The sequence below is a fragment of the Candidatus Nitrospira nitrosa genome (genome assembly GCF_001458735.1).
Lineage (GTDB): Bacteria > Nitrospirota > Nitrospiria > Nitrospirales > Nitrospiraceae > Nitrospira_D > Nitrospira_D nitrosa.
The window spans coordinates 1,433,098-1,548,440 of record NZ_CZQA01000001.1 but is presented as its reverse complement, the minus strand read 5'-3'; the positions used below and the strand labels follow the sequence as shown (position 1 = coordinate 1,548,440).

At 54.3% G+C, this 115,343-nt stretch carries 106 protein-coding genes, 1 tRNA gene and 1 pseudogene (2 of these 108 only partly in view); 28 read left to right on the top strand and 80 right to left on the bottom strand.

The genetic code is table 11. The features are described 5' to 3' along the window. From COMA1_RS07380 to COMA1_RS07260, 25 genes are all read right to left on the bottom strand, one after another. Positions 1-221, bottom strand: the start of a protein-coding gene (locus COMA1_RS07380) for an FIST signal transduction protein (protein WP_090745946.1). The gene continues 922 nt to the left of window position 1, outside the view; the window shows 221 of its 1,143 coding nt (coding positions 1-221); it begins with the start codon at positions 219-221; its stop codon lies off the left edge, out of view. Positions 222-246: 25 nt separating this feature from the next. After that, a complete protein-coding gene (locus COMA1_RS07375; protein WP_090745942.1) occupies positions 247-1,614 on the bottom strand; it encodes an ATP-binding protein in 1,368 nt (455 codons plus the stop codon). Between the two features lie 351 nt (positions 1,615-1,965). Further along, a complete protein-coding gene (locus tag COMA1_RS07370) occupies positions 1,966-2,175 on the bottom strand; it encodes a hypothetical protein (protein ID WP_090745939.1) in 210 nt (69 codons plus the stop codon). A 21-nt stretch (positions 2,176-2,196) separates the two neighbouring features. Beyond that, the gene (locus COMA1_RS07365) at positions 2,197-2,952 is read right to left on the bottom strand and encodes a response regulator transcription factor (RefSeq protein ID WP_090745936.1); all 756 of its coding nucleotides are present in this window, start codon (positions 2,950-2,952) and stop codon (positions 2,197-2,199) included. 161 nt (positions 2,953-3,113) lie between these two features. After that, positions 3,114-3,743, bottom strand: a complete 630-nt coding sequence (locus COMA1_RS07360) for a response regulator (protein ID WP_090745933.1) — start codon at positions 3,741-3,743, stop codon at positions 3,114-3,116. 221 nt (positions 3,744-3,964) lie between these two features. After that, positions 3,965-4,138 (bottom strand): LuxR C-terminal-related transcriptional regulator, encoded by a 174-nt coding sequence (locus tag COMA1_RS07355; protein ID WP_090745930.1) that lies wholly within the window; start codon positions 4,136-4,138, stop codon positions 3,965-3,967. Positions 4,139-4,566: 428 nt separating this feature from the next. Continuing rightward, positions 4,567-6,180, bottom strand: a complete 1,614-nt coding sequence (locus COMA1_RS07350; protein WP_090745928.1) for a PAS domain-containing sensor histidine kinase — start codon at positions 6,178-6,180, stop codon at positions 4,567-4,569. Further along, complete coding sequence (locus COMA1_RS07345) at positions 6,159-6,623, bottom strand: PAS domain S-box protein (RefSeq protein WP_176697913.1); 465 nt, start codon at positions 6,621-6,623, stop codon at positions 6,159-6,161. The genes COMA1_RS07350 and COMA1_RS07345 overlap by 22 nt, the downstream gene beginning before the upstream one ends. 2 nt (positions 6,624-6,625) lie before the next feature. Continuing rightward, the gene (locus COMA1_RS21040) at positions 6,626-6,784 is read right to left on the bottom strand and encodes a hypothetical protein (protein WP_176697912.1); all 159 of its coding nucleotides are present in this window, start codon (positions 6,782-6,784) and stop codon (positions 6,626-6,628) included. Positions 6,785-7,044: 260 nt separating this feature from the next. Then, a complete protein-coding gene (locus COMA1_RS07340) occupies positions 7,045-7,413 on the bottom strand; it encodes a response regulator (RefSeq protein ID WP_176697911.1) in 369 nt (122 codons plus the stop codon). Positions 7,414-7,456: 43 nt separating this feature from the next. Then, positions 7,457-8,191: a LuxR C-terminal-related transcriptional regulator gene (locus tag COMA1_RS07335; RefSeq protein WP_090745917.1), complete on the bottom strand. Its 735-nt coding sequence runs from the start codon at positions 8,189-8,191 to the stop codon at positions 7,457-7,459. 56 nt (positions 8,192-8,247) lie between these two features. Then, positions 8,248-8,715 (bottom strand): response regulator, encoded by a 468-nt coding sequence (locus tag COMA1_RS07330; RefSeq protein ID WP_090745914.1) that lies wholly within the window; start codon positions 8,713-8,715, stop codon positions 8,248-8,250. An 84-nt stretch (positions 8,716-8,799) separates the two neighbouring features. After that, positions 8,800-9,441: a response regulator gene (locus tag COMA1_RS07325; RefSeq protein ID WP_090745911.1), complete on the bottom strand. Its 642-nt coding sequence runs from the start codon at positions 9,439-9,441 to the stop codon at positions 8,800-8,802. After that, a complete protein-coding gene (locus COMA1_RS07320) occupies positions 9,425-12,727 on the bottom strand; it encodes a PAS domain-containing protein (protein WP_090745909.1) in 3,303 nt (1,100 codons plus the stop codon). The genes COMA1_RS07325 and COMA1_RS07320 overlap by 17 nt, the downstream gene beginning before the upstream one ends. An 896-nt stretch (positions 12,728-13,623) precedes the next feature. Beyond that, complete coding sequence (locus COMA1_RS07315; RefSeq protein ID WP_245630898.1) at positions 13,624-16,155, bottom strand: ATP-binding protein; 2,532 nt, start codon at positions 16,153-16,155, stop codon at positions 13,624-13,626. A 177-nt stretch (positions 16,156-16,332) separates the two neighbouring features. Further along, a complete protein-coding gene (locus COMA1_RS07310) occupies positions 16,333-16,662 on the bottom strand; it encodes a DMT family protein (RefSeq protein WP_090745906.1) in 330 nt (109 codons plus the stop codon). 9 nt (positions 16,663-16,671) lie between these two features. Continuing rightward, positions 16,672-17,127, bottom strand: coding sequence for an acyl carrier protein (locus tag COMA1_RS07305; RefSeq protein WP_090745903.1), 456 nt, complete (start codon positions 17,125-17,127; stop codon positions 16,672-16,674). Between the two features lie 157 nt (positions 17,128-17,284). After that, on the bottom strand, positions 17,285-17,647 hold the full coding sequence (locus COMA1_RS07300) for a HEPN domain-containing protein (protein WP_090745900.1): 363 nt from the start codon (positions 17,645-17,647) through the stop codon (positions 17,285-17,287). Then, positions 17,634-17,951, bottom strand: a complete 318-nt coding sequence (locus COMA1_RS07295) for a nucleotidyltransferase domain-containing protein (protein WP_090745897.1) — start codon at positions 17,949-17,951, stop codon at positions 17,634-17,636. The genes COMA1_RS07300 and COMA1_RS07295 overlap by 14 nt, the downstream gene beginning before the upstream one ends. Before the next feature lie 163 nt (positions 17,952-18,114). Beyond that, positions 18,115-20,622 (bottom strand): excinuclease ABC subunit UvrA, encoded by a 2,508-nt coding sequence (uvrA, locus tag COMA1_RS07290; RefSeq protein ID WP_090745894.1) that lies wholly within the window; start codon positions 20,620-20,622, stop codon positions 18,115-18,117. A 710-nt stretch (positions 20,623-21,332) separates the two neighbouring features. Continuing rightward, on the bottom strand, positions 21,333-22,649 hold the full coding sequence (locus COMA1_RS07280) for a hypothetical protein (protein ID WP_090745888.1): 1,317 nt from the start codon (positions 22,647-22,649) through the stop codon (positions 21,333-21,335). 195 nt (positions 22,650-22,844) lie between these two features. Next, positions 22,845-25,775 carry a DUF7800 domain-containing protein gene (locus tag COMA1_RS07275; protein WP_141654247.1) on the bottom strand — a complete coding sequence of 977 codons (2,931 nt, stop codon included), beginning with the start codon at positions 25,773-25,775 and terminating at the stop codon, positions 22,845-22,847. Between the two features lie 132 nt (positions 25,776-25,907). After that, entirely contained in the window at positions 25,908-27,197 is a 1,290-nt protein-coding gene (locus COMA1_RS07270) for a hypothetical protein (RefSeq protein ID WP_090745882.1), read from the bottom strand. Between the two features lie 33 nt (positions 27,198-27,230). Next, positions 27,231-28,487, bottom strand: a complete 1,257-nt coding sequence (locus COMA1_RS07265) for a hypothetical protein (RefSeq protein ID WP_090745879.1) — start codon at positions 28,485-28,487, stop codon at positions 27,231-27,233. 7 nt (positions 28,488-28,494) lie between these two features. Then, the gene (locus COMA1_RS07260) at positions 28,495-29,316 is read right to left on the bottom strand and encodes a hypothetical protein (protein WP_090745877.1); all 822 of its coding nucleotides are present in this window, start codon (positions 29,314-29,316) and stop codon (positions 28,495-28,497) included. Positions 29,317-30,411: 1,095 nt separating this feature from the next. Here COMA1_RS07260 and COMA1_RS07255 point away from each other — a divergent pair. The 8 genes from COMA1_RS07255 (at position 30,412) to COMA1_RS07220 (ending at position 39,878) form a co-directional block, all read left to right on the top strand. Then, positions 30,412-31,458, top strand: coding sequence for a hypothetical protein (locus COMA1_RS07255; RefSeq protein WP_090745874.1), 1,047 nt, complete (start codon positions 30,412-30,414; stop codon positions 31,456-31,458). Then, positions 31,433-32,212: an oxygen-binding di-iron domain-containing protein gene (locus tag COMA1_RS07250; RefSeq protein ID WP_090745872.1), complete on the top strand. Its 780-nt coding sequence runs from the start codon at positions 31,433-31,435 to the stop codon at positions 32,210-32,212. The genes COMA1_RS07255 and COMA1_RS07250 overlap by 26 nt, the downstream gene beginning before the upstream one ends. A 143-nt stretch (positions 32,213-32,355) precedes the next feature. Beyond that, positions 32,356-33,132 (top strand): methyl-plastoquinone biosynthesis methyltransferase MpqE, encoded by a 777-nt coding sequence (gene mpqE, locus COMA1_RS07245; RefSeq protein ID WP_407921312.1) that lies wholly within the window; start codon positions 32,356-32,358, stop codon positions 33,130-33,132. Positions 33,133-33,141: 9 nt separating this feature from the next. After that, the gene (locus tag COMA1_RS07240; protein ID WP_090745865.1) at positions 33,142-34,767 is read left to right on the top strand and encodes a B12-binding domain-containing radical SAM protein; all 1,626 of its coding nucleotides are present in this window, start codon (positions 33,142-33,144) and stop codon (positions 34,765-34,767) included. A gap of 225 nt (positions 34,768-34,992) precedes the next feature. Then, a complete protein-coding gene (locus COMA1_RS07235; RefSeq protein ID WP_090745862.1) occupies positions 34,993-37,059 on the top strand; it encodes a universal stress protein in 2,067 nt (688 codons plus the stop codon). A 78-nt stretch (positions 37,060-37,137) separates the two neighbouring features. Then, complete coding sequence (locus tag COMA1_RS07230; RefSeq protein ID WP_090745859.1) at positions 37,138-38,517, top strand: radical SAM/SPASM domain-containing protein; 1,380 nt, start codon at positions 37,138-37,140, stop codon at positions 38,515-38,517. An 86-nt stretch (positions 38,518-38,603) separates the two neighbouring features. Then, on the top strand, positions 38,604-39,113 hold the full coding sequence (locus COMA1_RS07225) for a DUF4149 domain-containing protein (protein WP_090745856.1): 510 nt from the start codon (positions 38,604-38,606) through the stop codon (positions 39,111-39,113). 249 nt (positions 39,114-39,362) lie between these two features. Beyond that, positions 39,363-39,878, top strand: a complete 516-nt coding sequence (locus COMA1_RS07220) for a response regulator (protein ID WP_176697910.1) — start codon at positions 39,363-39,365, stop codon at positions 39,876-39,878. A gap of 44 nt (positions 39,879-39,922) precedes the next feature. Here the strand turns inward: COMA1_RS07220 and COMA1_RS07215 are convergent, their stop codons facing one another. From COMA1_RS07215 to COMA1_RS07195, 4 genes are all read right to left on the bottom strand, one after another. Then, on the bottom strand, positions 39,923-40,681 hold the full coding sequence (locus COMA1_RS07215; RefSeq protein ID WP_090745850.1) for a phytanoyl-CoA dioxygenase family protein: 759 nt from the start codon (positions 40,679-40,681) through the stop codon (positions 39,923-39,925). 125 nt (positions 40,682-40,806) lie between these two features. Next, entirely contained in the window at positions 40,807-41,514 is a 708-nt protein-coding gene (locus tag COMA1_RS07210) for a LolA family protein (protein WP_090745847.1), read from the bottom strand. Continuing rightward, on the bottom strand, positions 41,511-43,931 hold the full coding sequence (locus tag COMA1_RS07205; RefSeq protein ID WP_090745844.1) for an FtsK/SpoIIIE family DNA translocase: 2,421 nt from the start codon (positions 43,929-43,931) through the stop codon (positions 41,511-41,513). The genes COMA1_RS07210 and COMA1_RS07205 overlap by 4 nt, the downstream gene beginning before the upstream one ends. A gap of 398 nt (positions 43,932-44,329) precedes the next feature. Then, the gene (locus COMA1_RS07195; protein ID WP_090745838.1) at positions 44,330-44,827 is read right to left on the bottom strand and encodes a phosphate-starvation-inducible PsiE family protein; all 498 of its coding nucleotides are present in this window, start codon (positions 44,825-44,827) and stop codon (positions 44,330-44,332) included. Positions 44,828-44,973: 146 nt separating this feature from the next. Here COMA1_RS07195 and COMA1_RS07190 point away from each other — a divergent pair, with 146 nt between their 5' ends. After that, positions 44,974-45,504 (top strand): SixA phosphatase family protein, encoded by a 531-nt coding sequence (locus COMA1_RS07190; protein WP_090745836.1) that lies wholly within the window; start codon positions 44,974-44,976, stop codon positions 45,502-45,504. 77 nt (positions 45,505-45,581) lie between these two features. Here COMA1_RS07190 and COMA1_RS07185 read toward each other — a convergent pair whose 3' ends face one another. The 4 genes from COMA1_RS07185 to COMA1_RS07165 form a co-directional block, all read right to left on the bottom strand. Beyond that, positions 45,582-46,151 carry a CYTH domain-containing protein gene (locus COMA1_RS07185; RefSeq protein WP_090745833.1) on the bottom strand — a complete coding sequence of 190 codons (570 nt, stop codon included), beginning with the start codon at positions 46,149-46,151 and terminating at the stop codon, positions 45,582-45,584. A 160-nt stretch (positions 46,152-46,311) separates the two neighbouring features. Then, positions 46,312-46,695 carry a CBS domain-containing protein gene (locus COMA1_RS07180; protein WP_176697909.1) on the bottom strand — a complete coding sequence of 128 codons (384 nt, stop codon included), beginning with the start codon at positions 46,693-46,695 and terminating at the stop codon, positions 46,312-46,314. A gap of 1,875 nt (positions 46,696-48,570) precedes the next feature. Further along, complete coding sequence (locus COMA1_RS07170) at positions 48,571-48,822, bottom strand: DUF2934 domain-containing protein (protein WP_090745826.1); 252 nt, start codon at positions 48,820-48,822, stop codon at positions 48,571-48,573. A 111-nt stretch (positions 48,823-48,933) separates the two neighbouring features. Continuing rightward, a complete protein-coding gene (locus COMA1_RS07165; protein ID WP_218055319.1) occupies positions 48,934-50,385 on the bottom strand; it encodes an esterase-like activity of phytase family protein in 1,452 nt (483 codons plus the stop codon). Between the two features lie 494 nt (positions 50,386-50,879). Here COMA1_RS07165 and ppk1 point away from each other — a divergent pair, with 494 nt between their 5' ends. Beyond that, positions 50,880-53,018 carry a polyphosphate kinase 1 gene (ppk1, locus tag COMA1_RS07160; protein ID WP_090745823.1) on the top strand — a complete coding sequence of 713 codons (2,139 nt, stop codon included), beginning with the start codon at positions 50,880-50,882 and terminating at the stop codon, positions 53,016-53,018. A gap of 26 nt (positions 53,019-53,044) precedes the next feature. Continuing rightward, on the top strand, positions 53,045-54,823 hold the full coding sequence (locus COMA1_RS07155) for a magnesium transporter CorA family protein (RefSeq protein WP_176697908.1): 1,779 nt from the start codon (positions 53,045-53,047) through the stop codon (positions 54,821-54,823). Between the two features lie 73 nt (positions 54,824-54,896). On the opposite strand, the gene COMA1_RS07150 is transcribed toward COMA1_RS07155, so the two are convergent. After that, positions 54,897-55,982: a hypothetical protein gene (locus tag COMA1_RS07150; RefSeq protein WP_090745821.1), complete on the bottom strand. Its 1,086-nt coding sequence runs from the start codon at positions 55,980-55,982 to the stop codon at positions 54,897-54,899. Between the two features lie 452 nt (positions 55,983-56,434). Continuing rightward, entirely contained in the window at positions 56,435-57,412 is a 978-nt protein-coding gene (locus COMA1_RS07145; RefSeq protein WP_090745818.1) for a deoxyhypusine synthase family protein, read from the bottom strand. A 535-nt stretch (positions 57,413-57,947) separates the two neighbouring features. Between COMA1_RS07145 and COMA1_RS07140 the strand changes: the two genes are divergently transcribed. The 7 genes from COMA1_RS07140 (at position 57,948) to COMA1_RS07105 (ending at position 64,397) form a co-directional block, all read left to right on the top strand. Then, positions 57,948-58,520 carry a pyruvoyl-dependent arginine decarboxylase gene (locus COMA1_RS07140; RefSeq protein WP_176697907.1) on the top strand — a complete coding sequence of 191 codons (573 nt, stop codon included), beginning with the start codon at positions 57,948-57,950 and terminating at the stop codon, positions 58,518-58,520. An 820-nt stretch (positions 58,521-59,340) separates the two neighbouring features. Then, the gene (locus COMA1_RS07130; RefSeq protein ID WP_090745810.1) at positions 59,341-61,356 is read left to right on the top strand and encodes a PhoX family protein; all 2,016 of its coding nucleotides are present in this window, start codon (positions 59,341-59,343) and stop codon (positions 61,354-61,356) included. A 102-nt stretch (positions 61,357-61,458) separates the two neighbouring features. Further along, positions 61,459-61,845: a DEAD/DEAH box helicase family protein gene (locus COMA1_RS07125; protein ID WP_141654246.1), complete on the top strand. Its 387-nt coding sequence runs from the start codon at positions 61,459-61,461 to the stop codon at positions 61,843-61,845. Between the two features lie 134 nt (positions 61,846-61,979). Then, entirely contained in the window at positions 61,980-62,357 is a 378-nt protein-coding gene (locus COMA1_RS07120; protein WP_090745803.1) for an ArsR/SmtB family transcription factor, read from the top strand. Next, positions 62,354-62,827 carry an ArsI/CadI family heavy metal resistance metalloenzyme gene (locus COMA1_RS07115; RefSeq protein ID WP_090745799.1) on the top strand — a complete coding sequence of 158 codons (474 nt, stop codon included), beginning with the start codon at positions 62,354-62,356 and terminating at the stop codon, positions 62,825-62,827. Before COMA1_RS07120 ends, COMA1_RS07115 begins: the two co-directional genes overlap by 4 nt. Positions 62,828-62,844: 17 nt before the next feature. After that, entirely contained in the window at positions 62,845-63,942 is a 1,098-nt protein-coding gene (arsB, locus tag COMA1_RS07110; RefSeq protein ID WP_090745796.1) for an ACR3 family arsenite efflux transporter, read from the top strand. Beyond that, positions 63,939-64,397: an arsenate reductase ArsC gene (locus tag COMA1_RS07105; RefSeq protein ID WP_090745793.1), complete on the top strand. Its 459-nt coding sequence runs from the start codon at positions 63,939-63,941 to the stop codon at positions 64,395-64,397. Before arsB ends, COMA1_RS07105 begins: the two co-directional genes overlap by 4 nt. A gap of 75 nt (positions 64,398-64,472) precedes the next feature. Here COMA1_RS07105 and COMA1_RS07100 read toward each other — a convergent pair whose 3' ends face one another. From COMA1_RS07100 to COMA1_RS07070, 7 genes are all read right to left on the bottom strand, one after another. Next, positions 64,473-65,183 (bottom strand): response regulator transcription factor, encoded by a 711-nt coding sequence (locus tag COMA1_RS07100; RefSeq protein ID WP_090745790.1) that lies wholly within the window; start codon positions 65,181-65,183, stop codon positions 64,473-64,475. Positions 65,184-65,327: 144 nt separating this feature from the next. Further along, positions 65,328-66,002 (bottom strand): phosphate signaling complex protein PhoU, encoded by a 675-nt coding sequence (gene phoU / locus COMA1_RS07095; protein ID WP_090745787.1) that lies wholly within the window; start codon positions 66,000-66,002, stop codon positions 65,328-65,330. 7 nt (positions 66,003-66,009) lie between these two features. Continuing rightward, complete coding sequence (gene pstB, locus COMA1_RS07090; RefSeq protein WP_090746894.1) at positions 66,010-66,810, bottom strand: phosphate ABC transporter ATP-binding protein PstB; 801 nt, start codon at positions 66,808-66,810, stop codon at positions 66,010-66,012. Between the two features lie 58 nt (positions 66,811-66,868). Continuing rightward, positions 66,869-68,284 (bottom strand): phosphate ABC transporter permease PstA, encoded by a 1,416-nt coding sequence (gene pstA, locus COMA1_RS07085; protein ID WP_090745784.1) that lies wholly within the window; start codon positions 68,282-68,284, stop codon positions 66,869-66,871. 93 nt (positions 68,285-68,377) lie between these two features. Next, on the bottom strand, positions 68,378-70,699 hold the full coding sequence (locus COMA1_RS07080; RefSeq protein ID WP_090745781.1) for an ABC transporter permease subunit: 2,322 nt from the start codon (positions 70,697-70,699) through the stop codon (positions 68,378-68,380). A 103-nt stretch (positions 70,700-70,802) separates the two neighbouring features. After that, the gene (locus tag COMA1_RS07075) at positions 70,803-71,795 is read right to left on the bottom strand and encodes a PstS family phosphate ABC transporter substrate-binding protein (protein ID WP_090745778.1); all 993 of its coding nucleotides are present in this window, start codon (positions 71,793-71,795) and stop codon (positions 70,803-70,805) included. A gap of 162 nt (positions 71,796-71,957) precedes the next feature. Beyond that, on the bottom strand, positions 71,958-73,256 hold the full coding sequence (locus COMA1_RS07070) for a porin (RefSeq protein WP_090745775.1): 1,299 nt from the start codon (positions 73,254-73,256) through the stop codon (positions 71,958-71,960). Between the two features lie 166 nt (positions 73,257-73,422). Here COMA1_RS07070 and COMA1_RS07065 point away from each other — a divergent pair, with 166 nt between their 5' ends. Beyond that, positions 73,423-73,845 (top strand): hypothetical protein, encoded by a 423-nt coding sequence (locus COMA1_RS07065; protein WP_090745772.1) that lies wholly within the window; start codon positions 73,423-73,425, stop codon positions 73,843-73,845. 18 nt (positions 73,846-73,863) lie between these two features. On the opposite strand, the gene msrA is transcribed toward COMA1_RS07065, so the two are convergent. From msrA to COMA1_RS07040, 7 genes are all read right to left on the bottom strand, one after another. Then, on the bottom strand, positions 73,864-74,427 hold the full coding sequence (msrA, locus tag COMA1_RS07060; protein WP_090745768.1) for a peptide-methionine (S)-S-oxide reductase MsrA: 564 nt from the start codon (positions 74,425-74,427) through the stop codon (positions 73,864-73,866). A gap of 52 nt (positions 74,428-74,479) precedes the next feature. Next, positions 74,480-74,638: a hypothetical protein gene (locus tag COMA1_RS21035; protein ID WP_176697906.1), complete on the bottom strand. Its 159-nt coding sequence runs from the start codon at positions 74,636-74,638 to the stop codon at positions 74,480-74,482. 173 nt (positions 74,639-74,811) lie between these two features. Further along, on the bottom strand, positions 74,812-75,192 hold the full coding sequence (locus COMA1_RS07055; RefSeq protein WP_176697905.1) for a PilZ domain-containing protein: 381 nt from the start codon (positions 75,190-75,192) through the stop codon (positions 74,812-74,814). A 77-nt stretch (positions 75,193-75,269) separates the two neighbouring features. After that, the gene (locus COMA1_RS07050) at positions 75,270-75,911 is read right to left on the bottom strand and encodes an OmpA family protein (RefSeq protein ID WP_090745762.1); all 642 of its coding nucleotides are present in this window, start codon (positions 75,909-75,911) and stop codon (positions 75,270-75,272) included. 337 nt (positions 75,912-76,248) lie between these two features. After that, positions 76,249-76,389, bottom strand: a complete 141-nt coding sequence (locus COMA1_RS21030; protein ID WP_176697904.1) for a hypothetical protein — start codon at positions 76,387-76,389, stop codon at positions 76,249-76,251. 608 nt (positions 76,390-76,997) lie between these two features. After that, entirely contained in the window at positions 76,998-77,360 is a 363-nt protein-coding gene (locus COMA1_RS07045) for a response regulator (protein WP_090745758.1), read from the bottom strand. Positions 77,361-77,409: 49 nt separating this feature from the next. Then, a complete protein-coding gene (locus COMA1_RS07040) occupies positions 77,410-77,646 on the bottom strand; it encodes a hypothetical protein (RefSeq protein WP_090745754.1) in 237 nt (78 codons plus the stop codon). 231 nt (positions 77,647-77,877) lie between these two features. On the opposite strand from COMA1_RS07040, the gene COMA1_RS07035 reads away from it, so the two are divergent. Next, positions 77,878-78,634 (top strand): IS5 family transposase gene (locus COMA1_RS07035; protein ID WP_090745750.1). Its coding sequence is split into 2 segments (ribosomal slippage): positions 77,878-78,197 and positions 78,196-78,634, totalling 759 coding nucleotides; the frame shifts between segments, so codons are not numbered across the junction. A gap of 319 nt (positions 78,635-78,953) precedes the next feature. On the opposite strand, the gene COMA1_RS07030 is transcribed toward COMA1_RS07035, so the two are convergent. The 5 genes from COMA1_RS07030 to COMA1_RS07010 all read right to left on the bottom strand — a co-directional run bounded on the left by COMA1_RS07030 (position 78,954) and on the right by COMA1_RS07010 (position 82,136). Next, positions 78,954-79,030 (bottom strand) — tRNA-Arg (locus COMA1_RS07030). 66 nt (positions 79,031-79,096) lie between these two features. Continuing rightward, entirely contained in the window at positions 79,097-79,597 is a 501-nt protein-coding gene (locus COMA1_RS07025) for a shikimate kinase (protein WP_090745747.1), read from the bottom strand. Further along, complete coding sequence (locus COMA1_RS07020; RefSeq protein ID WP_090745744.1) at positions 79,594-80,448, bottom strand: shikimate dehydrogenase; 855 nt, start codon at positions 80,446-80,448, stop codon at positions 79,594-79,596. Before COMA1_RS07020 ends, COMA1_RS07025 begins: the two co-directional genes overlap by 4 nt. 45 nt (positions 80,449-80,493) lie before the next feature. Next, positions 80,494-81,255 (bottom strand): SDR family NAD(P)-dependent oxidoreductase, encoded by a 762-nt coding sequence (locus tag COMA1_RS07015; RefSeq protein ID WP_090745741.1) that lies wholly within the window; start codon positions 81,253-81,255, stop codon positions 80,494-80,496. Continuing rightward, on the bottom strand, positions 81,252-82,136 hold the full coding sequence (locus COMA1_RS07010) for a tRNA (adenine-N1)-methyltransferase (protein WP_245630885.1): 885 nt from the start codon (positions 82,134-82,136) through the stop codon (positions 81,252-81,254). Before COMA1_RS07010 ends, COMA1_RS07015 begins: the two co-directional genes overlap by 4 nt. A gap of 87 nt (positions 82,137-82,223) precedes the next feature. On the opposite strand from COMA1_RS07010, the gene COMA1_RS07005 reads away from it, so the two are divergent. From COMA1_RS07005 to COMA1_RS06975, 7 genes are all read left to right on the top strand, one after another. Further along, positions 82,224-83,426 (top strand): NfeD family protein, encoded by a 1,203-nt coding sequence (locus COMA1_RS07005; protein ID WP_176697903.1) that lies wholly within the window; start codon positions 82,224-82,226, stop codon positions 83,424-83,426. A gap of 24 nt (positions 83,427-83,450) precedes the next feature. Then, positions 83,451-84,197, top strand: a complete 747-nt coding sequence (locus COMA1_RS07000) for a slipin family protein (RefSeq protein ID WP_090745735.1) — start codon at positions 83,451-83,453, stop codon at positions 84,195-84,197. A 263-nt stretch (positions 84,198-84,460) separates the two neighbouring features. After that, on the top strand, positions 84,461-85,717 hold the full coding sequence (locus COMA1_RS06995; RefSeq protein WP_176697902.1) for a sigma-70 family RNA polymerase sigma factor: 1,257 nt from the start codon (positions 84,461-84,463) through the stop codon (positions 85,715-85,717). A gap of 245 nt (positions 85,718-85,962) precedes the next feature. Further along, positions 85,963-86,643, top strand: a complete 681-nt coding sequence (lipB, locus tag COMA1_RS06990; protein ID WP_176697901.1) for a lipoyl(octanoyl) transferase LipB — start codon at positions 85,963-85,965, stop codon at positions 86,641-86,643. Positions 86,644-86,688: 45 nt separating this feature from the next. After that, positions 86,689-87,939: a Glu/Leu/Phe/Val family dehydrogenase gene (locus COMA1_RS06985; protein ID WP_090745725.1), complete on the top strand. Its 1,251-nt coding sequence runs from the start codon at positions 86,689-86,691 to the stop codon at positions 87,937-87,939. 318 nt (positions 87,940-88,257) lie between these two features. After that, positions 88,258-88,551 (top strand): hypothetical protein, encoded by a 294-nt coding sequence (locus COMA1_RS06980; RefSeq protein ID WP_090745722.1) that lies wholly within the window; start codon positions 88,258-88,260, stop codon positions 88,549-88,551. A gap of 156 nt (positions 88,552-88,707) precedes the next feature. Next, the gene (locus COMA1_RS06975) at positions 88,708-89,244 is read left to right on the top strand and encodes a hypothetical protein (protein ID WP_141654245.1); all 537 of its coding nucleotides are present in this window, start codon (positions 88,708-88,710) and stop codon (positions 89,242-89,244) included. 411 nt (positions 89,245-89,655) lie between these two features. On the opposite strand, the gene COMA1_RS06970 is transcribed toward COMA1_RS06975, so the two are convergent. The 6 genes and pseudogenes from COMA1_RS06970 to COMA1_RS06950 form a co-directional block, all read right to left on the bottom strand. After that, positions 89,656-90,090: an RHS repeat domain-containing protein gene (locus COMA1_RS06970; RefSeq protein WP_176697900.1), complete on the bottom strand. Its 435-nt coding sequence runs from the start codon at positions 90,088-90,090 to the stop codon at positions 89,656-89,658. Between the two features lie 80 nt (positions 90,091-90,170). Further along, positions 90,171-91,043 (bottom strand): tetratricopeptide repeat protein, encoded by an 873-nt coding sequence (locus COMA1_RS21985; protein WP_342672688.1) that lies wholly within the window; start codon positions 91,041-91,043, stop codon positions 90,171-90,173. Between the two features lie 114 nt (positions 91,044-91,157). Continuing rightward, positions 91,158-91,313 (bottom strand): annotated as a pseudogene (locus tag COMA1_RS21540) (transposase); the annotation flags it as partial. Positions 91,314-91,443: 130 nt separating this feature from the next. After that, positions 91,444-92,394, bottom strand: a complete 951-nt coding sequence (locus COMA1_RS06960) for a D-alanyl-D-alanine carboxypeptidase family protein (protein ID WP_176697899.1) — start codon at positions 92,392-92,394, stop codon at positions 91,444-91,446. Positions 92,395-92,821: 427 nt separating this feature from the next. After that, on the bottom strand, positions 92,822-93,028 hold the full coding sequence (locus tag COMA1_RS06955; protein ID WP_086425700.1) for a hypothetical protein: 207 nt from the start codon (positions 93,026-93,028) through the stop codon (positions 92,822-92,824). A 94-nt stretch (positions 93,029-93,122) separates the two neighbouring features. Next, positions 93,123-94,307, bottom strand: a complete 1,185-nt coding sequence (locus COMA1_RS06950; protein WP_090745704.1) for an FG-GAP repeat domain-containing protein — start codon at positions 94,305-94,307, stop codon at positions 93,123-93,125. Between the two features lie 304 nt (positions 94,308-94,611). Between COMA1_RS06950 and COMA1_RS06945 the strand changes: the two genes are divergently transcribed. Further along, entirely contained in the window at positions 94,612-94,932 is a 321-nt protein-coding gene (locus tag COMA1_RS06945; protein ID WP_090745701.1) for a hypothetical protein, read from the top strand. Positions 94,933-95,291: 359 nt separating this feature from the next. Here the strand turns inward: COMA1_RS06945 and COMA1_RS06940 are convergent, their stop codons facing one another. From COMA1_RS06940 to COMA1_RS06845, 20 genes are all read right to left on the bottom strand, one after another. Continuing rightward, a complete protein-coding gene (locus COMA1_RS06940) occupies positions 95,292-96,287 on the bottom strand; it encodes a PCP reductase family protein (protein ID WP_090745698.1) in 996 nt (331 codons plus the stop codon). Positions 96,288-96,319: 32 nt separating this feature from the next. Then, positions 96,320-96,598, bottom strand: coding sequence for an HU family DNA-binding protein (locus COMA1_RS06935; protein WP_086425704.1), 279 nt, complete (start codon positions 96,596-96,598; stop codon positions 96,320-96,322). A 45-nt stretch (positions 96,599-96,643) separates the two neighbouring features. Then, positions 96,644-97,546, bottom strand: a complete 903-nt coding sequence (gene sppA, locus COMA1_RS06930; protein ID WP_090745695.1) for a signal peptide peptidase SppA — start codon at positions 97,544-97,546, stop codon at positions 96,644-96,646. Positions 97,547-97,576: 30 nt separating this feature from the next. After that, positions 97,577-99,292, bottom strand: a complete 1,716-nt coding sequence (locus COMA1_RS06925) for a 30S ribosomal protein S1 (RefSeq protein ID WP_090745692.1) — start codon at positions 99,290-99,292, stop codon at positions 97,577-97,579. Positions 99,293-99,347: 55 nt separating this feature from the next. Further along, positions 99,348-100,040, bottom strand: coding sequence for a lysophospholipid acyltransferase family protein (locus COMA1_RS06920; RefSeq protein WP_090745689.1), 693 nt, complete (start codon positions 100,038-100,040; stop codon positions 99,348-99,350). Further along, the gene (cmk, locus tag COMA1_RS06915; protein WP_090745686.1) at positions 100,037-100,696 is read right to left on the bottom strand and encodes a (d)CMP kinase; all 660 of its coding nucleotides are present in this window, start codon (positions 100,694-100,696) and stop codon (positions 100,037-100,039) included. Before cmk ends, COMA1_RS06920 begins: the two co-directional genes overlap by 4 nt. 23 nt (positions 100,697-100,719) lie before the next feature. Further along, positions 100,720-102,042 carry a 3-phosphoshikimate 1-carboxyvinyltransferase gene (gene aroA, locus COMA1_RS06910; protein WP_090745683.1) on the bottom strand — a complete coding sequence of 441 codons (1,323 nt, stop codon included), beginning with the start codon at positions 102,040-102,042 and terminating at the stop codon, positions 100,720-100,722. Continuing rightward, positions 102,039-102,932 (bottom strand): prephenate dehydrogenase, encoded by an 894-nt coding sequence (locus COMA1_RS06905; RefSeq protein WP_090745680.1) that lies wholly within the window; start codon positions 102,930-102,932, stop codon positions 102,039-102,041. The genes aroA and COMA1_RS06905 overlap by 4 nt, the downstream gene beginning before the upstream one ends. A gap of 7 nt (positions 102,933-102,939) precedes the next feature. Continuing rightward, positions 102,940-103,953 carry a 3-deoxy-7-phosphoheptulonate synthase gene (aroF, locus tag COMA1_RS06900; RefSeq protein ID WP_090745677.1) on the bottom strand — a complete coding sequence of 338 codons (1,014 nt, stop codon included), beginning with the start codon at positions 103,951-103,953 and terminating at the stop codon, positions 102,940-102,942. Positions 103,954-103,975: 22 nt separating this feature from the next. After that, positions 103,976-105,061, bottom strand: coding sequence for a histidinol-phosphate transaminase (hisC, locus tag COMA1_RS06895; protein WP_090745674.1), 1,086 nt, complete (start codon positions 105,059-105,061; stop codon positions 103,976-103,978). Positions 105,062-105,063: 2 nt separating this feature from the next. Then, entirely contained in the window at positions 105,064-106,140 is a 1,077-nt protein-coding gene (gene pheA, locus COMA1_RS06890; protein WP_090745671.1) for a prephenate dehydratase, read from the bottom strand. Between the two features lie 163 nt (positions 106,141-106,303). Next, positions 106,304-107,308 (bottom strand): Holliday junction branch migration DNA helicase RuvB, encoded by a 1,005-nt coding sequence (gene ruvB / locus COMA1_RS06885; RefSeq protein WP_090745668.1) that lies wholly within the window; start codon positions 107,306-107,308, stop codon positions 106,304-106,306. Between the two features lie 16 nt (positions 107,309-107,324). Beyond that, complete coding sequence (locus tag COMA1_RS06880; RefSeq protein WP_090745665.1) at positions 107,325-107,801, bottom strand: hypothetical protein; 477 nt, start codon at positions 107,799-107,801, stop codon at positions 107,325-107,327. Positions 107,802-107,803: 2 nt separating this feature from the next. Next, a complete protein-coding gene (ruvA, locus tag COMA1_RS06875; RefSeq protein ID WP_090745662.1) occupies positions 107,804-108,412 on the bottom strand; it encodes a Holliday junction branch migration protein RuvA in 609 nt (202 codons plus the stop codon). Positions 108,413-108,460: 48 nt separating this feature from the next. Then, a complete protein-coding gene (locus COMA1_RS06870) occupies positions 108,461-109,219 on the bottom strand; it encodes a YebC/PmpR family DNA-binding transcriptional regulator (protein WP_090745659.1) in 759 nt (252 codons plus the stop codon). A gap of 217 nt (positions 109,220-109,436) precedes the next feature. Beyond that, positions 109,437-110,192 carry a hypothetical protein gene (locus COMA1_RS06865; RefSeq protein WP_090745656.1) on the bottom strand — a complete coding sequence of 252 codons (756 nt, stop codon included), beginning with the start codon at positions 110,190-110,192 and terminating at the stop codon, positions 109,437-109,439. Positions 110,193-110,288: 96 nt separating this feature from the next. After that, positions 110,289-110,867, bottom strand: a complete 579-nt coding sequence (locus COMA1_RS06860; protein WP_176697898.1) for a PCP reductase family protein — start codon at positions 110,865-110,867, stop codon at positions 110,289-110,291. Positions 110,868-111,309: 442 nt separating this feature from the next. Beyond that, the gene (locus tag COMA1_RS06855; protein ID WP_090745651.1) at positions 111,310-113,301 is read right to left on the bottom strand and encodes a hypothetical protein; all 1,992 of its coding nucleotides are present in this window, start codon (positions 113,299-113,301) and stop codon (positions 111,310-111,312) included. 5 nt (positions 113,302-113,306) lie between these two features. Beyond that, positions 113,307-113,873 (bottom strand): OmpA family protein, encoded by a 567-nt coding sequence (locus tag COMA1_RS06850; RefSeq protein ID WP_176697897.1) that lies wholly within the window; start codon positions 113,871-113,873, stop codon positions 113,307-113,309. 405 nt (positions 113,874-114,278) lie between these two features. Continuing rightward, positions 114,279-115,343, bottom strand: the 3' portion of a protein-coding gene (locus COMA1_RS06845; RefSeq protein WP_090745646.1) for a GTP-binding protein. The gene runs 807 nt beyond the window's last position; the window shows 1,065 of its 1,872 coding nt (coding positions 808-1,872); its start codon lies off the right edge, out of view; it ends in the stop codon at positions 114,279-114,281.

Sequence of the window (115,343 nt, the reverse complement as noted above, 5' to 3'; positions counted from 1 at the left end):
CTCTCATCACAAATTCGTGTTCCCAGAATTTCTCCTGCCGTCGAACAGCCAATGGCAAGCGAGCCCGGATAGTCGCTGAGCAATTCAGCAATCGGACCATCGGCATCGAGGAGGCTTGACGATCCAAACAGCACCACGAGCGTTCGAGACGAGTCAATCTTTGGTCGATGGCTGACAGACCAGCGCTTCTGCTGATCGAACCCAAGCGTATGGACTTCCATTTCATAGCCTCCTTTGTGGCTTGTTCTACGCGGCTATTTCCCCTGAGCCCGAATCATGATCCATCACCGAGCCGTCCATTCCTTCCTCAGCAAACTGCACCGTAAACCAAAATCTCGACCCGGTTCCCGGTGCCGACTCCACTCCGATCGACCCTTGCATCAGCTCGACAAGTCGTTTGGAGATCGCCAGACCTAACCCCGTGCCTCCGTGTTTCCTCGTCGAAGAACCATCGACTTGAGAGAACTCTGCAAAAAGAGCCGCCTGAGCTTCCTGTGAAATGCCAACCCCGCTATCCTGGACCACTATCTGGAACGATCCTGCCGTACAACGGCTGCCCTGCAGGGTTACGGATATCGTGCCTGCATCCGTAAATTTGATGGCATTGCCGATCAAATTAGTCAAAACCTGGCGGAATCGATAGACATCTCCCACGACATTGGCCTGAATTCCCTCCTCGGTCCTGCAGGAGAGCGTGAGCCCTTTGCCTTGAGCCCTGGCCCGAAACGATTCCACAATCTCGTGTACAACCACAGCCAGGTTGAACGGCTTGCGCTCCAACGTGATCTTGCCTGCCTCAATCTTGGAAAAGTCTAGGATGTCATTGATGATGTGCAGTAAGTCGTCTCCTGAACCACGAATCTGGTCGACATAGCGCCGTTGTTTCTCCGTCAGTGGCGTATGCGAGAGCAACTCCGCCATACCCAGCACTCCGTTCATCGGAGTCCTAATCTCATGGCTCATATTGGCCAGAAACTGAGATTTCGCCTTGCTCGCAGCCTCTGCTCGTTCTTTTTCTTTGTAGAGATCTCCCTGTACCGTTTCATTGACTCGCCAATAGACCAAGAGAGCCGCACACTCGGCTACGATGAATCCGCCGTGGATAAGGGCCCAGATCCAAGGATGATATTGAGCTCCGAAATGGTTGTACACCATGGTCGGAGCAAGGGTCCCAATGATCCCATGATCGATTACGATCGAGATGAGTGCTAAGAGAAAGGGCACCCAATCCTGGTACAAGACGATGACCGCCATCATCACAAAAAAATGAAAATGGGACTCGATATATCCACCAGATAGATGGACCAGCAGCGTCGACGCCAATATCAACCCACCTGTCGCCAAGGCAGCACGGAACCGCGCACCCAGTGAAGGTGTAAGGGCAAGAATGGCACAGGCCGCCAACAGCCCCCCGCCAATAAAGCCAGGCCAGACGTACAAGCCGGTCATCAGGCTAAACAGCGGGACTCCCACCGCATGGCTCCCTAACAGCCAGACAATACCCCGGTGACGTCGCGCCCACTCGACTGTCTCCAGCGAGTCTCCCCGTGGCAACGCTTCCCAAAACTGCCTGGTGTAACCAGAAAGAGCTAATGGTGTCACAACCTGTCCCATTACCAAACTACCTGAGACTTCGGCAGTTTCGGCAAACCAATATGGTATTGCTTCGGTCGTTCGATCCGAAAACTTGATCGAAGTAATCACGAGGGCGGGGATAGGCGACGATACGGTCGCCGGGAAGGACGACTGGCTCGAAACAGCTGGATGCGGCTCTGTGCGGTCCTCTCAATAGGGGAGCTCAGGCACACCAGCGCTTGATCACGAATGGGAAAAAGAAGCCTTTGACTCGTGAAAGAACTTCTTCGGCCGTGAATGATTTTGCCAGAGCATATTCGGCACCGAGAGCCGTTGCCGTCCCGCACGTATCAATGCCCTCGATTAGATTGTGGCAGAGCCCGAGGGTCTTCAGAGATGGGGTATGCGCCCGCAGGTCGATGATGATTCGATCCCATGTACGTTGGGGAGATCGAGATCCAGCCTGACCAGCACCAGCTGACCACGTTCGATACGCGCCAACGCCTGATATCCGTCGCTGGCGTCTTCACGAGGAGAACCCTCCGCCTCCGGGATGTGGCGCATCCATACCCGAAGCTGCTGATCAGATTCGGCACTCAATAGGTGCGATTTGGCTCCTTACTATTTCCCATGAAACACAGACCGGCGGCCGCCCAACTTGAGATCTTCCATATAGAGAGCTGCGGCTTGTGCCCGCCGCGCGATCTGCAACTTTCTGAACATATTCGCCATATAATTCTTCACCGTCTTCGGAGACAACGCGAGTTCCATCGCGATTTGCTGGTTCGTTTTTCCGTCCGCCACCAGCGGCATCAGGCGCCGCTCCTGGGGAGACAGCTCCTGGAGCCTTGATTTTTTCGGGCCGTCTGCGGCCTTCCTCGGAGAGGTGACGGTCCGAGCGACCTTTTCTCCAGAGACAGATGGTGTACGCTTGGCCATGCGGCGGATCACACGAAGCAATTCGAGACGGCTCATCTCTTTGATCTCATGGCCGCACGCACCAGGGTCAGCCACGCGATTGAACCTCGAGGATGTGCAAGGCATCGCTATCACGACGAGTCGTATCCCGGAATCAGCATCGCGGAACAGGCGGCCGCGTGTGTCGTCGGACTCGCCAGGGACGCGTGGCTGAATCAGTACCACATCCGGCTTGATCCTGGGGAATTGAGATATCGCGCCGGCCCGGCGATGGGATTCCCCCACAAGCACAATGTCTTCTTCCCCCTCAGGCATCGCTCCCACACCGAGCCTGACGAGATCATGACTGTGGGCAGTAAGGACTCGAATCGGACACGATGGGCAAGGATGATCCTTGCCGGTCTTGCGCGGCTCGATCCCTAATCGGCCGGTCTGAGAATTACGTGGTTTACCACGCATCAAGAAACCCCGTTAGCCCATCCTGTTCGGTTCCGCCACCACTCGGCTGACAGCTCACTCGAACACGCTGACGGACACAAAATAGTGAAGGTTTTGATCTGATCTGGAGATTTATTTTACCTGCCCGATACGACGTCGCATGCTGGTGATGGGGTCAGACATTACTTCGCAAGATGGCGATCAACGGCATACCGGATGAGATCAGCCGTCGTCTCCAATTGCAACTTTTGGAGCAAACGGGATCGATAGGTACTGACGGTTTTGACGCTGAGCTTCAACCGTGTGGCGACCTGAGAAACAGTTCGTCCCTTTGCCAACCAAGAGAGAACCTCCAGCTCACGAGACGAGAGCTGAGGGTTGGGGAGCATGGCAGGAAGGGGCCGCCCCTTTACGTCAATGGATCCATTCAGGTCCTTAGAGATGTATCGGCCACCGGAGCAGACGGTTCGAATCGCCTTGTGGAGTTCTTCGGGAGCAGACTCTTTTGTCAGGTATGCCGATACTCCATGTTGGAACGCGAGTCTCAGATACTGCGGATCGCTGTGGATGGTCAGGACCACGCAGGTGATCTTCGTGCGTACCTTCTTGAGTTGTTTCAGCAACGTCAGACCACTGTGGTCCGGAAGCTGGATATCGAGAATCACCACCTCGATCGGCTGGGCACGCGTGATTCGCAAGGCCTCATCAGCAGTCGCAGCCTCACGAATGGTGGAGGATGGATAGTGGCACTCAATCACTTGCCTGACGGCGAGACGAAGCAAGGGGTGATCATCAACAAGGAGAATATGCATAGGCGTTCTTGATCACCACGTTATGGCCCGTGGACTCTTATCGGTCAGCATACCGCCGGATGTTACGGGGATATATCAGACCGGAGCCTATCGGTATGTCCGTACCCGTCCTACAGCGCCATCAGACCAGCTCCATAGGGTGCTGGTGGGCATTCCTATGATCATGGGGCGAGGACTTGACGAATATCGTACAAAAGCGTGCCGCCGCAGTGGCGTGATGGCTAGGTCGTCTGATGATGCTCAATCCCGTAATGGATGAGTTCGGCCGTCGTGCGGAGATCAAGTTTGCTGGGATGTCTGGTGCGGTAGGTATTGACGGTTTTGACACTGAGCGTCGTCTCGGCGCCGATAGCCGAGACTGTCTTGCACTGCCCGAGCAGCCACAGAACCTCCATCTCTCGGTCAGAGAGAAACGCATGCTGCACCGCTGGATGGGTGCTGTGTAGATGGTGAGCAACCAGGTCGCCTGGCGTACCGGAATGTACCGCCGGCCCGCCAGGATCTCTTTCACAGCCATCAGGAGTTCGGAAGGCGCTTGATCATTGGTCAGGTACCCAGAAGGCCCAGGCCTTCAAGACGTGCAAGGCAAATTCACGCTCTAGGTATTGGAGCCAGGAGCGTCGGCCTCAACAGGTTGACCTCTTTCAACACTTCCAAGCCATGCCTGTTCGGCCGTGCAACATCGAGCATGAGGAGATCCCAGGCTTCGCGGCGGACAGCTGATACGGCACCAGCGACAGTCCCTGGTTCTTCGATGGGCGAACAGCATCCTTCATCACACGGCCGATCTCGGATGCCATGAGGGATAATCAGACAGTGGCAACTAGATCCCACTCCGGCGCCTCTTTCTGGTTGTGGCAGACTTCGGCCGCCGGGCCTGAGCGACAGGCCCGCGACGAGTCGTAGGGAGGTCGAGGGGAACCTGGATGGTGACCATCGTACCCCTTCGCAGCTTGGAATGTATTTCAACCTTGCCCCCCAGCAGCTCAGCCCGTTCCTCTACGCCTTTGAGACCGAATTGCTTTGTGGTTTTCACGCTCCGGATGTTGAATCCTCGGCCATTATCCACGACCCTCAACGTTATCCAGCCGTCAGTACGGCCCAACGTGACTGTGGCCATGGTCGCCTTGGCATGGCGAACCACATTGGTCAGCAACTCTTGTGTCATGCGGTAAATCGCACTTTCAACTTCCACCCCACAACGAGACTGGAAAGAAATTGGATCCGCTACGACTCGACAGTACAGGCCTGACCGCTCCTGGATGTCCGTTGCCAGACTTTCCAGGGCCGGCACCATCCCCAGCTCATCCAATAGCGATGGCCGGAGGCCCGAGACCATTTCCCTGAGAGATGCAAAGAGCCGATCGACCATGCCAAGCGCACGCATTACCTTCCGGCGTGATGCCGTAATCGAGCCCCTGCGAGGCTTGACGACTGTTCTGGCCAGATCCATCAGATCGAACTTCAGCCCGGTCAGCACCTGCCCGAATTCATCATGCAGCTCCCGTGAGAGCCGGCTCCGTTCTCGCTCTTCGGCAAGCTGCACTTCCCGGCTGAGCGCTTGAAGGCGTTGGAAGGAGTCCCGGAGCGCTTCTTCCGCCCGCTTACGGTCGGTGACATCTTCATGCGTAATGACACAGCCCCCTCGATCGCTCAGTGGCGTGACCCTCATGTTGAACCACTGTCGATGTCCTGGCCATGCACAGAGATATTCCGTTTCGAACACCTGCTTTCTCCCAGCTAAGACATCAAGGATCCCCGCCAACGTCCATCGCACCTCGGGACTGTCGTCTGCTGCGTGCTCGCAGACCCTCACATAGTTGGCACCGAGGCTGATCTGCGCCAGTCCCAACGGATCATTGTGCATCGCCGCCTTCTCCCAGACCCGATTGACCGCGACGATCTCGCCGGCTGCGTCGAGTACCGCCACATGGGCAGACAGTGAGTCCAAGATCTCTCTGTTGAAGGCTTTTCTGGCCCGTAACGCCTCTGTTCGCTCCGCAACCCGCTGTTCCAGGACTTCATGCATCCGATGCCGCTCCGTCACATTGGTGACCAGTGCGAAGAAGCTCGTGGGCCGACCGGCATCATCCCGCAGCACCGACACAAACTTGTGTACCCACACCTCATGCCCGTCTTTATGACAATAGCGATTCTCGATCTCGAACCAGGACAACTCCTTTGAAAGCACCTGTTCAACCTCGAACATGTTCCTGGCCAGGTCGTCCGGATGCACCAGCTTTGGAACCGTCAACCCCCGCAACTCCTCTTCAGAGTACCCAAGGAACGCACAATACGCGGGATTACAGCGCAGAAACCGGCCCTCAAGATCGGTGATGGCAATGCCGATGTCGGCATGCTGGAAAATATTCCGAAAGCGCTCGGTGATGTCACGGGAGATACCGAATAACGCTATCACACAACCTTGGTCGTCCAAGAAAGGTCCTTTGGTCGAAAAGAATGGTCTTTGCCCCCGTCTGCAGTGGTTGCACTATCCTCATACGTCATGGTCGCCCCGCTGGTAATGATCTTTCGATCTGCCGCCATCATAGCCTGAGTATCTGCGGCTGAAAAGATGACCCGATTATCGTGACCGATTACTTCCTCTTGAACTGTCCCAACACACCGACCCGCCGCATGATTGAGGAGCAGAGATCGTCCTTCGATGTCCTTGACAAACACGGTATCAGAGGTCCCATCAAGAATCGCCTGTAATCGCTGCCGGCTTTCCACACCTTCCTGGGTCCGCCGGGAAACTTCTTGCTCAAGAGTGGCATTGCATGTGGTGAGATTCTGTTCCGCCCGCCTCCGCTCAGTGATGTCCTGCACTACAGCGATGTGAAACGTCGACTGCTCCTCGACTTGCCGGAGAGGAGCCACGGTCAAATCGACTCATAGGGTCGACCCATCTGATCGGCTGTACCGCTTCTCCCTGGTGAAGTTGCGGAGCGGATACGTCCGGCTTTCAACTCGTCCATGTTGTCGAGATTGGCTTGTAAATCGTCCGGATGAGTGACGGCCATGAAGGTCGTGACAGTCATATCCTCACGCAACCAAGCAAGGATGCCACAGTCCCGGTGATTGACGCGGAGAAATCGCCCGGAGGCGATTTCATCAAGGCAATTCCGACGCCCGCCTGTTCGACGATGCCGTGAAACAGTTGTTCAAACTGGATGTCTGCCAGACCGTCACATAGGCGGCTCGGACCCGCGCACTCAGGGACGGCTTCAACGCAAGAAGGGCGCAGCCCAACAGCGGCATTCCCAATACAGGGGCTCCGCTCAGGGACAGCGATAGGTGGTCATGAATGGGCAAGGAGTGTATCGACATGATTCAGAAACGTCGTTGCATCGAAGGGTTTGGCCAAGGCATCACAAGCACCGAATACTTTTGCTACCACACAAGCATCGAACGCTGGAAGCGGATTTCCAGAAATCGCCAGAACCTTAAGAGGTCTCGCACTTGTCCGCAGGTGCAAGATGATTTCCAGACCTTCCACGTTGGGCATGAAGAGGTCCAGCACAACGAGCGCGGGCTCGGCATGCTCCAAGTAGGTCAGTGCCGCGTACCCATCACCGGCTTCTTCGATCTTGTGGCCCTTGGCCTCAAGGAGCTGTCGCAACCACAGCCGAACTTGCAGGTCGTCATCCACGACTAGAATCGTCGGCATAGTACACTCCCCTCTTACGCAGGAATCCTGCTCGCCATCGAGCTTATACCGTTGCCGGGCTCTTATAGTAGAGCGCCACGGCTTGGGTCCGGCGCTCGATCGCCAGCTTGGCGAACATATTGGCCACATAATTCTTGACTGTCTTGTCCGAGAGCGCCAGCTTCACCGCAATTTCTTTGTTGGTATACCCTTCGGCGATGAGCGGGATGATGCGTCGTTCCTGCGGCGACAAGCTATGAAGCTCCTTCGGGAGGAATACGTCCTCCTGCCGTTGCCTGAGCAACCCAAACGTCTTCTCAACCGCCTCCGGATCGAGATAGGAGTCCCCTCGCGCAACGGCACGAACCGATTTGATCAGTTCTTCACGACCGATATTCCCCAGTATGATTCCCTGTGCTCCCGCTTCGACGGCATGGCGAAAGAGAGCGGCGTCATTGTCCTTGACCAAGACGATGACTCGTACATCAGGAAGGGAGCGGAATAGTTGCTTATACGCTTCAACATCCTTACAGCCGGGGAGCCCATATGTCAGCAGCGTGATGTCCGGCTTCGTTCGCCTGGACTCGGTGAACAGATCGTCCACATTGTCGGTTTCACCCACGACTGTCAGGTCTCGCTCACTCTCGAGCAGAGCACGGATGCCGGCTCTGACAACTTGGTGACCATCCGCAATAATAATACGGATCGGATGGGGGGAATGTCCGGTAATCCTCAAGGGATCCTGACCACACCCCTCTTCGTTCAGTTGCCCTCGTCTATGTTGGGTCTTCCGTGCCATCTAAATAACCTCCCTGAGTAACGAACCACCGTATCAATTCAATTCCTGTCTTGATGCTAGCAGAACTTACCTAACTTAGGCATCGGAAGGACCTCCATTGTGATATAAGTATTGCTCCTACACATGATTTGAGAAGTGCCTGCGGCATGGAACGGGTCCATCATCACCCGACGGTCGAACAGAATGGTCCGTATGGCGTCGGACAGTTGCCAGGAAGTCGCTCCTTTGGTGAGATAATCGGAACCCCCATGGCCCCTCGCGAGTCGCGTGTATTGAGCATTGTCATGCCTGGTCAACACCAGACACTTACGGGAGGGACACAGTCGTTTGATGCGTTTCAACATCGTCACGCCGCTGGAATCCGGAAGCCCGATATCCAGGATCGCCATCTCCACGGACTTTGCCGGCACGATCCGGATCGCCTCCTCCTCGGCAGCGGCTTCCCGCACCACCGGAGAAGGGAGGTGGCTTTCTATGACAGGCTTGATGGCCTCGCGAAGCAGAGGACGGTCGGCGACGATCACCGCCCTGTTCGCCGGCTACAGATCGATGTCCGTGGTAAGTGTTGGAAGCCGTCCGAACACGATCCAGGAAGGAGGGGTTGAGGGTTAGGTGGTTAAGTGGTGTTCGATCGCATAGCGGACGAGGTCTGCGGTCGTGCGTAAGTACAGCTTTTCCAGCAACCGACCTCGATAGGTACTGACAGTTTTGACGCTCAGGGCCATGTCGTTGGCAATCGCCGAGACGGTCTTACCCTGGCCGAGCAACCGCAGCACTTCCATCTCCCGGTCGGACAACCGTGCGTGCTGAGAGATGGGTTGCCCCGTTTCAAGATGGTCCGCTAATTGGTTCGCCAAAGAGGCCGTGACATATCGCTGACCTTCCAGAACGGCTTTTACAGCCGTGAGGAGATCGGATGGCGCACGGTCTTTCGTCAGATAACCCGATGCGCCGGCCTTGATAGCCCGCAGGGCGAATTCGCGTTCAGGATAGAGACTCAACATGAGGACAGGGACTGTCGGACGAAGCAGTTTGATCTCTTTCAATACTGCCAGCCCATGCTTGTCCGGAAGCGCCATATCGAGCACAATCAAGTCCCACGGTTCTCGTCGAACAGCCTCCAGAGCGGCTTCGGCAGAGGCCGATTCGACAACAGCCTGGCAGAGTCCTTCTTCGACCAGCAAATCCTTAATTCCCTTGCGGATGAGCGGATGGTCGTCGACGACCAAACATTTACGCGGTCTTCCCATGTCGGCCCTTTCTCGACTTTGTCCCCGTGGTCAGAAGATCGGATCGAACCGGAGGCTTCGACCGAGACTCCACGGGAATGGTGACGGCCACGGTGGTTCCCTTCCCGCGAACTGACCGCAGCTCGACTCGGCCTCCAAGTAGTTCAGCTCGTTCACTGATACCACGTAGCCCATAACCCCCTTTGAAGGCGGAGAGTTTCGCGCCCTTTCCGTTATCCTGAACCGTCAACGTCAGGTCTCCATCGGCGTAACGCAGGACGATGGTTGCGCTCGTCGCCTCTGCGTGGCGTACGATGTTCGTAATCAATTCCTGCGCGATCCGAAAGAGCGTCCCCTCCAGCTCGCGCCCGATTCTGACGGCGACGTGGTCGGGCTCAACCGACACTCGACAATCGAGCCCGGAGACTTCCCGCGTGTCCTCGGCCATCGATTCGAGAGCGGCCGCCAGTCCGAGCTCGTCTAATACGGCAGGCCGTAGACCGCGAACCAACTCACGGAGAGCCAGAAACAGCCGCTCAACCGCCGTCGTCGCAACCGTCAGATTCCGTTTCAACACCGACCCCTTGGATCCTGAGTGTTTCTTAAGTTCCCCCCCTACACGAGCCAGACTAAGCCGGAGCGCACTCAGGAGTTGGCCGAATTCATCGTGCAGCTCACGCGACAAACGACGGCGCTCGTTCTCTTCCGCCCTCTGAAGCTCCCGCCCCAACCTCTGCAACCTGGCATACGCTCGTTCCAAAGTCGCGTAGGCCTTCTTCGCCGTCGTGACATCGATCATCGCCCCGATCATCCGTACCGGCTTGCCTTGCGTGTCACGGACGACTTGCCCCTTATCTAAAAAGATGCCATAGGAACCGTCGGCTAAGAGAAACCGGTATTCGTCGAAGAAGGCTTTTTCTCCGGATCTCAAACACTCGTCCACATGATGCAGCACTCGACGGCGGTCTCCGGGATGCAAACGGGAGCTCCACGCCTCAATGCTCGGTTCCTTGGCCGGATTGTGGCCGAATTTCTCCCGAGCATTAGGCGACCACCAGTGAGCATCGGTGATCAAATCCCAATCCCACAAGACGTCGTTCGTCACATCCGCCACGAGTCGAAATCGCTCTTCACTCAGCCTCAACTTTTCCTCGTTGCGCTTGCGGTCGGTGATATCCAACGCATAGGCGACACGCGAGACGGGATCTCCTGCGGCATTCTTGATCACGGTAACTTCCATGAGCACCGGGAAGGTCGTGCCGTCCTTGCGCTGATGCACCGACTCGTAGACCTGGTGACCGGATTGGTCGATCTCGGAGATCCGCCGCATCATCTCCTCTCGTACCTCTGGCGCGTATATGGGAAGGATCGGCTTGCCGACCAGTTCGTCGACGCGATAGCCGCGCTGTCCGGCGAAGGCTTCATTCACGGCCATCAAGACATTGTCCGCAACGCGGCCGTACGCCAAACCGAATTGCGCATGCCGGAAGACCTGATCCCAACGGAGCGCCGATTCCTGTTCCTCGATTTGCTCGTCGATATCCGTATCCACCCCGGTCATTCGGAGAGGGTTCCCCTCGGCATCCCTCTCAACGACCTGGCTTCGACCACGGTTCCATCGATAGGTCCCGTCCTTTTTCCGAAGGCGATTGACACATTCGTATATCGGACGCGTTCCCGTGAAATGGGTCTGAATCAACTTCTTCATGCGGGGAAGGTCTTCTGAGTGAACAAGTCGCTCCCACGAGGAAATATGCGGAGGAACATCCTCTCGGCTATATCCGAGACCCGCAAGCCACGCGTCATCGAACCAGATTTCCCCGGTCACAATATTCCAATTCCAGGTGCCGGATTTCGTCGCCGTCAACGTACGCTGAAGACTGGTCTCGGTTGCGCGCAGCGCATCGTCCCTTCTCGTACTCTCGAGGGCGATCCCGAGCAGGTGGCTCGACGTCTTCAGTAAATCGAGTTCGAAGGCCGTCGGCCCTCGGCTTTCGGCATAGTACATGGCATAGGTGCCGAGCACGTCGTCGTGCGAGTCGCGAATCGGCACTGAGGTACAGGCCTTGAATCCATGGGAAAGGACAAGCTCCCGCGCTTCCGTCCATGGCGCCCACAGTGGATCATTCGCTATGTCAGTCACGATCACGGGCTCCTTCCGGTAGGCGGCGGTGCCGCAGGATCCGACCGTCGGGCCAATGGGCACACCTTCCACGGCGCGGCAAATAGCTTCCGGCATTGTAGACGCGGCACCGTGCCTCAAGGTCTGTGTGGCACGATCGACAAGAAGGACGGTACAAACGCCCCCATTGGACAACGCCTCAATCGATCGGATAAGCGTATTCATGATTTCGCGCAGGGGATCGTTCTTCGAGATCATCTCGAGGACCTGCCGCTGCGCCATATTGAGCGCATCGGCCTGTTTCCGTTCCGTAACGTCGATGGCCGTGCCGATCCAGGCCGATTGGCCATCGAACTCGATGGACGCGGCGGTGAAATCCAACCATCGAATCGCCTTGTCCTTGCGGATGATGGGAAATTCCAGATGGCTATTCGTGCCGTCACCCGCCTCCAGAGCTTTCAGCCCGGTCTTTAGAGACTCGTGGAAATCGGGATGCACGAGATCCCATAGAGTCAGAGACTGTAATTCCTCCAACGAGTAGCCGGTGATGGCAACGGCGGCTGGATTGGCATAGCGAAAACGCTCGCCGCTGTAGATATACAGCCCCGCGCTTGTGCAGTCGCTCAACCGCTCAAACTTTGCCTGACTGGCACGTAACGCCGGTTCCGCCCTGAGCCGTGCTCCGACCGCCGTCAGCAGCTCCTTGTAACGACCGTTTAAGTTGAGATGGCTCACCACCTGACGACTCAGCACACGTAGGGCATCGAGTTGCTCTGGCGAAAGATTCCGCGGCTCACGATCGATGACCCCCAAGGTACCGATGTGACGTCCCTCCGGCGTCGTAAGTGGGGCGCCGCAGTAGAATCGGATATGCGGGTCTCCGGTGACCAGTGGATTATCGGTGAACCGGTCGTCAACCGACGCATCCGGAACGACGAACAACGCATCGCTTAGGATTGTATGTGCGCAAAAGGTGATGATGCGTGAGGTCTGTGGCTCGCTGAGCCCGATCTTGGACTTGAACCAGTGCCGGTCGGCGTCGACGAGACTGATGACTGCGAAGGGGGCATGACAGATGTAGGCGGCGAGCTGGACGAGGTCATCGAGTGCCTTGTCCGGCACCGTATCAAGCATCTCATACCGATAGAGTTCGACAAGCCTTTCGGCTTCTTGAGGAGAAATCATCGCGAATTTCAGTTCTCCGCCCACAGCCAACCGAGCGATTCTCACACTATAGCGGAATAATTATGCTTAATACCGAACTAAATATACCTAATAGCAGAATAATTATGCCTAGGGAAGGCCTGACTTATTCAGGGTTTTCAGCAGAAGCCAGTCGAACCTCCAATGCTGCCTTCCTTCATACCCCGAAGAAGATCAGTTTTCTGTGCCGAGGGCGTTCGTCCGGATTGTTGCCGTCCAGCTCTGTATGCTCGTGCTATGCCCGCAATTATCATACCGGGAAGCATCCCTGAGAGATGCATGAGCTTCCAAGAATTACGTGGTTACCGCTCAGCGAGGAACCCCACAATACGTCTCTCATGGATTGGCAAGAGCTCAGTGTCTTTTCACGTGAATGCGGGGTTCAGGTAAAATGCAGCGGCTCTCTTCCTGTGCCTACATGAATAGACTAGGTGGATTGTTTCGACTTCGTGAATCTAATTGGATACTGAATCTTAGTGGATACAGTCCGGGCTCGGAAGGCAGTTCGGTATACCATCGGAGTTGCCCATGCCCCTACGGCTAACGCGTTTAGTCCTCAACGACGTCAAGGCGCTATCTTGGATGGGAAGACCGAACGGACGCTGCTAGGGAAGGTCTGATTTATTCCCCGTAGGTGATACGCGATGAGGAATGCGGCACTGAACGGGAGACACGCGCCTGCACCAACAAACCTGTGCAGAAGTCTTATTCGAATAGTCTCGCAAGCTCACTCGCCGCGAGCAGTTTCTCAACGAGGCGAATCGTACTCTCTGCCGTACGTTGAACCCCTGAGCGAGGCGAGAACGCCGCTGGTGGACTTTGTCAGCAGCCTGCTAATGGGTCGCGACATCAGCGGGACACCTGGGGAGTCTGGTGACTCAGGTCCAAGCGGGAGCGAGGCTGCCGTTTGCATCTCGCCAATGCGGCATCCAGGCAAGCGCCACGAGTTTGACGGCAATGTTGGCCTTAGTAGGCTTGATGGAGATGGTTTCAAGCTTTTCATTCAGCGGATCCGTCGCCGCTACCAAGGCATCGCTCTCGGATTTGAATTGCGCTTCAAGATCGACGAGTTGCTGCTGAAGTGCCGCTACATTTTCCTCGGCTGCTCCAACATCTGTTGACTCTTTCATCACCCGGCCGGCACTGCGAATGGCCGTCGTGGCCCGACCGATGTTTGAAGCGCTGATCGTCTTCCTCCCCATGAACGCACCAAGAATGGAGGCACCGACGGAAATAGCGGCCTGCATTTGGCTGGAGCGAGACTCGGCCTGCTGCTTTTCTTTCGCCAACTCCGCACGTCGGATGCGATCTTGGAGTGTGGTGATCTTCGACGCATATTTTTGCCGAAGCGCGTCGGCCGCCTTGTCCCGTTGTTCCCGGCCGGTTTGTTGTAACCGGACGCGGAAATCCCGTTCGGACTCCCCCGGTTTCGATACATCCTTGGTACTGGGGCTCCGCAATAACTCTATTTTCTGCGTCCTAAACAACCAGCCGTTGAACTCCTTGTTCCAGTCGGCATAACTCCTGGCTTTGCCCGCACTAGCCGGCACGGCCAGGAATTGGGCCTTCGCCGAGGGTTCGCGCTCAAGGTCGGCCACCGCTATCTCTGCTGCAAGGGCCTTATCCCAATCGACCGCCACAGGCCCGTCCGTGATGGGGGCCAGGACCGTCAGGTCCTGGGCGCTCTCCACTCCGCTCTTGGCATCGGAGAATCGGATTTGCGACGTTCCCAGCAACATAGGCGCGTAGACCAATTCGCTCCCATCCGGTTTCGAACCGCGCAGCGGGACACAATACTGCGGGACCTCCGGCGGCAGCATGGGACGGGCTGTCACGGCTGAGGACTGTGTGCTGAGGGCTACGGAGTGAGCCCCAGATGTTTCACGTTTGACGTTTGCCGTTTCACGTCTAACAGGGTCCATCAGCTGCTTGATCTGCGTTCTCGTGAGCGGGCCACGAAGGTAGGACAGGCACCAGCGTGTCTCAAACACGACCGGTTCGTCCTCATGCACGTTATTCATCAGAAAAATCCTATTGCCGAGACCGGCCAGCGTTTGCTCCATACGGCCACGATCGAACTTCTTTCCGGCACTGCTCGACGCGCCCTCCAATCCCTCAAGGACTCTCGCCTTGTCTCGCTCCGTCTGCAATCGTCCGATAAACCAGGTCCCGGTGTTGGCCAACCCTTTGTAGTCGAGATCGACGGGATTCTGCGTGGCAAGCACCACTCCGAGTCCAAACGCACGTGCCTGCTTCAACAACGTCATCAGTGGGAGTTTGGATGGTGGATTCGAGACCGGCGGAAAGTAGCCGAAGATTTCGTCCATATAGAGGAGCGCTCGCAAACTGGTCGTGCCTGACTGCGCGCGCATCCACCCCACCATCTGACTGAGCAAGAGCGTCACAAAAAACATGCGTTCAGCATCGTTCAAATGCGCAATGGAAAAAATCGCCAGCCGTGGCTTGCCCGATGGGGTATACATGATCGACTGCATATCGAGCGCTTCCCCCTCAAGCCAGGCCTGGAAGCCAGGTGCGGCGAGCAGATTATTCAGTTTCATGGCAAGAGCGAAGCGATCTTTAGACGGGAAGAACGAATCGACATCCATCACGCCGATCCTCGACACCGGTGGCGACTGAATCGCTTGGATCAGGGTCGCCAGATCAAGATCTTGTCCGTTCCTCCAGGTCTGGTCGAGAATCGTGGAGAGGAGAATGTGCTCACGGCTCTGGATGGGATCCGCCTCAATACCAAGCAAGCCGAGCAAACTGGTCACGGTGGTGCTGATCCGCTCGCGCAAAAGCTCCGAGTCCTCAAGCACATCAGCAGTTGGCGCCGAAAACGACTTCAGAATGGACACCGGCAACCCGGCGTTGCTGCCGGGTGTGTACATCACCACATCGGCTGCGTCTCGTAGCCGCTGAATCCTGTCGCCGTTCTGTTGCCAAGCTGCGAGGCCTTTGGCCCACAATTCCGCTTGTGCCTGGGCATAGTCGGCAGGAGCCAACCCTTTCTTGCGTGCGTCATCTTCGTTAATCCATGGTTGAAAGTCTTCTCCCTTCAGACTTGGGAACGTCAGCATCAAGTTCCCCAGGTCACCCTTCGGATCGATGATGATGGCTGGAATATTGTCGATCGCCGCTTCTTCGAGGAGCGCTAAGCACAACCCGGTCTTCCCGCTGCCGGTCATCCCCACACAGACCGCATGGGTCACGAGATCTTTTGAATCGTAGAGGAGCCACCCTGGCTTCGCCTGTTTCGTCGCGAGCTCATAGGGCCGTCCGAGATAAAAAACGCCGAGCTTTTCGAAGCCTTCGGAAGTCTGGGCGGTGGTTGCTGCAGGCATCTCCGACTTCGTGGTTCCCTTCTCAGCCTTTGTGCCGGACTCTGATTTCTTTGCTTTTGGCATACCGCTCTCCCCCTTCGCTCGACTGTCATGATAACGAGGACCGTATTTTAGTGGGCTCACGGATGAGCTGCAAGCAGAAGTACAGGGGTGTGATAGAGAACAGAATTGTGACCGCAGACCTTACGGTGCTGTGGGAGGCTGCAACTTACGTAGACCTATCGTGGCATAAGCCCACCATCACCATTCTTTGAAAATCACAAACACCGCGCCAATCATCATGCCAAAGCCAACCAGATAGTTCCACTTCAGCGGTTCTCGTAGATAGAGCACGGAGAACACACAAAACACGACGAGCGTGATGACTTCCTGAATCGTCTTCAGTTGGGCCGCCGTGAATTCATAGTGGCCGATCCGATTGGCCGGCACTTGCAGGCAGTACTCAAAAAACGCAATGCCCCAACTGACCACAATCGCCATCCACAAGGGCGAATCCTTATATTTCAGATGCCCATACCAGGCAAACGTCATGAAGATGTTGGAGACGATCAGCAAGAGGATTGTGTGCATGGGCCTCCTTCATGATGATTGCTCTTTGACAGGATCAGCGATTTTGGCTTCACTTAGCCGCAGGGCTAAATGGTCAACTAGCTGCCTAAAAGTAAGATCTGGCTTCAGAGCTTCATCGTCTCGAAGCGAAATATTGAACTTCTTCTCCAGTTGAACAATGAATTCCGCACTGGACAGAGAGTCAAAAGTGTCCATCATGAGGTGTTGTTGAAATTTATCTTCCGGGCTAAGACCGTCAATAGAGACTGGTATATATTGGGCGAGGATTTTTCGTACTTTGGTTGCTAAGATCTCTCTGGACTTACTCTCACCAAAATAGGCTTGGCCAAATTCCTTGTGTGTAAGTTGTGGTCTAGATAGAAAGTATCGTGACAACTTCATTTTCTTCCGGCGAACGAACAAATAATAGGCACCAAAGGTCAGGGCGAGAAAAGGAAGTACTGCCCAGATTCCTACTTCTTTCATTGTTAGCCTAGTCTAGACTCCTTCAACACCTGTCCCGTATACGACCGCTTTGCCTTCGCAATCTCTGTGGGCGGCCCTTCAACGACGGTCTTGCACCGATCGCTATCTATTATGGGATACGGTTCAACGTCGCTGTTTACAAGACCTGCTGCTCTGCCTAGTCCCGAACAGCTACTACAACTGCACGCGCCTGTTCGCCATCCAGTGGATCGGTCGCCATCAGATCGTATCGCAACTCGACTGCGGAGGGACCCAGAGTGTGGATTCCGTCACACAACGGGGGGCTCGGAAGATTGTTTTGAGCGAGTAGGTCTATGAGAAACTGGAGATCATGAGTTTTGCGCAGTTCGACTCGGTACTTAGCCAACACTGCTTTGAGAGACTTCTCAACCGCTTGCTGAGCGTGGAATCCGACAACCTCGTCGTCGATTTCCGGATCATCCGACAGCTTGCGGAACGCTCTGATGTCACGGTCAGCCAGGGCAAGAAAGCGGCGAGCGAGATCCTCAGGCCGCTTCATAGAGGACCTTCCCCTCCTTCAAAGCCCAGTACATAGCCGTTCCGGGGAGATGTCCCCAGTCAGCAATTTCCCCTTCCGAAACGACAAGCACATCGACGGGCAACCCGATTGATCCAATTGCTTTCCGCAAACGAACCATTTCTGCTCGTTTGGAGCCAATCTCACGTTCGATCACCAGTAAATCCACATCGGATTCCGCCGTGGCTGTTCCTTCCGCGAAGGAACCGAAGAGAATGACTTTCCTCGGATTGGCCGCAGTCACGAGCCGTCGAACCGCAGTATCAATCGCTTCTTGAGCTGTCATTGTGGCCTATTTCGGACCAATCCTGGCTACACATCGGCCCGCTCAAAAGCACATCACACACATGTGCGATGGTAGCATTCATTCTTAGCAAAGTCATGCCGGATGCGTCATGACTCGCTTCATGGAGATAGACACTATTCGGCAACCCCATGGAACCAGGCTCTTACAACCCAGCTTCTTTTAACACCTGTCCTGTGTACGACCGCTTCGACTTGGCGATTTCTTTCGGCGGCCCTTCGGCGACAATCTCGCCGCCGCGATCGCCGCCTTCCGGCCCGAGGTCGATGATCCAATCAGCGTTCTTGATCATGTCGAGATTGTGTTCGATCACGAGTACGGTGTTGCCAGCCTCGACCAATCGATCCAGCACATCGAGCAATCGTTGTACGTCGGCGAAATGGAGGCCTGTGGTCGGCTCATCGAGGATGTACATCGTCCGTCCAGTCGCCCGTTTGGAGAGCTCGCGCGAGAGCTTTACTCGCTGCGCCTCACCACCGGAAAGCGTCGTGGCGGACTGGCCGAGTTTCACATAGTGCAGACCGACATCATGAAGGGTCTGCAGCTTCGCTTTGATCAAGGGAATGTGCTCGAAGAACTCCAACGCATCGTCTACCGTCATGTTCAACACATCGGCAATACTCTTGCCCTTGTGAAGAATCTCCATCGTTTCGCGGTTGTATCGTTGCCCCTTACAAACCTCGCAAGTCACATACACGTCAGGCAGAAAGTGCATCTCGATCTTGATCAGTCCGTCGCCCTGACAGGCCTCACATCGCCCACCTTTCACGTTGAAACTGTATCGTCCTGGCTTATAGCCACGAACACGTGACTCCGGAAGATTCGAATAGAGATCACGGATATAGCCAAAGAGTCCGGTATACGTTGCGGGATTGGAACGCGGTGTGCGGCCGATCGGCGATTGATCGATATCAATCACTTTGTCAAGCCCATCGACCCCTTTGAGTTCTTTGCACCCATCGATCTTCGGCTTCTTGTGGTAGAGCAGTTGCGAAAGCGAATGGAAAAGCACCTCCAGCACCAGCGTGCTCTTTCCTGATCCTGAGACTCCTGTCACACAGGTGAAGAGCCCCATTGGGATACGTGCGGTCACATTCTTCAAATTGTGCTTCTGTGCCCCAATCACCGAGAGCGTTCCACGGGGCTTCCGCTGCCGTTGCGGTACGGACACCGTCTGCGTCCCTCGTAGATATTGACCGGTCAGCGACCTGGGATCGCCCATGATCTGTTGCGGTGTTCCCTGTGCAATGACGTACCCACCCTGCGAGCCGGCACCAGGCCCCATATCCAGCACATAGTCGGCCGCCATCATCGTTTCGGTATCATGTTCAACAACCACGACGGTATTGCCGAGGTCGCGTAACCGCAACAAGGTTTGTAGCAAGCGCCGATTGTCCCGCTGGTGCAAACCGATCGATGGTTCATCGAGGATGTACAACACGCCAACCAGACCGGACCCGATCTGCGTCGCCAACCGGATACGCTGCCCCTCGCCGCCGGAGAGGGTCGCCGCCGCTCGATCGAGCGTCAAGTAATCCAAGCCTACATTGACGAGAAAGCCCAACCGTTCTCGAATCTCTTTCAGAATCCGATGTGCGATGACCAACTCACGATCGGTGAACTTAAGCGACAGGAAGAAGTCAGCCGCCGTACGAACGGATAGCTTGGTCACCTCGGCGATCGATTTCTTTGCGAGCTTGATGGACAAGCTTTCCGGTCTCAACCTCGCACCGTGGCAGGTTTCGCACGGCTCCAGCAGCGTGAAGTCCTCTTCTTCCTCACCGCCCGGCGTCACGGCATAACCGATTCCGTCGCAAGCCGGACAGGCTCCATGCGGGCTATTGAAGGAAAAAACGCGTGGCGTGACCTCAGGGTAACTCACCCCGCACTTGATGCAGGCAAGCCGGTCGCTGTAGAGCCTTGTGTGACCATCCTCCGTCAACACACCGACCAGCCCACCAGTCAGTTTGACCGACGTTTCGACAGAATCCGCCAAGCGGCGCATCAACGCATCGCCCGTTTTCATCACCAACCGATCAACGATGATTTCAATCGTGTGTTTCTTCTGCTTATCGAGCGAGATGTCCTCACCGAGGTCTACAATCTTCTCATCGATCCTGGCGCGCACATACCCGGCCTTGCGCATCTCCAGCAACTCTTTCCGATACTCCCCCTTCCGCCCTCGGACGATCGGCGCCAGGATCTGGAACTTCATCCCTTCCGGCTGCGCGGCAATGGCATCGACCATTTGCTGGACAGTTTGCGCCGTGATTTCCTCACCACATTGAAAGCAATAGGGCCGCCCCACGCGGGCGAAGAGGAGACGGAGATAGTCATAGATCTCCGTAACCGTACCGACGGTGGAACGGGGGTTGTGGCTGGTGCTTTTCTGCTCAATAGAAATCGCGGGAGACAGCCCTTCGATCGAATCGACGTCCGGCTTCCCCATCTGTTCGAGAAACTGCCGAGCATAGGCGGAGAGCGATTCGACATAGCGCCGCTGGCCTTCGGCATAGATCGTATCGAAGGCGAGCGACGACTTACCCGACCCGCTCAAGCCGGTGATCACTACCAGCTTATCGCGTGGGATCTCCACGTCGATGTTCTTGAGATTGTGCTCGCGGGCGCCTTTTATGACGATCGAATGTCCCATTGCTTCTTTTTGTTCCCGAGTCAGGCCGTCGGACTCACCACCCAGCACGTTCAAGAATGCAAAATTATAACATGGAGTCTGCGAGTAAAAACTGCCGCACAATATGTAGCACGCCATCTCTCGGATCAAAAACTCCATCCACCGACACACCACTCACGCGTCATCGCCAGAAAGGTCAAAAACGAGTGCGCCGTAATCTGGACCGTCAGCAATGAGGTTCGGAGTGAAGAGGAAAGGGTCACGAAGGATATGCCGACTCCCCAGCCAATAATCACCACCAGTTTGTCGTACGGGGCTGTCGGGTCAATATTTGAGATTGTTTTCGCACAGGCGCTTGATGACGATGGAGTGGCTCGTACAGAGATGGGATTGACTCACACGAGAATCTGGAGAAAGAACACATTACCACGAAAGCAATGAGACATCGTTTCGCACGAATGGTTGCCTCAGCGATTGGCCATCCATATGTGTTTTGCTGATCTCCAAACGCTCTGGCATAGGGGAACCAATGAGAGCACCAATGGCTTGCTGCGCCAAAATCTCACGAAAGGGGTGAATCTATCCGGTTACACCCAGCGCTTTTGAACGCCATTGCCCATCAGCTCAACACGCACCCAATAAACCATACCGAGTGCGCCACACCCCTTGAAAGTTCAGGCGCAGCTACGCCAGCAGTCACTCATTGCACCTGGCATTGGGAACCGAGGGCACTACACATTGAACGTATTGAAGGTCTCTACCCAGAGCATGTTCGTCGTTTTCCATTCATCAACCTCCTCCTTGGTCAGTACTCCTTTCCAGGAGTTTGCCCTGTTGTAGGCCTTTATGATGTCATCCATTTCAGTAAGAGGACGCGGTGGATAATGAAATTTTGCCTTCTCTATGAGAGGGCGAGCCGCAAGCACCGACGAGAGTTTCTTGAGTGCTGTCGGGCCGATGATCGCGAGCGAGCGCCACGCATCGGAAACCAATGCTGGCATACGAATCGCAGCCAGAACCCTACCTCGGGTTTCTGATGACGGAGCGAGTTCCTGTCCGAGACGGGCCGCTGCTTGACGAGCCTCGCCACGTGCTTTGTCGCGTTCCCAGATACTCATCGAGTGGTTGGAATAGTGCGCCCAATACTTTTCCCCGGCGCCCTTGAATGCCTCAAAATCGTCCGCAATAGCGCCCTTTGCGGTTTTCACCATCTGCTCTAATTGCTTCATCTTCGCATCGTATTCTTTTCGATGCTTACGGGCCTCCAATGCCCAGTCGACCAAGATCCCAAGGCCGGCAATCACCGCTCCTGGCCCCGACCCCGCCGACACAACGCCGGCGAGGTCGGCCAAACTTACATCTATGCCCTCGAGCTGCGGCTTCTTGAGACGTTTACCTTCGGCGACACTTCTCGCCAACCTACCTTGAGCTTGCCAAAAGGCCTGGCGCGCAAAATCAAAATTACGGCCCGTCGTCGTCACCTCGAAAACGAACCCACCGATAAGTTCCCCTTGGCGCTCAGTGGCATACCTATCCTGTGCGTCTCGCCACTGTTTATATTTATCCTTTTTGTCTCCGGAGGGATTCGTATCATCTGTTGGCCGCAAAGCGTGTTTCTGTACCGGCGTCAAGTCGGTAGGGGCTTCCGGCGCTCCCGCACTGAGCAGGTCCCTCAATCGCCCGATCGAACGAAGTACTTCTTCGAAGTAATGTGTGAACGCGTTGTACTCCGTCACCCACTTGCCCATCTCACCGGCTTCGAAGCGCGTTATCTCTTTTCCGATAGAAAGCGTATAAGGAGCGCGTCCGGCCAAATTCCGCTCCTGTTTCCCGACGACAGAAGATGTACGGATTAGACCTGCACGGTGCTCCGCGTGATAGGCTTTCTCTCTTGGACCATAGAGACCACCTCGTATCACATACGGCTCGATCATTTCGTACACGCGTGGCTCGCTCACCGCTAATTCCTGCTGTATAGCGAGCGCTTCGACTACCTCTCGTGAGCCCAGGTCAATGAGTTCAGCTTCAAAGCTGGCTCGTTCTCTCATCTTCGCTCTCCTGGTATGAAGCCTGCCGCATACAGTGTTTATAAAGTGCTTCCACAAATTCAAATCGTGGATGTTCCGGCGGGCAGGGCACTGCCACGCTTGCTGCTCGACTCTCGGTGTACCCGGCACATCAAGCTCGACGCCGGTCATTGTGCGCTAAGCCGTTCGATAGCCTTCGACCTTGCCCTCGATTCCTCATCCTGAGGTGTACTTATAGCTATATGTGTTATCACCCGCCAGATAGGCGACACTGATTTCGACCTGAGACTTCATCCTGACGTTGACGAAGGCAACAGCGTTCTCGTAGAGGGAAATGCTTGATGGTCCTATCGGATTTCCCATGGGAACCCCAGGTGGATTCTTGTGCAGAAAGCCATGAGAAAGGGTGTACTTCCCCATCTTAAAATTTTCGTTCCAGACCAGCGAGCTTTGTTTCTCAGCTACCCACTTATCTGCTGAAGAACGAATGGTCGTCTGCAGTCCGGAGCAGGTGACCTGGAGGAGTTCTGGCTTGAGCCTCGAACCACCAGGGAGATTACCAGTCATACAGTAGTTGTGGTGGACGTCACCCGACACAAGCACCAGTGTTTTCACTGAACTACCTACCTTGCGCATAGCCTCAACCAATCCCCACAGATCACGCCAACTCCTATCGCGAATCATGTGCTCTAGATCTACAGATCTTCGGAAAACACGGAGTAAAGCGTTAGAGGCCCTGCCACTGCCCGTAGAACCAGTCAAAGCTGCATAAAAATCTAACAAACCACCTTGACTCCATGCTCCAGCGGCAGTTTCAGGCTTCGTCATGATTTGCGTCACTTTCATTGGCATGAGGAGCGGTGTAGATGGTGCAATGAAAACCACAGAATCATTCCGCTTCTTCTCGACAAGAATGTCCCGCATCCAAACCAGTTGCCCATTGTCGATTGTTTGTGACATAGGGCGTTTTTTGGGATTGTCGTGGTCGATGATTCGCAAATCGTCGTCGGTGGGGACCATGAATTTGCGCGTTCGGCAGTCGGGGACTAAGAAAGGAGGGTCAAAAGGGAGCTGGTAGTGCCAGTCTAAGCTCGTACCAGTCTGGAATGTAGCTTTTGGATCTTTCGAAGGCACCTTCGAAAAACAGGCTTTATGGATGCAGCTACGCAATTCCGGTAGCGCATCGGATCCCGCTTGCTGCGCGGCTGCAAGAGCCTTTACCCGTGGATCATCCTTCCTCCATTGTGATGGAGCCTTGTTACACCAACCCTGATACATCCAATACGCGGCCAAGCTATCAGTCAAGGTTTTGGGCCACATTCTAAAATCGTCTTTCTCGTTGTGAAGCATCCGCACCCAAGACGAATCGAAGTTCCAGTCATCAGTGACCTCGTGGTCGTCAAACATGAGAAAAGTAGGAACTTGCGCGAGCAAAACTCGAACGCTACGCGAGCTCGTCCATGCACGTTCATACAAAGAGGCAAATTCCGCGAAGTCGGCTGCATGAACGCCGTCAGCAGCCGATGGATGCCCGTGTGCATCTGCCTTACGAACAAGGCTATGAGACTTCCTGTCAGCAATAATAGGAATCTGGTGCTCAAAATCAGGAAGCCTCCACAAGAGGAAGTTGTAAGAGAGATATCGACCTGCCATCGGGTTACGACGAAGAGCTGTACTGAAGCCGACTTTCCAATAAGGCAGAAATACTCGGAAGGGTTCTGTGCTGATCTCAAGAGTATCGACTGTGGGCAAGAGACCAACAGCTTCTCTCGCCGCTCTTTCATCAGATGCCTCACCATGGGCACCCGATAGGTCACGACGGTTTTTCAGAGTCTGATAGCGTTCCTTCAGTTGCTCTCTTGGGTTTTTATCTGGATACTCACGATAGATGCCTTTAATGTCTGGATATCGCCTATGGATCTCATCCAGCTTTTTGACCCCGTCTGCAACTGACTGGTAGCGCTTAATATCAGGATCTTTATATGTCTGATAGCGGTGGGAAAACCGGCCAGCCCAAGCACCGTCGATCAGCTTACTCCGCAGGGGAGAAACGGAATCAAAAGGTCCGGGCATTCGAGAGGCGAAACGCGCCCGAACTATCATCTCACCGGTGTCATCCCCAATTTCATCTGCATAGATTTGATCGCCTCCCCAAAATAGGAATGCTGGCCACTTGTCCTTCCTGTTGGCACGGAGCCAAGTGCCCAATCCATCTAGCATATCAGGCCCCCAGTCCTTACCTCCCTTCTTATCACCGGGGTACCACCGGCATGAACCTGTGACAAACAGCAAATTCTTGTCATACACCCGTCGGAGCGTGCGAAAAGTAAGCCACTCATTTTCATCGAGAGAGGCCAACCTCAACTGGTCTTTTATCGAGTTGAGAACGGCTAGGGTCAGCGAGGGAAATACATCCGAAAATTCAGAGGGTTTAACAGGAATCAAACCGGCTGCTGGCAGCGGGGCTAGCTCGACCGTGTAGTTGTAGAACGTTTCCTCTCTCAAGCCATCTATTTCCACTGCGGCGAAATACCGACCACCGACGCGCACCGTAGAGGCATAATGCGCGGACTCGGAGCCTCCAGACGAAAGTTTGCATCGCAAGCGCACTATCGCAGGGGTCACCGTCTCCAACCATACCACCGTACGTTCATAGTCGGTATATCGCACAAAAGGGCCGACGCGAATCTCCATAGGAACGGCACGGATTCGCACCTTGTTGAGCGTGGCAAGAAATGGCTTCGCGATCTGAATCGGCCTCCGTGTAATATGCTCATGTTGCATGAACCGCTCGACTCCGCCACGCCCTAGAGCTTCCATGCCCTTTAGGGCAAGGTCATCCATCTCTTGCCGATAATACGGCCAGAAGTTCCTATCCGGGTTCTTGTCGTCGCGCACCAAAGTCCAGTCGAACCACGTCCCACCATACTGGATCTTTGGATCATCGGGATTTAAGAAGGCCCCAGCACGAATTGCACACACACGGTCCCTGACCTCAAAAACGAACGGTAAGGCAGGATTAATCTTTCCAAGATACGCACACCCTCTATTTCCTTGACTAAATTTACCCCTCGACACCACCTGCCCTTGAATGAACGCATATTCTCCTTCAGTGATTGGAGATTCCTCACCATCGACTACGACCAAATAGGCTTGATCTCCCCCTCTATCACCCGACCGCTCCACTTCCGAAAACCACTCTTTGGTTCGGTCTAGGCCAAGATCCACAAGCTCCCGTTCAAATCCTTGTCTTTCAGCCATGATTCGCTCACCACTCCGCTATACTTGCTGTTCAATCGTCTGCGCGCCAGTCGCACCAAGGTCGACACCCGTCAACGTTCGATAGGCCGTCCGATACCCTTCGACCTTGGCCTCGATTTGGTTGAGCCAATTTTCGAGTTCCCCTGGAGGATTCGATCGCTTGTCCTGATGGTTGATGACTTCCAGATCCAGCAGAATGTCTCGCGCATTTTTTGCGCATTCTCGATGGACGATATATCGATTGGTCTCACCGTTGGTCACTGGACGTTTCAGAACCAGCACATCGTAGGCCGCCGTAATGTATTCGTCCGGACTCTCATACGCCGGCGGGATCCCAAACGTCGCGCGCAAATCACGAATCACCGACATGCCCGCGATAGCCCATACAATTCCACTCAGCGTATTGTAATAGTTGCGCCCATAGGCAAACGGTTCAAACCGTTTCTTCAACACTTCCAGCGTGTCACTGATCGTAATCAATGTGGCGACCGAGGTTCGGGCACTCCCACCGGCGGCTCCCTGAATGGCAACGGCCAAACGCTTGTCTTTGTAAAATTCCAGCGCATGAAAGACGAATTTATGAAACTGGGCAGTAAAGCCGGTATTCACTTCTGTTTGAAGATCGAGTTTTCGCCCGGTGTCAGAAGTCCAACCAAGAGCAGTGCGGTAGGCCCCGGCTCGATCTCGCACAGTGGAGGACAGACCCATTTTCATCTGCCGAACCATCACTTCGAGCACTACTGCAACGATGTCGTCCTTCAATCCCAGATCGATACTTCCGTTCGATATGGGAAGCCTGCCGTTGGTCGCAAAGGCATCTAAAATGGTCCCGAGAATTTGAAAGATACCTAATCGCTCAAAGTAAAATAGCCAGACAAGATCTCCGACAAACAGCCGCTTAAGGCTTGGAGTCGAACCCTCAATCCCGTTCCGATTTCCATCGATGGTGATGCAGGGAGAACAGACACAGCATCCGCTTGGCCAAGCCGCGGTTGGCACTCCAACGTCATCTCCACCTGGCCTCTTTAAGCAGGTGACCATACCGGAATCGATCTCGCCGAGCACGTCGCCTGCAACGGTCTGATGGCGTTGCCCAAACTTGAAATACTCATCAAAAAATATCGTCACTTCATCTTTAGTCGTAACACCGGTAGATTTGATGAGCGATAACAGCTCCTGTGCACAAGACGGAAATAGGACGGTTACGGGAGGTTTTCCATTTAGACCTTTTGGCGCATTTATCGTTTCAACCCTTGAAGGGGGAAGCCCCTGCAGGATGACCACCTGGGGCTGTGGATTGCTTGGCATCGTTAGACTCCTTCCGTTCTTGTCAATTGCACATCAATTCCAAACATCTCGTTGCTGTCCCAATTTGATTAGCCACTTGCTCATGACGCCGTTCAATGCATCCTCGGTCAATGGGCTCCTCTCCCGCACAACGCGAAACACGGCAAGCTGTACAGACGGTGACAGCCCGGTGAGATTCAGGCAGCCGCTCTTTGCCGTATCCGCGACGGCCCGCAGCTTCCATGGGGCCAGCACGCTCATGTCGAACAGATCGGGTATGGCCCGTCCCTCCAGCACACGGAACTTTGTATTCAGTAATGTGCTGCTTACAATCGGCAAATAGATCTTGGCCTCCTCCAAGACCTTCCTGCTGTCGGGGGATGCCTCTTTCATGGAATAGCAAACTTCCCAGTCCCGCTCCCACGTGTCCCAGTCACCTCGTCCCCAGAGCTGGCGAGTCCATTCAAAACTGAGCAGCACCCGCAGGTAGGGCGGAGGGTGGGGATCGGAATCGGAGACTCGCATGGCATCGCCAGGTGAAAGCGATAGGATTTCTCGTATCGCTGCCGGCTGGGCCAAGCCAGTGCAGCAGAAAGCCCAGAAGTCCGGCCCGATCTCCGAACTCCAAAGGGCATACAACCGTTGCAGCGTTTGTGATGCCCCTGCGCGCTTTAGGGCGGCACAAAAGGCGTTAGGAATAGCGGATTGCAATCCCGTTCGACTCAGCGCTTGGTGGCCGACTTCATGATGCACGGACGTGAGATTGTATTTTTCTTTGAGCTTCGCATAAGGGATCTGAATGAGCGGTATTGGATTCGGTGCGGCGCCTGGAAGCCGAACGCCTTCACGCAGAATGGAGGCGCCAAATCCACGGTCACAGTGCACTAACGGTGGCTCAACCCGATCTAACGCCGGATGGTCCTTTTTGAGCGCGTCCCAAGCGAGCACATCACAACCAGCGAGTAGCCCCCCCAAGACGGGGGATGCCCGCTGCGTGAGCACGTCTACATAGGTATCAAAAAATGTGAACGCTTTGGTCAGGTCAAATTCCATCCGGCCGAGTTTTGCGTTCAACGCGCAAGCTGCCCGTCTCTCAGTCAATTGAGAAACAGGCCTGTTTACCGTACCATCGAGATCCGATCTTAGGCGATCGACAACCACATTCAATTGCCTCTCAAGGACGGACCACTGACGGGCGGTAATGTCCTGCTGTCTCGGTAATGCCACCAGCGTTCTCATTCGAGCAAGGGCATCGATTCGCAGACGCATGGCCTCAGCTCGCTTCCTGAGATATCGGGTAAGACTGTCCATGCTCGGTTCAGATTCCTTCGATAATAATCCTCTCTCCCCGCCGTAAGCGGATGGTCATTGTCCGCTTGCGGGAATTGCGCATCTCACCCTCTTGCCCGGAACGCCCCATTGCCTGAACCTTGCGCACCGCCGTCTGATATGCCGCCGAAGCCAGTCGACTGGCTTCGAGCGGATCAGCTGCACGCTCACTCATATGGCGGCCGAGGTAATCAAAGGCTTCGCGTGCCACGTCGACATAATTGTCCCAGGCTTCGCGGTGGCGATCAGAATCCTCTGTGGCCTCAAAGCCCAACGCCTTCAAGGCCGGAAGCGCAACAGCCCCGCCAGGAACAAGACTCGCTAATCCGGATTTGGCTAGAGAGCCGAGTGCCCCTTTCAAATCCCCTCTCGCTAATTGCGTAATAGCTTGAAGTCCTTTAAATCCGGGAATTCTTCCGGCCAATTGGCCGACTCCTTTCCTGAGAAGCCCCCCTCCGATCCTTTTCAACCTGTTTTTCCATTTGCCCCAGAAATAATCTCGTTCCATCTCGTTAACCAGCCCTCGCACCTCATCATCAAGCTCCGACTCCGATTCAAACTCTCGCTGCGTAAGTTCAAAGAAGCGATCGGCATAGCCTGCCACCTCCACCGACTCCTTCTCCCACTCCTCGTCAACTTCCTCGTCAGCTCCTTCATTACTTTGGGTTGTTTCTTCCCAATCCGATTGCGATTCTGCATCTGAATCTGATTCAGATGCTTCGACCTGCCTTATTTCGGGCCCATCTCCCTCCATCTCAAGCTCAAACTCTCGCTCCAAATCAGACATGCCGGTGTCGTTGTACTTTGACATAGCGACCTTTCCTTTCTTTTCAAGAGGAGAGAGGTGCTCGTGTGATCTTTTGAATCGACTCGTCCTTCATCCCTCTGCAAGTCAATTTCAAAGCAAGCCTCGCTTTCTAGCTATCGCTATACTAACAATACGCAAATCTAACTATTTTGAACGAAGAAGGCAAGACCACGAACCGACAGGGGTGTTGCTTTCTCTGCCAAATTCATATCCGGTCGTGGTGGGACCATCGATCCATTTTGCAAACTGCAAATACCCACCTCAGTGCATCAGGAGATCTGAGACAGGAGCGACTCGCTAACCCGGCGAATCGATGCAATGCGTGTAAAATCACTCGGCAATGCTTTTAGCCGAAACGCGTCGGCCATATACTGATTGAATTGGCCATATGAGACAGGTCCCACTACAGTAGCCCGAATGCTGGATCCTCGCTTCTGCACATATAATTTATGTACGAGTCAGGATGAGTCGGGCACACCCAACACCAGATCAAGAAAAAACACTGAGCACTTTCGCTTCATCCTGGCGTTGGAGGAAGTAGTTGTCAGGACGTCCAACGGAATGGCATGTATCCCGTCACGATCCTTAAAAATCTCGTTCGGAAAAAAATCAACCGGCACGAGCACATGAACGAGGGAGACAGCGCTGCCCTACGTGGCCGTTATCCGAAAACAGCGGCACGGACAGTTGACTGCAGACGTCCCGGATGAGATTTGAAACATAACAAAACTCTCGGTCCTCGTAGATACCGTTATTTTGATTGAGCAGTTCAATCCGTGATGATTGCTTGCCTATCTCGATAGTGATCGGATCGTCATGTCAATGTACTTGAGGTTGTATTCCCGTACCCCTTTGTCGATGGAGCTAGCCATAGGCGTGGGATTAACCCATTCTGTAGCAGCGAATCGGTGAGAGCTACGATCGTCTTTTTGATCTACGACGCGGCCCGTCCAGAGCTTCCCCCCAGCAGCTCAGAAATGCCGTGACGAGCTCGTGTTCTTCGGCGGGCGGGACAGCCAACCACGCCAGGGCCAACGCAACGGCAAGAGCAATGTGGTACCCCTCCGACCGAGAAGCTACGGCTCGGCGATAGGCAGGATGTGCGTCATTGGTGACGACAGTGGACTCGACGAGACGGCCAAGATCCGGATCTCCTTCCTGGAACTCGAACCGGTTGATACCGATGGAGCTCCCACACGAAGCGCGATTATAGCACCTCGGTTTTGTGCGAGGACACTTCGCCTGACCCGGCTGGCACGCCCCTTCAGTTTTGTGGATTTTCACCGATACATGAAGGCCGGTCCAATCTCCCCAACGCACCAATACCCTCTGGACACCATGCTTGACGCGTTAAGTCTCTTCAAACGGAATATCAATCAGCTGTTTGGAATCTCTGTCGATATCATGAATACCGGACGCTCGCTCCAGTTGCTGTCGTCATCCATGCAGATTCTTGCCATTAATGGCGTCGCCCAAGCCGCGAAGATCGGAGGCGGCAAAGGCCGCCCCATCTTGGCGCTCGTTGAGATCCTCAATCAAACACCTCGAGAGATTAAACCTGAGGTGGAAGCCATCGAACAGGTCTGCGCTGAACTGGCTCGACTCACCGCCCACAGCTCGAATATCGTATGGCGATACTACCAGCTGATCGCCGGTGTGCTGGCGGCGATGCCCCAGGGCGGCCAGTCGTCTTGTCTTGCGGACAGGCACCAGTCTTCTCATCTGCGCTTCACAACCCTAGAAGACATCACCCTGTTGATGTCGGACCCAACGTTCCAGTTGGGTGAACCGCTGGAACGGGATAACCGACGTTCCATCGCGGCGATCTGTCAGGCCAACTTGACTGAACTGCATGCACGATTGAGCGAAACCTTACGCTGTCTCAATGACACAGGCCGTGCATTGCACGGCCTGAAGATGATTGGTCTCACCGCCCGCTATATGGCCTTTTGCATTGCTTCCGAAGCTGCGGCACTGGATGAGGGCGGCATGAATTTCAAGACGCTTGCGACAGAGATCGGTCATGTGGTGGACGAACTGGACGCCAGAACTCGTGCCATGAAGAACTCCATCGACGATGGTCAGAGCTTGGTGGAGTTGCTGCTGAAAGGGAATAGTGATGCAAAGCAAAACACTCTTCAATGAAAACGGACACCAATGGATCGTGATCGGTCGCGACCCTCACAAAGACGCTCACGTCATCGACACGAACGAGTACGTGATCATCAGTCGCGGCCAAGCCATGTTATTGGACCCCGGAGGAATCCAAATATTCCCCCAAGTCCTCGCTGAGCTGGCCAAATATGTGCGCGTCCAGGATATCCGCGTCATCTTTGCCAGCCATCAAGATCCCGATATTTCGTCGTCGCTTGCGATGTGGCTTGATCTCAACCCGGGCATCAAGACCTATTGTTCGTGGCTGTGGACCGGATTCATCAGTCATTTCAGCACGGGTACTGCCATTGAACTCAACGCGATTCCCGACGAGGGTATGCGTATCAAGATCGGCGATCTCGGCGTAGAAGTCGAAGCAATCCCCGCCCATTACTGCCATTCCTCAGGCAACTTTTCGCTCTACGACCCTCTCGCCGGCATCTTGTTTTCCGGTGACATCGGTTCCGCCTTGGTCCCCAGTCATGAAGCCGGCTTGATCGTGACGGACTTCGATCAGCACATCCAATACATGAAAGGGTTCCATCTCAGGTGGATGCCTTCGACCACGGCCTTACGGAGCTGGACCCAACGGATTCGTGCCCTCAAGCCCAGGATGATCTGCCCACAACACGGATCCGTCTTTCAGGGCGATATGGTCACCACATTGCTCGACTGGCTTGACAGTCTTGAAGTAGGACAGTGGAAAGGCTCGACCCCGTCGCGCGATACTGCTAAGGCCGCGTAAGACCTGCTCCGCTTACGCCGCTTTTCCTGGTACCCTGAGGGCAATCAGGAACCAAAACGGTTGCACAGTCGGATGATGATTTCGATCATCCCTGCAGCCATCTCACCTTGACAAAGCTTAAAACCGGGTGCTACCACCGTCACATGGTGGGAGCCGAGCCTCGTTCTATGCCTCAGGAACCGCAAACTCCGGCAAAGGTGGTGTCAACCTGGTCTGGCCAGGCCCGAGAGGACGCCGTCCAAAGGATGTTCACGTCCATTGCCGGAGCCTATGACCTGAACAACACGCTCTTGAGCTTCGGCCTCCATTACTATTGGAAGAAGATTACCGCCTCCTTCATTACTCCGGTTGGCCGAGGAACTGCCCTTGATGTCGGATCAGGCACAGCCGACCTTGCACTGTTGATCGAGTCTCGCATGGGACCGAAGGGCCGTGTGATCGCCTCAGACCTGAACCATGCCATGCTCGCTGAAGGCCTCAAGAAGATCAGCGACAAAGGCCTCGGTGAAAAAATCACCTGTTTGCAGGCCAGCGCGGAACATCTCGGATTCGGTGACAATACCTTCGATGCGGTCACCACCGGGTTCTGCATGCGAAACGTCGGAGATCTGCCGCAAGCCGTGCGGGAAATTCGTCGGGTGATGAAGCCCGGTGGCCGTTTCGTGTGCCTGGAGTTTTCCCGCCCGATCTTCGGCTGGTTGCGAACCCTCTATGATTGGTATTCATTCAAATTATTGCCCTTCATCGGCACGATCGTCGCCCGCGACCGTACCGGCGTCTACGAATATCTTCCCGCCTCGATCCGGACGTTTCCCGATCAAGAACGGCTGTGTCAGATCCTACGCGACGCCGGGTTTCGTCAGGTCTCGTATAAAAATCTCAGTGGCGGCATCGTCGCCATCCATATCGCCACAAAGTAGTCTGCCGCTGTGAATTCCATTCTCTATATTTTTCTTCCCTGCAAAAAGGTCTATCCGATCGGCATCACCTACTTGGCGGACTTCATCCATCGGCGGAAGCCGGATGTTCGTCAACGCATCCTCGACCTCTCGTTGTTTCCGGTCAGTCAACGGAGCCAGGCCATCCGCGATGCCGCGACGGAGTTCAAACCGGATTTGGTCTGCTTTTCATGGCGGGATATCCAAATTTTTTCGCCGCATGAAGGCGATTCATCGCTGGAACATGCGTTCAACTTCTATTTCGCCAGTAACCCGATCAAACGCGTCGCCGCCTCGTTCGCCGGCATCAAACAGTTGTACCGATACTACAGCCATATCTATACGATCCTGTCCTATCCGGCCCTGATTCGAAAAGAATTCCCAAGAGCTCAGATCATGATCGGAGGCGGGGCGTTCACCGCGTTTGCCGATCAGCTCATCGAAAAGCTTCCGGAAGGCACGATCGGTATCCTGGGTGAAGGGGAAGATGCGATCCTCAAGCTCCTTGAAGGTCGTTCGATCGACGACGAACGCTACATCGTCAAAGAAGGGGGCCGAATTCGAAAAGGATCCCATGGTTCGCCCCCGTTGCTCGATGCACCGGCTGTCGACCTTCCCTTTTTGACCTCTATCTTCCCGCAGTGGCAGGAGTACAGGGGAGAATCGATCGGGGTGCAGTCGAAACGAGGCTGTCCGTATGATTGTGCCTTTTGCCTCTATCCCTACATTGAGGGCAAGCGGGTGCGGTACCGGCCCGCGGAGATGGTCGTGAAAGACATCTCCCAACATTATCACCAGTGGGGATCCCGTCGTTTTTGGTTTACCGACGCTCAATTCATTACGGGCAAGGAAGCCTACCCACAATGTACGGAGATCATGGAACGCATCATCCACGAGAAGCTGGAGATCGAGTGGTCCGGCTATATCCGCACTTCATTGATCACCCCCGACTTCGCCAAGCTCATGGTTCGTTCCGGAGTCGGCGACCTGGAAGTCGCCATCACCTCCGGCTCGCAGGAGGTCCTGAACAATCTCCACATGGGGTTCAAGCTGGAGCGGCTCTATGATGGGTGTCGCTACCTGGCGGAAGCGGGCTTCAAGGGTAAGGTGATCCTCAACTATTCATTGAACAGCCCCAAGGAGACGGAGGAAACCCTACTCCAAAGTGTCGAGTCTTACAAAGTGGTGGCCTCAATCCTTGGCGAGGAGCGGGTCTTCCCCTTGATGTTTTTCTTGGGCATCCAACCCAATACCGACCTTGAACAACGGTTGTTGGAAGAGGGGTATCTGTCAGCGGGCTACAACCCCTTGATGCTGACCCCGACCAGCATCCGAAAGCTCCTCTATAACCCAGCGCCATTGAATTCATTCATCGCCAGGGCATGCCTTCGTGCCTGGGAACGAAAGCAAGGAAGCCGTGATCCACGCAAATGGACAGGTTCTTTGTCGCAGACAACCGACCAGTCACATGCCTATGCCGATAAAAGCTTGAGTAACGGGATTGAAGGCAACTCTGGACGAGATGCCCTCCTCTCCCTCGAAGAGATCCTTCGTTCCCGCCGACCGGCTTCACCGCCTTCCCAGGCCACTGAGCCAAGGGCAAGTTCGGTCGGTTAATTCCGTCATTGGGTATGAGTCCCTGTCACGTGACAAGCTGGCAGTCTCGGCTGCTAATCACTGATGACCATTGACTATTAACCGTTCCGCGTCTTGCAATCCAGTTTAAGCCGATGCTATCATTCCGCCTCTCTAGAGGCTGGGGGGAACGCTTCAACCATCTTGTTTTTCAGACCATTACGGCCCTGAACCTCTGTACAACCTGCGCCTTAAGGAGGCGCCTCCATGTATAAGACGATCTATATTCCGGTCGATAATTCCGACCATTCCAATACAGCGGTGGATGTTGGGGTCCACCTGGCGAAAACGTTTGGGTCCAAGATTGTGGGAAGCCATGTTTATGCCGCCAAGATGCATGATAAACGCTTCAAACAGATGGAAGCTGGCCTCCCCGAGGAATACCACGACGAGAAGGAACTCGATCGCCAACGCCAGATCCACGATTCTCTGATTACACGTGGGCTGCAAATCATTACCGATTCCTACCTCGATTACGTTGATAAGAAGTGTAACGAAGCAAACCTGCCCATCGAACGGCGCTCGTTGGAAGGGCGTAACTGGAAGGTCTTGTCCGAAGATATTAATACCAACGCCTACGATCTCGTCATCATGGGTGCGCTGGGAGTAGGGGCGGTGAAAGACAGCGTGATCGGCAGCAACACCGAGCGAGTCATCCGCCGTGTTCGGAACTCCGACATGCTGATCATTAAGAACATCCAGCCTATGACCAGCGGCAAGATCGTCGTCGCCGTGGATGGCAGCCCTTATTCGTTCGGTGGTTTAATGACGGGCCTGCAGCTCGGCAAAGCATTGAACATGCCGGTTGAAGCGATTTCCGCCTTTGATCCCTACTTCCACTATGCCGCGTTCCATAGCATCTCAGGGGTCTTGAACGAGGAGGCCGGCAAGGTCTTCCGCTTCAAGGAGCAGGAAAAGCTCCACGAGGAGATCATCGACAGTGGTTTGGCTAAGATTTATCAATCACACTTGGACATCTCCCGCGAGATTGCTCAAGCCGAACAAACTGACGTAAAAACGACGCTACTCGACGGCAAAGCTTTTGAAAAGATTATTCAGTACGTCCGCAAGGATGTCCCCGCTCTGCTGATCGTGGGCCGTATCGGCGTGCACAGCGATGAGGATATGGATGTGGGCAGCAACACGGAGAATCTGCTCCGAAGCGCACCCTGTAACATTCTTGTCTCCAACCGAAAATATGTACCGCCCATCGATACGCAAGCCGAGTACACGATCGCCTGGACCGAAGAAGCGTTGCGGCGGATGGAAAAGATTCCTGTGTTTGCTCGCGGCGTGGCAAAAACAGCCATTCATCGGTATGCCATTGAAAAGGGCCACACGATTATCAGCAACACGGTGGTCGATGCTGCAGTAGGACACATTCTTCCCAAAGGCGCCATGGACGCAATGCGGGCGCTGGGCGGAAGCTTGGATGCTGCAGGGATTGACCGCGATCAGATGCAGGCCGACCAGGCAGTGACTCAAGATCTCATGGGTCCGACCTTAAGTGGAATCATGACCCAGATCGTGGAAGAGAAGCCAAAGGAAATCAGCGCATCGACGCAGGCCTACCTTGACCGTATGGCACAGATCTATTTCGTATGTGACGGATGTGGGTACATCGGGAAAGGTGATACGCCTGTTAAATGTCCCGTATGCAGTGCCGATGGGACCAAATTTAAGCAAGTTGATAAGAAGATTTTTGAAGTGGCGGCGACAGCGGAAGGTGAGCTGGAAACCGACGTGGCCTACGACGATGTGCCGATGCAATGGACCAAGGATGCGAAAGAAGCCATCCGTGCTGTTCCGGCCGGCTTCCAGCGGAGACGGGCCAAGGCGAGGATTGAAAAGACCGCGCGGAAATTGGGAATGACGACCATCACGCTCGAATACGCAGCCCCAATGATCAAAGAAGCGGCATCTGAAGACTATACCCCGATTTTCTCCAATAAAGGCACCGGGACTGCTCCGGCAGCGGAAGGGATGCTGACTGCGGCCAATGGAAATGGGACGAACGGGCATGCGGAAAACACGTCACCCTATACCTGGACAAGCGACGCACAGGCTCGATTAGATCGAGCTCCGGAAGGCTTTATGCGCGATTGTACGAAAGCCTTGATTCTCAAACATGCTGAGAAAATCGGCGCGACCGTAATCACGATTGAAGTTGCGAACGAAGGCATCGAACAAGCGAAGGGTTACATGGCGGACGCGATGAAGACCGGCAACCTCAAAGATATGATCGCCGACCTGACCGGCAAGGGAAGTGCCTAGTCCTGAGTAGGGAAGGCCTCGGTCTGGCCCCTTTCCATTACTCGGCCCTCAATCCTCAGATCGAAGTACTAACACGTCATGGGAAAATCTCTCCCTATTTTCAACGGTCCTTCAAGCACTCTAGGCGCTTTGGAGCAACAGATTGCTAAATTCTTCACCCCCACTCCAAAGGGCGAGGGACCGTTTGATGGCCGGACTGTTGATGACTTTAAGCCCTACCTCGTCGCACTCAACCTGACCAAGCGCTGTAATCTCAAATGTGATCACTGTTATCTTGATGCCACGACAAAAGCCGCAGGTGGTGACGATGAACTCACTACCGAAGAATGTTACCGGTTGATTGATCAGATTGCCCAGGTCAACAAAGGGTGTCTCTTGGTCATTACCGGCGGAGAGCCGCTGGTCCGCCCCGACATTCTCGATATCGCTCGGTATGCCGTAAAGCTCGGCTTCATGGTGGTCTTTGGGACGAACGGCATGCTGATCGACGATCAGATGGCCAAGACTCTTGTTGAAATCGGCGTCATGGGAGTAGGGATCAGCATCGATTCGTTGAATGCCGCCAAGCATAATTCCTTTCGTGGGGTCCCAGGTGCCTGGGAAGCTGCGATTGCAGGCATTGAAGCAAGTAAACGAAACGGCCTGCAGTTCCAAGTTCATTTCAGCGCACAGCCGATGAACTACAAAGAACTGCCGGAAGTCATCACCTGGGCGCATCAACTCGGAGCCCTGGTGCTTAACGTGTTCTTTATGGTCTGCACAGGCCGAGGCGAGGAACTCACCGATATCACGCCGGCCCAGTATGAAGAAGTGCTTGGTTATCTGATTGACTGCCAAGACAATTACAAGGGGATGCTGGTCCGTGCCCGTTGTGCTCCACACTTTAAACGACTGGCCTACGATAAAGATCCCAACTCGCCGATCACGAAGGCAACCGGGTATATGGGAGGCGGATGTCTGGCCGGGACCAATTATGCCCGAGTGACCCCGAATGGCGAACTCACGCCATGCCCGTACATGCCGTTATCAGCAGGAAATCTTCGGGAGCATAGCTTCGTTGATCTGTGGGAACACTCGAATATCTTCAACTCATTCCGATATCCCCAACTGAAGGGAAAATGCGGCGACTGTGAATACAGTGAGATCTGTGGTGGCTGCCGCGCCCGCCCCTATGTCGACCATGGCGACTGGCTCGATGAAGATGAGTGGTGCTTGTACGAACCCAAAGGCGGAGAAAAGATCAAGGTGGCGTTCAACGTCGTGGAGGAGACCGCAGTGGTGTGGGACGAATCCTCCGCCCTCAGATTGAGCCGTATTCCGTACTTTCTCCGCGCCATGGTCAAGAAAGGCGTAGAGAAGCATGCGCGTGAGCATAATGTGCAGACGATCACCGTTGAGCTGATGGAGGAACTGCGAAAAAAGCGGTTCGGCAACGACGCCCCGGTCTTTAAGTTCTAAGCGAGACGTCAGACGTTCCCTTTCTTGGATATTCGGGCATAGCCCAACCTTTCACTCATTACCTTTTACCTTTCGCGCTGTTGACTATGGATACTCTTGAAAGCATTGCGACCGATCTCAATATCCTGATTCCGATCATCAATCATTGGTTTCATCTGCTCTCCGCAGTCATTTGGATCGGCGGTCTCGCGTTTCTCGTCATGGCGGTCACCCCAGGTCTGGAGAAGGCCGTACCGAAGGATCAAATTAAGCCCATCACGGATATTTTTTATCGGCACTATAAAAAGGTCGCCGGTATTTTGCTCGTCGTCCTGTTGTTCACCGGGGGAGTCAATCTCCACTACGTCAATCAAGTCATTATTTCGCAAACGGGCACCGGGGTGCAGCACCACTCCAAGTATCTGATGGTCTTCATGATCAAGCTGCTCCTTGTCTTGGGCCTTCTCACGCTGTTTCTCTACACCGTGATTTTCAAGTCAGATGATGAGGCTGAGGAGGGAGAGTCCTATGAAGCCATTCCCTTCCAGCGAGCGGCCCTCTGGATGGGATTTTTCATCATTCTGTGCGCCGCCGCCATGAAACATCTCCATCAATAGCCCATCCCACAGCAGTCTTCGCTAACCTGTGCTCATTCCTCCTGTCTCACATGAGACAGCCTTTGTATCAATCAGATACAGTTCCGTCTATCAACCCAACGACAATCCAAGCCAACCGATTGAAGAATCAATCACTTAGCTGGCAGTCAGTCTATGCTCCATAGGAATGGAGATTGCTGTGTACCTAGAACTAGGAGAACGGGGAGTTCCTGATTCACCCCTAACCCAATCCTTGGAATGGAGCACGCTATGGCGCTGGCGGTCACAGAAGCAGAACCGGAGAAAGTAACCCACCCTGCCTCCTGTTACGTTGACTCTGAAACGAGGTGGTCAGATTCGGCATGTAGCGATGCGCCTGAGCTGCTTCAGGCAACAGATGGAAGAAGAAAACTCAGGGCCGTGCATTCCGCGTTAGTCGTTGAAGATGACCCAGATATCTCCATGGCCCTTCAAGACTTACTCGAATTCGAGGGACTTTACGTCGATTGTGTACCAACCTGTCGTCAAGCCCTCGCCGCAATCGCACAGAATGTTTACGATGTGGTTCTGCTCGACCTTGGATTACCTGATGGAGATGGGAGTTCAATTTTGGATAAGCTCCACGTCTCCCATCCCTTACTTCCCGTGATCATCTTAACCGCGTCGAACAGAGAGATTGGCTCTTTGCCTGCATTCGCCCACGTGACGAAACCCTGGGTGAGAAGAGACCTCTGTCGGGTCATACACCGGGCTCTCGACGCGATATCAACATCGATTGCAGAATGACTGAGGTGGGGGGGGAGCACGCCCACGACACAGATACTGTGTCGTTACTTCGTTCGATCGAGACCCAGCGCCCGCTTGAAGACTGTCGCAAAACCGAAATACCCGAAAGAGTCTTTGAGGTTCGAATAGAGCCGCTTGACAGCTCCCATCTCAGGGTTGGTGACATACTCCATCGTCAGCGCGATCCGCTCTTCGCCTTCTCCTAGGGGCGTCACTGCGTGCCAGAGCTTATCCCCGTTGAAAATCACCATATCCCCAGGTTCGGTGATCAGCTCAAGATGACGGGGCTGTTTGGTCGGATGATCTTTGAAGAGCTCACAGACGAGCTTGCATTGGGTCGATCGATCCACAAGCCCCATGAGAATGGTGTAGCGCGCACCATTGTAATAGGACGTATCGTAATGAAAGCCGATGTGGTCACCTGGCTCAGTATAGTAGTAGAGGGCACAGGAGTGAGGATCGTTCTCCGGACAGAACATCAGCTTCGCCTGCACAAGGCGATCTAAGAATCCTCTGAACGAGTCAGCACGATACAATTCTAGAAAGCGCGGAGCCTTTTCCTGCACCGTATAGTAGCTGACACTCCCGCCTTTCTTATGGCCGGGAATGTAATTACGATTCAGCTCGGATTTGACGGCCTGAGCTTGGGGGACGAAAACCTCTTCGACGAAGGTACGCGGCAGGAACTGCTTGATAACCAAAAACTCATTTTGCTCCCAATATTCCTGGTGGAGACGGTCGAAATCCAACCGCGCCACCGCATGATCAATCGCTTCAACCAGGCTGCCTGTTTCTACCGTCATGTTTCACCTCGATCTCTGCTCCAGATGATGAGCCCTGATCCATGACACCACGTTCGTCATTGAGAAACTGAACTATTCCCCTGGTCCCTCAAAAGAATGCCCCCATCGCACGTGCCGGTGGCCGGCTACGGACTATTCAATACCGGAGCCTTCATCACTTCGGCATCCGGAGGTGTTTTGAAATCAAACACCTCATTTCCTAGCCCAAGATTAGGCTTCAAGTTCGAGAACTCAAAGATGGCGACATTTCCGCTGATTTCATAGAGAGACACGGTTCGAATATAGTACGTCTTGGGGAACACCTCGACAACGATCTTTTGCAGATTCTGCGTCGATTCATGCTCCTTGCCCTTGGGGATCAGGGTCAACAGCGGCAAACCGGTAGCCCCTCGCTCCCTCCCCTTCGTCGGCTCAATCTCAAACGACTCATCCAATTTAGCGGCGCCTTGCAACAGTTCCAGCGGTGCTTTGGAGGCAGCCATGTGAGTGAGTTTTCCAACCAGCACCTGCTTGTGTTCAGGCACATACACCTTCACATCATCCTGATTCACATAGATCTGCTCGGTTGCAGGATCAAGATAATCCCATCTCAGTCGACCGGGCTTTTTGATGTACACCTTTCCGGATGATGTCACCGGGCGTTCAAACCCTTCGATCTTCGTTTTTTGTGAAAAGTCGGCTTGGAGATCCGTTGTCTTCTCGTATCGCATCTGCAATTGTTTGACGACGTCACGAACCTCCTGCGTTGCTTTCTCATCTTTTGCTCCATCAGCCGCAAAGACCGGCAAGACGAAGAGCGCAGAGATTGCTGCTGCCGCCCACCAACGTATCATGCTTCCGCCGCACCGACGGGGCCGCGTCGCCCAAGCACTTCCCGTCGCCCATCACGCCCTGCCGCCCCTACGATCCCCTCTGCTTCCATTTGTTCAATCATGCGTGCTGCCCGAGGATAGCCGACACGTAGTCGCCGTTGGATCAATGATGCCGACGCCTGACCACTCGAGAGGACCAACTCTTTCGCTTGCTCATACACTTCGTCTTTGGATTCCTCTTCTGCTGCGTCATCTAATTTCAGCGACTGTAGCTCTGGATTATAGACCGGGAGGGCCTGCTTTTTCACGAACTCAACGACCGAACGTACATCGTCATCCGAAACAAAGGAGCCATGCAGGCGGGCAAGCCGGCCGGTTCCAGAGGCCAGATAGAGCATGTCACCTCGTCCGAGAAGCGCCTCGGCTCCATTCGCATCCAAAATGGTGCGAGAATCGGTCTTTGACGATACTTGAAAGGCGATCCGGGCCGGGAAGTTCGCCTTGATCAAGCCCGTCAGGACATCCACCGACGGACGCTGTGTCGCGAGAACAAGATGAATCCCTGAGGCACGCGCCATCTGTGCCAGACGGGCGATCTTATCCTCCACGTCTTTGGGAGCCACCATCATCAGATCCGCCAACTCGTCGATCATGACCACAATAAAAGGGAGAGGTTCCGGTGGTGTCGGTTTCGGCTGCATGCACCCCTGCTCTCCTTCGGCAATCGACGTCTCCCCGGCTGAAAGACGCGCTTCTTCGGAGAGAAACGTCATCGAACGTTCCGTCTGTCCCCCAAGGGACGAATCCTGTTCCGCGAACGTCTCATGCAGATCGGCGACCTTCCGATTATAGGCATCAATATTTCGTACTCCGGCTTCCGCCAAGAGCTTATACCGCCGTTCCATCTCAGCCACCACCCACCCCAATCCCCTCGCGGCGGACTTGGGGTCCGTAATCACCGGTCTCAGGAGATGGGGGATGCCATCGTAGGACTGAAACTCCAGCATCTTTGGGTCGATCAGCAAGAGTTTGACTTCGCTGGGCTTGGCAGAAAAGAGGATACTGAGCAACATTGTATTCAGGCTGACACTCTTCCCGGCCCCCGTCGCGCCGGCCACTAAGAGATGTGGCATCGTCTTGAGATCCGCCGTAACAGGCGCACCGAAGATGTCTTTTCCCAAGGCCATCGTCAATCTTGATCGGGCACGACGAAATGCGTCGCTCATGATGACTTCTCTCAGCGAGACAGATTCTCGCGAGCGATTCGGCACCTCGATCCCCACCACCGACTTGCCGGGCAACGGCGCAACAATTCGTAGGCTGATCGCTTTCAGCGCCAATGCGAGATCATCCGCCAAATTCACGATGCGGGCCACTTTCGTTCCGGGCGCCGGCTCAAACTCATACATCGTCACAACCGGGCCCGGCCTTACCTCCGTCACAGTGCCGTCCACTCCGAAGCTTCTGAGCGCACGAGACAAGACCTCGGATTGTGCCTTCAACTCCTCATCCGACATTCGATCCAGTGGTCCCGAGGAATCACTTAACATCTCCGGATCCGGAAGGCGGTAGTTTTCGGACTCTCTTGTCGGAACCATCACCTCCGAGTCGGTAGCCTCTACGTCTCTGGATGAACTCGCAACACGAAAGGGCTGAATGATCGGAGCGGGTAGCGCGGAGATCACCTCCGGCTCCTGATCTCTTCCCGCAACTGATTCGTCTTCATCGTTGATAGTGGCCGACCTTGCAGACTTGCTTCGTACCCGTCGATTGCTGACCACCTTTTCAACTTCCATTGAGCGTTCAGGCATCAGGGAGGCCGCCCCTTCGCGGACTGTGGCCCAGGATTGTGGAATGCGCCGCACCGCCTCTCCTAGCGAGAGCGGCGCCGACAAGAGGAGCGACACCAAGAATCCTGCGATGATCACAATGTGAGCGCCGGTCCCTGCGAACACAGTCCGGAGCCCTTCGGCAATCGTCTCGCCAACGATACCACCGGCGCTCCCCTGGGCGATGATTCCACTGGTCATCGTTGGAATGCCATTGGCTTCAAGGTGCAAAAATGCGCTAAAAAACACGACGGAGGCCAACGAACTTGCGGCAGTCCGCAGCTCAAGGCTCATCGGTACCTGAGAGAAACAGCGAAGACCCCATCGCCCCAGCAGCAGTGGGCAGAGATACGCGGCGCCACCGATCCCATAAAAGAAACCGCCGGCCAACAACGCCCCAAACGAACCAATGAGGTTTCGTGGCGGGTGTGCTACAGGATCTCCACTGGCCACCACCGTCGCCTCTCCCGGGACAAAAGACAAGAGGCTCAGAAGCATGAGCAAGCTCAACGCGATGAGGATCACGCCGAAGACTTCCCGCTGAATATGAGAAGAGGAAGAAGGGGCCCGGCGGGCTTCACCCCGCTTACCCGAAGTGGTCGCACCCATAAGAAATGAATGCTAGCATAGGGGGGAGGTCATTTCAAACGAACATGTATCTGGGTCACCATTTGAAGCAGGCTCTTTACGAAAGCCTCGGCCAAGCCCTGGCCTTCGACATAAGCATCTCACCATACTCGTCCAGAACCCACCATTCTGAGACGCTCTCAATGAGCGAGCCCGCCGCCTATTGAATTATGAAAGCGCTCGTAATTCGTAGTCGGCACCAAGCCGATGCAAGCCGATTAACGCGTGACGACTGAGGTCATCCACAAGCGAGAAAACCTGATTCCAGGTGAGTTCAGGCAGTAGGTCAGAAGCTCTTCGAGCCGAATACGTTGCCGCTCGTGAACGATGGCTAGTAGCTTTGTGGTCGGTGATTGAGTCATTGAGCAGCTCCTCCTGCATCAGAGATCAACAGGCCCCGTATCGTGCGACCGTGTTCCTATGGTGGGACTCCATCGCACAGCCATGACGCGAACAACGCTAAGGATCACCAGAATTCCCAAGAGCACCGTCAGAGGGTACCAATCCCCGCCTTTGAACCATTGGGAGATTAATTCGGTCAGCATGACGACAAGGATCGTATCCACGATGAAGGTCACCTTGACGCGCCCCTCCCGGAAGTAAGTGACGGTGGTCTTGAAGACCTCGACAAGAGCCAATAACATGAGCGTATTGACGATGACTTGGCGCAAAACAACTTCGGCGGAGTGATCTATGAGGAGCCGAACCTCCCACAAGGTCTTCAACGCGCCGCCAGTCAGGGCGGTCAGAAGTGTCAGCATCACTAAACTGAGTACTCCTTTCATGCCCGTGCCCCACATCTCCAAGAGATCAAGATGAGAGAGCCGGCGCCACAGAAGCTCACCATCAAACTGACGAAGTGCTTCGAGTGCTGACATAGCGTCCTTCCTTTCTTCTGCTTTCTTCTTATTTATAATGAAGCTATCGAATACTCATTCCAGGGAGGTCACGAACAGGTAAAACTTCTGTTAACTGGATGGTCTCTTCGTGGTAGGGTTGTGTCCCAGTCATTGGAGCGGGAATTATGAACTGTATTTTTGTTCGTCATGGAATCGCTGTGGAGCCTCATGAATGGGAAGGAACGGAGGAGAATCGCCCGCTCACGGAGAAAGGGAAGCGACGTGTCCGACAGGCGGCTGAAGGATTGGCCACCCTAGACTGTACGCCGACCCGGCTCTTCACGAGTCCATTCGTACGGGCCTATGATACGGCGAGACTGCTGCAGACGGTCAGCTGTCCGACGCTCAAAATCGAGACGAGAGACGAATTGGCCGCTGGGACGAAGCCAGAGCGACTTGTGGCGTTTTTCCGCACGCTCCCACCTGACGCGGTGGTGATCTGCGTGGGACATGAACCTCAGCTTGGCGAGGTGGTGAGTCTGTTGCTCTGTGGGAAAGCCCTTCCCAACTTTCCACTCAAGAAAGCCGGGGCTGCCTGTATTGAGTCAGAGAAGCTCATGGCCCTTGGCCAGGGGCGATTGCGTTGGTGGCTGCAGCCCATGCAACTACGGGCCTTCGGGAAGCGAGCGCGAGTCAAGGGACGTGAGGATTCCTGAGACGAGGTCTGCTGGATCTTGATAACAGGCCTGTGCCGGACCGCTTACCGATACGTGTGGCTGCGGTGTGATACCGTTCACCCCCATACCTTCTTCCCTCGTTTGAGCAACATTTTGAAGCGCGGTTTCATATCCTGCCGTAGCAGATTTCGACGATGGCGCTGTCGTTCGACCATGCGTCCGGCAAGAAATCCGGCGCGCACACTGGTCGAGTACTTGAGGAACTGAGCGACGGACACCAGGCCATGACACACCAGGATGCCGCTTCGCCAGACAGGCAGTGCCACGACCGGCCCCAGCTTCCGCTGACCAAGGTGAAGAATCAGCAACTCGCGGAGTGCGGACCGCAGATCAGTCTGCGTATCAGCCATCCCCACTTCTTGCCGATCATCACCCGGCGGAAGCTTGAGCTGCCAGGACTGCTTCCCCCGTTCGATTCGATGACGAAGGGTGATCCGTGCATTGGATAAATCGTAAAACTCTGTGTCGTAATAGGTCGAGAGCAGCAGGCGTCGAGGAAGCGGCATGCCTGGTAGCCGAAGCAGACGGAAGTCATCGTCAATCGCCAGTTTGAGTTCATGTTCAGCATGTGAGGAAATTCGAGAAGGACCGCCAAGCAACCGCTGAGGCGTGTGAGATCGAGCCATTCGAACACCCGCCTAGGCAAAGAGCGCGTGTAAGTGTGGACGTGTACGGAGACAGGGAGGGCATTAAAGATTATCCGGATGAGGTCACCCATGCATGCAGGGCATGTGAGGAGAGGTATCGCCTTCCGTCGAAAACAGGAGGCAGAACAAGTTAACGCCATTAAAACTCGTCGATAGGGACCGGTCGAAGAAAGTCACGGACCGAGATCAAACCGATAAATGAACCTGCTCTGGTGACACCGAGATAGAGCGTGCGATGTTTTTCCATGAGGTCGGCCGCTTCCATCAAAGGCCGCCCTTCTTCGATACCGGGCAACGGGCTGCTCATGATCTCCTCCACCGGCATGTAGTACGACGTGTTCTCTCCCCCAAGGAACTTCTTGACGACATCCGATTCCGTCACAATACCGATGATCTTGGCTTTACGAGTGACCAGCACACTTTCAATCTTGCAGGACTTCATCAACTTCGCTGCCTCGACAACCGACGTACCGGTCTCCACTGTCACGGAATCTGACTGCATGACGTTACCTACTGTTACCATCTGACCCTCCATTTTTATTATTGTATTGACTCCAATCTACCGACGATCCGTTGCGCAAGCATTAGCTAGACATTACAGCTCGGTAAACTATTCACAGGAGAAGGTGGAATGTCACACGATATTAACCATTCAGCAATCAAGTTGTGACACGCAAGCGATAGCCTCTTATCTGGCGTGGTGAATAGGAAGAGTAACGGCGTCTCTCAAGAATACAGAGGGAGGGAAGGCTTATGTTTACTCGGCTGCGAATAGGGCTCTCGCTCGTGAAGTCCCTCATGACCTGTTTGGCCATTATCGTGTTACGCCTCTGTGGGATATTTGTTCGACTCAGGCCAGCTGGGTGAGGTAATTCACAGAGCATGGCTGCTGATCGGGACAGCGCGACTGTTAGAGAAAATATTGAGTGACGTGAAAACTCGCTCAGACCTGCATCCCGACTTGGAATCAGCGTGGGTTCCTTAAGCTGATTGTCATCCCGCCGCGTCCTCGTATCTTCCTCCGACGACGATGCTGGAGCAGACGGGCTTCGATTGCCATCCTACCAATGTTCCCTTCCCAGGGAGTCGCTATGAGACATCGATAGAATGGTGACCTGGCATTCGGCATCACACACAATGAGGCGTAGAAAGCGAAGGGAACAACCGTGATGAGACTCTTCCAGAGCACATCCTATAGTCACCGGCTGGGCTGTAACGATGACGCCAATTCACAGTCGATTACTGGATGGAAATTCTTCCTCTGCCGAGAGCCGGTGGGGCACGCATTCCCCATTCCGACTCTCGTCCGACCGTTTCTATTCACTGCCGATTCTCCTCTTTTTATTCATGCACTACACCTACTCTCGACCCACGGATAACACGGTATACGTGATCCCCAAGATGGCGCTCAACAGAAACGCTTCGATGATCCATCCGGTCATTGCGCTTCACCTCCTTTCGGGTTGTGTGCGATAGCTCCGCAGAGTGCTCTGGCCGTCGCGTTCCACCATACATAGGGTGAGTCTACTTAGGACTTGTTTCCTTTTCGTTACAAACGTGGCAATTCTATGTGAAATTTAGGGGAAATCTGGAAAGAGAAGATCGAGTTTCCCTCAGGATGAACCTCGATTATTGCAGAACATAGCTCGGGCGAGGGAAGCCAACAAGGAAGAGAGCTAGGTCGTCGATGCAATCACTATTTGCCTTGTTCCGCATCCAGTCGCTTCAACAAGGCCTGTGCCTTTCGTCTTCCTTCACCGATTCGTGCGGCCCGCCGAATCTTTCTCGACCTTCGCCAACCTTGAAACGGTCTCCAAATGAGTGATCGACTTAGCTCATCCAGCACCTGCCCGCTTGAGAAGGCTGATGTGCGATACAGAGGAGTGCTGAAATTTTTGGGGACCATGGTTTCTGCCTCCTATGTGAAGGTGTAGACAGATGGACTGTGACATGTGGAGGTGATGCAGAGATTACGCGTCGGTCAACTCTTCGCCGACTCCTCACGTGGATCATTTGGGTACAATCAGTGTTGATATGCCGTATTGCTGGTGAAATATCAGCCCAACGAATTCAACGACCGAACAACCACGTGGTTGGGCACTTAATCTGGCTGTATTGATCGAGAACAATACGATTGAACGGAATCACATGAATCCTGGTCAAAAAGCTTGGACTGGATAGCACTCACAACCTCCCTATTCAAGGCCGATACCATACAATGGCTCATTCGCTTTGTCCGAGTAGGCACGGAGCGCCTACGTACATAAGGAACAAAGGGAATGGATGTATACGGGCTCATGAATCAAACTCGTGTCATATCGTGCTGCTCATGAACAGTTGTCCTTACACAACGCGGTAAAGATCCGAGCTGAGCAGTTGGTTGCCATGTGTGTCAGGGTTACACCGCAAAGGTGCGGTTCAGAATCTCACGTTCCGCATCCAGCCAATCTTGCTCCGCACAGCCCTCACGGCGACCTCGCTCCATGTACAGATAATAGGCCCGTACGGTAATGTGCGCGTGCAAATCGTTAAACACCTGGTGCTTCCGTGTCGCCACAGTTTCGGGCGATGAGTACTCCTCGACTTGACTCCCCTTGGAAATGACGGGTGTGTTCTTTGTTCGACGTTTTGAAGGTTGGGCTTTCATCATCGACCTCCTGTGGAAAGGGAGTAATGTCTGCAGTCTCGTTTCTGGAAATGATCGTGGAGGCTGCCATTAGAGCACCCTCTTGAGTAATGGAGAATACGACACCACCTGCTGTTACTCTTCCCGTCGCTCGTCATCGTCATTCTTCTCGTCCTCCCTGTCTTTGTTCGGATGTGCGGAGCGGATGAAGTTGCCTAAATCGTCCGCTGATACCCTGTAGGCATGAAGAACAGCGGGGAGGAGTTTGTAGCTACCATCGTTAGGCAGGTCGAACATCACATCGATGTGACCATCGGCGATGAGATCCGCTGTTGAAAAGCATCCTGTGAGCAAACCGAGCGGACACTGAATCGATCCCGCAAATGGATCAGCATCAGTGAAGCGAAAGTATACATCGAACTGCTGATCGCTGCCGTTCTGAGTCACGCTGTAGTCGTTGTCGGTGCCGCTCACCATCACATAATTGCCGTCTTTCAAGCGCGGACCAATGGCCAACCCTTCCCATTTTTCCGGCACCTTGTTTCCAAGTTCAAGAAGAGTGTCGGCTGCGAGGTCCAGGAATGGGATAGGGTTCTTGATGACCTTTCCTGCGGGACAACTGACAGAGGGAAATGGCGGCGAAGGAGGACTAAAATCAACAGCTCCCGTGATGTCGATGCGGTAGAGCTTCTTGTTGGGAGGTGAAAGCTCCGCGCCGACTCCTATTCCCCTGTTATTGCGTTCCAATACAAGAAACTCATGATCATTCATTGCGACAAGAGCCGAAATGCCTCGACCCTGGCTGGCTCCTTCCATCTGGTAGGCATACTGAGCGACCGCCGTACCGGTCTCGGTACTGAACTTGATGATTCGATTGCACACACCATTGCCGCCACCCTCGTCGAGCATGGCGCTTTGCAGCATGGCATAAAGATAGTTTCCGTCCGGACTAATCGCGAGCCCTTCGAAACCGCGGTTCGTGCGCTTGCCTTTCGTATTCCCCGTATCGCCGGCAAAGTTGGGCATGCCGGCATCGTTGCGAGGGATTAAATTGGTCGGCATGGCAAATGCTCTTATACGAATCCCTTTGTCGTTGAATTGGTAGACGCTCGGCCCATACTCGTCCGACACATAGAAATTATGGTTGTGGGGTCCGATGACGAATCCCTCCGGATCGAAGGCATGGCCGAGGGCGTTCGTCGGGCTCGGTGCTAACCCGTTCATAGGGCCGCCGGCCTCATCTTTGAAGATGATCGTCTTGAGAATCTTAAACCCACTAATGGCGCCAGTGTTCTTGTCGACTTTCAGACGAAACTGCTGTACGCGGGTCTCGTAGTCAAGGAATCCTCCACCCGGACCTCGGTCTGAGAGTCCCCACCAGTGATTGCGCTGCGAATCATAGTAGATATCCGAGAAATATCCGACGCGACCTGTATTCGGCGTACTCCCACCGCTGAGGTCCAGCATCGCACCGTCAAGTGCTAGCCCATTCACAAACTCCGGCAAGGCGAAGACGTCCGAAGCTGAGATCGTACAGAGAAGGCTTAGGCTCATGGCGATAGCTGCCGGACCTATCGATGCCATCATCACCTCCACGCTATGGTTACAGTGCAATATGCTCGTTTAATAAGAGATGAATGCGGTTCTCACTAAGAGCGACTGTACCGCTTGCGATCCTCTTATACGCCTGCTTGATTACAGTGAGGTTTCAGAGCGGTAAATTTTCGTTAATCGAGTCTGTTAGTTACTCTAGTGCCCAGATCGCTGACCAGGAGTAACCTTGCTTCTTACAATCCAGATCCGGCCTGTCGCAGGAAGATTCACTGAGAGGCAGCTGACTAGGGGCATACAGCCTTGGCGGCATCGCTGATACCAAGATAGATAAAATAGAGGCACGGCATACATTGGTGAAGAACAGAATCATAATGTTACAGTTTTGTAACCTGCTCGCAACGGAGCTGTGATCGAAGGTAGGATACAGTTATCAGCTTTATTTGACGGACAAGGTCCTCGACCGATCGAGACTATGGGCCGAGAAGATGAAGAGAGCATACCGCAGTCCGTATTTGTGAAGGAGTTGCATGATCAATCAGTCTGCCAAGCCGGGAGGGCCAGCCCCCGAACGATCAGAAGGGGTTGCCAAAACAAGTCTGTTTTTCAACCGCGAGATCAGCTGGCTGCAGTTCAATCTGCGAGTCTTGGAGGAGGCAGAAAACAAGCAGCATCCCCTTCTGGAGCGTGTCAAGTTTCTGACCATTTTCGCCACGAATCTGGACGAGTTCTTTATGATTCGCGTATCCGGTCTGCGTCGCCAAGTAGTGGCCGCAACAGGTGGTGCCACACCCGACGGCATGACACCGTCCGAGCAGATCTTAATGATCAACCGAGAGCTGGATCTACACTATGATCGGTATAACAAATGCTGGAAGGACGATATTCTGCCGGCCTTGCGAGACACAGGCATTCGTGTCCTTCATTACACGGAGTTAAGCCCGGAGGAGAAAGGGGCGATACGACAATACTTTCAGCGTGAGATCTCTCCCGTACTCACGCCTCTGGCCTTTGATCCAACCCATCCGTTCCCGCATATCTCAAATCTGAGTTTCAATCTTGCGGTGTTGGTCCAGCACCCGGAACGTGGTGATTGCTTTGCCCGTGTCAAAGTTCCGGACGCCTTTCCCCGACTCGTTCCTATTCCCACTGATGAAGATGTTGCCCTACAGCAATTGGGGTTGGGTAAACCGGGGAAGATGCAACGATTTGTTTGGCTGGATGAGGTCATCGCAAATAACTTGGGCGATCTGTTTCCCGGTCTGGAAGTGATTGCATCCTACCCGTTCCGTGTGACGCGAGATGCGGACGTCGCCATTGAGGAAGATGAGGCATCGGACCTCATCGAAGCCATGGAAGAACAGCTCGATCAACGGGATTTCACATCAGCCGTACGATTGGAATTGGATGCAACGACACCAGACCCTATCCGCGAGGTCTTGACCAGAAATCTTCAACTCCCACCGTACCTGGTCTACACCAATAATAGTCCGATCGGTATGGCGGGGCTTCGCGAACTGTATGCACTTGAACGTCCAGACCTCAAGGATCCTCCGTTTTTGCCATCCGTACCCTCCTCTTTCAGCAAATCCAGCAGCCTCTTGGCCGCAATCCGCCAACGAGATGTGCTCCTGTACCATCCTTACGACAGCTTTATGCCGGTCGTCGAGTTTCTCCGAGAAGCGGCAAACGACCCAGATGTGGTTGCCATAAAGCAGACCCTCTATCGCGTCAATCCGAAATCTCCCATTATTGATGCGCTCCTGGAAGCTCGTGTCAACGGCAAGCAAGTTGCAGTGCTGGTTGAGCTCAAGGCTCGCTTCGACGAGGAAAATAATATCGAATGGGCCCGGAAGCTTGAAGATGAAGGGGTGCACGTCGTGTATGGCGTACGAGGGCTCAAAACCCATGCGAAGGTCTGTCTCATTGTCCGTCGCGAACCGGAAGGCATTCGACGCTACGTTCATCTCGGCACAGGAAACTATAACGTGATCACCAGTCGCATCTATACTGATGCGAGCTACTTCACGTGCGATGAAGCGATCTGCAGTGACGTATCCGATCTCTTCAACTCCTTGACCGGCTACTCTCGTAAGAACTCCTATTCCAAGCTGCTCGTGGCGCCGACAATGCTGAGGCAAGAAATCCTTGCTCGAATCGCGCGTGAGACCAACCGCCACCGTCAATACGGCGACGGATATATCGTGTTCAAGATGAATGCATTGGTGGATACGCAGTGTATCCAGGCGCTCTACGACGCATCCCAAGCCGGCGTCAGGATTGATCTTCACGTGCGAGGTATTTGTTGTCTCCGACCAGGTCTTCCAGGGATCAGTGAGACCATTACCGTGACATCGGTCGTTGGACGATTCCTGGAGCACGCGCGGATCTATTATTTCCACAACGGTGGTCACAAGGAAGTATTGATGGGGAGTGCGGATCTGATGCCTCGCAACCTGGATCACCGAGTGGAAGTCATCTTCCCTATTGAGGATCCTCAGTGGCGTGAGGTCGTTATCAATGAGATTCTCGGTATTGGACTACGGGACACTATGCAGGCCAGACGGTTACTCGTGGACGGGACCTACGAACATGTACAGCCTGCCACGGGGGAAGTCTCCCTGAATTCTCAGCAGTGGCTTTTAGATCATTGGAAGCCCCGACCATGACGAGCCGCATATAGTTCGAGATATCCATGACCATTGATCTCGCAGCGAAGCCTCCGCTGCCAAGGCCATTCGTCGAACAGTCGCCGCAATCCGAGGAGAGTGCGTTGGGCGATCTTGCCTCTCACGGCCATGACCGCATAGTCAAACATTTCCGACAGGTCGTCCTATGGCCGCTCCAATTGATGCCGATACATGAGGATCTTCCCATTCAGAAACATTGTGATTTCCTTCAGTCGAATGAATTCAATGCGCTTTGGCGTGAAGTCGAGGACGAATTTACCGGAGACCCCTCGCAGTTCCAGGAACGGCACTATAGTGAATTCATTACTTTTCTGCCCTCTGTCCAACGTTTTCTCTATGGCGAGGGCACCGGTCGCGGGCCAGACATCAATCAGGAGTCACCCATTCGTGTATTCCGTCGCAGCGATGTGGCAAAGGTCCGAATGACCTACCCCGATGCTGGTACCCAGACAATCATCTTCGATGTGGCACATATCGATTTATATTTTTTCTACGATATCGATATCGTCATCCTGGCCATGGAGATCTTTGCAGACCACCTTCCGCTGACATGTGTAGAGGACACCCTGCTTCGTTTTGCCAGAGGATATCCCACGTACTGGGAAGATGAAGGTCACGGTGGTCATTGCCTCAAGAAGGTCGACTGGCTGGCCAAAGATGGGACGGTGTTGGCATCCTCAGACTACGAAGATAAGATGAAATATCTCTCCTTTGCCTGTCGGTACCGGGCGCCGTGTATCGCCTCGCACTGGGAATTTCTCCTGACTCCGCTGGTGCTCCATCATTCGGGTAAAGTCGGCCTCATTCGCTATCGACAGATCGAATCTCATCTACTGCCGTTGATGGCCTATTTGGCAATCGACAATCCGGCGCTGCTCACCCGAGAGGACTTTATTCGGCTGGGGTTGGCTGCCCCGCCCGATTCATCAGATTCTTTTCCATACTCTGAACACGACCGCCATGACCATGAAAAACGCTGCTTCTATGATCGCTACTGGAAAAGAGACCGTGTACCCCCAGGAACCCGCTTCATCTGTAGCGGACGAGTCTTTACGGAAGTGACCGGTTGCAGTGACTCCTTGTCAGCCAGCCGAAAAACGGGACTTGAACAGTTTCGGCACGAGTATTTTGTGCTCTTTTTGATCTCCCATTTTCATAAAGCCGCCATGCTCATGCTGTCTGATCGTCTGGTCGATGCACTCAACCGATTACAGCCCGACAACTTGGAATCGATCAGGCACTTCCGGGAGATGACACGACAGATACTCGGCGTATTCCTTCGTTTCACCCATCGATACTGGTTTCAGGATGTCTCGGAGCACACTCAGGTGAGGGAATTGTTTCGCATGACGAATAAGCATCTTGGAACTGCCCGGTTATACACGGAGGTTCGAGAAGCCATCGAAGATATGAGTCAGTATTTAGATAGTGATGTGCTACGACGGCAAGGCGAGACGATGGTGCGCCTGACCGTCGTGACGACGGTTGGCTTGATCGGCATGGCGACGACAGGCTTTCTTGGCATGAATCTCATCGCTGAAGCCGATGCGCCACTGGTGAGAAAACTTTTCATTTTTTTGTCGGTTCTGATCCCAACAACGGCCGTCACTCTGTATACGATCCTCAAATCCAGACGTCTTTCCGAATTCCTAGAGAAGATGTCGGATGAGCACGCCTTGGTGAAAAGCAAGTTCTTAGCATTTCTTGATGTATGGAGGACCAAGCATGATCGGTGGATTGGATCGATGAAGGACAGGAAGAGATGGACCCCGAGAACGGACTGAGTGGCTCTTTTTGCGTGCATCTACTCTCAGACTAACGCGGCGCTCCCTTGGATTTCTTCATGATTGATCCCGTCTAGAATAATGATACGGCGATGGAAAGCGCGATCAAAATGATGATAATCCATTCCATCACCTCCATACGTCTAGTAGCGGCGCGGTCAGACATCTTGCCGTAGATGCTTTCCAGCGTTTCCAGCTTACGAAGGATGCTGGCGTCCCATTCCTCTAAGTGAAAGCGCTGTGAGACGAGGCGATATACCCGAGCAAGATACTGGTCCCCCAGCAGCTTCAAGGTGTTGGTGACGCGCTCGAAGATCAGCGCACTGTCGACCTGCAACTCTGCGATGTGCGTCAGATCTTTTTCATATGAGCCGGGCAAGGACAGGAGGCGCGGCCTTCGAGACAACGCTTCATATCCTTCGTCGAGGGCTCGATCGAGTTGTTCATCCAGGATGCGCATCTCCAACAGTTCGACGTTGGCGAATTCCAGGACGGCACGGACGTCGTCCATCTCCTTTCCAAACAGAACCGCCGAATGCCAATCAATGACGGCCGCGTCTTCTTGTCCGAACGAGATCCGGCACGACACTGCGTCCACCACTTCCTGATCGGAGAACGGTGTCCGCTCAGCCCGCAGAACCTGGGCCAAGTCCGTCTCATTGCTGTTCCATACCGGTGGTGTCTCCGGTACGGAAGACTCAATCGAGAAAATAATGTAGTCCTCTACGTCCGCGGCAATGGCCGGTCGCTCGATGGCTGAGCCTAACGCCTGGACCAACTGCTCTACGCGGATGTGCGACTCGGTCAGCAACCGTTCATTCTCGTACAGAGACTCACTGAGTTCCAACAGCTGCGTGAACGGTCCATTGATGGGAATACGATACGTGATGGTGACGGATCCGAAATCATACACCATGACTTCGATCGTGGGGCTGACCTGATACTGACCGACATCAAAGACGTTCCCTTCCTGAATGAGCCGGAGCGGAGCCGGCCGATATTCAAAGTACTGCGGGGCCCTGGTCTTATGCCGCAGGTGACTGCGTTCGGTGCCTGCGAGGGTGCGCCGCTCCGCTTCCGTCAAGTTGATGGAGAGTCCGATGTCATAAGCGAACAGGGCAAAGCACGTTCCCTTGGTAATGGTGACATGTTCCAGCATGGTCATTCCTTGCACACTACCATTGTAACAATTTGACGGCTTGTGTTCCGGCAACCATGCTTGACTAGACGCTGACATACCCTTTGACGATCCTTTGCGACAGGATTATCTGAAACGGCTTATTGAACCTTCTCTCGCCTTATCATCCATGAACATGACCACCAAGGAGACTATCGCGGCTCGATTTACCGTGCTAGCTTCAAATCGCCTCTCAATTTCGGCGCGACGAAGTCGTCATTGTCTATCTGCCCACTGAACTATTCACGCTTTACTTGTGAACATCGAGAGACTCGTCGCAACGCGGCACTACCCCATCAGAGCAGAAGTCGAACGCTAAGAGCAACAATGATCATGCAGATATTGCATGACAAATAGGAGGCAGCTCATGGCAGCATTCCATACATTCCCCACCACCCGCGACGGGAACGCACACATTCCTTAAACGCGGCAGTTTACCAACCGAGAACATATGCGAAAATCAATGGAGCAACGATGGTGGCGTCGGACTCAACAATGAATTTTGGGGTCTCTACACCCAGCTTTCCCCAGGTAATCTTTTCATTCGGGACCGCTCCGGAATACGACCCATAGCTCGTGGTTGAATCGCCGATTTGACAAAAATACCCCCAGAGCGGCACCTGTTCTCTGCGGAGATCCTGGCTCAGCATCGGCACCACACAGATGGGAAAATCACCGGCAATCCCGCCACCGATTTGAAAAAATCCGATCGAATTGGCCTGTACTGTTTTCAGATACCACTCGGCCAAATGCATCATGTATTCGACCCCCGATCGTACCGTGTGCACGTTTTCAATGGTTCCCGTGATGCAATGTGCCGCATACATATTGCCCAAGGTCGAATCTTCCCACCCTGGAACAAACAGCGGGAGATTCTGTTCTGCCGCTGCACACATCCAACTGTCGGCTGGATCTATCTGATAGTGCTCCTTCAGCGCGCCGTTGACCAAGAGCTTATAGAGGAACTCATGGGGGAAGGCTTTGGCACTCGCGTGATCCGCGGCTGCCCATTCGCTCGCAACCGCCGCTTCAATGCGTCGCATCGCCTCCGCTTCTGGAATGCAGGTATCAGTCACACGATTCAGATGTCTATGCAGGAGGTTTTGTTCGTCCTGGACGCTCAATTCCCGATAATGTGGAATTCGCTCATAATGTTTCTGGGCCACCAGGTTGAACAAGTCTTCTTCCAGATTGGCTCCGGTACAGCAGATTGCATGAACCTTGTCACGTCGGATCATCTCAGCCAGTGATACGCCCAACCCCGCTGTACTCATTGCACCCGCCAATGTCACCAGCATTGTGCCACCTCGATCCAAGTGAGCTCTGTAGGCATGGGCCGCATCTTTCATCGCCGCCGCATTGAAATGCCGATAGTGATGGTCTATGAATTGCGAAATGGAAGTCGGTTTCATGGTCAACTCCTGTTTTCAAGATTCTGCCGCTACGCTTCCGCAGAACACATCTCGCACACATGCAATCACACCTGTATGTACTGACAGCCGGCTCGGTTTTGAATGTGTGTTGAAACGAAGCCCAGTCCGGAGAATCATAAAGTCTAATTTTAAAACAGGGCACTTTACAGATCTGTTACGGGCGTGTGAACGCACAGTAAAACTTTAGGAGTTGGCAAGGGGATCGCCTACTCTTCTTGACGCTCGGGATGTGTAGGCCGAGTCCATATTAGCCAATGGAATTCAGACGTTCTGAGCCGGTCATATACCGTAGGGTGGCGTGGGATATTGCAGACTGACGCATCAGAGCGTCCGTACAGCGTACAGAAAAATTACCCGGAAGATCTTGCGAAGCATACTTCCATCTTGCTACAAGAAGTGCCCGATACTGTCGTGAATCTGGTCGGGCCTGTGTCCTGACCGGCCACCTCGGAACTTACGGCACTCAAACAACCGACCAACCAACAAGAACGGACAATTGCCGGACGAAAGGAAAATGATGGTACCTACGCACATGTTTCTCACACGAGGAGTCGGCGTTCACAAGGAAAAGCTGACCTCTTTCGAGGAAGCCCTACGCAGCGCCGGGGTAGAATACTGCAACCTGGTCAGTGTGTCGTCGATCCTTCCACCGCACTGTAAGATCATCCCTCGGAAGCAAGGAGAGAAACTGCTGAAGCCCGGAGAAATTACGTTTTGTGTGATGGCTCGATCTGAAACCAATGAACGGAACCAGTTGGTTTCAGCTTCAGTCGGAGTGGCCAAGCCCACCGATCACGGCACTTACGGGTATCTTTCTGAACATCATGCCCACGGTGAGACGGATGAGGAGACAGGGGAATACACGGAAGACCTCGCTGCGCAGATGCTGGCCACGACATTAGGTGTCGAGTTCGATCCCAATGTCGCCTGGAAAGAGCGGGAACAGGTGTTCAAGATGGGTGGGAAGATCGTCCAGACATTGAATATGACCCAGTCGGCCGTCGGGAAAAAGGGCAAGTGGACCACGGTCATCGCGCTGGCCGTGTTTATCCCACCGGAAAACGTCCAGGCTCGTCCTCGCCGGTAAATATCATGCTTCTCGCCTAGACGGGGACACCTCTTGTGAGTTAATCCACAATTAACACAGGTGCAACGTCCCCGGAATGAACCGATGATAGCCTGTTGCTCATGCCTTCAAGAAAACGCTCAAAGCATCGGCTATCCATCGGCCAATTCTGGAGGAGCCTCACGAGAGTAGGGGACTTCAGGCGGGTTGCGGCAAAGACTATCAAGCAACTTCCTGATACCAGTCGAATTCCCTGGTTTTCAGCAACCAGTAAGACCGGTGCGAATAACTAACCACGTCATGTCCCTCTCAGTGAACCAGCGCCATGCTAATTGGCCATCCATGCAGACGTAGGCTACATAACCCATGAGTTTCGGAATGCGGAAGGCCAAGAGGAAGTACGCTGCCTGCAGAGATAAATCCCTGCTCATTTTTCAAGCAATGTCCCGGCTCTTGACCGGCGCTCCCCCTTCCCGGGTCATTTTCCTGCTGGGACTCACACAAGATCGTGGAACGATCCAAACAAGGATCAATCTTAGAAGTGCGCTGATTCCGTTTCAGGATGAGTAGTTGTACAAAATCCTGTGTACGGGTGAGCTATCCCAACTAAAGAATTTCTTTCTCGTGGCCTAACAGAATCCCCGACCGCCTACCTGCCAGTCTGGCAGCCCCACTCACGATTACGGCATTCCCTTCAGCCCGACGATGAGTTTTTACATGATCGTTACTCGCCATTGACCGCCTTGTAACGGGTCGATGCGAGAGTCCCATGCGAATGCAGAACCAACACCCTTGTGTGTCAATGAGACGCTCATCCGAACTTGCTATAGGAGGAAGATCCATGTCGATGATCGATGATGACAACGTGAGTAATACCTCGGGCAATGAACACTTCCAAAACATTGTGAATGCGCGTTTGTCTCGCCGCAGTTTTTTGACAGGTGGATTTGCGGCAGCAGCCGCTGCATCGCTTGGTGGAGTAGAAACGCTCTTACGGGTAGTGCCGGCGGCGGCACAGGAGACGGAAGAAGCTGAGGATACAGAGACCAAGAGGGGCGGACGCAACGGGCGCCGGCCTGTATTGGGATTCGACAGCGTCTCGGTTTCAACAGCCGACGACGTGGTCGTGCCGAAAGGCTACACTGCCGAAGTGTTGATCGCTTGGGGCGATCCGATCTCCAACGGCCCGGCATTCAAACAGGATGCGAGCAATACCGCAGCCGACCAAGCACGGCAGTGGGGCATGCACAATGATGGGTTGGTGTATTTTCCCATTGTGGGGTCTCAACGTGGTCTCATCGTGCAAAACAATGAATACACCGATGATGGTCTCCTGTTCCCAGACGGCGTGAATAACTGGACTCAAGAGAAAACCAACAAGTCGCTCAATGCCCACGGTGTCTCCGTCATTGAAGTCACGAAGCGGACGGGGTTCCCGTGGGACTGGAAACGTCGGCGCGGTAAATGGGATGTCGTTCGCCCCTCTCCTTTTGCCCGTCGCATCACCGGCATGACACCGATCGAGATCGGCGGACCGGCTGCCGGCGATGTTCGGTTGATCACGAGCGAAGATCCGACTGGACGTCGGGTGCTTGGCACGCTCAATAACTGTGCGATGGGCTTCACGCCCTGGGGCACCTATCTAGCCTGCGAGGAAAATTTCAACGGATACTTCAGGAAGAACGGAGCCCAGACCAATCTTGAGAAGCGCTACGGCATTACAGCGGCGGGCTTCGGCTACCTCTGGCACACGACCGATAAGCGGTTCCGTGTTGACGAGGAACCCAATGAGCCGAACCGATTCGGCTGGGTGGTGGAAATCGACCCGTTCCGCCCGCACTCCACTCCTGTGAAACGCACGGCGCTCGGCCGCTTAAAGCATGAGGGAGCGTGGGTCCAGGAAGCACGGAACGGTAAGATCGTCGTATATATGGGAGACGACGAACGAAATGAATATATCTACCGCTATGTGTCAAACCTACCTTGGAAACAGGCTCGGGCCCAGGGGATCAATCCGCTCGACGATGGGACTCTTTACGTCGCGAAGTTCCATGCGGAAGGCGCGGGCGAATGGTTGCCCCTGACGACGGATAATCCCCGATTGGCAGGTTGGTCGCTCAATGACATTCTCATCAATACACGCGGCGCGGCGGATGCGGCCGGTGCGACCATGATGGATCGGCCGGAATGGATCGATACGTTCCCTAAAGACCTCACCGCCATTGCCACCTTGACCAACAACAGCCGGCGCGGAACAACTCCACCATCCGTTAATAGTCCTGACGGGAGCACCAGCGCCGGCTCAGCGCGACCTCCGGTGGATGCAACGAATCCTCGCACCGCAAACAATTACGGACACATCATCCGTTGGTATTACCGCCAGGACTGGACGGAACCAACGTTCGGCTGGGATATCTTTGCCCTCGGCGGTGATCCAGCAAACCCAGCGCACGGTTCAACGGTCTTCGGTGACAAATACGGTTCGCCTGACGGTATTTACGTGGATCGAAGCGGTCTGATCTGGATTCAGACCGATGTCTCGACCTCAACGATTAATGCTGGTGCCTACGCGGGATTCGGCAATAATCAGATGCTGGCGGCTGATCCGGAAACGAGAGAGACTCGTCGTTTTCTGGTGGGACCCAATCAGTGCGAAATCACCGGTGTCATGATGACGCCGGATTGTCGGACCATGTTCGTCGGCATTCAGCATCCGGGCGAACGACCCGATGATCAACCGGGGGACCCGCTTAATCCTAAGCAGTTCAGCTCCTGGCCTGACGGTCCAGACGGCGGTCGGCCTCGCTCGGCTTTGATTGTCGTGACGAAGGATGATGGTGGACCAATCGGGAGTTAAGGGATGAGCCTTCTTCCCCAGTTCAACCGCTCGTGCGGGGTCGACTGAATATGAGACGGCCCCGCACAGCATCGGCTACACGCAGTCGGCAATCAACCGCGAGTGTCACCTCTTTCTGATCCACCGGTGGCGTTTCACCGAATGTTGTTGGTCAACGATCTATTCAAGTATGTGGGGAAGATTGCAAATCTGGATGTCGGTTGTTCCATCCGATTCGACCGATCACATGATCCGGAGGAACTGATTGGCTTCATGACGAATTATATTATGCTGGAATACCGGAATTCTCCGCAGCTCACCTGCCCCATTGGTGAAGAACCGCACGACCAGATGGTTTGGCTTCAGATAAGAATTATTGTCCGCACCAGTTGTAAGAGGAACGCCTGTACGGCACTCGATTGTTCCGAGTCTTCGCTAGGCTCACGTGACAACGACCGGTTTGATCCTGAGTCGAACCCTCTGGATCAGCCCGATGCAAATGGCATGTGAGTGTTCACATTCCGCAGCGGTGTTTGCGGCAGCTTCGCCGCTTGTGCCGGCGACGTTCTCGGCTCATCATAATTGAGCGAACAGGCATAGGCCTTGGACTTGACAATATTTAATTAGTCTATTAGTCTGGACATATGGATACTAATGATGCGGTGGTCGCTTTTGGCGCACTGTCACAGGAAACCAGGTTACGGGTGTTCCGCTTGCTCGTGGAGCATGGGAGGGATGGTGCAGCCGCCGGAGTTCTCAGTGAGACTCTCGGCATTCCACATAACACGCTGTCCTTTCATCTAGCGCAGATGAGCCACGCCGGTTTGGTCCTCTCACGGCGGGAAGGACGCTCTATTATTTACCGGGCGAATTTTGAGTTTTTCACCGACCTCATTCGCTACATGGTGAAGGATTGTTGCCGCATGGAGTTCGCCAGTATCCGCGAAGATAAAAAGCGGGGCTGTTCCGTGATTGAAATGCCAACCTGTTGCACACCTAGCAGAAAGGAGAAGACCTCATGAAACGCCTACATATCCATATCGGTGTGGACAATATTGAGCAAGCCATCTCCTTCTACAGTGCCCTCTTTGGCAGTGCTCCGGTAAAGACGAAAGCTGACTATGCAAAGTGGCTGATCGATGACCCGCGCGTCAATTTTGCGATTTCGACCCGGTCCGGCAAGAAGGGCGTGGACCATCTTGGGATTCAAGTTGATGACACGAGCGAGCTAGATGAAGTGCGCGGACGGATAAAAAGCGCAGCCTTACCCGCGTTTGATGAAGGAGAAACCGTCTGCTGTTATGCCAAGTCCGACAAAACATGGGTGCGAGACCCAGCGGGACTGGCATGGGAAACCTACCGGACAATGGAAGATGTGCAAATTTATGGAACAAATCCGGTCATGACCGAAAGTGCCTGCTGTACACCGGAAACGATGGGGACACCCAACTGCTGCGAGCCTTCTGAAAAGTCCGCCGGGTGCTGTGGTTGATGAAAGCGATATAGCTTATGGACACCGCTCTTGCGACAATTCTTCCCACTCAAGCCAATACGAAGCGGCTGAACCTGTTTGAACGCTATCTGACGGTCTGGGTAGGGCTGTGCATGGTAGCCGGAATGATCCTCGGCCAGTCCGCTCCGGCTGCTGTGCAGCTCCTGCGCAGCATGGAGTTTGGTGAGGGCAGCCACGTCAATTTCCCTATCGCCGTCCTGATCTGGCTGATGATCATCCCGATGATGATGAAGGTGGATTTTGCCGCCGTGCGCAATGTCGGCAAGCGGCCACGCGGGTTGCTAGTGACGCTGGTTGTCAACTGGATAGTCAAACCGCTTTCGATGGCCTTCTTGGCGTGGTTATTCTTCCGCTTTGTGTTTTCCACATGGATAGCGGCCGCAGATGCCGACCAATATATTGCAGGGGCGATTATTCTCGCAGCGGCTCCCTGCACGGCGATGGTATTTGTGTGGAGTTACCTCACCGACGGCGACCCGGCATACACGCTGGTACAAGTGTCCGTCAACGACCTCATCATGCTGGTGCTGTTTGCACCGCTGGTGGCGTTTCTCGTGAATGGCGCATCATCGCTGCACGTGCCCTATGAAGTGCTGCTCTATTCGGTGCTGGCCTTCATCGTGATTCCGTTGACTATCGGCCTGTTGCTCCGGCAATGGTTGATCCGCAACCACGGAAAAGATTGGTTTGAACTGACCTTCCTTCCGCGTTTTTCCCCTGTCACTACTATCGCCCTGCTCGCGACACTGGTGCTTATCTTTTCGTTTCAGGCCGACAATATCAGCGGCAAAGGGTGGCATGTGGCGTTGATTGCCGTCCCGCTTCTCTTACAGGTGTATTTCAATGCCTCCCTGACCTACGGATTGATGAAATGGCTGAAGGTACCCTATGCGGTGGCCGCACCCGGCGCTCTCATTGGTGCCAGCAACTTCTTTGAACTTGCGGTTGCAACCGCGATCGCGCTCTTTGGTGCTGAATCCGGAGCCGCGCTGGTCACCGTGGTCGGAGTCTTGGTCGAAGTGCCCGTTATGCTGTCGGTGTGCGCGGCTTGCAACAGAACAAGAGACTGGTTCCCGCCGGATGCCGCACGATGAAACCGAACGTGCTCTTTCTCTGCACGGGTAATTCCTGTCGCAGCCAAATGGCAGAGGGCTGGCTGCGCCACTTCGCGGGCGATCGCTTTGTGGCTCTAAGTGCTGGGACCAATCCGGTCGGGGTGAACCCGCTGGCCGTCGAGGTGATGCAGGAGGTGGGAATCGATATTTCCAACCAGCAGTCGAAGCACATCGCGGAATTTCAGAGACGACGACTTCACTACGTCATTACGGTGTGTGATCATGCCCAGGCATCCTGCCCAACCGAGCCACGAGGAGACGTCAGACTACATTGGAGTTTTGATGATCCTGCCCATGCACAAGGTTCCGTTCTTGAACGCGTGCAAGTCTTCCGGCGAGTACGGGATGAGATCGGCAAGCAAATCCATGGGTGGTTGCAAAAGGCTGATCAATTGTCGGAGCCCAGCTCAGTATCTACGCCATATGTGACCTGAACACAGGAATAGAAGCCAGGTTCATCGAAGAAGGGCGGTGCATGCCGTGGTTGTCGTCCAAAACAACAGAACCATCTACTGTGGCGGAACATGGTCCAACAGTTTGTACCCAAGTGTCTTGACCGAAACGATCGCGTCATTGAGCAACGGGACCTTCACTTTCAATCGGCGAATATGGACGTCGACGGTTCGCGTCGTCCCATAGTAATCGTATCCCCACACTTCATTGAGAAGCATCTCGCGCGTCAGTACGCGCCCAGGATGACGCAACAGATATTCCAACAGCCCGAACTCTTTCGCCGTGAGCAGCACTTCTGTCCCGTTTACCCTCACTTCGTGTCGTGTGAGATCAATCGTGAGCGGGCCATACGTTCCGGAGGTTGGCTTTTGATCGGTAGTCCGTTCCAATCGGCGAAAGAGTGATTTGATCCGTGCGACGAGGGTCTTCGGGCTGAACGGCTTCGTCACATAATCATCGGCACCCAGCTCAAGCCCAACGATCGTGTCCGACTCTTCGGCTTTGGCCGTCAGCATGATGATCGGCAGCATCGCGGTATTGGGAACAGAACGCAGCCGTTTACATACCTCAAGACCATCTAGCTCAGGGAGCATGAGATCGAGGACGACCAGATCGGGTTTGTCCTCTTTGACTTTCTTGATTGCCTCGAACCCGGTGCCTGCCGTGGTCGTTCGAAATCCCTCTTTCTCCAAGTAATGTGTGACAAGCTGCCCAATCTCCGGCTCGTCCTCAACAACCAGGATTTTCTTATGCGTAAGGTTACCCATTCGTCGAACCTGCGGGTAATGGAATGAAGAGAGGGTCAACCCAACAGCGTGCCTTGCGACCTATTCTGTGTTCGTCTGTGGAAAGCCATAGGAGTTGCCGGGCGAGACACTTCCGTACCGGCGCCTACAACGGCATCGACACCATCAGCGCTCTGAAATTGCCGGTGTTGATGTATGCCGAATGATCTTGCCTTCCACCAGATACACGACGAGCTCAGCTATATTCGTCGCATGATCCCCCACCCGCTCGAGAGACTTGGCGATAAAGCTCAACCGAATGGCACGAGAAATCGTATGCGGATTCTCCATCATGAAAGAGAGCAGTTCACGAAACAACTGTTCCATGAGATCATCGACGAAGTCATCATCCATGATCACTTTCCTGGCCAGCTTGGCGTCTTCCTTGACGAAGGCATCGATACTGTCCTTTACCATCACCCGGGCCAGATTCCCCATCCGTGGGATATCAATGTAGGGCTTGAGTTGCGGCTCTTCATTCAGCTCTATCGCCCGCTCACAGATGCTCTCCGCCAGGTCGCTGATTCGTTCGAGCTCGGTGGATAGTTTCATGGCCGTCGTGACCAACCGTAGATCACGCGCCGCTGGCTGATGGAGCGCCAACAACTCGATACAGGCTTCGTCGATCTCTACATCCAACGCGTTCACCTTGTGGTCCCGCTCGATCACACGACAGGCCAAAGCCGAATCTCGGTTGACCAAGGCGGTCAAGGCTTTGTCGATTTGATCTTCCGCCAAGCCGGCCATACGGGCCAGTTTCGTCTTTAACTCGGCAAGTTCCTCGTCGAAATGTCGTTGCATCATAGCCTCACCCGAATCGTCCGGTGATATAGTCTTCGGTCTGTTTGTTCGACGGATTCGTGAATAACTGCTTGGTACGACCGAACTCGATCAGTCGGCCAAGATACATGAAGGCAGTACAATCGGATACTCGAGCAGCCTGTTGCATATTGTGCGTCACGATGACGACGGTCAACTCCTTCTTCAGCGAAAACAGTAGTTCTTCAATGATCCCTGTAGCGATCGGATCGAGCGCCGAACAGGGCTCATCCATCAGGAGAACATCCGGTTTGACGGCGAGCGCCCGTGCGATACAGAGTCGTTGCTGCTGACCGCCGGACAGCCCGAGTGCACTCTTGTGGAGCCGGTCCTTCACCTCTTCCCAGAGGCCTGCCCCTCGGAGACTGCGCTCGACGATCTCGTCCAACACCGCCCTGTTCTTCAAACCTTGCAAGCGTGGCCCGTATGCGACATTTTCATGGATCGATTTAGGGAAGGGATTGGATTTTTGAAAGACCATTCCCACCCGCTTTCGAAGGTCGGTAATATCGATAAGCGGGTTAAAAATATCCATGTTATCGATAAGGATATTCCCTTCATGCCGCGCCCCTTCGATCAGATCGTTCAATCGGTTCATGCATCGGAGCAACGTGGACTTCCCGCATCCGGACGGCCCAATAAACGCCGTCACTTGGTGTTCAGGAATCTCCATGTCGACTTTAAACAGGGCTTGGACGAGGCCATAATAAAAGTTAAAGCCCTCTACCCGGAGCTTCGGTTTGCCCGAAATGCCGGGCTGAGACTGTAGGGTAGAATCAGGATAGTCCATGCTCTCGATCTCCAATGAGGAAACAGCCGGGGGAATAGTCCGGACACTGGACTCCACATCATACTGCTGATCCAGCATATTTCCTCCTCATCCGATTGCGCAAGACGATTCCGGTCAAATTCAGCGCCACCACAACGAGAATCAACACCAACGTCGTCACATAGACCATGGGCTTGGCCGCTTCGACGTTCGGCGATTGAAACCCCACGTCATAGATATGAAACCCCAAGTGCATGAACTTCCGGTCTAAATGCAAAAACGGCCATACCCAGTCGATCGGCAGGGCCGGCGCCAGTTTCACCACACCGGTCAACATCAAGGGAGCGACCTCTCCTGCCGCACGGGCCATGGCAAGGATCAACCCGGTCAGGATTCCAGGAAGCGCGGTGGGAAGCACGACTTTCCATATGGTTTCCCATTTGGTTGCACCCAAGCCAATCGACCCCTCGCGGTACTCCCGTGGCACAGCCGCCAGCCCCTCCTCCGTCGCGACAATCACGACGGGAACGGTTAAAAGCGCCAATGTGAGAGAGGCCCAGAGAATACCTCCAGTGCCGAAGGTCGGAGTCGGCAGCCGGTCGGAAAACCACAGCGCGTCGATCGTCCCACCGACACCGTACACGAAAAACCCTAACCCGAATACCCCGAAGACGATGGAAGGAACTCCGGCGAGATTGTTGACGGCAATGCGGACGGTCCTCACGATGACACCCTGGCGGGCATATTCTCTGAGATACAAGGCCCCGATCACGCCGAATGGGGTCACTATGAGGCTCATGATCAGTACCATCATCACGGTGCCGAAAATGGCCGGGAAGATTCCGCCCTCCGTGTTGGCCTCTCGTGGTTCCGTGGTCAAGATCATCCAGACGTTGCCGCCGTAGACCCACAGCTTTTCCCACGTTGAGAGATTGTTGGGGCGTAAGACCCGCACAACTTGGCTCAGTCCGATGGACTTTTCTCTCCCATTGGCATCGGCCACGAGTACTGTGTAGAGACTCTCTACTTCACTTCCTTCCGCCTGCCGAATCAGAGCCGGAAGTGACTGCCAAACCGCTTCCGCCCCTTCAGCTACGGACTGGTCTTCCTTGGTAATCGTCAGGAGACGTCCATAGAAATTCCCCCATTCACACCGCTCCACCATGACGAGATCAGATGGCTGACCTCGCTCGGTGATCTGATCGGTATTGATCCATCGATAGTCTAATCCATACAGATCCCGATTCCCGATCTTCACTCTGATACGGGGAATCCCTTTAGGACCGATTTCCTCTCCAGCCAATTGACCGATCACATGTTTGCCGTCCTTGAGGGTCAATTCGATCAAGTCAGCCGGCCAGAAATACCCGAATCCGTTCATAAGGATAAGAGCAAGGAGTCCTCCGATCATCAGAAGCGATAAAGACAACCCTGCCCCACAGCCCCAAATGAAGAGCTCCCCGCTTGCCATGAATTGTCTGACCCACTGTTTCATTGAATCACTCGTTCACCGGCAAGGCCGGATCTACGCACGACACCTGGCTTCTTTTGACTCATCTCGACTCGCATCTTTTGACCACTTCTATGTCTAGAACTGACTATACTTCTCCCTAAGCCGCTGTCGAACAAGCTCCGCGACTGTGTTGAGTAGAAAGGTTGCGATAAAGAGGAGCAATCCCGCAAGAAAGAGTGTGCGGTACAGGGTACCTCCGTGCGGTGCCTCAGGAATTTCCACAGCAATATTCGCAGAAAGCGTTCGAAAGCCGTTGAACAAGCTCCAGTCCATGATCGGAGTATTCCCTGTCGCCATCAGGACAATCATGGTCTCTCCAACCGCTCGACCGAGTCCAATCATAAGGGCCGAAAAAATTCCCGGACTGGCTGAGATGAGGACGAGATAAATCAGTGTTTGCCAGCGCGTCGCCCCAAGCGCCAAGGAGCCAGCGATCAGATTCTTGGGAACATTGGTTAGCGCCTCTTCCGAAATACTGTAGATGATGGGAATGATAGCGAACCCCATGGCAACACCAACGACAATGGCATTGCGCTGATCATAATTCAGGCCCAGGTGGGCCTGAAGCCACGGCTTATAATGGCCATCAAACAGGAAAGACTCCCACCAGCCATTCGTCGCCAAACATCCTCCAACCACCGCGATGATGACAGGCATCATGAGAAATGCTTCGACGCCAGGCCGAATTCGATGCCGAAGGGACGCGGGCAGCATGAGAAAGAGTCCGGCGGAAATGGCAACGGCAAAGGGAGTCACCAAGACCATCCCTGTCATGGCGGGAAAGTTCCGCTCGAGCACCGGCGCGAACCAGAGCCCTGCCAGGAATCCAAGGACCACCGTTGGAAGCGCTGCCATGATTTCAATGATCGGCTTGATCTTGGCTCGATAATCCGGATGCATGAACATGGAAGTGTAGATGGCGGCTAATACTGCCAACGGCACCGCGAGAAGAACCGCATAAAATGTACCCTTCACTGTCCCAAAGATCAACGGTGTCAAGCTAAACTTGGCCTCGAAGTCGTCTGAACCACTGGAGGATTGCCATACCAGTTCCGGTCGTTCATAGCCCTCGTACATTACTGGAGAAAACAAGGTCGCTAGGGTGATTTCCGGATATGGATTCGCAATATGATAATGGAGCAAGTGATTATTTTCGCTCACACTGACCAGGCCATCAGCCTTAGGCGAAAAATAGGTACTGCGCAGCGCCCCCTGTTTAGGAGCCAACGTGAGTAGCGTCTGTGCAGACGTCGAGTGGTGCAGCCGAATTTCTCCTTCTGCATCCGTGGTGATGAATCCCTTATCACGTTGTGAGATCGTGATATCCGTCACGGCACTTAGATGAGAAGTGAACCGATGGACCGCCGTCATCTTGGTCTGGTTTGTTCCTGGATGCTCCCGCACAGGCATCCAGACGACTACCTGCCCGGCCGCATCACCAACCACGAGACTCCGGTCCCCCATCAGATATGCCAGCGCGGTAATAGCCTGGTCTTGTCCGGATGCCTGTGTCGTCTCAGCAAGAAGAGGCTTGGTAACATCCCGAAGATCAAAATGGTAGACCCTGCCGTCCGCCGTGCCGACAGCAAGAAGCTCTGCCCGGCTTGCAAGCGCGAGCGCCGTTACCCGACCGGAGATGTTGGGTGTCAGATCAACCTGCGTGGTCAACGCAGAGGTTGTTCCATCTGGGCGAGAGACGCTGTGGCTGATGGTCAGCCAGAGATGTTGATCTTGCAGTAGCGCAACAACACGTGCTTCGGACTCCGTGCTCTGATAGGCGAGTTTGGTAACGGCCTGTGGAGTCGGTGCCGCAGTAATGGGAGTCCCCATTTTGACTGATGGAGCGATCGACCGTTCTTGGTCGTGAAAGTCCTGCGTAAATTCGATTGTGACGGGGATGATGCGACTATCTCCCGTAGCGAGGGCAAGACTGTGCCCCTTCCCTAAGGCTCGTGCTAATGCGGTAACCGTTCCATCCGGAAGTAACCCACGCGATGGCACCTTGGAGATGGCAGCCATGCCTTCCCCGAGGAAGACAAACTCCAAGGAGTCATCCCGTAGCACATAGGCAAGCTCTTGATGTTCGTCAATACCGATGAGAGCTGAGGTTACTGGATGCTTGATCGGAGAAAGGGTAACCGGCTCGCTCAGAGTTGCCTGGGTCGGAAGGAAAAGCGGGATGACTTCCTTCACAAGAAAGACACACATCCCGAGAATGCAGAGGATAATGCTGACCCCGCCCGTCTTGATGATCAAGCGGGTGACTCCGTCAGTCAGTGACCTGATTTGGCGGCGGGTAAAAAGCTCCTCCAGAAGGGCCGGGGCCGACATGGGGCCCCGGCCTGGAGAGGACTCTCCTTGCGGCACCGGTACTGGCGTGAGCGGCGGCACATTCATGCGCTGACCTTAGCTTGTCTTTTCAACATTCCAACCTTGCACGTCTCACAAGATCGAGCGTAATCATGATCCCTTCGATCCACTCCGACAGCCGACTCCCAAATTATTCGACTTTTGGCAACTCTTTTTCGATCACAGACTGTGGAAGGGGGAAAAACCCATCCTTAATGACGACGGCTTGCCCTTCCTTGCTATAAATAAACTTGATGAATTCCTTCACAAGCGGATCAAGCGGTTTATTTGGCGCCTTGTTGACGTAGACCAACAGATGGCGCCACAGGGGATAGGACCCATTCATTGCATTGGTCTGTGTGGGAGCCACAAAGGGCGCTCCCTCTTTTTCGGCTAGCGGAAGAACCCGAACACCGGAGGTCAGGTAGCCGATCCCGCTATACCCAATGCCAGCTTGATCTTCTGTAATGCCTTGCACGACAGATGCTGACCCTGGCTGTTCCTTGACTTCATCCTTGTAATCCCCATTTTTTAAAGCAAACTCTTTAAAGAACCCATAGGTGCCGGATGCTGAATTACGACCATAAATGCTGATCGGTGAGGCCGCTACTTCGCCGGTAATTCCTAGTTGCCCCCACCGCTCAATGTTCTGCTGCGCCCCAAATCGACGAGTCTTGGAAAAGATCGCATCCACTTGCGCCATCGTGAGTCCTTGGACAGAATTATCCTTATTGACATACACTGCCAACGCATCGATGGCCACCGGGAAAGCCGTCGGTTTGTATCTGAATTTCCTCTCGAAGGAATCGACCTCCGTGCTTTTCATGGCTCGGGACATTGGTCCAAGCTGGGCCGTGCCTTCAATCAAAGCCGGTGGCGCGGTGCTGGAACCCTTACCTTCTATTTGAATCTTCACATTTGGATACTGTTTGCGAAATCCTTCCGCCCAGAGCGTCATCAGATTGTTGAGCGTATCTGAACCAATACTATTAACATTGCCGGTTACCCCAGTGACTTTCACATAGCCTTTTAAGGCCGGGTCCAACACGATCGCGTCATCGGCATAGACCGACGGGATAGCCGAAACAAGGGCTCCAAACAGGACGAAACAGGAGAGTCCAGACCTGGTGGTCGATATTTTCATAGCCAGTCCTTTCATGATCACGCACCTCTAGCTTCCAATACTCTATTCCAGTCTTATTGCGCTCAGATTACGTGAGTGTTACATGCGTGTTACATCAAGGGCATCGAGACTGAATTCTGCTTTTCCTTGAAGGGGCAAGCCCCAGCCTGCCCCTTCTTCTCACTAAAAGTTATATTGTAGCTGGGTCCGGACAATGTCGCCTTCGCGAATATTATAGGGCGCAGTCTGGGTGTCCGTGCGTCTGCTCCGCGCATAGGCGATCGTGAACTCTAACGATTTCGCGATTTGCCACTCCATTCCGATTTCCCACTCCCGAACGACATTGAAGGGTGAATTGGTCCGGTGCTTCTTTCCACCGCTGTATTCCTGGTACCGCACGTAGGGGATCAGGCTAGTCAACCAGGGTTTATTCACGTCCCACTTATACATTCCCTGTACATAGCCACCTTGAATGTCCCCCTCCTCTACTCGTGTTCGCGTTGCGTTCAATTGAGGACCATTGCCCCAATTCCACTCAGCTTGGAATCCGATTGGCTGCGGAAAGAGGATAAAATGTACACCGACTCGCTCGTCCAGAATGTTTCCGTTATTTTCCCGACCAATTGCGGGACCACCTGTGGTCAACGGCGTCGTCGCACCGACATTGAACGTTCCCCGGTATGCATCCACGCCGAACTGAATAATCTGCCCATAAGGCAATTCCATCGGATAGGTGGCATGCAGGACGACGTGTTTATTGTCATTGCGATCATTGATATTGATCGTCTGACCATTGTAAACCCCGACACCTAACATTCCGTAATCCCCGGACCCCTTGAGTCCAGAGTCGACCAGCTTTTTGAAGAGTTTTCTGGTCTCCTTCGGCGTGTAATAGATAAACATTCCAAGATCGCGCTCACCATTCACCGCACTATTGAGACCATCAGCTCGGTCGAACGTAAGTCGATTTTGACTGGACTGCAGATTTTCAAACCCAAACGGGACCTTTGATTGCCCGACACGAACACGCAATTCTTTTTCCTCAAAGAACAGGAAGGGTATTGGCATAAAGATATCGGCATAAGCATCGCGCAGTTGGGCAAAGTTATTGCTCCCATCTCCTGTCGTACCAGGCACCGCACCGGAAAAATCCGGCTGGATGTAGAACGAGAGCCAATCCGTGATATCGCCTGAAAAAACGAGGCGGACACGGCGGAAGGCAAAGCCGGTATTATCCCGAATAGTGTTATCGTACTCGCTCCGGATGGATTTATCTCCGGGCAGGTAGGTGTAGCGGGCTTGCACATACCCGCGGATGCTGATCTTGTCAAACCACTTCTTGATCGCCGCCTTCTCTGCAATGATCGCGTCGTCTCGCTCATGCTCAGCTTTCAGCTTGAGCCATTCCTCCTTCGTAATCTGGCCCTTCTCATACAGGAGATCTTCAACATTCGCCTGGGCTACAGTAGCCGTGAAGATCATTCCGAAACTCATCGCACACAAGACACTTACCAACCCCCATCTCTTCATTCATCGACCTCCCTCAGTTAATCATCTCCTGAACCGAGGGTGGATATAGATGATGAACGTTAAGATGATGCTACGGAGTTGTTACGCCCTTGTTAAATCCGCTACGATCTAGCCACGCATGGCACACGAAGACCAGAGCCCGACTGAACCGCCTCTGTGGTCAATCGGGATCGCGATGCTGATCATTCTGCTTGCTCCCATCATCTTGTATTCATTCGCTCCGGCCGGCCCTATTCGGATAGGCGACACCGTCTTTTCGGACGGCCAACAGCGCGCGCATCTCACCAAGCCGATTGCGTCCCTGCCCCCTCAACCCGATGAGACCTGTTTACTCGATCCCAACAGTCCATTGATCGTGCTCGAGAGTTCAACAGGTGACCCAGATGGTTTTATCAAAGCAGAAGTACAGGGGAGCCCGGCCCCAGAATGGCCGTTTTGTCCGGTGCATGCCGAAGTACGGCTCACCCTTCATCAAGTCTTTCAAAAACCGGCAGTATTGGGAACGGTGAGGGATACGCTGCTGAAATGGTTCGGCGAGTAGGAAATAGAATCGTTGGAGTTAGGTCTTGAGCCTCGCGGCAAATTGCTTGCGAAACTTCGCCACTTTTGGTCCCACCACGAATTGGCAGTACCCCTGAAGCGGGTTTCGGGCAAAATACCCCTGGTGGTAGGGTTCTGCCTCATACCATCGTGTCGCCGCAATAACCTGCGTCACGATAGGAGCCCTATGTAAACTTTCAGCTGTCACGGTCTTGATAACCCGCTCAGCCGTCTCTCGCTGGGCCGGGCTACGATAGAAGATCGCCGAACGGTATTGCGTGCCGATATCGTTGCCCTGTCGATTGAGCGTGGTGGGATCGTGAACCACAAAAAAGATGTTGAGAAGTTCTTGATACGAGATCACTGCCGGATTGAATGTGATGCGCACGGCTTCGGCATGACCGGTCTGTCCCCCACATACCGCTTCGTATGTCGGATTGTCCATGGCTCCACCGAGGTATCCGGATTCGACCGCCTCTACACCTTGCACCTGGTCATAGACAGCCTCAAGACACCAAAAACAGCCACCCGCGAGGATGGCGATATCCTTACCTGGTAAGCTCGATGATAGTTCGTCGCCCATGGTGTGATTCAGTCGAATGGTGTGCGGGATTCTTTCAGGAGATAGAGCGCAGCTAATCCTCTTCTTCCTCGATATCCTCGATCCCTTCGTAGCTCATTTCTGGGAACGAAGCCGATGCTTTCTCACAGGCCGTCTCAACCATTTCCTCCGCGTCTTCCGCTGAATCAGCATCGACCACAAACTTCACAGTGATTGCATACCGCTGTTCCACTCTCAACTCCTTTCTCCAGTAGCCTACACGATATCCTGCGCCTCAAGCATCGCATGACTTCGTACTTTCTGACAGTTATGGTGGCTGTGTCAACCATGCGGAAGTCGCGAAGAGACAAACCACTTGTGGGAACGGACGTGGATAGGATGTACAAACCAATGAAACGAGGGAGATTACTCTTCCTGTTCGAGATCGGTGAGCACCGATGTCAGCTTGACCAACTCGTCTGGGGCCATGCGCGAAAATGCGAGTCCGAAGCTATTCGCCCCAACCCACCGCACAATTGCTTCGTCTACCCGTAACGGCCAATCAAGACCTGGGATGTGAAGACGGCATTCGAATTTCTCGCCTTGCTCCACCTTTATATCGCTTTCAATCTTACAGCCCCCAGCAGAAATATCTACCGTTCGCCCCTGCCCTTCCTGTTTGTTCCCGAAAAACGTGCTGCGAAACTGGGCGGTGAACCGCGGTTGAACTCGACGCTCATCCGGCCCCGGCTGCTCCGGGGTCGATTCAACGTCTTTTGATTTGAAGAATGTGCTCAGCTTTTTCACCACCGACGACTCCTCATCGAGCCGCACGACCATTAGGATCGAGGTACGCCTTGATAGTCGCTGCCAGAAACCATTTCTTACTTCGTCGATAACAACATATGTCCCCGTCGATTTTGCTGGTAGCAGGACTCTTGTCGTTCGCTGCAGAACGGCCGTTCCTTCCCATACGACACGATCGCGAGCTGATTGGGACTGACCCCTGCTTCCTGTAGATAATTGCGAGCCGCTTTGGCACGTTTGTCGCCGAGAACCATATTGTAATCGCTCGTCCCTCGTTCATCACAATGGCCCTCGATCTTGAGCACTGCCCCAGGATGATCTTTCAGATAGTGTGCATTGAGATTGAGCGCCTCCATGCCTGTTTCGGATATTGTCCATTGATCATACCCAAAGAATACATCCTGCAACCCAGCTTCGACAGCAGATCGTTCTTCTTTCGTTAACTCCGCTTGCTGCCGCCCCCCGAGGCCTGACGGATTTAGACTCGTTGGATGTCCACCTTGTCCGCCTGACGAGAGGCGTTCCTCACCAGGATTGCGAGAGAACCCCTTGAGCTCTCCGTTTGAGCTTCCACCGGAAATGGTTGGAGTCTTTGAACTGGTGCTTCCGGATCCCCCTTCGCTCTCGGACTGCACCCACTTCTTGCTACAGCCCTGGTTCGATAAGAAAAGAAATCCCACGGCCACTACCACTCCCAACTTCACCACGAATCTGGTCATAGCCTTTCTCCTCTTTATGGTCTCCTAAGCCCACAATTCAGCCCCGTCGCCCATTCACCGCCACTTGACGCAGAAATAACCTCAGAATGCGCCCTCACCCTTGCGGCAAGTACAGCTTACATCAATGATGATAAAGCGATGCAGTAACAGCAGTTTAGCCGATTACCAACAGGATGCCTAACAATTTTTTATATCCGGCCGGATCATCGGGTCGGTAGGGAATGATCTCTCTAAACGAGTCGAAATGGGATAGACAGGAGAGAAGAAACCATTCGATTAACGGGGCGCACACGGATCAGTCGACGCAATCAGCTATACCGACAGACCATCGCCGTACTCAGCGAGAGCCGTTACGATCAGCCCAGCGGACAGGTTGCAAGACGGCTCCCACTCCGGCGAGCGCGCAGATAAACAACAGCATGGCCAGAGCAACTACCAGGAAAAATACCGCTCTCATGTCGTGCAAAACAGGGATCATACCACGTCCCTCCTCTTGCTCGATGCATCAACTGCGCCATCCACAGACACAGACCCATGGACTCATTGGATCGACTTTCTGAAGTGATCGCCCACAACAAGGACATTGCCGAGTCCACACTTGCCTCACATGCTGACCAGCGCCTATAGCTGCCCGCGTTTTCTGACTGCTATATCGGTAAAACCAGTCCACGGGATTACCCTGTCCCCCGTTAAGTGTAGATCATGCTTAGGGCGTGGTCCATGCCGCTTCCTATTGTGACTAACTTCAATATACCCACAACCCATTGTAAGCGCTGCAGGATCTTGGAACCACTTGGTACGTCAGCAGAAATTCACCATCCATCTGACATTATTCGATAATGTAGCTGACAGCATCAGTGCTGAAAAGCGCCCCTGATCGGACGTTACACAGGCAAACGAGAGAAAATCAAGGCAAGATTTCCCTACGCTGCTACCTCGGGGCAACAGCCACAGGCAATAGACCAACCATTACGCTTATGCGCCATGCAAGATTCGGCTTCCTCTCTGATTCTGATCTGCTCACTGAGACATGAGTGAGAAAATCTGTGGTCGCGACTGGGAACCAGACTCTGGCCCATACGGTAACTAATGCAGCAATTCATACTGCACAGCGCGAAGTACCGTGGAAAGATCCAATGGCTTCGTAAAGGTCTGCCGTGCCCCCAGAAGTCTGGCCGTCTGCAGTTCATCTGGAGAGCGTCCGCTCATGGCAATGACCTTTACATTCAAGAATGCGCGGGTCAATTCCAAGATTAGGTCCAACCCATTCATTTCAGGCATCTCCAAGTCCGTAATGACCAGATCCATGGGTTTTGCACGGAACTGCTCAAGCCCCTCTCGACCATTGGCGGCCTCGTAGGTTTGATACCCGGCATCCTCAAGGATTTGCGACAGCAACACCCGCACCGATGTATCATCCTCGATCACCAGAATCGTGCGTGGTGTCATCACCGTATCCCTTTCGGTTTTGCAACTCGCAATTCACACGCCGGCTTCATTAGGCTGCCAACGACTCCATTTCCTCTGAGGCCCAGTCCAGGTTAAACGGCTCGAGAGCAGGCATCGTCTCCATCACTAGTTTGGCAGATAACTGACGGTGGTGCTGAATGACGGCATCATCCCGATGGCCACAATTGATACAGCGAGTGCTCATACTCCACATTTCACCATACGCCCCCTCCATATCAATCATGTGCTCTTTCAGCATCAATCCTTGGCAACGTGTGCAGTTCATCGCAGCTCCCTCCTGTTTGGTGGTCACATCCGGCCTAGGAGAACTGTACCAGGGAGGAGGATCCCGTCCAGATCTGAAGGAGTTACGTCTAAAGAGGGGGGGGGGAGGAAGGCGGATCCTTACCACTTGACTGCCATTGTCCCTTTTACGACTTCGGTGAAATCCCTCGAACTCGCTTTACTGAACTAGGACCTGTTAACACTACTGACATGGTTCTGCGATACTGCGCCCATGGAACTCACCGAGGCTCAGTATCGTCATATCGAGCGATGCTTGCCGACCCAGCGTGGCAACGTCACGCTCAACAATCTGCAGGTTCTCACTGCCATCTTGTACGTTGCCGAACACGGCGGCAAATGGCGCGGGCTCCCCAAGCAGTTCGGGAACTGGCACACGATCTATACGCGCCTGAACCGGTGGTCGAAAAACGGGGTACTGGAGCGCATCTTTACCCAGTTGCAACAGGCGCAGATCCTCCGCGTGAAGCTTGAAGCCGTGGCGTTGGACAGTACGATCGTCAAGGTCCATCCGGATGGCACGGGGGCCTTAAAAAAACGGCCCGCAAGCCCTTGGCCGATCCCGCGGTGGGTGGCCCACCACGATTCATCTGGTTGCCGCGGATGCTCGAACGGCCTTGACGTGTGCCCTATCTCCAGGGCAGGCCCACGATGCCCCGGAGGGACGCAAGCTGCTACAGCGCTTCGGGAAACGGCCCTGCCCGACCCCCTTGTTGCTGGATCGGGCGTATGAAGGCGATGAGACACGGCACCTGGCCGTGGAACTCGGGTATGTGCCGGTGGTGCCGCCCAAACAGAATCGACGCGCCCCCTGGGAGTACGATCGCGTGCTGTATACGCATCGCAATGAGATCGAACGGTTGTTCCGCCGACTGAAGGGATTTCGGCGCCTCTTCTCGCGGGTTGACAAACTCGATGTCATGTTTCTTGCGTTCATCAATTTCGCATTAATCGTCGAAGGCTTGCGGTAGCGTTAACAGGCCCTAGCTATGGAGTGGCTATAAAGGCTGAAAACCTGCCCTCTCGGAACGAGCGTACCTCTGACCAGTTATGAACCCCTAGAGAAAGCCGTGAGTTTTCAGAGATGGACGGTTTGAGGAGCGGATAACTCCGTACAGCACTAGGTAATGGACGAAACTGTACTGACACCTGATCCCTGGAACCAATCGGCAGGTAGTGAATTGACTCGGTGAACCTGGTAGTCGAATCTGGAATGGGATCGGATCCGCATCCCCCGCGCAACCAGGAAGCTATGTCGGGGTGGAAGATTCTGCTAACTCATTGAATCTATGGTGCGCCCGGCAGGAATTGAACCTGCGACCTACGGGTTCGAAGCCCGGCGCTCTATCCAACTGAGCTACGGGCGCAACCAGACTCAACATGAATCATGTTCAGGCAAGACTTGTCAAGGTTGAGAGAAGCAGATGGACCCACTACCACCGCGCGAGAATCTCATCCGCAACTTGCAGGACGGACTTTCCCCCCGTCTCAATCGTCTCATCAGCGGCAGCTTGGTACTTCGGCAGACGCTCCCGTAGCACATCCTGAATCTCATCCACAAACGACTTGGTCCCGGTAAGCGAAGGCCGTTGCGTATCGGACCCAATCCGCTTCGCAATGGCTTCAACTGAGGCAGTTAGCCAAAATAGCCTCCCGGTTTGTTTTAGCACCTCGACATTTTGTGGTCGAAGGATAGCACCCCCGCCAGTGTCGATCACCACCCCAGCCTTGCTGGCCAGATCCTGACAAATCTTGCTTTCAAGGTCACGAAAGTACTCCCACCCATGTTGTGCAACGATCTGGGGAATGGTTTGCCCCGCCAACTTCACAATCTCGGTATCGGTGGAGAGCAGTTCTCGACCGAGGCGGGCCGCCACAATCTTCCCGACCGTGCTCTTCCCCGTTCCACGATAGCCGATCAACACGACGTTCATTGAAAATGAGACTCCAAGACAGTCCGCATCACTGCAACCGGAGCGGCTTGATTGGTCCAGAGTTCAAATTGTGTAACGGCCTGATTGAGAAACATCTCTAACCCTGGAATCGTCTTGCACCCAGCGAATTTGGCATCTTTCAGCAGCTGCGTCTCCCGTGGGTTATAGACGATATCCATAACCGCAAGTCCCGAGTGCAACAGCGAGGCTGGAACACACGTCGAATCGGATTTAGGAGACATCCCGACTGGGGTGCAATGAATCAGGACATGCGAGTCAGGGAGAATCCGGCGAAGGGCGGCCTCATCTAGATGAGAATCCTCTACCGTAGCCACTCCCACAGAACGAATATCTTGAGCCAAGCGAGTTCGCTCCGAATCCTCAATGCCCAGCAACGTCAAGTTCTCCACGCCAGAGTCAGCAGCCAGCGCAACAGCAATCGCCCGCGCGGCCCCTCCAGAGCCAAGCACCACAATGCGACGTCCCTTCAGCTCAACTCCGCCTTCACGTAGCGCCCGCAATGCACCGGTTGCATCGGTGTTATACCCGGACAGTTCCCCCTTATCGGCCACAATGGTATTGATCGCACCAATCCGCTTGGCTGTAGCCTCCACATGGTCAAGGAACTGCATCGCCGCGACTTTGTGAGGAATCGTCACGCTTGCCCCACGGAAATTCCCCAGAGCACGAAGCCCTTTAACGGCATCGCCGACGGTATCCACCTGCCACGCGAGATAGACAAAGTTGAGCCCTAGGGCTCTAAATGCCGCATTGTGAATAGCTGGAGACAGCGAATGGCCAACCGGCTTTCCGATCACACCACAAAACTGCGTCTTCGTATCGATATCCATTGGGTGATTCACTCTGAGCGCCTGCGCTGTTAGCCCAGGAAACCGTTAACTTTTGTTGACGGTCATGCCCCCGTCAATAGGAAACGTTCCTCCGGTAACCCACGCGGCCTCGTCCGACGCAAGATACAGCACCATATTCGCCACTTCTTCAGGCGTCCCGACTCGCCGAATCGCGTACTGCGCGAGAATGGGCTGTAGTCTCTCTGGGTCTGCCAGCAAGGAAGCTGCCATCGGTGTATGAATCAGACCGGGGTTCACCACATTGCAACGGATGCCTTCCTTCGCATACTCAATGGCTAGGGCACGCGTCAGCGCATCAAGAGCACCTTTGGATGCCGTATAGGCAGCCAATCCGGAAAGCCCGACGAGACTGGCGACTGACGAGATATTCACGATCGCACCTCGTCCTTGCCTCTGCATATGAGGAAGGACCGCTCGCGTCATGCGAAACACTCCGGTCAAGTTGATATCCAACACTTTGGCCCATGTCGCATCGTCAGTTTCATGGAGACGCTTCCCAAAATCTCCGACTCCCGCATTATTGACCAGCACGTCGATCCGCCCAAAACTGTCTAGAGTCCGACGAACCACATCCTGTACATGACTCTCATCAGTCACGGATCCGGCCACCCCGAGTACTTTAGCCTTATTTAATCGGATCACGCTGGCGACACGGTCCAACTCTTGTTGCCGACGCCCGGTGATGACAATCGATGCGCCCTCGTCGGCAAATCGTTTTGCGATGGCCTCACCGATCCCAGCGTTCCCCCCGGTTACGACGGCCACCTTGCCTTCTAACCTGCTCATGTTTCCTGCTCCTCTTCCGCTTCCTCCGATACAGTTTCTGACTCTTCGATGGTGGACCTGGATTTGTTGGCCGTTGGACCCAGCAACCCAGGCTCCACCTTGCGCGCTACGGTAATGAATCCCGAATGGGCAACCATACGATGATCCGGCCTGACACTCCGGCCTTGTATGGACCAGGTCCGCAGCAATGTCTCAAAGGTTTCTATCATCCCGAACACGGTCGCTCGTTCGAGCGCTTCGACGGTTTGCATCACTTGCGGGATCGTTGGGACAAAACTTAAATAGATGCCGCCGGATCGAAGAGCGTTGACGGCATGCGGGATCACCTGCCATGGTTCCGGCAGGTCAAGCACTACCCGATCAAACGGCACCTGATCCTCCAGCAAGTCGATGCCTTCATAGGCACTTTTCCTCAAACAGCGCAAGTTGGTGGGGTTCATATAGCGAGCAATATTGGTCTGTGCCGTCTGCGAGAAGTCTTCTCGGATGTCATAGGTCACGACCAAACCGCTTGGCCCCACCGCACGCAAGAGAGCCATCGTCATGGCTCCTGAACCAGTTCCCGCCTCAAACACTCGAGCCCCAGGATAGACATCCGCCCACATCGGGATAATGGCAAGATCTTTGGGATAGAGGACCTGAGCCCCTCTCGGCATCTTGAGTACATAGTCGCCGAAGGTCGGTTTGAGCGCCACCATCTTCTTCCCGCCGGAGAGCGTCACGATGGACCCGTCAGGGCGGCCGATGAGCGCATCATGGGCGATTCGTTGCCCGCTGAATTGGTACGTTTCTCCCGCCTTCAGTGTGAGGGCATACTGCCGTCTTTTTTGATCGACGAGATGGATGCGGTCGCCGTTGGCAAGCTGAGACATGGCGCGCATTCTAGGTGGTTCCTTCCTCGGTTTGCAACCAAGTGCGCCCTCTGTCCAATCCCTTCCCCAAGTCCCGCTCATGGCGCTGAGATTGTGGTGGCAGCCTATGAAGGCGTCATTAATCCCGTTGCGGCGGAGTATCTGCACGATGCCCTCACATTTGCCCAATCCTCCGGTGCCCAAGCCCTCATCTTGAAACTGGATACGCCCGGTGGGTTAGACGCCTCCATGCGCCTGATGATTAAAGATATGACCGCCTCCACCACTCCCGTCATCGTATTCGTCGCCCCTTCGGGAGGCCGTGCTGCCTCTGTCGTCGTCTTTATCACGATAGCCGCGCATGTCGCGGCAATGGCTCCAGGAACCAATATCGGAGCCGCCCATCCCGTCGCTATGGGTGGCGGTGAAATGGACCGTGCAATGAAAAAAAAGGTAGAGAACGACGCCGTGGCCTATATCAAAAGCATCGCGGAACAACGCGGGCGCAATGTCTCCTGGGCCGAAGAGGCAGTTCGTAAAAGCGTCTCTGTCACAGAGCAAGAAGCGCTTACGCTCAAGATCATTGACATTGTTGCTGAGAACATATCTGCTCTGTTGAGACAATTGAACGGCAGAAAGGTCAGTCTTCCCAACGGCTCACTTACACTCTCAACCGCCGGCGCGACGCTTCATGAATTTCCGATGGGGACACGGCTCGAGCTGCTCAAGATCCTGAGTGCCCCAAACATCGCCTATCTCCTGATGTCGATCGGGACGATCGGGATCATCGCTGAGCTTTACAGTCCCAGAGCGATCCTGCCTGGAATCATCGGCGCCATCAGTTTGACTCTGGCCTTCTATTCGCTCCAATCGCTTCCCGTGAACTATGCTGGAGCCTTACTTGCCATCCTCGGCGTGGTGTTCCTGCTGCTCGAAATCTCAGTCACCAGCTATGGACTACTGGCCCTGGGTGGCATGGCAGCAATAACCCTGGGCGGCCTCTTACTTATCAAAAGTGATGCGCCCTACCTGCAACTATCCCTGACATTCCTCTTGCCGACGGTCCTGACCGCCGGTGGCTTGATCGGAGCAGTGGTGTGGATGGCCGTCAAGAGTGGTCGGAGCAAACCGGTCACCGGAACAGAGGGAATGATTGGTTCAGTCGGAATCGCCAAGACAGACTTGAGCCCACGTGGCCAGATCACGGTCCATGGAGAACTTTGGGAGGCGATCAGTCAGCATCCGATCCGACAAGGGGAGACCGTGGAGGTGGCGTCGGTCGAGGGATTGACCCTGACCGTAACCCCACCTCATCCATAACCCGCCTGAAGACAAGGAGCTGTTATGTCATTACTGGTCCCGTCTGTCTTGCTCGGCCTCTTGCTCTATGCAAGCTTTAAACGCGTCATGGAGTATGAACGGCTCGTGGTGTTTGTCCTTGGCAAATTCCACACAGTCAAAGGCCCAGGGATTAGATTGGTGATTCCCGGGCTGCAGCAGATGGTTCGAGTTAATCTCCAAACCGTCACCATGGAGGTTCCCTCGCAGGATGTGATCACGCGCGACAATATCTCGGTGAAGGTGAACGCCGTTATTTTTCTCAGGGTGGTTGATCCGCAACGTGCGGTCTTGGCGGTTCAGGACTACCTGTACTCCACTTCCCAGGCTGCCCAAACCACTTTGCGCAGCGTGCTGGGGCAGAGCCAGTTCGATGATTTGCTATCGAAGCGTGACGACATCAACGCCGAACTACAGCGAATCATCGATCAGCAGACCGAACCATGGGGAGTGAAGGTCGCGGCCGTTGAGGTGAAGAACGTCGATATTCCGCAAGACATGCAACGGGCCATCGCCAGACAGGCCGAAGCCGAACGGGAACGCCGTGCCAAAATTATCCATGCGGAAGGAGAGTTTCAAGCCGCACAGAAACTTGCTGAGGCCGCCAACGTGATCGGGCAGAATCCAGCCGCGCTTCAACTACGGTATCTCCAAACGCTGGTGGAAATCGCAGCAGAGAAAAATTCCACGACGATCTTTCCGATTCCCATCGACACACTCGCCCCATTTATAAAGGGTCTCTTGTCGAAATAGTGTGGCGGTTCGGTAGAGGACTGATGTAAATTCCGCATAGATGCCGCATTCATGCGACAGTCGCGTCTGATTCTTCTCATTAAGCCATATTAATCTTTTCGATTTATCGGGCTGATCCCCGCATTCATTTCTCATCTTCCAGCCAGCATCACTTTTGCTTCTTTGAACCACTAAATACGGGCTCAACCTGGATGAATCTTCTTGGCCAATCTTGGCTCCAACGAGTGGAAGAGGATGTGCAACCTCATAGGAAGGGTGACACCATGAAAGAACAATTGCGAGTCGAAGACGAGATAGATGTGCAGCAGAAGTTTGCCTCCGATGTTGATTCCGATGATGCCAGGGCAAGCGGAATGTTGGGCCGAATCGGTCGCGGCGAGGGTGACGCGTCCGGTTCGAAGGGGAAATCCAGACCGGCCATGCGGACGAGTCAGGCGGCCAGTCCATTTCTCCTAGAATCGTTGTACTTCCGTTCATTTGGTGAGCGGGGACTCCTGTCGCGTGAAGAGGAAATCCTGATTGCCAAGCGAGTAGACCAGGGCACCAGACGCATTCGAGCCGCGTTACGGCAAGCCGGTAGAACGTTACTCAAAGCTCGACGGATTCCTGGTTGTGAGGACAGCGCAAAGGTGGTCCAGTCAGTTCGACGGTTAAGTGGTCTGTCTGCCACCGCGTTGGACAGTGCGGAGCGGACGTTGGATGCCGTTCTGCATCCTTCTGGCCAGAGCCTTCCTCCCCCGGCTTCCATTGTAAGGCCATTGGAGGCAGCTCTGGATGAAATACGCACTGCACGAGTAGTTTTGGAACAAGGCAAGGATGAGCTTGTACGGTGCAATCTTCGGTTGGTCGTCGATGTCGCTAAGCACTACACCGGTCGAGGGTTGAGCCTGCTGGATCTCGTACAAGAGGGCAACATCGGGCTGATGAAAGCGGCGGAACGGTACCAATACCGAAAAGGGTTCAAGTTCAGCACCTACGCCACCTGGTGGATTCGTCAAGGCATTACTCGGTCCCTTGCAGACCAATCTCGAACGATCCGCGTTCCGGTCCATCAAACCGAAGCGTCGCATCGCATTCTTCGAGTGATGCGGAGACTGTGCCAGCAACTGGGACGGCCGGCCCGCTTGGAAGAAGTCGCTCATGTGCTCCGCATGCGCCCCGAGCGACTGCGAGAGACCGTACAGGCCTTCCAGGAACCGGTGGCCTTGGAGACGCCCATCGGTGATGGGGATACCCAGTTTGGCGATGTCATTCCGGATCACCAAGCCGTTCCACCAGACGCCAATGTGAATCGCAGTGAGCTGACGGAACAACTGGATCGTATCTTGACCATACTCACCCCTCGCGAACAGACGGTGATCAGACTACGTTTCGGCATCGGGTATGACGAAGGCAGTACCCTCGAACAGGTGGGACAAAGCCTGTCTGTCACACGAGAGCGAATCCGTCAGATCGAGGCGAAAGCGCTGAAGAAACTGAAGACCCCTGCGATTAAGGAACTGTTTGCGGCGATTAGGTAGACATTGGAATGTGCAAGGGGCCAAGAGAGGTTTTAGAGTAGCTCCGTTCCCGATACAACTTGCCTTCCCTCCGCATGGGGAGTTATGCCAGAATGACTCCACTATGCGGAGGCTAGGTATTCTCGTATCTCCCGCCACTGCCCAGCATCCACATCTGTGTAGATCTGCTTGGTTTTTAACAGAGCACCGATCTTCTGTAGAGTCTAGCCCGTATGATCCATGCTCCTCCCGGGAGAACTCCACAGATGAATAACCACCTGATGCAGGGAGGCATGGTTCGTCTCTTCTCCGCACCAGTCCCCTATCTCACAGGATGGGACCTACAATGTCGCCTGCACGAGGAGCGCCTTCTCGGCCTGCAACCAGATACTGTTCTCATCCTGGAACACCAGCCCGTCTATACGCTGGGACGACGGACCCGACAATCTGATTGGGGTGGAAATGAACTGGCATTATGTCAGTCTGGCACCGAGCTGCATCGGGTGAATCGTGGCGGCTCGGTGACGTATCACGGTCCCGGACAAGTTGTGGCGTACCCCATTCTCAAGGTTGATCGGCATGCTGCAGGACCGAAACAGCTTGTCCGACTATTCGAAGACGTCGTGATTCGGTTACTCCATTCCTGGGATATCACTGGCTGTCGTCTCGAGGGCAAGCCGGGTGTTTGGGTGATGACCCCGGAACCTCGGAAAATTGCCTTCATCGGAATTCGGATCGAGCGGGGAGTCACCTTGCATGGCTTGGCTATCAACGCTGATCTCGACCTGCGGCCATTTCATCGGATCCATCCCTGTGGACTGACCGACTGTCTGGTCACATCAATGGCAGCTCTGCGTCATACTTCGATCTCAGTTGATGCCGTCAAGCAAGTACTGGCTCAAGCCTTCACGGAAGTGTTTTCTCTTTCTGAAACCAGTGCGGAATGATAAACCGGTCTACACGTGTGGATGGATTGCCCTTGAAGGAGACCTATGCAGGAGCTTGATACCCCAACCTTCCGTTTAGCTGTGGCCCAGTTCGATCAAGCAGCGGAGGCCATGGGGCTTGATACAAACCTCCGTGAGCGACTGAAACTTCCCCAACGGTCTCTCGTGGTCAGTCTCCCGGTTCGAATGGACGACGGACAGGTCGAGGTCTTTACCGGTTACCGTGTTCAACATGATTCCTCGCGAGGGCCTTCGAAGGGGGGCGTGCGGTACCACCCGGATGTGAGTCTCGGAGAAGTGGCCGCTCTTGCCATGTGGATGACATGGAAATGCGCCCTTGCCGGGCTTCCCTATGGCGGAGCAAAAGGCGGGGTGCAGGTGAACCCCAAGAGCCTTTCACTCGGTGAACTTCAGCGGTTGACCAGACGGTATGCTGCAGAAATTTTCCCGCTGATTGGGCCCGACAAGGATGTCCCGGCTCCTGATGTCGGCACCGATGCGCAGATCATGGCCTGGATGATGGATACCTATAGCCAGCAGGTCGGCTATGCGGTTCCAGGAGTCGTAACCGGCAAACCGCTTTCTATTGGCGGGAGTCTTGGCCGTGAGGAAGCCACCGGCCGAGGTGTGGTGTATGTCACATTGGAGGCTTTGCGCCATCTCAAGCTACCCATTGAGGCTGCGACCGTAGCAGTGCAGGGGTTTGGCAATGTTGGTTCACACACGGCTCGTATCATGCAGCAACATGGCGCACGCGTGATCGCAGTCAGCGATGTCTCTGGTGGAATCTACAATCCAAATGGACTGGATATCATGCGGCTGATGCAACGCGACCCGCGTCAACCTCTGCATCAGACCAAACTTGGAGACGCCATCACGAACGAGGAATTGCTTCAAGTGGATTGCACCGTCCTTGTGCCTGCCGCCCTGTCGGAACAAATCACCGGCAAGAATGCCGATCGCCTCAAATGTCGCATCCTTTCCGAGGGTGCAAACGGTCCAACGACACTGGAAGCCGACCGTATCCTGGCCGATAAGGGTATTTTTGTGATCCCGGATATTCTCGCCAATTCGGGGGGCGTCATCGTCTCCTACTTTGAGTGGGTGCAAGACCTGCAGCGCTTTTTCTGGAATGCAGCCGATATCCAGAATCGCCTGCAAGACATCATTACCTCTGCCTTTCACCGTACCCTCCGGTTCTCTACCGATCGTCGCGTTTCCATGAGGATGGCAGCGCTCATGAGCGGGATTGACCAGGTTGCCCAAGCGCATCTCCAACGAGGGCTCTATCCCTGAGCAATCCTATTGGTTGCAGATGCCCCTTTCATCTCCTCACGTATGACTTGCTCCTGGCCCTCTCCTTGCGTTAGGGTTTGAACATCTAGCAGGATGTAGGAAAAACCGCCAGCGGCGTTCTCATCTCGCTCAGAGGCTCACCGTACGGCCCAGAGTACGATTTGCCTCTTCTCTTGCTGCGGCTTGCTGGACGGATTTTTGACGCATCCTGCCTGGCTGTTCAGCGTCGGCTCACACCTCGATAGCGGCGACAGCTACCGAGGTCAACATGATGTTTCACGCAGTCTGCTAGCCGGTTGATCGAATAAGGAACCGCTCGTGGATCGTAACGCCATTCTCAGTGCGTGGGAAGTCCATTGCGCCGATGGCTGGCCACAGTTTTCAAGCCCCCATCAAGGACCATTGATGACCATCGACACCGTGATTGGTGGTTGTGTCGTCTTCTATCTCGACGGCTCTGACGATCTCGATCCTCAGCGACGTGCCATTCTGAAAGATTGTTTGGACGACTTAGATACCTTAACTGAGGAGATCGACGCCGAGTGTCAGCCATACTTTCTTCGACTTCGACACCTCGGAAGCCTGTTGCTGGATACAAGCCCTACGTCATGACCCACAGAAGCTGTAGGGATGCAGACAGTCCAAAAGGGACTTTCTTGCAGGCATGGTCGATGATTCGTTACAATTTATTTAAGATGTATTTTCAGTCGAACTCGTGACGACAGGTTAGATAGGCTACCTGGCTCTACGATAGAAAGTGACCACACCATGCACAGGACTCGGCATCATTTCATGCTCGCCGTATTCATCAGCCTTCTGTCCATCTCCTCCTTCGCTCGAGCTGAGCCCTATGAATTAAGCGAGCATGACGTTACCGAGTCGAAGACTATTTCCAGCAGCACGGTGTCCCTCTTTGGTGTCAAACTCGGCGATCCCGAGGGTAAGGCCGCTGAGACCCTTGAGACGCTGGTAAATCGGAAGGCCCTTGGAATTAAAGTCGAACAGGAAGCCACCTTCATCTTCCTGCTTGATCAACGCAAACCGACTGGTCCGATGGCCGGGGTACGGATTCAGGACGGCAAAGTCGACCTGCTGTTCATCAATAACCGTTTTGCCCACCGGACAAGGGGAATCTTTCGCAATGTGCTCAATAGCGAAAGTCCTGACGACATCAGAAAGTTATTGGGCAAAGAAGAATATGGCGATGAGAACGTGATGGGAGCCGTCATGGCTTACGACACGCAAGGGTTCCAAGTAAACTATTTGGGGAAAGACATCAACATTGAGTTTACTCTCCCCCGCTAATGTTGTTTTTTCATGACGTTCATGCGTAACTGCCCTACCTCATGCCTCCCCCAAGCTACATGGATTCAAACGACGCTGTCATGGCTGCCTAGCTGTTCGCCATTCTGAGATTGCTATTGAACAAATCGGATGGAAAGCGACGAAGCCGTGGCATGGCATGGAGTCGAGCGTGGACCACGAAGATTATATTGTGCCGGACAAGGCGATCTGCGGAGGGGAGCCTGTAGTCAAATGAACATGGATTATCGTTCGCACAGTGCTAGCCTGTCTCGCAGAAGATGCCAGTACCCAAGAGAGCCTTGCTGATTTGCCGACTCTGACTGAGCAATCGGTGCGCCCTTATCGCATCTGCCGCCGCGTCAGCGGAAGAGGATCTTCCACTTCCCAACATCCCGCATAAGGCAGTTTGAGTCATAGCCGTTCTCTGCTCACTCTCACCACTCGCTTCCAAAGCCAGTGCCATTGCTCAGCCACCGTCGAGCTGAGGACATCAGGCAGGAGCACGCCCACGCCATCGGTGCGCGTGAAGAACTCGTCGATCCCCAGCCCGGTGAGCAGATTGGCCGTGACCGTGGCCCCATTCTTTTCCTGCACGGGATTCAGCCCGTCATAGAGAAAGTTGGTGGTGGCGCCTTGGACCGTTTTGCCGGTGCGGCGGCCAAAGCTGTCATAGGTAAAGCTGGTGCTGGTGATGCTCGTCAATTGATTGCGCACGTTCCAGCTGTAGGTCGTGGTACCGCTGGCATCCGTCACCGTGGCCAGGTTGCCGTTGAAGTCGTACGTCTCGGTATTCGTTCCGAATATCAGCTGCTGATTGTTCGCATTGTAGCTGGTCGTGGTGAGCACCGGCGGCAAGCTCGGTCAAGCGAAGGGCCGTAGACTTAGTCCATTTCGGTATAAAGTCGAGAACGGACCTCACTGTTTTCTCACGGATCGCTTCTCTTATGGCGACTATATTTTCGGTAGGCCTCTTCGTGGACCCGAAGTTCATCTTGCAGATCCGTGTTTGTAGGCTCGATTGCGATGGCCTGCTTCATCAAACTAATCGATGTTGCAAAATTCTGCCGTTCCTTATACGTCTCAGCAAGTCCTGCCAACGCAAAGATGTTCTTGGGATTTGCCTTGAGAATCGACTCAAACGCCGTTTGTGCACGCTCGTACTGTTGACGCCGAAGCTGAATGGATCCAAGTATCAGTCGGTTCTGATCACTCGGTTGTCGTGAAACAGCCTGTTGAAGGCTTCCTTGAGCCTCTTCCCAGCGCTCATCATTTAGGAAGTTAAGTCCCTGGTTGTATAAGAGGGAAGAGTCCTTCGGAAATTGTGCGTTACCGCGGGCGAATAGCTCACGAGCTGAATCGCGTTTCCCAACATGCCCGTAATAGAGCAACAGGCTGTTATAGGCGGGAAGATAATTGGGGTCAGCCCGAATGGCCTCCTCAAAATGCCTTCCGTAGTTTTCTAAATCCCTCTCGCGCATGGCAAAAATCGCTAGGAGACAGTGCCCTGTGGCATATGACGGATTCGCTCGGATAATCTGCTCCATTTGTTGCTGCCCCTTCTGGGATGACACACCCCAGGCAAGAACCGCCACTGCCGTCTGTAATTCTATATCTGAATTCTGCTGGACCCGAGGCTGAAGATATTCTAGAGCTGCCAATTCAGATTTCCACACACTCAGCTGATTACCGTCCACATCCTTAGCTGACGTGGCTTTAAGGTAGGACTCGGCACGCCCTAAGACTCGCTCAATGGTCCCGGTAAAGTCGAAGACTCCTTGCGGATCGTAACGTATCGTCATACCCGCTATAGAGTCCGGTGCGGGCCATAGCACTAAGACCACTAGAAGCCCGATACGGACACGATCAGTCTTCCTCTCAGCCATATGAGCTCCTTCAGAATTGGATTTCCACCCAGACGCGAACTCCTGGATGGTGTGCCAGTTCCCAAACCGCCTGGGCAGGCTGGGCCATTCGCAGCCCTGCTTGGCGACGTAGAAGATCGCGTTCAGGACCTGCAGATTGTCGAGCGTGATGTTGCCGCGTGGTATCGGCAAGCATCGCTCGATGTGACGATACTGAGCCTAGGTGAGTTCCATGTGCGCAATATCGCATGCACATGATCAGTAGTGTTAGCAGACCCGAGAAATTGTCTATTTCAGAAATGAATTGGAGATGCGAGCAGTACCTAGGCCCGATGCGTTACATGACACCGGCTTTTTGCGAGTGAATCGGTTCGGTCATGCGAAACCCGTAATCGATTAGGCTCCTCGCGGTATTCCATCGACGATTCGAGTTCAGGATAACGAGTAGCAAGTCACTTCCATTTTGAGATACCTTCGCGATCAGACACCGGCCCGCCTTTGAGGTAAAGCCTGTTTTCACGCCTTCCACACCGGGAATCCGACCAAGCAACCGATTCGTATTGTGCAAGACATAGGCGCGATAGCCGCTGACCGGCGTAATGATCTCCCGCTCGGCCTTCACCAGATTTCTAAAGGTTGCATTTTGCATAGCCACTTCACTGAGTTTGGCGAGATCTTCTGCCGTTGAATAGTGATTGGGGTTGTCAAACCCACAGCCGTTACTAAAATGCGTATCCGCTAACCCAAGCACCGCCGCCTTAGCATTCATCAAGGTCACAAACTGTTCTTCGTCACCACCGACATGCTCGACCGCCGCAAGACAGGCGTCATTCGCCGATACCATCATCATAGCCTTCAGCAGATCACCTAAGCGAAACACCTCTCCGACCTTGATCCGCAAATGCGTCTTTGGTGCCCTCGCGGCGTTCTTGCTTACGGTTGCGAGCTCGTCCAGCCGGGCTCTCTCTAGAATCACCAATGCCGACATAATCTTGGTCAAACTGGCAGGCGAAAGACGCTTCTCAGTGTCATGTTCAAAGAGTACGCGTCCCGATCGTAACTCTTTGAGGAGAATGCTATGAGCTGGGATACGCTTCCAATGAAGTACGTGAGGAGCGTAATTGATTGATCGACCTGTGTCCTGAGTACTGTGTTGAATCCTCGCTTGGGCCGGAAGCGGGGAGAAGGCGTTCCATAGGAATGAGAAGGCTATCAGAAGGGTGACCCGATAGAAGTCACCTGTGTTGTTCCACGGGTGATGAGGAGGCCAGATATGATCCTTTCGCACCAAATACCACCGCCTCACTAAAACATGAATGATTCCCGAACCTTATCACCTTTTCTCCCGCTATCAATGACTTTGTGGAAAAATCGTAAAAGGTCGGCCAGGTCAATCCAGAATCCGCAGTTAAGGCATCGAGCGTAGATTCTTCGATTGAGGAGGGTATAGTGGCGTTCGACCATCATAAACCCTCTGCACTTGAGGCATTGCATACATGTCCTGCTCTCTCTACCAGGATTCAGACAAACCGCCTGCGGCGTTCTCGCGCCGATCAGAGGGCACCGTACGGCCCAGAATACGATTCATCCCTTTGCTTGCTGTGGCCTCGCTGGATGGCCTTTCTAGGCATCCTACAAGGGTGTTCTACGTCGTCTCACCCCTCAAGACCATCACGGCAACAGAAGTCCGGAGGAGTCTTCCGCAGCCTACTACGCTATCGAATACGATTCATAATGAGTGCGACACAGCCGGCGAGGAGTCCCCCACCGAGGAGGGTGGTGCCAAAATAGACGAACACATTCGTTCCTCCGGAGGGCTGGGTCCCTTCCCATAAATCGCGAACCCCACCCTGAACCATCAAGACTGACAGTGTCAGCAGAGCCCCTATCATGAACCACCATGCGAAGGATCGAAGCGCCATTCTTCTGCTCGTAAATCGTGCTCTCTCCAGCCTTTTTCAACTCTAGCGAAGGGCTCCTAAGCTGTCAAGAAATAGCCTGAGGTCCGCTCATGGGTCACCCCTTGGGATCGGATCGAGCGATGGACTTGAGCCCACGATGAAGAAAGATGGACACGCTGCCGCTTCCATTGTCTGCAATGGCGAGCCCAGGTTCCTCGCTTCCTGACGTGGTGACATGGAACGAACAGAGGGCAAACGGACCGTACTTCGTCCGATAGTTTCTCGGGGGATAGTGAAAGGTTCCATCGCCTTTCCCGAATAGAATCGACAAATCGTTCGACTGGATATTCACGATTGCTACATCGACCAGCTGATCACCGTTGAAATCCCTGGCAAGACCAAAATTTGGACCGGCATCCGCACCGGCATCCTTCCCTGGCCGAAACGTCGCATTCCCATTTCCCAAAAAGGTCGTGAAGCTATCCTGCTCTCCATTGATGACCAGCAGATCGCTATTGTGATCGTTATTGAAATCTCCAAAACTCACCCCCAACGGCCGTCTGCCAGTGGAATAGTCCTTGGGGTCTCGAAACGTCCCATTTCCGTTCCCAAGCCAGACGGATACCGCATTGGACATCGGCCCCCCGTTGGTGACCACGAGATCGATCTTGCCATCGCCGTTGAGATCGGATAGAGCCACGGAGGTTGGAGTATCTCCATGCTCATATTGCGCTCCATGTCGCAATTCGCCCTTTCCATTTCCAAGAAACACTTTCACCTTGTCGTTTCGAAGGGCCACGGCAAGATCGACATGATGATCGCCGTTCACGTCTTCTGCCGCCAGTGACACCGGGCTGCGATGGACCGGATACCGGGCTCCTTCTTCAAATTTTCCGTTCCCGCGGCCAAGCAGTAGCTCAACTTCATCTCCACCCGAGCACGCTAAAACGACATCCGCCTGCCCGTCTTCATTAAAGTCATTCATGACAAGAGCGCGTGGTTCCTGGCACACATGAACCTGTATTTGGTCTTTGAATGTGCCGTCGCCGTTACCGAATAGAATGGAAACGGAATTGCTCGAAATATTCGTCGTGATCAGATCGGTAAACGAGTCGTGATTGAGATCACCGGTCGTAATCGTTGTTGGGTTCTTGCCTACGGGGTAACTCGCAAAATAGTAAAACGGATCAGGTGGGAGATAAGGCTCCGCCTTGGAACAGCCCCACAAACCGATCGCCATGAGGACGTAGAGTCCCACCCCGCTGCAGATAAACTTACTCAAACGACACATCAGATTCATGCAGACTGCCTGATATCTCCTCAATCAGACCCTTCTCATCCGCCAGGTGTGCTGGCCACACTCGACGTTGATTCTCTCGCCATCAAGCGTTTGAACTGATTTTGCTACTTCTAGCAGAGTCACCGAAGGTTGGTGCCCCCTGAAAGACATGCTAAAAACCTGGTTGACCACCAGACGCCCCTGCCAGATGACTCAGTATACAGATGCCCTATTTGGACCCGCAATCTACAATGCCCTATCGTCAGCCTTTGAATTTGTGCAGCTAGTTACGTTATGATCTAAGAATATTCTTTGGAGGATTGCTATGAGCAAGATGGTGAATGTTGATATCACGATGTATGGAATTGCTGAAGTGCTGAACTGGTGCCTTGATCGAAACAAGGGGCGTGTTCCCGGCGTCGATACGGCAGGTTTCAAGAAGATGCAGGAGCTGTTGGCCCAGAAGCCACAATCTGGGGACTATTTCACGCTTGACCAATTCTGGAAAAAGAAGGTCAGCGTACCGTTAACCGAAGACGAAGTGGCAACTATCGACCGATGTCTCTACGACATCCCGAACTTTGACAATGAGCCGCTTCCCCAAATCCGTCATAAGTTTTGGCCCCAGGAAATGGCGGCACACTAGCGACTCCCATCACGTGGTACCAGGCGTCAGTCCTGTGACGCCTGGCAACTCCCGATCCCCAGAATGCGGACTACACACGATGGATAGAGAGGCTCTCCTCTAATCCTCCTTGATGTGTACTCACAACCATCACTTCGGTTAGCTGGAGAGTCCTGCACCGACGCGAATCCCCTCGACATGAATAAGTTCTTGACCACCCTGACACCTTCCAAGGATGAATACCGGGGGGAGCTCCACTATGACGATGGGTTGAAGAGGTCAGGATATGAGAAATCGAGTCTAAACGTTATCCGTGTGCAACCGGCAGGAGAAAACTGGAGGGCAAAGACAACGGCTATGCTTGTAAAATAACCCTGATACTAGAGCGTGCCTTCCCCCTTGAGATATTTCCGAAAACGATCCATAAGCTCAGCTCCCAGCGTCCCACCTTCAGGCTTCTTGGTTGTTGGGTCGGCAAAATGGCCGCGGATCTCCCGCAAACGCTTCTCTGCCTGATCATTGCTCTGCAAACGCTTGGTCTTCTTGAGCGCCGTCTCAAAGGCGTCGAATGTCAATTCTTGATAGCCGAATGACCGAATGCGTTTGACCGCTTTCATCATGGCCTGATTTCGAAATGTCGTCAAATGATCAGAATCGATCTCTTTCAATCCGAGCTTACGAGCCCTCCGCTCCGCGGCTTTTCTGATTCCACTTCGGACAAAGTCAGGAGATGTCTGAAGCCGTTTCCAGGCGTCGTCCGTCCAGCTGATTTTGGCCTCAGGGGTATCCCAGATTTCCCGTAGCGCTGATCCATCAATACGCGTCAGATGTTTCTCCCTGGCCAAGTCTTCGGTATCCCGCTTCAGCATATCCGCTACGAAGTCTACAGCGATGGGTGGGGACTCTTTAAGTTTATCTTGAAGCAACGCCAAGGCGTCCTCCGTCCACTCCATCGAAGGTTTCTCGTCTTCGCGGATATCACCGAGTGCCTCAACCTTTTCAAACAACTCGACGTTTACCTCGAGATGGCCTCGTTCCTTAGCGATCTCTTCCGCAATCTGTTTGATCATGGCTTGCATGAACCCCGGCACGTTGGCCAGCCGATCTTTTGCCGCAGCCGTCCATGGGAGCCGTCCTTGCTCCATCGCTTCAGCGGCCGCCGTCATGCCGGCTTCACCGCCCATTCCTCCCATCATCTGCCCCTTAAATCGTTCGAGAACCTCTTCTGTAATCTCTTCATACCCCAATTCCAGGGCTTTTTTTTCGGCTAACCGACGGACCATGCCACGAAGGAAAAGCGGCGCACGTTCCATGCGCTTTAGTGCGCCAGCAGTCCACCGGATATCCGTCGCTGCAAACTGGGATGGGTCAGACATCGATCTACATCCTCGTGAGAGAACCGCACTATCTACTGATTAAGTAACTCTTTGATCTCTTTGCCGGCTTTGAAAAACGGGACCCGCTTGGCCGGAACAGCGACGGTCTCCCCGGTCTTGGGATTCCGTCCTTCTTTCATACGACGAGCGCGCAAGCGAAAGCTGCCGAATCCTCGGATTTCCGTCTTATCCCCATTTTTCAGGGAGTCTCGTACGCAATCAAATATTGTATTGACCACGACTTCTGCCTGCCGCTTGGTCAATGTGGTCACTTGCTCGGAGACTTTCTCGATAATTTGCGCTTTCGTCATCTCTTCTCCCTCCGCTCGATGATCACCGCATGTTTAATGACACAGCTAAAATGCCATCAAGTATTTCAAGCTGACACCTGGCTGCATATCCAATTTGGGGAACATCATGCTCAGCTTTGAGTCCAGCATTTCACGGAGAGAAAAACGGCGGCGTGGTTCGACGATCTTGGGCTCCCCCTGGATCCCTACCACATCTGCGGCCAATTGAATGGCATCGTCCAGGTCTCCGAGTTCATCCACCAACTTCACTTCTTTGGCCTGGCGACCGGTGAAGATTCGGCCGTCCGCCAGAGCTTGAGCTGTTCGCAATTCCAGCGATCGACCTTCTGCCACCGCTTCGATAAATTGCCGATGGACGTCATCCATCACCCCTTGGAGCAAGCCCCTCTCCTCGGAGCTCATCTTGCGAAGTGGAGACCCTACATCCTTAAACTTCCCACTCTTGATGACGACCCCTTCCACACCGATTTTCTGAAGCAACCCTTCCACATTGGCGGTTTCCATAATGACACCGATGCTTCCGGTCAAGGTCCCAGGATTCGCGACGATCCGATCCGTCGCCGCGGCAATATAATACCCCCCTGACGCCGCCACACTCCCCATTGACGCAATCACTGCCTTGTTGGACTTGTTCCGTACTCGCTTGACTGCATCATAGATTTCCTGTGATGGCACCACACCACCCCCTGGCGTATCAATCCGAAGGACGATCGCTTTGATGGAGGGACTTTCACTGAAACGTTTCAGTTCCGCGACGGTCGTTTGGGAATCCATGATGACACCTTCAACACGGATCAAGGCAATCCGATCCTCACTTGACAAGTCAAGGTCAGGATAGAGGAGATTCATCAGCACCATTGCACCCACCCCTGCCACAAAGAGCCAAATGACTTTGCGAAACAGATGGCGTTTGGGTGGGCGCACGTCCTGTGTCACATCATCCGCCATAAGTACGGACCACTCCGAGTCAGGAATTCCTTATTCTTGATCGTCGGCCTGCGCGCGCTTCCGGCTCTGCTTGACAGCTCGACCGAGGGTTTGATCAATAGCGCCCTGCGACGAGTGATAGTCGTCCACCTGCTTGCGCTCCCAATCCATTTGATGATCGCGAAGGCTGAGTGCGATCTTGCGTTCTTCCCGATCGACCTTGATTATCTTCGCCGTCAGGTCTTCCTGCAACTTAAACTTTTCTTCCAGCTTCTGGGAAGAATCCAGACCTGATTCGCTGACGTGGATCAGTCCTTCCACACCACCGTCAAGCTCAACGAAAACCCCGAAATCGGCGACTTTCGACACCTTGCCCGTCACGGAGTCGCCGACATGATACCTCGATGGGATCACCTCGTCCCACGGATCACGCGTCAGCTGCTTATAGCCAAGTGAGAGCCGTTCCTTCTCCTTGTCGATGCGTAGGACAATCGCCTCGACCTTCTGCGCTTTCTTGAAGAGTTCGGAAGGATGTTTGATGTGCTTCGTCCAGGACATATCGGAAATATGGATCAACCCATCAATACCTTCCTCCAGTCCGACAAAGACTCCAAAATCCGTGAGACTCTTCACTTTCCCTTCGATGCGGGTTCCGATCGGATACTTTCCTTCGATCATATCCCAAGGATTCGGAGCAGTCTGTTTCATGCCCAAGGAGATCTTCCGGCTCGCCGGATCGACATTGAGCACGGCGGCTTCGACTTGGTCTCCAACCGCCACGACGCGAGACGGATGCCGGACTTCATGTGTCCACGACATCTCGGAGACGTGCACCAACCCCTCCACACCTGGTTCGAGCTCTACAAATGCACCGTAATCAGTCAAACTCACGACCCGACCACGCACTCTGGTCCCGATGGGATACTTACCGGCAACATTCGTCCAGGGATCAGCGCTCTTTTGCTTAAGGCCCAGAGAAATACGGCCGGTCTCGCGATCGTACTTCAATACCGTCACTTCCACTTTGTCGCCGACAGTAAACAGTTCCGACGGATGTCCAACTCGCCCCCACGACATATCCGTAATGTGGAGCAAGCCGTCGATCCCACCGAGATCAATAAATGATCCGTAATCAGTGATGTTCTTCACGGTTCCTTGGATCAACTGACCTTCCTTGAGATTTGCCAACGTCGTCTGCCGCTTCTTATCACGCGTTTCTTCCAGCAACACACGGCGCGACACCACCACGTTCCCTCGTCGGTGATTGATCTTGATGATCTTGAGCGGGAACGTCTTTCCGACCAGTCCATCTAAATCGCGCACGGGATGAAGATCGATCTGCGAGCCTGGCAGAAACGCTTTGACGCCGATGTCCACCATCATCCCGCCTTTGATGCGAGACACGATCTTGCCTTCGATACTTTTTTCGTCCTTGTACATCTTCTCGAGCTCTTCCCAAATCTTCATCTTGTCGGCTTTTTCTTTGGAAAGCACGAGATTACCGTCTGCGTCTTCACATTCCTCGATATAAACTTGGAGCCGATCCCCGATCTTGAGGTTTGCCAAGTCGTCCGACGAGAATTGATCGTTTGGGATCATGCCTTCCGACTTGTACCCGATATCAACGATGACCTTGTCCTTGGTCAGAGCCACCACACGCCCTTCGGTAATGGTGCCTTCTTCCAAGTTGCGAAAGGTTTCTTCATACAATGCCGCCAAGGCATTGCGGTCTAACTGCGCGTCGCTACTGTTGGATACCGTACCCATATGAACATCCTACTCTTCCGACTCTCGTCGGGTGCTGATGGTGAAGTCGCCTGGCTCACTCAGCGTTGTGAGCGTCGGCGGTCGACCTACTCGGTGTCTCGCTGGCCACATCGTCCTTCCTTGTTGGAATGGGAACCTCCCCCAAGGCTGCGATATGTTCGATCACCGTACGGCTGACCAGTTGATAAAACTGCTTTGTTTCCGCTCTTTCTTTCTGCTTTCCCGTATCAAATGTGATAGGGGCTCCAAGCCGAACAGTCACGGGACGCCAGCGAGGCCACGAGGCCCCCGGAGGCAGAACGTCGAAGGTCCCTCTCAAATACGCCGGAACTACCGGACATCCCGTCTGCGACACGATCACACCGATACCAGCCTTGGGCTGTCGGAGGTGACCATCCTGAGTGCGTCCTCCCTCAGGGAAAATAACCACCACGTGACCGGCCCGAATCAGGTTAATGGCCTTCCCGAAGGCCTCCCGATCCAGACGGCCCAGCTTCACCGGAATCCACCCCAGCGATTGCAACAAACCGCTCAACACCGGGATGGGAAACAAGTCGTGACGCCCCAGGTACCAGGCCCTTCGATTCATCCCGCATCCAAGGAGCGGAATATCGAGATAGCTCGCATGGTTGGCGGCGACCAACATTCCCCCGGTGGGAGGAACCTGGCCTTCAACCCGGTACCGAAAACAGAGCCAGGCGACGCTGCGCGCCAGGACCCACAACAACCCGTAGACAATCCCGCTCACAACTCAGTCGACACAGCCGCGATCATCTGTTCCACGACCTGATCGGGACTGAGAGTAGAGGTGTCGATAAATCGTGCATCCATTGCGGGGACCAATGGATCGACGGAACGGGTCCGATCTCGCTGATCTCGAGCCGATAGATCATGGGACGTGGTTTCAATCGACTCCCCCCGGCCTGCAGCGACTAACTCACGGTGCCGTCGTGCCACTCGAACATCGGGATCAGCTTCCAGGAAAAATTTGAACGAGGCCGTGGGAAAGACCTTGGTACCGATATCGCGACCTTCTGCTACCACGGACCCTCCTTGGCCGATCTGACGTTGGAGCGGCAGCAGCCATTCACGAACGGCTGGAATAGCGGACACAAGAGAAGCCGCGGCAGTCACTTCAGGTGTACGTAGTTGTCCCGTCACGTCGAAGCCATCGACCTGCACCTGCATCGCACCCTGACGAAACTGCATATGGATCGACGTGGTCGGCAAGAGGGCAGCCACATGAGTATGGTCTGTAGGACGAACCCTCGACTGCAAAGTCTTCCATGCGATAGCCCGATAGAGTGCCCCGGTATCGAGATAGAGATACCCGAGCCGACTCGCCAGTAATTTGGCCACGGTGCTCTTCCCCACCCCGGCCGGCCCATCAATCGCAATAATCACTCATCCCTCGTCCCATCAAACCGTCACGATGACTGAGCCAACAGCTCCGCCAGCATGGTTGAAAAATTTGGGAATGACGTATCAACGCAATCAGTATCCGCAATCGTCATCTCTTGCTCCGCCGTCAACCCACCAATGGCTAACGACATCGCCACCCGGTGGTCTCCATGGCTCTGAGCATTGCTGGAAGCTTGCAATTGCCCGTTTTCCCCCCTGCGACCTACCCCGCGAATCACCATGCCATCAGGTCGCTCTTCGATCAGAGCTCCCATGGCCGTCAACTCTCGACTCATTGTCGCAATCCGATCACTCTCCTTGACTCGCAATTCTTCCGCACCGGAAATGACGGTATCTCCTTCCGCAACCGCAGCCGCCACACACAGGATCGGAAATTCATCGATCGTTTTGGGAATGAGGTCCGGGCTGATCGTCACTCCCTTCAAAGCGGCAGACTGCACACGCAGATCCCCGACCGGCTCTCCAGCCGCTTCGCGTAAACCCAATACCTGAATATCCGCCCCCATCTTTCGCATGACCTCAATGAGGCCTGTCCTGGTTTCGTTCATCCCGACATTCCGAATGGTGACATCGGATCCCGGCACAATCGTCGCGCCAACTAAAAAGAAGGCCGCAGCTGAGAAATCACCGGGAACCGTCACGTCCACCCCTCGCCATCCAACGGACGGCCTTCCATCTAAAACCAGCGCTCCCTCTTCCCGTCTAAGCGGAATGCCAAAAAACTGAAACATCCGCTCCGTATGGTCTCGTGACAACCGTGGCTCTCTATAGCGAGTCCGCCCTTGAGCAAAAAGACCGGCGAGAAGAAGCGACGACTTGATCTGTGCACTCGCCACGGAAGAGCGATAGTCGATTCCATGAAGGCCTGAGCCCGTAATCGCTAAGGGAGCTAATTCTCCTCCTTTGCGGCCGGCGATGACCGCGCCCATCTCGCGTAGCGGTTTGACGACCCTCCCCATGGGACGGCGCCGGATCGATTCATCGCCGGTGAGGACGGAGAAGAAATCTTGACCAGCCAAAAGGCCAGCCAGCAGCCGAATCCCGGTCCCGGAATTTCCGCAATCGATCGGTCCACTCGGCTCAGTCAACCCCCAAAACCCCTTCCCGCAGACAGTCAATTCGGTCGGTGTCTCTGTAATTGGAATCCCAAGTGTCTGAAACGCCCTCATTGTGTTCAGACAATCTTCACCTCGGCAGTATCCGGCAATCGTGCTCGTCCCTTCCGCTAATGCCGTCAGAATGATCGCCCGATGGGTGAGAGACTTGTCGCCGGGAACGCTTGTGGTTCCCTTGAGTGGACGGCCAGGATGAATGGTTAATGATGTCATGAGTGACGCACAGCCGAACTCGCAAGTTTCTCGCGTTCGCCTTTTGCCCGTTCGAGTGCTTTTTCGATACCGGTTGCATCACCGGCCTTAATCAGCTGCTTCAATTCTTCCAAGGCTCTTGTGTACCGGTCGATATAGGCCACCACGTTCCCTCGGTTCCACAGAAAAATATCTCGCCACATTTCTGGAGAACTCGCGGCTATCCTCGTGGTATCCCGCAGCCCCCCTCCAGAGTGGGCGGCAAGATCCAGCGACGACAACTCTTGATCACGAAGCTCAGACAAGGCATTCATGAGCGCAAAAGCTGCCACATGGGGTAAGTGACTGACGGCACCCAGGATTTGATCGTGGAGGTGGGGGTCCATCGTCAACATGATCGAGCCGGTTTCTTCCCACAACTGTCGGACCCGTTCCAAAGCAATAGCATTTGTCCGTTGCGTAGGAGTCAAAATACAGCGCGCCCCTTTGAACAGCTGATCGGAGCCAGCAGCGACTCCTGTCTTTTCTTTTCCTGCGATGGGATGCGCCCCGACAAAATGCACTCCGGCAGGCATGGCGGCCTCGGATCGTTCAACTAACGTCCCCTTCACACTCCCCACATCACTGACGATCGATCCAGGGGCAAGGCAATGTGCCCATTCCTTTAGATGACGCTCATAGGTATCAACAGGCGTGGCTAGCACGACCAAATCCGCCCCCCGCACACCCTCTTCAGGGTCGGCCACATATCGATCGATCGCTCCCAAGGCGACAGCTGTCTTGAGATTTTCCACTCGACGGCCAATGCCGACCACGTGATCGGCTAAGGCCCTGCGGCGGAGGATCATGCCGAGCGATCCACCAATCAGCCCGACCCCAATAATGGCGACGTGTTTAAAGTGAACCGGCATCGAAACGTTACAACTCTCTTCCCACGGCCTTCGCGATATTCTTCAGATCCCCCATCAACGTCTTAAATTTTGACGGTTTGATTGATTCTTCCCCGTCACAAAGGGCGCATTCCGGGTTTGAATGAACCTCGATGAGCAGCCCATCCGCCCCGGCTGCAACCGCCGCTTTGGACATCGGCGCCACGAGATCCCATTTCCCCGTGGCATGGCTGGGATCCACGATGACTGGGAGATGAGACAGTTCTTTCAATGTGGGAATGGCCGCCAGATCCAAGGTATTCCGGTACTGCGTTTCGAACGTGCGAATACCGCGCTCGCACAACATCACGTTCTGATTTCCGCGCGACATGATGTATTCAGCCGACAGGAGAAATTCTTTGATCGTGGCCGATAACCCCCGCTTCAGGAGCACAGGCTTGTCATAGGCGCCGACTTCCTTCAGTAGTTCAAAATTCTGCATGTTCCGAGCGCCGATCTGGATGATATCCGCCTTTTCTAAAAACAGTTCGATATCGCGCGTATCCAGGATTTCACTGACCACCGGTAAACCCGTTTGCTTTCTCGCCTCGACGAGGTAGTCCAGGCCTTCCCGCCCCAGCCCTTGAAACGAATAGGGCGACGTCCGTGGTTTATAGGCCCCGCCACGCAAAATAGTGGCACCTGACGCTTTGACTTCATGGGCAATCCCGACCGTCAGTTCGAGTCGCTCCACTGCACAAGGACCGGCCATAATCGCGAGTTTTTTGGCGCCGATCTTGACACCCCCGACATCAATGATCGTCGGCTCTTTCTTAAACTCGCGACTGACAAGCTTCCAAGGGGCCAAAATTGGCAGGACGCTTTCGACGCCTGGAAGGGCCGTCAACGGCTGATTGTGCAGAATACGATCGTCACCGATGACCCCGATGATGGTGCGCTCCTGGCCCGTTGAAATTTGTGATTTGAGGCCAAGATCACGCAGTCGATCGATAATATGGTCGACCTCGCTCTCCGATGCCTCCGGTTTCAATACGATGATCATAGTTCCCTCTTAGGACTCCTATCTATCTACCGCCACCCAAGACCTTGCCGAGCGCCTGAAGGAAGGCGGTATTTTCGTCGGGTTGGCCGATGGTGACACGCAGCATGGTACCTTCGATATGCCGCACGATAATGCCTTCTCGCAGGAGCGCGTCAAACACCCCGCGTCCATCCTGTTTGGCGTCAAAGTAGAGAAAATTGGTTTCCGTCGGAATCGGTAGGAGTCCGAGTGCCCGCAGCCCCTGCCCTACCTGTTCGATCCCGGCGGCATTGATCGCCCGACTCTTCGCCACATGCTCGTCATCACTCAAGGCAGCCAGCGCGGCTTTCTGAGCGAGACTATTGGCATTGAATGGCGGCCGAACCCGATTCAAGTAATCGATGATTTCCGGCGTGCTGATCCCATACCCGATTCGCAGTCCGGCCAGCCCATAAATCTTCGAGAAGGTTCTCAGGACAATCGCGTTTCGCCCCTGTTTCACATAGGCCAGCGCATCTGGAAACTGCGGATGCCGGACATACTCATAATAGGCTTCGTCGAATACCACAATCACATCGTCCGGCACTCGTGCCATCAATTGCTCGACTGCATCCGACGGCACCATCGTACCGGTAGGATTGTTGGGATTACAGAGAAACAGCAGTCGCGTTCGCGGCGTAATAGCTTGGACCATTGACTCAAGGTCGTGCGTCCAGTTGACCAGAGGGACGATCAGCGGCCTCCCGTGGACGGCTGTGACCTCCATCTTGTAGATCACGAATGTGTGGTCCGCCATCACGGCTTCATCGCCAGGCGCCAAAAACGTTCTGGCAAGCAGACCGATGATCTCATCTGACCCGTTCCCGAGGATGACATGCTCTTGAGTTACTTTCCATCGATCGGCAAGCGCCCGGCGCAGTTGGTACGCCCCCCCGTCTGGATAGCGATGCAGCGTATCCTGCACGCCGTTGAGAGCCGCCACGGCTTTCGGGGAAGGTCCTAGCGGATTCTCGTTGGAGGCAAGCTTGATCACGCGACTCAGCCCGAGCTCCCGTTGAAGCTCATCAATCGGCTTCCCGGGTACGTATGGACTGAGCGATCGAATATCCGGATGGACCTGGAGTGGCATAATTAATTATGAGCCGGGTAGGAGCCCAAGATCTTCATGAAGAGACAGCGGCCCTTCACTTCTTCTACGGCCTTACCGACTCGGTCGTCATTGATATGGCCTTCGACATCTACAAAGAAAATATACTCCCAGGCTTTGCGCTGAGAGGGACGTGACTCGATCTTCGTCATACTAATGCCATAGGAGGCGAAGGGACGAAGCAGGTCGTAGAGAGCTCCGACTTTATCCTTCACCGACAGCATCAACGACGTCTTATCTTTCCCCGTCTGTTCAGATGGCTTTTGAGACAGCACCAGGAAACGGGTGAAGTTATTCAGGTTGTCTTCGATCCTGGCCTTGATCACTTTTAAGCCGTACAGCTGACTAGCTAACTCCGACGCGATGGCGGCAGATGCCGGATCATCAACGCACATTTCGGCGGCGCGGGCCGTGCTCGCCACCTCCACCGTAGGAACATGGGGGAGATTGGTTTCAAGCCAGTTCCGACATTGGGCTAGAGCATGCGGATGTGATTGAATTTTCTTCACATCTCCCATAAGACCTGATTTTGACAACAGGTGATGGGAGACCTCTTGAAGAACCTCGCCATAGATTCGCAAATTGGAATCGATAAACATGTCGAGGGTATGATTGACCACCCCTTCCGTCGTGTTCTCGATCGGCACAACCCCAAAATTGGCTCGGCCTCGTTCTACTTCGCTGAAGACCTCTTTAATACTCTGGACCGGAACATACTGGACGGACGACCCGAATTTTTGCATGCAGGCCATATGGGTAAAGGTGGCCCTTGGTCCTAGATACGCGACCTTTTGGGGAGCCTCAAGCGACAGCGACGCTGACATGATTTCCCGATAGACAGCCCGAATGGCGTCGCTTGGGAAAGGACCGGTATTGAGCTTGGTGAGCCGTTGGATAATCTCGGCCTCTCGGCCTGCGGTATGGAGGTTGGCATCCGCATCCTTCTCTTTTTTCAACCGCCCGATTTCGATGACGCTCTTTGAACGTTCATTCAGAAGCCGAATGATTTCATCATCGATCCTATCGATTTCCTTACGATATTCTGGCATGTCCTTGGGCATACGGCGTCTCGTTTCAAACACCCGTTCTCAGGAGGGCTTCCTCATCCCTTTATAAGGACGCGGATCGTTGAGACAAGTGGGGAATTCTACAGGATCGGTGGAAACTATTGCAAGAACAGCTGGCGCCTGCGGAAAGCACCCGAGCGGATAGAACGTGCCCGGCTTACATCAGCAAATGAGACGGTCGCTTGAAATGGTCGTACGCTGACTTCGTCACCTGACGGCCACGCCCTGTACGGTCCAAGAAACCTGCCTGAATGAGATAGGGTTCGTACACATCCTCGATCGTACCCTTATCCTCTTGAACAGCAGCCGCTAAGGACTCCACCCCAACCGGCCCACCGTTGAACTTCTCGATGATGGTGAGAAGAACTTTGCGGTCCATGTCGTCGAACCCGGCCTCGTCAATCCCAAGCCACGCTAAGCCCTCTTGCGCGACCTCTTTGGTGATGCGGCCATCAGCCTTAATTTGGGCATAGTCCCTGATGCGTTTGATAAGCCGATTAACAATGCGTGGCGTTCCTCGTGCCCGATGCGAAATTTCCGCCGCACCAGGACGATCAATCCCGACCCCCAAGACACCTGCCGATCTCACCACGATGGTCTCCAGCTCGGATGGCTCGTAGAACTCCAGCCGATAGACCAGGCCAAAGCGATCACGGAGGGGGGAGGTGAGGGAACCAGCCCTCGTCGTGGCTCCCACCAGCGTAAACGGCGGAAGGTCGAGTTTCACGGTCCTGGTGGCTGGGCCTTGTCCGACAACCAGGTCCAGCTGGAAGTCCTCCATCGCCGGATAGAGCGCCTCCTCCACGGAAGCAGGGAGTCGATGAATTTCATCGATGAACAACACATCATGTTCTTGAAGATTGGTGAGAACTGCGGCAAGGTCGCCGGCATGAGCAAGCACCAACCCTGAGGTTGAACGCAACGCCGCTCCCATTTCCCGTGCAATGATATGCGCAATGGTCGTCTTCCCAAGTCCAGGCGGACCATAAAAGATAGCGTGGTCCAGCGATTCTCCTCGCTGCCTCGCCGCTTCGATGCAAATCCGAAGCGATTCCTTCATTTTTGCCTGGCCGACATACTCGTCGAGCGTCTGGGGCCGCAGGACATGTTCCAGACCTCGCTCCTCATCCGTCGCACGATTAGTCACAAGCCGTTCGGTCATAACCTGACACTCGCATCTACTTGGTCTGATACTTCGGGGGAGGTGGCAAGGCCCCCTGCCCCGCCTGTGCGGCGTTCCCACAATCAGGAGGACAGGATTTGTACCCTTGCGTGGAATCGGGGAAATTGCTTTCCATTTTCTTCAACTGACATTGTGTCAGCCTCCCCCCGTCACTATTCCCACAGCGCGCAGGAACCGAGGAACTGCCGATCTCGGCATACCCCTCGGGACAAACGCCACAGACTCCCAGCATGTTCGTCCCAAGTGGCACACATTGTACAAGCACCCCATCGTGGTCTTTGCAAATGTCTTGGGATTCGGTTAGGCCTGTCGTCGCATAGCCGTCAGGACATTTCCCGCAGGTCATCCGAATGCTTTTGGGCTCCGAGGATTCCTCCGCAAGGCTCACGGATGGAGAGAGGGGAACAAACGATGCCCCCATCATCGCACAGTACAGAATGAGCCTGGCAGTCCTCGAATACGATGGCATCATGGTTACCCCCTTGCTAATTCCTTGAGCCCTTCTCGAATCAGCTCCTTCAGCGCCAAAGAGCCGGAGGTGCCCTTTGTCACCCGCCTGAGGGCTTCTTTGGCATCTTGAGCGCGGTAGCCCAAGTGTACCAGAGCGGACAATGCATCCTCGAAGAGATCATCAAATTCCGCAGGCTCTGCTGCGGGAGAACGGGGGTGGATACCTTGGATCTTACCGACCTTATCTTTAAGCTCAAGCGCGAGACGCCCGGCTGACTTCTTGCCGATGCCCGGAACAGTCTCTAGCTTCTCGGTATCCGCAGTCTGAATGGCATGAACCAAGTCCGTAACAGATAAACTCGACAGCACGCTGAGGGCCAATTTAGGGCCGACTCCGGAGACGCTGGTCAACAGCAAAAACGCCTCCTTCTCGCTTTGCGAGAGAAAGCCGAACAACTGGATCGCATCCTCCCGCAGCTGTGTATGAATATGCAGCGCCGTACTGTCGTCGAGATTCGGAAGCGAGTAATAGGTGCTGAGGGGGATATGAACTTCGTACCCGACGCCCTGCACATCAAGCGTCAGATGAGTAGGAGTTTTGACAGCTAACCGCCCCGTGAGAAAGGCGATCATCTCGTTTGGTTATCCGATGACAAATGCCAAGTCAGAGTCACTGGAGCATCAGCCCGCCGCAGTCGCAGCGACCTTCTCCATGACCTCATCCGGAATATCGAAGTTCGCATGAACCTTTTGCACATCGTCGTGCTCATCGAGAATTTCCATCAACTTCAGCATCTGCTCGGCCGCCTTTTCTTCGAGCCTGATGGTATTCTGAGGAACATACGTAACTTCAGCTAGTGTCGTCTCAATCTTTGCATCGGCCAGCGCTTTTTTGACGGCTTCAAATTCGTGTGGCCCGGTGATGATCTCGATCGATTTCTCGCCGGTTTTCACGTCTTCCGCTCCGGCATCGAGGGTCAAGGAGAGCAAGGTATCCTCATCGACCTTTCCTGGTTCGATCGCCAGGAGCCCCTTCTTGTGAAACTGCCACGCGACGGCACCTGCCTCAGCCATGTTGCCATGATTCTTGGTCAAGAGGCTCCGGATCTCCGCCACGGTCCGATTCCGATTGTCGCTCGTAATTTCCAAGAGCAGCGCGGTTCCTCCTGGTCCATAACCTTCCAACGAAAACTCTTCATAGGTCACGCCGGGCAGCTCCCCGGTGCCTCGCTGAATCGCCTTCTTCAAAGTATCGCCCGGCATGTTGGCTTCCTTCGCCTTGGCAATGGCCAGGCGAAGCCGAGGGTTCCCATCCGGATCCCCACCCGAACGGGCAGCGATCGTCACCTCGCGAATAATTCTGGTAAAGATCTTTCCACGCTTGGCGTCCTGAGCCCCTTTGTGGCGCTTAATCGTCGCCCAATGACTATGTCCACCCATGTGTGTCCTCCTCTATCCAGCCATACTCTCTCGGCCGGTTAGAGATCTGTGATAGAGCACGAATGACCTGTGATCGGTTAGAGGTAGCACAGGCCTCAGAAAGGTGTCAAATCGCACTGGCCTCTGAAGCAAGATGGTGGGGCACCATTCGGAGTACTCCCGCAGCAACAGGATCGACGGGATTGAGCACTACGACCTACGCCCGCGCGGCTTCAGGCTACTCAAAATACACAAGCAGTTGGAGACCTATGACGACCACACAGATCGCCCACGCCATTTCCCAGCGTTTCGTCGTCTTCCCCGAAGCGCTGGATGCCCATGCCATCATGGCACTTGAAACGGCGGCACCAATCCCGATAGTGCCGAGAAAGGCATGGTGCAACTCGATGATGTGATTCGCCGGGTGATTCCCATGCGAGTGGATAAAGAGCAGGATGGCTCCAAAAAATCCGAGGATAAGCATGGGGACGGCCCACCCGGGATGCCGGGCCCAACTAATTCGACGTAGCGCCTCAGTTACGGCCGCGGCACTCGAAAAGACTCCGTAGAATTTGTGCTGAAGAATTTCAGGATCCTGGCCGGAGAAGGTCTGTGCAAATGTGAGTGACCCGATCGGCCAGGCCTCATGGTCACTCCAAATTAAGAGATACCCCCCAAGAACTCCGAGTGCGACGGGCAGGACCAAACGAGTCCAGACCGGCACCTGATACTGCAACGCATGCCCCAACTCCGCCAGGCCAAACAACAGAACGAACAATCCGGCGAAGCGATGGTTGAACTCAGAATAAGCGACCCCTTGAGTTGACCCTTCCCACGTATCCCCATTCTGTTCACGATGCGACCCATGGTTCTGGTGGGTTGGAGGAGAAATCGCAGAGTATTCCAGAGATGATTGGGCAGAACTAGTGCCGCCCAAGGAGGAGAGCGAAACCGTCAGCAGCAGTAGGGACAGCAGAGAAGCCCGCCACTTCATGCCATCGCACCATTGACCGAACGCCCGTACAATAGGGGAAAGGCCCATCCAGACGGCTGGATGGGCCTTTCCCTTCACGAAAGAACGAGACTATTCTTACATGAATTTCATGAACTTATCTTTGGCTTCCTCCATCACCTGGGCCGTGATGGTGGATTCCCCACGTTCCTTGGCCATCCGCTCCACCTCTTTGCGGGCCATAGGACGAATGAAGTCAGGAATATTTTCCAACCGCTGCTCGGCTTCGCGTGACCAGGTCATACCCTCAGGGGAATAATTCTTCGAGTCATCCATCACTTGTAGCGTGATGGTCTTGAAGCCGCTCTTGCGGGCATAGCCCTCCACACTCGCTTGCACCATCGGCTTCACAAAGGCTGGAAGCCGATCAAGCTTCTCTTGGGCATCTGGAGTCCACGTGAACTCAGAAGGCCCGCCGTTGGCTGGCTTACCGGAGTTGGTCAGGCCCATTTCCGCCACCATCGCGGAGAATGGACAGCCGCTCGCCTTCTCTGGAGCCTTAGCAGGCGACGCCGCGGTTGCCGCGACGGCTGGTGCAGCAGGACTCGGCTTTGTCGCGGCAGCAGATTGACCGTTTTCGGCTACGGCCCTCAACCCTGCCATCGATGCCGCCGGCTCCGCCTTGGCCCCTAGCTTGAGGCCCAACGAATTCATCATGTTCGTTTCACCGGCATTCGTCACCATTGAGAATTTCGCGCTGCAAGAAGGGCAGGCAAAGAAAACGCCAAGGGAACCCTCCTCCGGCTTCTCCACCTTCTCGAGGCTCATATATGTTTCACAGTTCAAGCAGACAAATTTCATAAAGACTCCTGTTGCATTCTCTCTGTGAGATTTTCAGTAATCTACGCTATCACAGGGATTTTGGGGGAGTCAAACCGAAGGAGGATGAGGAAGCAATGTTCAAGCTACTGAATTGCCTTGGGAATTGCAACTCGCGACTTGAAATTGCGCTGAAGTTTTAACTCTGTGTACCGTTGATTGAATCTCAGTCGGTCAAGCACGCATGCGTTCTTTAGAATCGAGCCTACGTCGAGATTGAAAATGTTGACGTAGATGCGCGTCATACCTCGGGAGGAATCAAGAGAGGAAACGGGCCAACCTAGTGTGTCTCCGGCGTGGTACTTGGGGGCTGATCGTCGCCAAGCCACTGTTTGTACTTCTTGTAGTGCTCGACCTTTGCGCTACGCACCCAGTTTTCCCGTTGGATCCGACCTTCAAAGTTCGGTAAGAGAAACTCGAATTTTTCGATGTCTGTCTGCTTCCATGTCGCCACCTGGCTGAACCAGAAGACGCCCCGTTTGTGGAGAAACCGTTCTAACCCTGGCCCCACTCCGTAGATTCGCTTCAGGTCATCGGACGACTCTCCTACCGCTTGGCCCCCATCCACCTGCGCACCTGCATGGTCGCGATCTAATGCGTGCTCATTGACCTGAGCGGTTGGCACCACCCCATTCTGTTCCATAGGAGTCTCGATCCCCATCATCTCTATACTCTGATTCTCAGCCTGGGGAGATGCGGCTTGGGGCTCAGCCATCTGCCTAGGAAGGTCGAGGCTCTCTCTCGGCGGCTCACCGTCGCCGAGCCATTCCTGATACTTCTTGTAGTGCTCGACCTGTGCACTGCGCATCCAGTGTTCCCGTTGGATCCGCCCCCCAAAGTTGGGCAAGAGGAATTCGAATTTGTCGATATCTGCTGGGCTCCAGGTCGCCACCTGCCGGAACCAGAAGACGCCCCGTTTATGGAGGAAGCGCTCTAACGCCGGCCCAATCCCTCGGATGTGTTTCAGATCATCAGGCGACGCTTTATCTGCTTCTCCCTCAGCCACCGACTCAGCGGCACCGGCCTGGTCCAAGGCGCCCGCTGGTTCGCTGATCGCTTCATCCACCACAGCTCTATTCTTTAGGGCAATCTCCTCGGTGGAAGTCTCAGCAACTTTGACCTCATTCTGTAAAGATACAGCGTGGATCTCGGTCATCTGCCCTGGAAGGTCGAGGCTCTCTCTCGGCGGCTCACCGTCGCCGAGCCATTCCTGATACTTCTTGTAGTGCTCGACCTGTGCGCTGCGCACCCAGTGTTCCCGTTGGATCCTCCCCCCAAAGTTGGGCAGGAGGAATTCGAATTTGTCGATATCTGCTGGGCTCCAGGTCGCCACCTGCCGGAACCAGAAGACGCCCCGTTTGTTGAGGAACCGTTCTAACGCCGGCCCAATCCCCCGGATGTGTTTCAGATCATCAGGCGACACTTCATCTGCTTCGCGCTCAGCCCTCTGCTCACTGACACTGGCTTGGTTGCATTCCACTGCCCGTTCACTCACCTGCGCGGGCGGTGTCTCCATATGTTGTTCTACGGGAGTCTCCAGAGGCTTCTTGGCAACCTTCTCACCGACCTGCAACAACAGGTCCCGAAGCTCCGCCATCTGCGAACGAAGATCGGCGATGACGGCCACTTCGCCTTCGAGCGCCTTGATCCGGGCCAGGTGCTCCGGATTATCGGCCGGCACCACCACCCGCTCTTCGATACTCTTCACTCCTGCCTGCGAAGAAGCGGTTTGTGCCTGCGCGATCTGTGCCAGGAATCCAGCAATGACGACTATTTCTTCTTCCACCGCCTTGATCCGGGCCAGGTGCTCCGGATTGTCGACCGGCACCACCACCCGCCCTTCGACGCTCCTCCCCCCAACCTGCGACGCAACGGTTTGGAACTGCGCAATCTGAGGGAGCAGCCCGGCAATCATGGCAACCTCGCCTTCCAACGCCTTGATCCGGACGAGATACTCCTGGTTATCAACCGGGCGATCCACGATCTTCTCCACGGTCTTTTCAATCGGCACCTCTACTCGCTTCTCAATAATCTTCTCGACTGGCACCTCAACATGCTTCACCACTACGCGATCGACTGGTACCTCCACCCGCTTCTCGACTGTTCGTACCTCCGGGGGTTGATTGGTCAGCATCGTGACCTTACTCTTGAGGCGTTCCACCTCACGCCGCTTCTCATCCATCACTGACCCCAGCACCATGCCCTTGACCCCCCACCCAAGGCATCCCGCTCCCACCAACGTCCAGAACCAGCATGCCCAGCTACCAGACATGACGACTATTCTCCCGTCGTTCCGATGGACAATTCGATTCTTCGGTTTTGCCTGCGCCCCTCATCGGTAGCACTCGCAGCAATTGATCGCGACGCGTCGTACTCTTTGGGGATCAGCCGTTCGGCTGCGATTCCCTGTGAGACCAAGTACTCGACGACGGCGTTGACACGCTGTTCCGAGAGCATCTGATTCGCACCCTCCGGTCTGCCGTTGTCCATCTGACTGTTGACTTCCACAGTCACCGTTGGGTCTTCGCGCAACTTCGCGGCCACTCCATTCAAGACGACTTTCCCGTCCGACAGAAGGGTCGCGCTGTTGATGCGGAATGGAATCGTCTTACCGATCAGCAGATCGTCTATCTTCTTTTGGGGGACTGCCGGCGCAGAGACCGCCGGTATTGTAGGTGGCGACGGTTGTCGCTCAATAGCTTTGGGGGCCTGTGAAGGATGCTCAGCCGGATGCTCAAGTGCAACCGGAGGAGGTGACGTCACCACCCCTTTCCCACAGAAAAAGAACGTCATACCAAGGATGAATACCCCAAGAATTACCAGAAACGGATCTTTGCCCTGCATGACCATCAATTTGGCCTAAGGAGAATAAATGAGTATGTCACAACAGAATAGTGGTATATAGCAAGGCCGTCAAGAGGCCTGCCCTGCGCTATCGGCTGAAGGGCGTGAAACTCACATCTTGGGTGTGTCCCACCGACTGTGGATTGGTGTGACGTCTTGTTTCACAGGGCCTGATGCGGAGGCCGACAATTTTACTGCGTTGCCGTAGGCAATAAACGCCTGACGCCAGTCCCTCCAGGCAATTCAATTCTTCAACAAGACTCGCCATGGCCGGCCTAAATCTGCAGCAGGCCCGCACGTCCAACGTCTGTACTCGGCTTCGTCTCTTCTGTGTCTTGTTTACGTGGGAGGCAATGACATAACGAATCGATGGTCAGCGTATCGAGTCCGTCGGCTAGCGTTGGGCTAGATCGAATATTGAAAGACCGGTTTGGCACCAATAGCCTGAGCCAAGACACCCCGGCGTTTCAATTCGTCCAAAATCTTCGCGGTGGCGGCGTCGAAATCCGTTGGGCTGGCAAAAGCCACATCCGTATTGGGCGGCGGCTCCTCTGCGGTCTTGCTCATGTGCACGGCGATCACCGGCGCGGGATGGACAAGAGTCCTAATGGCTTCCGAGGCTTCACGATAGGCCAGGCCGAACGGATTGGTTGTCGAGACGACAATGAGGCCGGTGTCCATGAGAAGCCGTGCAACTTCGCCGTAACGCCGAGCCATCTCTGTCGTCTGCCCACGCTCTTCTTCGCTGAGATCCGCATCAAGCCCGCGACGAAGATTTTCGCCGTCCAACAGATAGGCGTGGCGTCCATCAGCCACGAGACGCCCTTCGAGTTTTCTAGCCAAGAACGATTTACCGGTGTGCCGCCCACCGGTAATTAGGACGATCGCCGCCCGATGGCCGTACTGTTGGGCACGATCCTCAACCGTGACTTCGCCCTTCACCCAGGCAAAGTCACGCCGACGGGCCTCTTCGCGAAGAAATTCCTGATCGTCATGGACCAGTTCGGTCACGATGCCGCCGCCGGAGATATCGTATTCATCGACGAGGACGAAGCGCCCGGTAGCTTCGAAGGAAGCGGAGAGGTCGAATGCGACCGGAATCTTCGTACGCAAGGTCAGCTCAGCCACCTGATTCTTATTGACTGTGTGACTACCCTGTTGCTGGGCGAGATCCATCGTATCGATAATGCGGTGGATCGAGACCACTTCGCAGTCCACTTCTTTCGTGGCCACCCGCAACAGATACTTTCTCCCTTTCTCCAACGGCCGCTTCCCCAACCAAAACAAGTTGGCGCGAAAGGCCGTGGAAACAGACGGAAGGCTCTCTTGATGCGAGGCGATTTCGCCTCGCTCCACGAAGATCTGTTCATCCAGCGTCACACCGATCGATTGTCCTGCTTGGCCTTCGGTCGGTTGCGGCTCGATATTGAACGCTTCCACCGTCCGGACGTTCGCCCGCTTGTTTGAAGG

Coding starts and splice junctions, on each gene's coding strand:
- COMA1_RS07375 (WP_090745942.1), bottom strand. CDS start 1,614: ATGGGACAGGTTGTGACACCATTAGCTCTTTCTGGTTACACCAGGCAG.
- COMA1_RS07365 (WP_090745936.1), bottom strand. CDS start 2,952: ATGCGTGGTAAACCACGTAATTCTCAGACCGGCCGATTAGGGATCGAG.
- COMA1_RS07360 (WP_090745933.1), bottom strand. CDS start 3,743: ATGCATATTCTCCTTGTTGATGATCACCCCTTGCTTCGTCTCGCCGTC.
- COMA1_RS07355 (WP_090745930.1), bottom strand. CDS start 4,138: ATGGAGGTTCTGTGGCTGCTCGGGCAGTGCAAGACAGTCTCGGCTATC.
- COMA1_RS21040 (WP_176697912.1), bottom strand. CDS start 6,784: ATGACTGTCACGACCTTCATGGCCGTCACTCATCCGGACGATTTACAA.
- COMA1_RS07340 (WP_176697911.1), bottom strand. CDS start 7,413: ATGCCGACGATTCTAGTCGTGGATGACGACCTGCAAGTTCGGCTGTGG.
- COMA1_RS07335 (WP_090745917.1), bottom strand. CDS start 8,191: ATGGCACGGAAGACCCAACATAGACGAGGGCAACTGAACGAAGAGGGG.
- COMA1_RS07325 (WP_090745911.1), bottom strand. CDS start 9,441: ATGGGAAGACCGCGTAAATGTTTGGTCGTCGACGACCATCCGCTCATC.
- COMA1_RS07320 (WP_090745909.1), bottom strand. CDS start 12,727: ATGATTTCTCCTCAAGAAGCCGAAAGGCTTGTCGAACTCTATCGGTAT.
- COMA1_RS07315 (WP_245630898.1), bottom strand. CDS start 16,155: ATGCCAAAAGCAAAGAAATCAGAGTCCGGCACAAAGGCTGAGAAGGGA.
- COMA1_RS07310 (WP_090745906.1), bottom strand. CDS start 16,662: ATGCACACAATCCTCTTGCTGATCGTCTCCAACATCTTCATGACGTTT.
- COMA1_RS07305 (WP_090745903.1), bottom strand. CDS start 17,127: ATGAAAGAAGTAGGAATCTGGGCAGTACTTCCTTTTCTCGCCCTGACC.
- COMA1_RS07300 (WP_090745900.1), bottom strand. CDS start 17,647: ATGAAGCGGCCTGAGGATCTCGCTCGCCGCTTTCTTGCCCTGGCTGAC.
- COMA1_RS07295 (WP_090745897.1), bottom strand. CDS start 17,951: ATGACAGCTCAAGAAGCGATTGATACTGCGGTTCGACGGCTCGTGACT.
- uvrA (WP_090745894.1), bottom strand. CDS start 20,622: ATGGGACATTCGATCGTCATAAAAGGCGCCCGCGAGCACAATCTCAAG.
- COMA1_RS07280 (WP_090745888.1), bottom strand. CDS start 22,649: ATGAGAGAACGAGCCAGCTTTGAAGCTGAACTCATTGACCTGGGCTCA.
- COMA1_RS07270 (WP_090745882.1), bottom strand. CDS start 27,197: ATGCCAAGCAATCCACAGCCCCAGGTGGTCATCCTGCAGGGGCTTCCC.
- COMA1_RS07265 (WP_090745879.1), bottom strand. CDS start 28,487: ATGGACAGTCTTACCCGATATCTCAGGAAGCGAGCTGAGGCCATGCGT.
- COMA1_RS07260 (WP_090745877.1), bottom strand. CDS start 29,316: ATGTCAAAGTACAACGACACCGGCATGTCTGATTTGGAGCGAGAGTTT.
- COMA1_RS07255 (WP_090745874.1), top strand. CDS start 30,412: ATGTGCGTCATTGGTGACGACAGTGGACTCGACGAGACGGCCAAGATC.
- COMA1_RS07250 (WP_090745872.1), top strand. CDS start 31,433: ATGCAAAGCAAAACACTCTTCAATGAAAACGGACACCAATGGATCGTG.
- mpqE (WP_407921312.1), top strand. CDS start 32,356: ATGGTGGGAGCCGAGCCTCGTTCTATGCCTCAGGAACCGCAAACTCCG.
- COMA1_RS07235 (WP_090745862.1), top strand. CDS start 34,993: ATGTATAAGACGATCTATATTCCGGTCGATAATTCCGACCATTCCAAT.
- COMA1_RS07230 (WP_090745859.1), top strand. CDS start 37,138: ATGGGAAAATCTCTCCCTATTTTCAACGGTCCTTCAAGCACTCTAGGC.
- COMA1_RS07225 (WP_090745856.1), top strand. CDS start 38,604: ATGGATACTCTTGAAAGCATTGCGACCGATCTCAATATCCTGATTCCG.
- COMA1_RS07220 (WP_176697910.1), top strand. CDS start 39,363: ATGGCGCTGGCGGTCACAGAAGCAGAACCGGAGAAAGTAACCCACCCT.
- COMA1_RS07215 (WP_090745850.1), bottom strand. CDS start 40,681: ATGACGGTAGAAACAGGCAGCCTGGTTGAAGCGATTGATCATGCGGTG.
- COMA1_RS07210 (WP_090745847.1), bottom strand. CDS start 41,514: ATGATACGTTGGTGGGCGGCAGCAGCAATCTCTGCGCTCTTCGTCTTG.
- COMA1_RS07205 (WP_090745844.1), bottom strand. CDS start 43,931: ATGGGTGCGACCACTTCGGGTAAGCGGGGTGAAGCCCGCCGGGCCCCT.
- COMA1_RS07195 (WP_090745838.1), bottom strand. CDS start 44,827: ATGTCAGCACTCGAAGCACTTCGTCAGTTTGATGGTGAGCTTCTGTGG.
- COMA1_RS07190 (WP_090745836.1), top strand. CDS start 44,974: ATGAACTGTATTTTTGTTCGTCATGGAATCGCTGTGGAGCCTCATGAA.
- COMA1_RS07185 (WP_090745833.1), bottom strand. CDS start 46,151: ATGGCTCGATCTCACACGCCTCAGCGGTTGCTTGGCGGTCCTTCTCGA.
- COMA1_RS07180 (WP_176697909.1), bottom strand. CDS start 46,695: ATGGTAACAGTAGGTAACGTCATGCAGTCAGATTCCGTGACAGTGGAG.
- COMA1_RS07170 (WP_090745826.1), bottom strand. CDS start 48,822: ATGATGAAAGCCCAACCTTCAAAACGTCGAACAAAGAACACACCCGTC.
- COMA1_RS07165 (WP_218055319.1), bottom strand. CDS start 50,385: ATGATGGCATCGATAGGTCCGGCAGCTATCGCCATGAGCCTAAGCCTT.
- ppk1 (WP_090745823.1), top strand. CDS start 50,880: ATGATCAATCAGTCTGCCAAGCCGGGAGGGCCAGCCCCCGAACGATCA.
- COMA1_RS07155 (WP_176697908.1), top strand. CDS start 53,045: ATGACCATTGATCTCGCAGCGAAGCCTCCGCTGCCAAGGCCATTCGTC.
- COMA1_RS07150 (WP_090745821.1), bottom strand. CDS start 55,982: ATGCTGGAACATGTCACCATTACCAAGGGAACGTGCTTTGCCCTGTTC.
- COMA1_RS07145 (WP_090745818.1), bottom strand. CDS start 57,412: ATGAAACCGACTTCCATTTCGCAATTCATAGACCATCACTATCGGCAT.
- COMA1_RS07140 (WP_176697907.1), top strand. CDS start 57,948: ATGATGGTACCTACGCACATGTTTCTCACACGAGGAGTCGGCGTTCAC.
- COMA1_RS07130 (WP_090745810.1), top strand. CDS start 59,341: ATGTCGATGATCGATGATGACAACGTGAGTAATACCTCGGGCAATGAA.
- COMA1_RS07120 (WP_090745803.1), top strand. CDS start 61,980: ATGGATACTAATGATGCGGTGGTCGCTTTTGGCGCACTGTCACAGGAA.
- COMA1_RS07115 (WP_090745799.1), top strand. CDS start 62,354: ATGAAACGCCTACATATCCATATCGGTGTGGACAATATTGAGCAAGCC.
- arsB (WP_090745796.1), top strand. CDS start 62,845: ATGGACACCGCTCTTGCGACAATTCTTCCCACTCAAGCCAATACGAAG.
- COMA1_RS07105 (WP_090745793.1), top strand. CDS start 63,939: ATGAAACCGAACGTGCTCTTTCTCTGCACGGGTAATTCCTGTCGCAGC.
- COMA1_RS07100 (WP_090745790.1), bottom strand. CDS start 65,183: ATGGGTAACCTTACGCATAAGAAAATCCTGGTTGTTGAGGACGAGCCG.
- phoU (WP_090745787.1), bottom strand. CDS start 66,002: ATGCAACGACATTTCGACGAGGAACTTGCCGAGTTAAAGACGAAACTG.
- pstB (WP_090746894.1), bottom strand. CDS start 66,810: ATGGACTATCCTGATTCTACCCTACAGTCTCAGCCCGGCATTTCGGGC.
- pstA (WP_090745784.1), bottom strand. CDS start 68,284: ATGAAACAGTGGGTCAGACAATTCATGGCAAGCGGGGAGCTCTTCATT.
- COMA1_RS07080 (WP_090745781.1), bottom strand. CDS start 70,699: ATGAATGTGCCGCCGCTCACGCCAGTACCGGTGCCGCAAGGAGAGTCC.
- COMA1_RS07075 (WP_090745778.1), bottom strand. CDS start 71,795: ATGAAAATATCGACCACCAGGTCTGGACTCTCCTGTTTCGTCCTGTTT.
- COMA1_RS07070 (WP_090745775.1), bottom strand. CDS start 73,256: ATGATCTTCACGGCTACTGTAGCCCAGGCGAATGTTGAAGATCTCCTG.
- COMA1_RS07065 (WP_090745772.1), top strand. CDS start 73,423: ATGGCACACGAAGACCAGAGCCCGACTGAACCGCCTCTGTGGTCAATC.
- msrA (WP_090745768.1), bottom strand. CDS start 74,427: ATGGGCGACGAACTATCATCGAGCTTACCAGGTAAGGATATCGCCATC.
- COMA1_RS07050 (WP_090745762.1), bottom strand. CDS start 75,911: ATGACCAGATTCGTGGTGAAGTTGGGAGTGGTAGTGGCCGTGGGATTT.
- COMA1_RS21030 (WP_176697904.1), bottom strand. CDS start 76,389: ATGATCCCTGTTTTGCACGACATGAGAGCGGTATTTTTCCTGGTAGTT.
- COMA1_RS07045 (WP_090745758.1), bottom strand. CDS start 77,360: ATGACACCACGCACGATTCTGGTGATCGAGGATGATACATCGGTGCGG.
- COMA1_RS07040 (WP_090745754.1), bottom strand. CDS start 77,646: ATGAACTGCACACGTTGCCAAGGATTGATGCTGAAAGAGCACATGATT.
- COMA1_RS07025 (WP_090745747.1), bottom strand. CDS start 79,597: ATGAACGTCGTGTTGATCGGCTATCGTGGAACGGGGAAGAGCACGGTC.
- COMA1_RS07020 (WP_090745744.1), bottom strand. CDS start 80,448: ATGGATATCGATACGAAGACGCAGTTTTGTGGTGTGATCGGAAAGCCG.
- COMA1_RS07015 (WP_090745741.1), bottom strand. CDS start 81,255: ATGAGCAGGTTAGAAGGCAAGGTGGCCGTCGTAACCGGGGGGAACGCT.
- COMA1_RS07010 (WP_245630885.1), bottom strand. CDS start 82,136: ATGCGCGCCATGTCTCAGCTTGCCAACGGCGACCGCATCCATCTCGTC.
- COMA1_RS07000 (WP_090745735.1), top strand. CDS start 83,451: ATGTCATTACTGGTCCCGTCTGTCTTGCTCGGCCTCTTGCTCTATGCA.
- COMA1_RS06995 (WP_176697902.1), top strand. CDS start 84,461: ATGAAAGAACAATTGCGAGTCGAAGACGAGATAGATGTGCAGCAGAAG.
- lipB (WP_176697901.1), top strand. CDS start 85,963: ATGAATAACCACCTGATGCAGGGAGGCATGGTTCGTCTCTTCTCCGCA.
- COMA1_RS06985 (WP_090745725.1), top strand. CDS start 86,689: ATGCAGGAGCTTGATACCCCAACCTTCCGTTTAGCTGTGGCCCAGTTC.
- COMA1_RS06975 (WP_141654245.1), top strand. CDS start 88,708: ATGCACAGGACTCGGCATCATTTCATGCTCGCCGTATTCATCAGCCTT.
- COMA1_RS21985 (WP_342672688.1), bottom strand. CDS start 91,043: ATGACGATACGTTACGATCCGCAAGGAGTCTTCGACTTTACCGGGACC.
- COMA1_RS06955 (WP_086425700.1), bottom strand. CDS start 93,028: ATGGCGCTTCGATCCTTCGCATGGTGGTTCATGATAGGGGCTCTGCTG.
- COMA1_RS06950 (WP_090745704.1), bottom strand. CDS start 94,307: ATGAATCTGATGTGTCGTTTGAGTAAGTTTATCTGCAGCGGGGTGGGA.
- COMA1_RS06945 (WP_090745701.1), top strand. CDS start 94,612: ATGAGCAAGATGGTGAATGTTGATATCACGATGTATGGAATTGCTGAA.
- COMA1_RS06940 (WP_090745698.1), bottom strand. CDS start 96,287: ATGTCTGACCCATCCCAGTTTGCAGCGACGGATATCCGGTGGACTGCT.
- COMA1_RS06935 (WP_086425704.1), bottom strand. CDS start 96,598: ATGACGAAAGCGCAAATTATCGAGAAAGTCTCCGAGCAAGTGACCACA.
- sppA (WP_090745695.1), bottom strand. CDS start 97,546: ATGGCGGATGATGTGACACAGGACGTGCGCCCACCCAAACGCCATCTG.
- COMA1_RS06925 (WP_090745692.1), bottom strand. CDS start 99,292: ATGGGTACGGTATCCAACAGTAGCGACGCGCAGTTAGACCGCAATGCC.
- aroA (WP_090745683.1), bottom strand. CDS start 102,042: ATGACATCATTAACCATTCATCCTGGCCGTCCACTCAAGGGAACCACA.
- COMA1_RS06905 (WP_090745680.1), bottom strand. CDS start 102,932: ATGCCGGTTCACTTTAAACACGTCGCCATTATTGGGGTCGGGCTGATT.
- aroF (WP_090745677.1), bottom strand. CDS start 103,953: ATGATCATCGTATTGAAACCGGAGGCATCGGAGAGCGAGGTCGACCAT.
- hisC (WP_090745674.1), bottom strand. CDS start 105,061: ATGCCACTCCAGGTCCATCCGGATATTCGATCGCTCAGTCCATACGTA.
- pheA (WP_090745671.1), bottom strand. CDS start 106,140: ATGCCCAAGGACATGCCAGAATATCGTAAGGAAATCGATAGGATCGAT.
- ruvB (WP_090745668.1), bottom strand. CDS start 107,308: ATGACCGAACGGCTTGTGACTAATCGTGCGACGGATGAGGAGCGAGGT.
- COMA1_RS06880 (WP_090745665.1), bottom strand. CDS start 107,801: ATGATGCCATCGTATTCGAGGACTGCCAGGCTCATTCTGTACTGTGCG.
- ruvA (WP_090745662.1), bottom strand. CDS start 108,412: ATGATCGCCTTTCTCACGGGGCGGTTAGCTGTCAAAACTCCTACTCAT.
- COMA1_RS06870 (WP_090745659.1), bottom strand. CDS start 109,219: ATGGGTGGACATAGTCATTGGGCGACGATTAAGCGCCACAAAGGGGCT.
- COMA1_RS06865 (WP_090745656.1), bottom strand. CDS start 110,192: ATGAAGTGGCGGGCTTCTCTGCTGTCCCTACTGCTGCTGACGGTTTCG.
- COMA1_RS06860 (WP_176697898.1), bottom strand. CDS start 110,867: ATGATGAATTCGTTGGGCCTCAAGCTAGGGGCCAAGGCGGAGCCGGCG.
- COMA1_RS06855 (WP_090745651.1), bottom strand. CDS start 113,301: ATGTCTGGTAGCTGGGCATGCTGGTTCTGGACGTTGGTGGGAGCGGGA.
- COMA1_RS06850 (WP_176697897.1), bottom strand. CDS start 113,873: ATGCAGGGCAAAGATCCGTTTCTGGTAATTCTTGGGGTATTCATCCTT.